The organism is Pseudomonas sp. GW823-FHT02C02, assembly GCF_058797635.1.
The window spans coordinates 180273-295615 of record NZ_JBXAJV010000005.1 but is presented as its reverse complement, the minus strand read 5'-3'; the positions used below and the strand labels follow the sequence as shown (position 1 = coordinate 295615).

Annotated in this window: 104 protein-coding genes (1 of these 104 only partly in view); 44 read left to right on the top strand and 60 right to left on the bottom strand. The window is 60.1% G+C overall.

Annotated features, from left to right (window positions below):
- The 10 genes from lysS to AC1ROI_RS11300 all read right to left on the bottom strand — a co-directional run.
- Positions 1-846: the 5' portion of a lysine--tRNA ligase gene (gene lysS / locus AC1ROI_RS11345; RefSeq protein ID WP_010462916.1), read on the bottom strand. The gene continues 657 nt to the left of window position 1, outside the view; the window shows 846 of its 1503 coding nt (coding positions 1-846); the start codon lies at positions 844-846; its stop codon lies beyond the left edge, outside the window.
- Positions 847-947: 101 nt separating this feature from the next.
- Positions 948-2043, bottom strand: a protein-coding gene (prfB, locus tag AC1ROI_RS11340; protein ID WP_102593528.1) for a peptide chain release factor 2 whose coding sequence is annotated in 2 segments (ribosomal slippage) — positions 948-1970 and positions 1972-2043 — 1095 coding nt in all. Because the reading frame shifts where the segments join, the coding sequence is not laid out codon by codon here.
- Between the two features lie 271 nt (positions 2044-2314).
- Positions 2315-3316: a diguanylate cyclase domain-containing protein gene (locus tag AC1ROI_RS11335; RefSeq protein ID WP_010462924.1), complete on the bottom strand. Its 1002-nt coding sequence runs from the start codon at positions 3314-3316 to the stop codon at positions 2315-2317.
- A gap of 48 nt (positions 3317-3364) precedes the next feature.
- Positions 3365-4375: a chemotaxis response regulator protein-glutamate methylesterase gene (locus tag AC1ROI_RS11330; RefSeq protein ID WP_010462926.1), complete on the bottom strand. Its 1011-nt coding sequence runs from the start codon at positions 4373-4375 to the stop codon at positions 3365-3367.
- A complete protein-coding gene (locus AC1ROI_RS11325) occupies positions 4372-6666 on the bottom strand; it encodes a hybrid sensor histidine kinase/response regulator (protein WP_102593529.1) in 2295 nt (764 codons plus the stop codon). Before AC1ROI_RS11325 ends, AC1ROI_RS11330 begins: the two co-directional genes overlap by 4 nt.
- Positions 6663-7346: a chemotaxis protein CheW gene (locus AC1ROI_RS11320; protein ID WP_010462930.1), complete on the bottom strand. Its 684-nt coding sequence runs from the start codon at positions 7344-7346 to the stop codon at positions 6663-6665. The genes AC1ROI_RS11325 and AC1ROI_RS11320 overlap by 4 nt, the downstream gene beginning before the upstream one ends.
- Positions 7343-8602: a CheR family methyltransferase gene (locus tag AC1ROI_RS11315; RefSeq protein ID WP_102593530.1), complete on the bottom strand. Its 1260-nt coding sequence runs from the start codon at positions 8600-8602 to the stop codon at positions 7343-7345. The genes AC1ROI_RS11320 and AC1ROI_RS11315 overlap by 4 nt, the downstream gene beginning before the upstream one ends.
- Positions 8599-9135 (bottom strand): chemotaxis protein CheW, encoded by a 537-nt coding sequence (locus AC1ROI_RS11310; RefSeq protein WP_102593531.1) that lies wholly within the window; start codon positions 9133-9135, stop codon positions 8599-8601. Before AC1ROI_RS11310 ends, AC1ROI_RS11315 begins: the two co-directional genes overlap by 4 nt.
- On the bottom strand, positions 9135-10757 hold the full coding sequence (locus AC1ROI_RS11305) for a methyl-accepting chemotaxis protein (RefSeq protein ID WP_010462936.1): 1623 nt from the start codon (positions 10755-10757) through the stop codon (positions 9135-9137). The genes AC1ROI_RS11310 and AC1ROI_RS11305 overlap by 1 nt, the downstream gene beginning before the upstream one ends.
- A gap of 263 nt (positions 10758-11020) precedes the next feature.
- Positions 11021-11743 carry a tellurite resistance TerB family protein gene (locus AC1ROI_RS11300; RefSeq protein WP_010462938.1) on the bottom strand — a complete coding sequence of 241 codons (723 nt, stop codon included), beginning with the start codon at positions 11741-11743 and terminating at the stop codon, positions 11021-11023.
- Between the two features lie 176 nt (positions 11744-11919).
- On the opposite strand from AC1ROI_RS11300, the gene AC1ROI_RS11295 reads away from it, so the two are divergent.
- The 8 genes from AC1ROI_RS11295 (at position 11920) to AC1ROI_RS11260 (ending at position 21998) form a co-directional block, all read left to right on the top strand.
- Positions 11920-12834, top strand: a complete 915-nt coding sequence (locus AC1ROI_RS11295; RefSeq protein WP_010462940.1) for a LysR family transcriptional regulator — start codon at positions 11920-11922, stop codon at positions 12832-12834.
- Between the two features lie 99 nt (positions 12835-12933).
- Positions 12934-14421 (top strand): gamma-aminobutyraldehyde dehydrogenase, encoded by a 1488-nt coding sequence (locus tag AC1ROI_RS11290; RefSeq protein WP_077748302.1) that lies wholly within the window; start codon positions 12934-12936, stop codon positions 14419-14421.
- 82 nt (positions 14422-14503) lie between these two features.
- Positions 14504-15655, top strand: coding sequence for a putative ABC transporter substrate-binding protein YdcS (gene ydcS, locus AC1ROI_RS11285; RefSeq protein WP_102593532.1), 1152 nt, complete (start codon positions 14504-14506; stop codon positions 15653-15655).
- Between the two features lie 235 nt (positions 15656-15890).
- Entirely contained in the window at positions 15891-16928 is a 1038-nt protein-coding gene (locus AC1ROI_RS11280; protein ID WP_010462946.1) for an ABC transporter ATP-binding protein, read from the top strand.
- A 1-nt stretch (position 16929) separates the two neighbouring features.
- Positions 16930-17877, top strand: coding sequence for an ABC transporter permease (locus AC1ROI_RS11275; RefSeq protein ID WP_077748299.1), 948 nt, complete (start codon positions 16930-16932; stop codon positions 17875-17877).
- The gene (locus AC1ROI_RS11270; RefSeq protein ID WP_042932340.1) at positions 17867-18691 is read left to right on the top strand and encodes an ABC transporter permease; all 825 of its coding nucleotides are present in this window, start codon (positions 17867-17869) and stop codon (positions 18689-18691) included. Before AC1ROI_RS11275 ends, AC1ROI_RS11270 begins: the two co-directional genes overlap by 11 nt.
- A 169-nt stretch (positions 18692-18860) precedes the next feature.
- Positions 18861-20285 carry a gamma-aminobutyraldehyde dehydrogenase gene (locus AC1ROI_RS11265; protein WP_083374938.1) on the top strand — a complete coding sequence of 475 codons (1425 nt, stop codon included), beginning with the start codon at positions 18861-18863 and terminating at the stop codon, positions 20283-20285.
- 228 nt (positions 20286-20513) lie between these two features.
- Entirely contained in the window at positions 20514-21998 is a 1485-nt protein-coding gene (locus AC1ROI_RS11260; protein WP_010462954.1) for an APC family permease, read from the top strand.
- Between the two features lie 50 nt (positions 21999-22048).
- Here AC1ROI_RS11260 and AC1ROI_RS11255 read toward each other — a convergent pair whose 3' ends face one another.
- Positions 22049-22675: an RloB family protein gene (locus tag AC1ROI_RS11255; protein ID WP_102593533.1), complete on the bottom strand. Its 627-nt coding sequence runs from the start codon at positions 22673-22675 to the stop codon at positions 22049-22051.
- Between the two features lie 2 nt (positions 22676-22677).
- On the bottom strand, positions 22678-23928 hold the full coding sequence (locus AC1ROI_RS11250; RefSeq protein ID WP_102593534.1) for an AAA family ATPase: 1251 nt from the start codon (positions 23926-23928) through the stop codon (positions 22678-22680).
- Between the two features lie 441 nt (positions 23929-24369).
- Here AC1ROI_RS11250 and AC1ROI_RS11245 point away from each other — a divergent pair, with 441 nt between their 5' ends.
- Positions 24370-24879, top strand: coding sequence for a BRO-N domain-containing protein (locus tag AC1ROI_RS11245; RefSeq protein WP_102593535.1), 510 nt, complete (start codon positions 24370-24372; stop codon positions 24877-24879).
- A 58-nt stretch (positions 24880-24937) separates the two neighbouring features.
- On the opposite strand, the gene AC1ROI_RS11240 is transcribed toward AC1ROI_RS11245, so the two are convergent.
- On the bottom strand, positions 24938-25123 hold the full coding sequence (locus AC1ROI_RS11240; protein ID WP_010462962.1) for a hypothetical protein: 186 nt from the start codon (positions 25121-25123) through the stop codon (positions 24938-24940).
- Positions 25124-25514: 391 nt separating this feature from the next.
- On the opposite strand from AC1ROI_RS11240, the gene AC1ROI_RS11235 reads away from it, so the two are divergent.
- Positions 25515-27140 carry a glucan biosynthesis protein D gene (locus tag AC1ROI_RS11235; RefSeq protein WP_077748293.1) on the top strand — a complete coding sequence of 542 codons (1626 nt, stop codon included), beginning with the start codon at positions 25515-25517 and terminating at the stop codon, positions 27138-27140.
- Positions 27141-27318: 178 nt separating this feature from the next.
- On the opposite strand, the gene AC1ROI_RS11230 is transcribed toward AC1ROI_RS11235, so the two are convergent.
- From AC1ROI_RS11230 to AC1ROI_RS11220, 3 genes are all read right to left on the bottom strand, one after another.
- Complete coding sequence (locus AC1ROI_RS11230) at positions 27319-28425, bottom strand: NADH:flavin oxidoreductase/NADH oxidase (protein WP_010462966.1); 1107 nt, start codon at positions 28423-28425, stop codon at positions 27319-27321.
- A 267-nt stretch (positions 28426-28692) separates the two neighbouring features.
- The gene (gene recJ, locus AC1ROI_RS11225; protein WP_077748292.1) at positions 28693-30402 is read right to left on the bottom strand and encodes a single-stranded-DNA-specific exonuclease RecJ; all 1710 of its coding nucleotides are present in this window, start codon (positions 30400-30402) and stop codon (positions 28693-28695) included.
- Between the two features lie 66 nt (positions 30403-30468).
- The gene (locus AC1ROI_RS11220) at positions 30469-31011 is read right to left on the bottom strand and encodes a YaeQ family protein (protein ID WP_010462971.1); all 543 of its coding nucleotides are present in this window, start codon (positions 31009-31011) and stop codon (positions 30469-30471) included.
- 147 nt (positions 31012-31158) lie between these two features.
- On the opposite strand from AC1ROI_RS11220, the gene AC1ROI_RS11215 reads away from it, so the two are divergent.
- Both AC1ROI_RS11215 and AC1ROI_RS11210 read left to right on the top strand, forming a co-directional pair.
- On the top strand, positions 31159-32358 hold the full coding sequence (locus AC1ROI_RS11215; RefSeq protein WP_077748291.1) for a CaiB/BaiF CoA transferase family protein: 1200 nt from the start codon (positions 31159-31161) through the stop codon (positions 32356-32358).
- On the top strand, positions 32306-33265 hold the full coding sequence (locus tag AC1ROI_RS11210) for a TIGR02285 family protein (protein WP_049870738.1): 960 nt from the start codon (positions 32306-32308) through the stop codon (positions 33263-33265). The genes AC1ROI_RS11215 and AC1ROI_RS11210 overlap by 53 nt, the downstream gene beginning before the upstream one ends.
- Positions 33266-33434: 169 nt before the next feature.
- Here AC1ROI_RS11210 and AC1ROI_RS11205 read toward each other — a convergent pair whose 3' ends face one another.
- The 11 genes from AC1ROI_RS11205 to ffh all read right to left on the bottom strand — a co-directional run bounded on the left by AC1ROI_RS11205 (position 33435) and on the right by ffh (position 43931).
- On the bottom strand, positions 33435-33722 hold the full coding sequence (locus tag AC1ROI_RS11205; RefSeq protein WP_102593536.1) for a DUF3509 domain-containing protein: 288 nt from the start codon (positions 33720-33722) through the stop codon (positions 33435-33437).
- 162 nt (positions 33723-33884) lie between these two features.
- Positions 33885-35240: a transporter substrate-binding domain-containing protein gene (locus tag AC1ROI_RS11200; RefSeq protein WP_077748290.1), complete on the bottom strand. Its 1356-nt coding sequence runs from the start codon at positions 35238-35240 to the stop codon at positions 33885-33887.
- Between the two features lie 121 nt (positions 35241-35361).
- Positions 35362-36771, bottom strand: coding sequence for a threonine synthase (thrC, locus tag AC1ROI_RS11195; RefSeq protein WP_010462981.1), 1410 nt, complete (start codon positions 36769-36771; stop codon positions 35362-35364).
- Positions 36772-36880: 109 nt separating this feature from the next.
- A complete protein-coding gene (locus AC1ROI_RS11190) occupies positions 36881-38185 on the bottom strand; it encodes a homoserine dehydrogenase (RefSeq protein WP_010462982.1) in 1305 nt (434 codons plus the stop codon).
- Positions 38186-38318: 133 nt separating this feature from the next.
- Complete coding sequence (dsbC, locus tag AC1ROI_RS11185; RefSeq protein WP_010462985.1) at positions 38319-39050, bottom strand: bifunctional protein-disulfide isomerase/oxidoreductase DsbC; 732 nt, start codon at positions 39048-39050, stop codon at positions 38319-38321.
- Between the two features lie 314 nt (positions 39051-39364).
- Positions 39365-40261: a site-specific tyrosine recombinase XerD gene (xerD, locus tag AC1ROI_RS11180; RefSeq protein WP_010462986.1), complete on the bottom strand. Its 897-nt coding sequence runs from the start codon at positions 40259-40261 to the stop codon at positions 39365-39367.
- Positions 40262-40360: 99 nt separating this feature from the next.
- Complete coding sequence (rplS, locus tag AC1ROI_RS11175) at positions 40361-40711, bottom strand: 50S ribosomal protein L19 (protein WP_003175895.1); 351 nt, start codon at positions 40709-40711, stop codon at positions 40361-40363.
- A 45-nt stretch (positions 40712-40756) separates the two neighbouring features.
- Positions 40757-41530 carry a tRNA (guanosine(37)-N1)-methyltransferase TrmD gene (trmD, locus tag AC1ROI_RS11170; protein ID WP_154503229.1) on the bottom strand — a complete coding sequence of 258 codons (774 nt, stop codon included), beginning with the start codon at positions 41528-41530 and terminating at the stop codon, positions 40757-40759.
- Entirely contained in the window at positions 41512-42048 is a 537-nt protein-coding gene (rimM, locus tag AC1ROI_RS11165; protein WP_102595430.1) for a ribosome maturation factor RimM, read from the bottom strand. The genes trmD and rimM overlap by 19 nt, the downstream gene beginning before the upstream one ends.
- Positions 42049-42053: 5 nt before the next feature.
- Positions 42054-42305, bottom strand: coding sequence for a 30S ribosomal protein S16 (gene rpsP, locus AC1ROI_RS11160; protein ID WP_010463010.1), 252 nt, complete (start codon positions 42303-42305; stop codon positions 42054-42056).
- 249 nt (positions 42306-42554) lie between these two features.
- Positions 42555-43931, bottom strand: coding sequence for a signal recognition particle protein (gene ffh / locus AC1ROI_RS11155; protein ID WP_077748289.1), 1377 nt, complete (start codon positions 43929-43931; stop codon positions 42555-42557).
- Between the two features lie 210 nt (positions 43932-44141).
- Here ffh and AC1ROI_RS11150 point away from each other — a divergent pair, with 210 nt between their 5' ends.
- The 3 genes from AC1ROI_RS11150 (at position 44142) to AC1ROI_RS11140 (ending at position 47821) form a co-directional block, all read left to right on the top strand.
- Positions 44142-44954 (top strand): cytochrome C assembly family protein, encoded by an 813-nt coding sequence (locus tag AC1ROI_RS11150; protein WP_042932342.1) that lies wholly within the window; start codon positions 44142-44144, stop codon positions 44952-44954.
- 12 nt (positions 44955-44966) lie between these two features.
- Positions 44967-46199 (top strand): transporter associated domain-containing protein, encoded by a 1233-nt coding sequence (locus AC1ROI_RS11145; RefSeq protein WP_083374947.1) that lies wholly within the window; start codon positions 44967-44969, stop codon positions 46197-46199.
- A 308-nt stretch (positions 46200-46507) separates the two neighbouring features.
- On the top strand, positions 46508-47821 hold the full coding sequence (locus tag AC1ROI_RS11140; protein WP_010463018.1) for an MFS transporter: 1314 nt from the start codon (positions 46508-46510) through the stop codon (positions 47819-47821).
- Between the two features lie 104 nt (positions 47822-47925).
- Here AC1ROI_RS11140 and purT read toward each other — a convergent pair whose 3' ends face one another.
- From purT to AC1ROI_RS11115, 5 genes are all read right to left on the bottom strand, one after another.
- Positions 47926-49107, bottom strand: coding sequence for a formate-dependent phosphoribosylglycinamide formyltransferase (gene purT, locus AC1ROI_RS11135; RefSeq protein ID WP_102595431.1), 1182 nt, complete (start codon positions 49105-49107; stop codon positions 47926-47928).
- Positions 49108-49206: 99 nt separating this feature from the next.
- On the bottom strand, positions 49207-49674 hold the full coding sequence (locus AC1ROI_RS11130; RefSeq protein ID WP_077748287.1) for a 7-cyano-7-deazaguanine/7-aminomethyl-7-deazaguanine transporter: 468 nt from the start codon (positions 49672-49674) through the stop codon (positions 49207-49209).
- 227 nt (positions 49675-49901) lie between these two features.
- Positions 49902-50117 (bottom strand): DUF1289 domain-containing protein, encoded by a 216-nt coding sequence (locus AC1ROI_RS11125; RefSeq protein ID WP_010463023.1) that lies wholly within the window; start codon positions 50115-50117, stop codon positions 49902-49904.
- Entirely contained in the window at positions 50114-50638 is a 525-nt protein-coding gene (locus AC1ROI_RS11120; RefSeq protein ID WP_007944857.1) for a gamma carbonic anhydrase family protein, read from the bottom strand. The genes AC1ROI_RS11125 and AC1ROI_RS11120 overlap by 4 nt, the downstream gene beginning before the upstream one ends.
- A gap of 54 nt (positions 50639-50692) precedes the next feature.
- Complete coding sequence (locus tag AC1ROI_RS11115; protein WP_010463027.1) at positions 50693-51292, bottom strand: CoA pyrophosphatase; 600 nt, start codon at positions 51290-51292, stop codon at positions 50693-50695.
- A 218-nt stretch (positions 51293-51510) separates the two neighbouring features.
- Here AC1ROI_RS11115 and AC1ROI_RS11110 point away from each other — a divergent pair, with 218 nt between their 5' ends.
- From AC1ROI_RS11110 to nagE, 7 genes are all read left to right on the top strand, one after another.
- Positions 51511-52062, top strand: coding sequence for an NUDIX hydrolase (locus AC1ROI_RS11110; RefSeq protein WP_010463029.1), 552 nt, complete (start codon positions 51511-51513; stop codon positions 52060-52062).
- Positions 52063-52126: 64 nt separating this feature from the next.
- Positions 52127-52630 (top strand): L,D-transpeptidase family protein, encoded by a 504-nt coding sequence (locus AC1ROI_RS11105; RefSeq protein ID WP_102595432.1) that lies wholly within the window; start codon positions 52127-52129, stop codon positions 52628-52630.
- 445 nt (positions 52631-53075) lie between these two features.
- A complete protein-coding gene (locus AC1ROI_RS11100; RefSeq protein ID WP_010463034.1) occupies positions 53076-53807 on the top strand; it encodes a GntR family transcriptional regulator in 732 nt (243 codons plus the stop codon).
- 31 nt (positions 53808-53838) lie between these two features.
- Positions 53839-54945 carry an N-acetylglucosamine-6-phosphate deacetylase gene (nagA, locus tag AC1ROI_RS11095; protein WP_102595433.1) on the top strand — a complete coding sequence of 369 codons (1107 nt, stop codon included), beginning with the start codon at positions 53839-53841 and terminating at the stop codon, positions 54943-54945.
- Positions 54938-55948, top strand: a complete 1011-nt coding sequence (locus AC1ROI_RS11090; protein WP_010463037.1) for an SIS domain-containing protein — start codon at positions 54938-54940, stop codon at positions 55946-55948. Before nagA ends, AC1ROI_RS11090 begins: the two co-directional genes overlap by 8 nt.
- A 35-nt stretch (positions 55949-55983) precedes the next feature.
- Positions 55984-58500 (top strand): phosphoenolpyruvate--protein phosphotransferase, encoded by a 2517-nt coding sequence (gene ptsP, locus AC1ROI_RS11085; protein ID WP_102595435.1) that lies wholly within the window; start codon positions 55984-55986, stop codon positions 58498-58500.
- A 46-nt stretch (positions 58501-58546) separates the two neighbouring features.
- Complete coding sequence (nagE, locus tag AC1ROI_RS11080; protein WP_010463041.1) at positions 58547-60262, top strand: N-acetylglucosamine-specific PTS transporter subunit IIBC; 1716 nt, start codon at positions 58547-58549, stop codon at positions 60260-60262.
- Positions 60263-60343: 81 nt separating this feature from the next.
- Here the strand turns inward: nagE and AC1ROI_RS11075 are convergent, their stop codons facing one another.
- Together AC1ROI_RS11075 and purL are read right to left on the bottom strand one after the other, a co-directional pair.
- Positions 60344-60655 carry a YqfO family protein gene (locus AC1ROI_RS11075; RefSeq protein ID WP_102595436.1) on the bottom strand — a complete coding sequence of 104 codons (312 nt, stop codon included), beginning with the start codon at positions 60653-60655 and terminating at the stop codon, positions 60344-60346.
- 5 nt (positions 60656-60660) lie between these two features.
- The gene (gene purL, locus AC1ROI_RS11070) at positions 60661-64557 is read right to left on the bottom strand and encodes a phosphoribosylformylglycinamidine synthase (RefSeq protein ID WP_077748283.1); all 3897 of its coding nucleotides are present in this window, start codon (positions 64555-64557) and stop codon (positions 60661-60663) included.
- A gap of 274 nt (positions 64558-64831) precedes the next feature.
- On the opposite strand from purL, the gene mltF reads away from it, so the two are divergent.
- Positions 64832-66292, top strand: coding sequence for a membrane-bound lytic murein transglycosylase MltF (gene mltF / locus AC1ROI_RS11065; RefSeq protein WP_010463047.1), 1461 nt, complete (start codon positions 64832-64834; stop codon positions 66290-66292).
- A 129-nt stretch (positions 66293-66421) separates the two neighbouring features.
- Here mltF and pdxJ read toward each other — a convergent pair whose 3' ends face one another.
- The 8 genes from pdxJ to lptF all read right to left on the bottom strand — a co-directional run bounded on the left by pdxJ (position 66422) and on the right by lptF (position 74838).
- On the bottom strand, positions 66422-67168 hold the full coding sequence (gene pdxJ, locus AC1ROI_RS11060) for a pyridoxine 5'-phosphate synthase (RefSeq protein WP_077748282.1): 747 nt from the start codon (positions 67166-67168) through the stop codon (positions 66422-66424).
- Between the two features lie 47 nt (positions 67169-67215).
- Positions 67216-67899, bottom strand: a complete 684-nt coding sequence (gene recO / locus AC1ROI_RS11055; protein WP_010463052.1) for a DNA repair protein RecO — start codon at positions 67897-67899, stop codon at positions 67216-67218.
- A gap of 166 nt (positions 67900-68065) precedes the next feature.
- Complete coding sequence (gene era / locus AC1ROI_RS11050; protein ID WP_010463054.1) at positions 68066-68968, bottom strand: GTPase Era; 903 nt, start codon at positions 68966-68968, stop codon at positions 68066-68068.
- The gene (gene rnc / locus AC1ROI_RS11045) at positions 68961-69650 is read right to left on the bottom strand and encodes a ribonuclease III (protein WP_010463056.1); all 690 of its coding nucleotides are present in this window, start codon (positions 69648-69650) and stop codon (positions 68961-68963) included. Before rnc ends, era begins: the two co-directional genes overlap by 8 nt.
- A gap of 184 nt (positions 69651-69834) precedes the next feature.
- On the bottom strand, positions 69835-70689 hold the full coding sequence (gene lepB, locus AC1ROI_RS11040; RefSeq protein ID WP_010463058.1) for a signal peptidase I: 855 nt from the start codon (positions 70687-70689) through the stop codon (positions 69835-69837).
- 5 nt (positions 70690-70694) lie between these two features.
- Positions 70695-72494: a translation elongation factor 4 gene (gene lepA, locus AC1ROI_RS11035; protein ID WP_042932348.1), complete on the bottom strand. Its 1800-nt coding sequence runs from the start codon at positions 72492-72494 to the stop codon at positions 70695-70697.
- Positions 72495-72665: 171 nt separating this feature from the next.
- Positions 72666-73727 (bottom strand): LPS export ABC transporter permease LptG, encoded by a 1062-nt coding sequence (gene lptG, locus AC1ROI_RS11030; protein ID WP_077748280.1) that lies wholly within the window; start codon positions 73725-73727, stop codon positions 72666-72668.
- Positions 73720-74838, bottom strand: a complete 1119-nt coding sequence (lptF, locus tag AC1ROI_RS11025; protein WP_010463065.1) for an LPS export ABC transporter permease LptF — start codon at positions 74836-74838, stop codon at positions 73720-73722. Before lptF ends, lptG begins: the two co-directional genes overlap by 8 nt.
- A gap of 307 nt (positions 74839-75145) precedes the next feature.
- Between lptF and AC1ROI_RS11020 the strand changes: the two genes are divergently transcribed.
- The 5 genes from AC1ROI_RS11020 to rlmF all read left to right on the top strand — a co-directional run bounded on the left by AC1ROI_RS11020 (position 75146) and on the right by rlmF (position 81903).
- Positions 75146-76636, top strand: a complete 1491-nt coding sequence (locus tag AC1ROI_RS11020; protein ID WP_102593948.1) for a leucyl aminopeptidase — start codon at positions 75146-75148, stop codon at positions 76634-76636.
- A 60-nt stretch (positions 76637-76696) separates the two neighbouring features.
- Positions 76697-77125, top strand: coding sequence for a DNA polymerase III subunit chi (locus AC1ROI_RS11015; protein ID WP_102593949.1), 429 nt, complete (start codon positions 76697-76699; stop codon positions 77123-77125).
- A gap of 8 nt (positions 77126-77133) precedes the next feature.
- Complete coding sequence (locus AC1ROI_RS11010) at positions 77134-77520, top strand: hypothetical protein (RefSeq protein WP_010463070.1); 387 nt, start codon at positions 77134-77136, stop codon at positions 77518-77520.
- Between the two features lie 265 nt (positions 77521-77785).
- Complete coding sequence (locus AC1ROI_RS11005) at positions 77786-80632, top strand: valine--tRNA ligase (RefSeq protein WP_102593950.1); 2847 nt, start codon at positions 77786-77788, stop codon at positions 80630-80632.
- Between the two features lie 248 nt (positions 80633-80880).
- The gene (gene rlmF, locus AC1ROI_RS11000) at positions 80881-81903 is read left to right on the top strand and encodes a 23S rRNA (adenine(1618)-N(6))-methyltransferase RlmF (RefSeq protein WP_010463074.1); all 1023 of its coding nucleotides are present in this window, start codon (positions 80881-80883) and stop codon (positions 81901-81903) included.
- 207 nt (positions 81904-82110) lie between these two features.
- Here rlmF and AC1ROI_RS10995 read toward each other — a convergent pair whose 3' ends face one another.
- Positions 82111-82392 (bottom strand): HU family DNA-binding protein, encoded by a 282-nt coding sequence (locus AC1ROI_RS10995; protein ID WP_007905514.1) that lies wholly within the window; start codon positions 82390-82392, stop codon positions 82111-82113.
- Positions 82393-82786: 394 nt separating this feature from the next.
- On the opposite strand from AC1ROI_RS10995, the gene yejK reads away from it, so the two are divergent.
- Positions 82787-83791 carry a nucleoid-associated protein YejK gene (gene yejK / locus AC1ROI_RS10990; protein ID WP_010463075.1) on the top strand — a complete coding sequence of 335 codons (1005 nt, stop codon included), beginning with the start codon at positions 82787-82789 and terminating at the stop codon, positions 83789-83791.
- Complete coding sequence (locus AC1ROI_RS10985) at positions 83791-84141, top strand: glutaredoxin family protein (protein ID WP_102593952.1); 351 nt, start codon at positions 83791-83793, stop codon at positions 84139-84141. The genes yejK and AC1ROI_RS10985 overlap by 1 nt, the downstream gene beginning before the upstream one ends.
- A gap of 71 nt (positions 84142-84212) precedes the next feature.
- Here the strand turns inward: AC1ROI_RS10985 and AC1ROI_RS10980 are convergent, their stop codons facing one another.
- From AC1ROI_RS10980 to AC1ROI_RS10965, 4 genes are all read right to left on the bottom strand, one after another.
- On the bottom strand, positions 84213-85148 hold the full coding sequence (locus AC1ROI_RS10980) for a glutathione S-transferase family protein (protein ID WP_102593953.1): 936 nt from the start codon (positions 85146-85148) through the stop codon (positions 84213-84215).
- 88 nt (positions 85149-85236) lie between these two features.
- On the bottom strand, positions 85237-85548 hold the full coding sequence (locus tag AC1ROI_RS10975; RefSeq protein ID WP_102593954.1) for a GIY-YIG nuclease family protein: 312 nt from the start codon (positions 85546-85548) through the stop codon (positions 85237-85239).
- Positions 85549-85588: 40 nt separating this feature from the next.
- Entirely contained in the window at positions 85589-86059 is a 471-nt protein-coding gene (locus tag AC1ROI_RS10970; RefSeq protein ID WP_102593955.1) for a nuclear transport factor 2 family protein, read from the bottom strand.
- 102 nt (positions 86060-86161) lie between these two features.
- On the bottom strand, positions 86162-86794 hold the full coding sequence (locus tag AC1ROI_RS10965) for a response regulator (RefSeq protein ID WP_077748275.1): 633 nt from the start codon (positions 86792-86794) through the stop codon (positions 86162-86164).
- 355 nt (positions 86795-87149) lie between these two features.
- Between AC1ROI_RS10965 and AC1ROI_RS10960 the strand changes: the two genes are divergently transcribed.
- The 7 genes from AC1ROI_RS10960 (at position 87150) to AC1ROI_RS10930 (ending at position 94395) form a co-directional block, all read left to right on the top strand.
- Positions 87150-87779: a DUF1120 domain-containing protein gene (locus AC1ROI_RS10960; protein WP_102593956.1), complete on the top strand. Its 630-nt coding sequence runs from the start codon at positions 87150-87152 to the stop codon at positions 87777-87779.
- Positions 87780-87845: 66 nt separating this feature from the next.
- On the top strand, positions 87846-88469 hold the full coding sequence (locus AC1ROI_RS10955) for a DUF1120 domain-containing protein (RefSeq protein ID WP_010463082.1): 624 nt from the start codon (positions 87846-87848) through the stop codon (positions 88467-88469).
- Positions 88470-88515: 46 nt separating this feature from the next.
- Positions 88516-89232 carry a fimbria/pilus chaperone family protein gene (locus AC1ROI_RS10950; RefSeq protein WP_102593957.1) on the top strand — a complete coding sequence of 239 codons (717 nt, stop codon included), beginning with the start codon at positions 88516-88518 and terminating at the stop codon, positions 89230-89232.
- Positions 89233-89349: 117 nt separating this feature from the next.
- Positions 89350-91815, top strand: a complete 2466-nt coding sequence (locus tag AC1ROI_RS10945; protein ID WP_102593958.1) for a fimbria/pilus outer membrane usher protein — start codon at positions 89350-89352, stop codon at positions 91813-91815.
- 10 nt (positions 91816-91825) lie between these two features.
- The gene (locus AC1ROI_RS10940) at positions 91826-92968 is read left to right on the top strand and encodes a DUF1120 domain-containing protein (protein ID WP_102593959.1); all 1143 of its coding nucleotides are present in this window, start codon (positions 91826-91828) and stop codon (positions 92966-92968) included.
- Between the two features lie 81 nt (positions 92969-93049).
- The gene (locus AC1ROI_RS10935) at positions 93050-93670 is read left to right on the top strand and encodes a DUF1120 domain-containing protein (RefSeq protein WP_102593960.1); all 621 of its coding nucleotides are present in this window, start codon (positions 93050-93052) and stop codon (positions 93668-93670) included.
- A gap of 74 nt (positions 93671-93744) precedes the next feature.
- Complete coding sequence (locus tag AC1ROI_RS10930) at positions 93745-94395, top strand: DUF1120 domain-containing protein (protein WP_010463087.1); 651 nt, start codon at positions 93745-93747, stop codon at positions 94393-94395.
- A gap of 1 nt (position 94396) precedes the next feature.
- Here AC1ROI_RS10930 and AC1ROI_RS10925 read toward each other — a convergent pair whose 3' ends face one another.
- From AC1ROI_RS10925 to AC1ROI_RS10900, 6 genes are all read right to left on the bottom strand, one after another.
- Positions 94397-95704 carry a CynX/NimT family MFS transporter gene (locus AC1ROI_RS10925; protein WP_102593961.1) on the bottom strand — a complete coding sequence of 436 codons (1308 nt, stop codon included), beginning with the start codon at positions 95702-95704 and terminating at the stop codon, positions 94397-94399.
- On the bottom strand, positions 95694-96353 hold the full coding sequence (locus AC1ROI_RS10920) for a FadR/GntR family transcriptional regulator (RefSeq protein ID WP_010463089.1): 660 nt from the start codon (positions 96351-96353) through the stop codon (positions 95694-95696). Before AC1ROI_RS10920 ends, AC1ROI_RS10925 begins: the two co-directional genes overlap by 11 nt.
- 312 nt (positions 96354-96665) lie before the next feature.
- Positions 96666-97430 carry an amino acid ABC transporter ATP-binding protein gene (locus AC1ROI_RS10915; protein ID WP_010463090.1) on the bottom strand — a complete coding sequence of 255 codons (765 nt, stop codon included), beginning with the start codon at positions 97428-97430 and terminating at the stop codon, positions 96666-96668.
- Between the two features lie 10 nt (positions 97431-97440).
- Positions 97441-98538: an amino acid ABC transporter permease gene (locus tag AC1ROI_RS10910; protein ID WP_010463091.1), complete on the bottom strand. Its 1098-nt coding sequence runs from the start codon at positions 98536-98538 to the stop codon at positions 97441-97443.
- 10 nt (positions 98539-98548) lie between these two features.
- Complete coding sequence (locus AC1ROI_RS10905) at positions 98549-99730, bottom strand: amino acid ABC transporter permease (protein ID WP_010463092.1); 1182 nt, start codon at positions 99728-99730, stop codon at positions 98549-98551.
- A gap of 65 nt (positions 99731-99795) precedes the next feature.
- Entirely contained in the window at positions 99796-100827 is a 1032-nt protein-coding gene (locus AC1ROI_RS10900; RefSeq protein ID WP_010463093.1) for an amino acid ABC transporter substrate-binding protein, read from the bottom strand.
- A 468-nt stretch (positions 100828-101295) separates the two neighbouring features.
- Here AC1ROI_RS10900 and AC1ROI_RS10895 point away from each other — a divergent pair, with 468 nt between their 5' ends.
- The 5 genes from AC1ROI_RS10895 (at position 101296) to AC1ROI_RS10875 (ending at position 106592) form a co-directional block, all read left to right on the top strand.
- Positions 101296-101952, top strand: a complete 657-nt coding sequence (locus tag AC1ROI_RS10895) for an alpha/beta hydrolase (RefSeq protein ID WP_010463094.1) — start codon at positions 101296-101298, stop codon at positions 101950-101952.
- 85 nt (positions 101953-102037) lie between these two features.
- Positions 102038-103525, top strand: coding sequence for an ATP-dependent RNA helicase RhlB (gene rhlB / locus AC1ROI_RS10890; RefSeq protein WP_042932351.1), 1488 nt, complete (start codon positions 102038-102040; stop codon positions 103523-103525).
- A gap of 126 nt (positions 103526-103651) precedes the next feature.
- The gene (locus AC1ROI_RS10885) at positions 103652-104599 is read left to right on the top strand and encodes an ornithine cyclodeaminase family protein (RefSeq protein ID WP_172962135.1); all 948 of its coding nucleotides are present in this window, start codon (positions 103652-103654) and stop codon (positions 104597-104599) included.
- A gap of 148 nt (positions 104600-104747) precedes the next feature.
- The gene (locus AC1ROI_RS10880; protein WP_102593962.1) at positions 104748-105875 is read left to right on the top strand and encodes an NAD(P)/FAD-dependent oxidoreductase; all 1128 of its coding nucleotides are present in this window, start codon (positions 104748-104750) and stop codon (positions 105873-105875) included.
- A 90-nt stretch (positions 105876-105965) separates the two neighbouring features.
- Complete coding sequence (locus AC1ROI_RS10875; protein ID WP_010463098.1) at positions 105966-106592, top strand: helix-turn-helix transcriptional regulator; 627 nt, start codon at positions 105966-105968, stop codon at positions 106590-106592.
- 75 nt (positions 106593-106667) lie between these two features.
- Here AC1ROI_RS10875 and AC1ROI_RS10870 read toward each other — a convergent pair whose 3' ends face one another.
- From AC1ROI_RS10870 to AC1ROI_RS10845, 6 genes are all read right to left on the bottom strand, one after another.
- Positions 106668-107444 carry an ABC transporter substrate-binding protein gene (locus AC1ROI_RS10870; RefSeq protein WP_010463099.1) on the bottom strand — a complete coding sequence of 259 codons (777 nt, stop codon included), beginning with the start codon at positions 107442-107444 and terminating at the stop codon, positions 106668-106670.
- Positions 107445-107751: 307 nt separating this feature from the next.
- The gene (gene moaE / locus AC1ROI_RS10865; RefSeq protein ID WP_102593963.1) at positions 107752-108204 is read right to left on the bottom strand and encodes a molybdopterin synthase catalytic subunit MoaE; all 453 of its coding nucleotides are present in this window, start codon (positions 108202-108204) and stop codon (positions 107752-107754) included.
- A gap of 1 nt (position 108205) precedes the next feature.
- Positions 108206-108448, bottom strand: coding sequence for a molybdopterin converting factor subunit 1 (gene moaD, locus AC1ROI_RS10860; protein ID WP_010463101.1), 243 nt, complete (start codon positions 108446-108448; stop codon positions 108206-108208).
- Positions 108445-108918, bottom strand: coding sequence for a cyclic pyranopterin monophosphate synthase MoaC (gene moaC / locus AC1ROI_RS10855; protein ID WP_059406245.1), 474 nt, complete (start codon positions 108916-108918; stop codon positions 108445-108447). Before moaC ends, moaD begins: the two co-directional genes overlap by 4 nt.
- Positions 108919-109156: 238 nt before the next feature.
- Positions 109157-110551, bottom strand: a complete 1395-nt coding sequence (locus AC1ROI_RS10850; RefSeq protein WP_010463104.1) for a PhoH family protein — start codon at positions 110549-110551, stop codon at positions 109157-109159.
- 347 nt (positions 110552-110898) lie between these two features.
- Positions 110899-112023: a polysaccharide deacetylase family protein gene (locus AC1ROI_RS10845; RefSeq protein WP_102595390.1), complete on the bottom strand. Its 1125-nt coding sequence runs from the start codon at positions 112021-112023 to the stop codon at positions 110899-110901.
- A 265-nt stretch (positions 112024-112288) separates the two neighbouring features.
- Here AC1ROI_RS10845 and yaaA point away from each other — a divergent pair, with 265 nt between their 5' ends.
- On the top strand, positions 112289-113068 hold the full coding sequence (gene yaaA, locus AC1ROI_RS10840; protein WP_010463107.1) for a peroxide stress protein YaaA: 780 nt from the start codon (positions 112289-112291) through the stop codon (positions 113066-113068).
- A gap of 808 nt (positions 113069-113876) precedes the next feature.
- Complete coding sequence (locus tag AC1ROI_RS10835; protein ID WP_010463110.1) at positions 113877-115193, top strand: nucleotide sugar dehydrogenase; 1317 nt, start codon at positions 113877-113879, stop codon at positions 115191-115193.
- Here the strand turns inward: AC1ROI_RS10835 and AC1ROI_RS10830 are convergent.
- On the bottom strand, positions 115162-115343 hold a 182-nt coding region (locus AC1ROI_RS10830), incomplete at its 5' end, for a hypothetical protein (RefSeq protein ID WP_492573978.1). The two genes, AC1ROI_RS10835 and AC1ROI_RS10830, sit on opposite strands and share 32 nt — an antisense overlap.

The window sequence follows — 115343 nt, the reverse complement described above, 5'->3', positions numbered from 1 at the left end:
GTAGTCGGCGTACGCCTGGTAGAACTCCAACATGGTGAATTCAGGGTTGTGACGCGTCGAAACGCCTTCGTTACGGAAGTTGCGGTTGATCTCGAACACTTTCTCGAAACCGCCAACCACCAGACGCTTGAGGTACAGCTCAGGCGCGATACGCAGGAACATTTCCAGGTCCAGCGCGTTGTGGTGCGTCTCGAACGGCTTGGCTGCTGCGCCACCCGGGATGGTTTGCAGCATCGGCGTTTCGACTTCAAGGAAGTCACGCTTCATCAGGAAGCTGCGGATGTGCGCGATCACTTGGGAACGAACGCGGAACGTCTGGCGCACTTCTTCGTTGACGATCAGGTCAACGTAACGCTGACGGTAGCGCTGTTCGGTGTCGGTCAGGCCGTGGTGCTTGTCCGGCAGTGGGCGCAGCGACTTGGTCAGCAGGCGCACTTCGGTCATTTCAACGTACAGGTCGCCCTTGCCGGAACGGGCCAGGGTACCAACGGCTGCGATGATGTCGCCCATGTCCCAGGTTTTCACCGCGGCCAGGGTGTCTTCGGACAGGGTCTTACGGTTGACGTAGACCTGGATGCGCCCGGTCATGTCCTGGATCACCATGAACGAGCCACGGTTGAGCATGATGCGACCGGCAACCTTGACCGGGATTGCAGCCTCTGCCAGCTCTTCCTTGGTCTTGTCCGCGTACTGTTTCTGCAAGTCTTCGCAGTAGTTGTCGCGGCGGAAGTCGTTGGGGAAGGCATTGCCCTTGGCGCGCTCGGCAGCAAGCTTTTCCTTGCGCAGGGCGATCAGGGAGTTTTCTTCCTGTTGCAGGGCTTGCGGGTCGAGTTGTAGGTCGCTCATGTCTTTAAATATTCCATCAGGTTCGTTGCCCCCGGCATTCGCCGGGGTTCGCGGGCAAGCCTCGCTCCTACAGGGTCGTATTGACCCCCGCAGGGCGTGCGTTAAAGCCCTTGTTTCAAGCTGGCCACCAGGTATTCGTCGATATCGCCGTCGAGCACCTTGTCGCAGTCACTGCGTTCGATGTTAGTGCGCAAATCCTTGATTCGCGACGCATCGAGCACGTAAGAGCGAATCTGGTGACCCCAGCCGATGTCCGACTTGGTGTCTTCCAGGGCCTGGGAGGCGGCGTTGCGTTTCTGCACTTCCTGCTCGTACAAGCGCGCCCGCAACATTTTCATCGCGGTGTCTTTGTTGGCGTGCTGGGAGCGTTCGTTCTGGCAGCTGACCACGGTGTTCGTCGGTACGTGGGTGATACGTACGGCCGAGTCGGTGGTGTTTACGTGCTGACCACCGGCACCGGAGGAGCGGTAGGTGTCGATGCGCAGGTCCGACGGGTTGATGTCGATTTCGATGTTGTCATCGATTTCCGGCGACACGAACACGGCCGAGAACGAGGTGTGGCGGCGGTTGCCGGAGTCGAACGGGCTCTTGCGCACCAGACGGTGCACGCCGATCTCGGTGCGCAGCCAGCCAAAGGCGTATTCGCCCTTGATGTGGACCGTGGCGCCCTTGATCCCGGCGACTTCACCGGCCGACAGTTCCATGATGGTTGCGTCGAAACCGCGTTTGTCAGCCCAGCGCAGGTACATGCGCAGCAGGATGTTGGCCCAGTCCTGGGCCTCGGTGCCGCCGGAGCCGGCCTGGATGTCCAGGTAGGCGTTGTTGGCGTCCATCTCACCGCTGAACATGCGACGGAATTCGAGTTTTTCCAGCGACTCGCGCAGGCGCTCGACTTCGGCAGCGACGTCATCGACGGCGGCCTGGTCTTCTTCTTCGGCGGACATCAGCAGCAAATCTTTGGCATCGGCCAGACCGCTGTGCATTTCGTCGAGGGTTTCGACGATCTGAGCCAGCAGCGACCGCTCGCGGCCCAGTTCCTGAGCGTACGACGGGTTGTTCCAGACAGCCGGATCTTCAAGCTCGCGATTGACTTCAGTCAGACGCTCATGCTTTTGATCGTAGTCAAAGATACCCCCGAATAGTTTCGGAGCGCTCGGACAGGTCCTTGATACTGTTAAGGATCGGGTTGATTTCCATGGCGGGCAGCACTCGTTGGCGAACTTTTGAAAGCCGGCGAGTATAACGTAATCAAGCTGTCACGGCAGCCCGCCTGGCGGCTTTAGGGGCGAATGATTAAAGCGGACGCCGAGTAATCTGTGGCGAGGCAGCTTGCTCCCGTTGGACTGCGCAGCAGTCCCCTTCTTTTTGCGCAGAAGAGGGGCCGCTTCGTGGCCCAGCGGCGCAAGCTCCCTCCCCACAGGGGGTATTTCCCATCCAAGAGATCAGTATTCGCAATCTCGGTCGGTCGCTACTCGATGCCCACCTGATTGCGCCCATTGTTCTTCGCCAGATACAGCCCCTTGTCCGCCGCCGAGATCAGTTGCCGGCAATCACTGCCCGGCTGCGGGATCATGGTCGACAGGCCAATGCTGATGGTCAGGCCAGAGCCTTCGCTGGGGACAATGTGCGGAATCTTCAGCGCTTCCACCGTGAGGCGGAGTTTTTCCGCCACCAGCCGCGCCCCGCCCGGCGTGGTATTGGGCAACACCAAGGCGAACTCTTCCCCGCCGTAACGGGCTGGCAGGTCCGAGGGCCGGGCGCTCGCGTCGCGAATCGCGGTCGCGACTTTACGCAGGGCTTCATCGCCTTCGAGGTGGCCAAAGCTGTCGTTGTAGGACTTGAAGTAGTCGACATCGATCATCAGCAGCGACAGCTGGCTCTGATCACGCAGGGAGCGGCGCCATTCCAGCTCCAGGTATTCGTCGAAGTGCCGGCGGTTCGAGAGCCCGGTCAAGCCGTCGGAGTTCATCAACCGCTGCAACACCAGGTTGGTGTCGAGCAACTGCTGCTGGCTGACCCGCAACGCGCGGTAGGCCGCATCGCGCTGCAACAGCGTCATGTAGGACCGCGAGTGGTAGCGAATTCGCGCCACCAGCTCGATGTTGTCCGGCAGCTTGACCAGGTAATCATTGGCCCCGGCCGCGAACGCCGCGCTCTTGATCAGCGGGTCTTCCTTGGTCGACAGGACAATGATCGGAATGTTCTTGGTCGCCGGATGATTACGGTACTCACGTACCAGGCTCAGGCCGTCCAGCCCGGGCATCACCAGATCCTGCAGGATCACCGTTGGCTTGATGCGGATCGCCTGCGCAATGGCCTGGTGTGGATCGGCGCAGAAGTGGAAGTCGATATTGTCTTCATTCGACAACCCGCGGCGCACCGCCTCGCCGATCATCGCCTGATCGTCCACCAGCAACACCATGGCGGCGTTTTCGTCGGTCTTGAAGTCGTCGAGCTGTAGGTCAGTCATGTGCGGTCACCTGAATACTGCTTGGGCCAGGATTGCTGCGAAAAGTCTTCATTTTGGGAAAATCTCCAGCAATCGTGGCGCTATCTTGTCCAGTGGGCGAACTTCCACGGCGGCGTCGATGGCCGCTGCCGCTTTCGGCATTCCGTAAACCGCACTGCTTTGTTGGTCCTGCGCGATGGTCAGGTAGCCCTGTTGGCGCATGAGTTTAAGCCCCTGCGCGCCGTCGCGTCCCATGCCGGTGAGCAATACGCCCACGGCATCGCCATTCCAGTAACTGGCCACGCTCTCGAAAAACACGTCGATCGAGGGCCGATAGATCTCGTTGACCGGTTCGGCGGTATAGGCCAGCGTGCCGTTTTTCAGCAAGCGTATATGGTGGTTGGTGCCCGCCAGCAACACTGTGCCGGCCAAAGGAGGCTCGCCTTCCTGAGCCAGGCGCACCTTCAGGCCGCTGGCGCTGCTGAGCCATTCGGCCATGCCGGCGGCGAACACCTGGTCAACATGTTGCACCAGCACGATCGCGGCCGAAAAATCCCGTGGCAGCCCTTTCAGCAAGACTTCCAGCGCCGCTGGGCCGCCTGCCGACGAGCCGATCGCAATAAGGCGCTGGCGCGAGGCCGAGCTACGCAGCGGGCTGGGGGCCGATCGCTCACGATTGCCCTTGTCACCAATCAGCCAGCCGATGTTCATGATCTTGCGCAACAACGGCGCCGCGGCCTCCTGGGCATTGCCGGCACCGAGGGCCGGGGTGTCGACCACGTCCAGCGCACCGTGGCCCATGGCCTCGAACACCCGGTGCACGTTCTGCTGACGGTCAACCGTGACAATGACGATGGCGCAGGGAGTGTCGGCCATGATCCGCCGGGTGGCCTCGACGCCGTCCATCACCGGCATGATCAGGTCCATCAGGATCAGGTCCGGGGTATTTTCGGCGCAACGCTGCACCGCCTCCGCGCCATTGCCGGCGACCCAGACCACTTCATGCGCCGGTTCGAATGCCAGGGCGCGGCGCAGGGCCTCAACCGCCATGGGCATGTCGTTGACGATCGCTATTTTCATGCCCGCGCTCCTCCGATGAGCTCAACCACTGCATCAAGCAGGGCGTCGTCATGAAAACTGGCTTTGGCTAGATAATAGTCGGCTCCGGCGTCCAGTCCACGACGACGGTCTTCTTCGCGGTCTTTATAGGACACCACCATAACCGGCAGCGATTGCAGGCGATTATCCTGGCGCAGTAAAGACACCAGTTCGATGCCGTCCATGCGCGGCATATCAATGTCGGTGATCAGCAGATCGAAATCCTCCGAACGCAGGGCGTTCCAGCCATCCATACCGTCGATCGCTACGGCCACGTCGTAGCCGCGATTGAGCAGCAACTTGCGCTGCAACTCGCGAACGGTCAACGAATCGTCGACCACCAGAATCCGTTTGCGGGCCGCTTCGACGGCCTGGCTGCCCTGACGGGCAATCCGCTCCAGACGCCCGGTGTTGAGCAGCTTGTCCACCGAGCGCAGCATGTCTTCGACGTCGACGATCAGCACGACCGACCCGTCGTCGAGCAAGGCCCCGGCGGAAATGTCCTGCACCTTGCCCAGACGTTCGTCCAGCGGCAATACGACCAATGTCCGCTCGCCGATAAACCGCTCGACCGCCACCCCGTAAATCGCCTCGCGCTCGCGGATCACCACGACTTTCAGGGTTTGCTGACTGCTCGCACTCGCCGGACGCTGCAACAGCTGACTGGCAGCGACCAGCCCGACATGCCGGCCTTCGTACCAAAAGTGCTGGCGCCCTTCGACCTGAACAATGTCCGCCGGCTCCAGGTCGCACATGCGCTCGATGTGCGCCAGCGGGAACGCATACGCCTCGTCACCGACTTCCACCACCAGACTGCGCACCACCGACAGCGTCAGCGGCACTTCGAGATGAAAGCGGCTGCCCTCGCCTGCGGTCTGCTCCAGCACCACCGCGCCGCGTAACTGACGGACCATGTGCTGAACCGCGTCCAGGCCGACACCGCGCCCTGACACTTGCGTGACCGTGTCGCGCAGGCTGAAACCCGGCAGGAACAGGAACGTCAGCAACTCTTCTTCACTGAGCTGCGCGGCAGTTTCAGCCGGGGATAATTGCCGCGCGATGATGCTGCGACGGACCTTTTCCAGATCGACGCCGTGACCGTCATCGCTCAATTCCAGCACCAGCAGACCGGCTTGATGAGAGGCGCGCAGACGAATCAGCCCTTCTTCAGGCTTGCCGGCGAGCAAACGCTGCTCGGGGGATTCGATGCCGTGATCGACAGCGTTGCGCAGCAAATGCGTCAGCGGCGCTTCGAGCTTTTCCAGGACGTCGCGATCGACCTGGGTTTTCTCGCCCTCGATCTCCAGTCGCACCTGTTTACCGAGGCTGCGACCGAGGTCGCGGACCATGCGCACTTGCCCGCTCAACACGTCGGCAAACGGCCGCATGCGACAGGCCAGCGCAGTGTCGTACAAGACCTGCGCCCGCTGACTGGCCTGCCAGGCAAACTCGTCCAGTTCGGCGTTTTTTTCCACCAGCAATTGCTGCGCTTCGGCCAGCAGCCGCCGGGCATCGCCCAGGGCCTCCTGAGCTTCGAGGCTCAAGGCATGTTCCTTGAGGTGGACGTTGAGGTTTTCCAGCGCCCGCAGGCCATTGTTCTGCATGCGCTTGAGGCGTTGCATCGTGGCCAGGTGCGGCTTGAGTCGCTGGGTTTCCACCAGGGACTTGCTCGACAGGTCGAGCAAGCTGTTCAGGCGTTCGGCCGTGACGCGCAACACGCGTTCGCCATTTTCAGTGGTGCGCCGGAGCTTTCTCGGCGGTTCGACGGGTGGCGGTTCGGCGACCGGAATCAGTTCTTCGACTTTGGGCGCGAGTGCTTCAGGCTCCGGCTCGGACTCGGTCATGAACGGGGCGATCGGCGTGCTGATCGGCGCGGCCAGCGCATTTGGATCCAGCAACCGCGCCATCAGTGCCACATAGGCCTCGATATCCGCCGATTCGGGATTGTTACTCGGCGTCGCAATGCGCATCAGCAAATCAGTGCCTTGCAGCAAGGCGTCAATGTGCTCGGGCCGCAGGTACAGGCGCCCTTCCTGCGCGCTGACCAGGCAATCTTCCATCACATGGGCGACGCTGACGCCGGCATCAACCCCGACAATCCGCGCCGCGCCTTTGAGCGAGTGAGCCGCGCGCATGCACGATTCGAGGTGATCGGCCTGGGTCGGATCGCGTTCCAGCGCCAGAAGACCTGCGCTCAGCACCTGGGTCTGGGCTTCGGCTTCGAGGCTGAACAGCTCCAGCAACGAGGCGTCGCGCAGTTGCTCGGGGGTCATGTGAGGCTCCGGGTCACGGCGGACAATAGCTGTTCTTCATCCAGCCAACGCAGGCTGCGACCCTTGAATTGCAACACGCCGCGGGTGTATCTGGCGCTGGCTTGGGTGCCGGACTGCGAGGCGGCCTCGAGAATGCGCTCGTCGATGGCGTGAATCCCGTCCACTTCGTCCACCGGCACCACCACTGGCCCGCCGTGGGCGGCGATGATCAGCATCCTCGGCATCACGCGCGCGCCTGACGTCACGCTGGCAGTGCCATCGAGACCGAGCAGTTCCACCAGCGACAGGCACGCCACCAACGCACCGCGCACATTCGCCACGCCGAGCAAGGCCCGAGAGCGCTGGTGCGGCAACGAATGAATCGCTTGCAGCGGTGCCACTTCGACCAGGCTGCGAGTGGCCAGGCCCAGCCATTCTTCGCCAAGTCGAAACATCAGCAGCGAGCGGGTTTTCACGTCGATTTCCACCGCCACCGAGACCTGCTCGCGATCGTCCTGTTGCAAGGCGTAGCGGTCGAGCAAGCGCGTGGCCGCGGCGGAATACACCGCGCAGTTGCGGCAGTGAATGTGTTCGATCAGCAGCGGGCAGGACTTGTCGCCGTGGATTCCGATGCGGTTCCAGCAATCATCGATGGCCTGGGCATCTTTATGGGTGAGGTTCAAAGTGTCGGAGGCGTTCATCGTTTACGCTCACTGTCGGCGGCGCGTTCGCTGCGGGCGGCGCGGTCCTGCAATCTTTTCGCACCCGCCGTGTCGCCCTGGGATTGCAGCAAGGCTGCCAGGTGCATCAACGCGTCGGGATGTTGCGGTTCGAGGTACAGGGCCTTGCGATAAAATCCCTGGGCTTCGAGCGCTCGACCGGCGACATCGCTGAGCAGTCCCAGCCAATAAAACACCTGGGCCACAGGCTCGTGGCTGCGCAAATAACCTTCACAGGCGGCGCGAGCTTCGGCACTTTTGCCTTCGTTGGCGAGGGCAGCGATGTTGGCCAGCAAGGCGGCAGCGTCCGAAGCTTTTGGCGTGACGACCGGCGGCGTGTGAGTTGCGAACGGACGATGGCGCACGGGCGGCGGAGTCACGCTACGCACCGGCTGACGCACTGGCAGCGGTGTCGGAACAAAGACTGGCAGAGGCTCGGGCGCGCTCTGACGACTGAAGGCAAACGACTGCGGGATGCCAATCGAGCGCATGCCGAATCGACCGAGCAAACTGCCTTCGGCCGGGCCGATAAACAGCACGCCGTCGACATGGGTCAGGCGCTTGAGCACTTCGAAGACTTGTTGCTGGGTAGGCAGATCGAAATAGATCAGCAGGTTGCGGCAGAACACAAAATCATAGGGTAGCTCGCTGGCCAGCAGCGCCGGATCCAGCAGATTGCCGACTTGCAAACGCACCTGTTCAAGCACTCGCTCGTTGAGGCGGTAGCCGTCTTCTTCGGCGCTGAAATGCCGCTCGCGAAATTCGATGTCCTGGCCACGAAACGAATTCTTGCCGTACAGCGCACGCTTGGCTTTTTCCACCGACAGCGGGCTGACGTCCATGCCTTCGACCTTGAACTGATGCGGCTTAAGTCCGGCATCGAGCAAGGCCATGGCGATGGAGTACGGCTCCTCGCCCGTGGAGCACGGCAGACTGAGAATCCGCAGCGCGCGCATGTAATTGATGTCGGCCAAACGCTGGATGGCCAGTTTCGCCAGGGTTGCGAAGGATTCCGGGTAGCGGAAGAACCAGGTCTCGGGAACGATCACCGCTTCGATCAACGCCTGCTGTTCGTCCTGCGAACCTTGCAATGTGTGCCAATACTCGTCGGCCGTCAGCATCCTGGAGGCGGTGCTGCGCTGGCGCACCGCGCGCTCGATGATTGCCGGCCCCACCGACGTCACGTCGAGGCCGATGCGTTCCTTGAGGAAATCGAAGAACCGCTGATCGCTGCTCATGGCCCGTCCTCAAGCAGCGCCGTGGCCAGCGGTGGCGAAGGAAACAGCAGCGCGCGCACCTGTTCATCGAGCAGATCGGCCACCCGCACCCATTGCAGCAAGCCTTGGGCATCTTCACGGACCGGCCCCAGGTACGGCGCCTGGCGATTGTCCAGGCCATAGGGCTTAAAGTCCGCCGGATTGCAACGCAAGGTGTCGGTGGCCTGCTCAAGAATCAGTCCAAGCAACTGTGAAGGCGTCTGCTCGTCCGGCCAATAGTGCACCAGCACCAGCCGTGTGCTGGTGCGCGATTGCGCCGGTTCGCCAAATGTCAACGCGCTGAGGTCGATCACCGGCACCACCGCGCCGCGATAGGCAAACACCCCGGCGACCCAGTCAGGCGCCTTGGCAATCGGCTTCAATGGCAGACGCGGCAGCACCTCGGCCACCTCGCGCGCCTGCAAGGCATAACGCTCGTTGCCGATGCGAAACAGCAGAAACAACGCCTGTCTGGCCGGCATCACCGTGCTGTGTTTGGCCGCGAGTTCGCTCATCAGACTTTGAATCGCGAGACGCCGCCCCGCAGCCCGACGGCCACCTGGCTCAGCTCGTCAATGGCGAAACTGGCCTGGCGCAGGGACTCGACGGTCTGGCTGCTGGCATCACCCAACTGCACCAGCGCGTGGTTGATCTGTTCGGCTCCGGTGGCCTGCGCCTGCATGCCTTCGTTGACCATCAACACCCGCGGCGCCAGCGCCTGGACCTGGTGGATGATCTGCGACAACTGCTCGCCGACCTGTTGCACTTCAGACATGCCCCGCCGCACTTCTTCGGAGAACTTGTCCATGCCCATGACCCCGGCCGACACCGCCGACTGGATTTCACGGACCATTTGCTCGATGTCATACGTGGCCACGGCGGTCTGATCCGCCAGACGCCGCACTTCGGTGGCGACCACGGCAAACCCGCGCCCGTATTCACCCGCCTTTTCGGCTTCGATCGCGGCATTCAGAGACAGCAGATTAGTCTGATCGGCGACTTTGACGATGGTCACCACCACCTGGTTAATGTTGCCGGCCTTCTCGTTGAGGATCGCCAGTTTGGCGTTGACCAGATCGGCCGCGCCCATCACCGAGTGCATGGTCTCCTCCATGCGCGCCAGGCCTTGCTGCCCGGACCCGGCCGCGACCGAGGCCTGGTCGGCGGCGGTGGAGACTTCGGTCATGGTGCGCACCAGATCACGGGAGGTGGCCGCGATTTCACGGGACGTCGCGCCGATTTCGGTGGTGGTGGCGGCGGTTTCGGTGGCGGTGGCTTGTTGTTGCTTGGAGGTGGCGGCGATTTCGGTCACCGACGTGGTGACCTGGACGGAGGAGCGTTGGGCCTGGGACACGAGCGAGGTGAGTTCGGTCATCATGTCGTTGAAGCCGGTTTCCACGGCCCCGAATTCGTCTTTGCGTTCCAGGTTCAGACGGCCGCTGAGATCACCAGTGCGCATGATTTCGAGGATCTGCACAATCCGGTTCATCGGCGCCATGATCGCGCGCATTAACAGCAAACCGCAGAGGCCGGCGGCCAATACCGCGACCAACAGGGAAATGCCCATGATGACTTTCGCGGTGATCACGGCGTCATCAATGGCCGCGATGTCCTGGTCGGCGACCGCTTTGTTTTCGCGGATGATGTCATTGAGCTTCATGCGACCTGCGGTCCAGGCCGGGGTCAGTTGCTCGTTGAACAGTTTGATCGCGTCGGCTCCCTGATTGCGCTTGTGCAAGTCGAGCACAGCGGCCAGGACCTTGTTGTAATCGGCATGGAGTTTTTCAAAAACGGCGTATTCGACCTTGTCTTCATCCGTGGTGACGGTGGCCTGGTAATTCTTCATTTGCTCCTGCAGATGAGCTTCGAAGCTTTTGAAGCTGTCGGCTTCTTCTGCGCTGAAACCCTGCCCCTCTTTCAAACCGAGCATCTCCTGGGTTCGAAGGTACGTGTCGACCCAGGCACTGCGAACCATCGAGCTGTAATACAACCCGGGCAACGCGTCCTCACGCACACTGGCTTCGCTGACCTCAATCTTCAAGAGCCGCGAATAGGAGACAACCACCATCAACAACATGATGGCGATAATCACCGCAAAGCTCGCCAAGATGCGTTGGCGCAACGTCCAGTTCTTCACGGGTCAATCCTCGGGCGATTCAAATGCCGGGGAGTATAGCTGAGGGTGTTTCATTTATAAGACGGGTGTCATGCTTCTATTTCGTCGCGATGAAAGCGAATTGGCAGGCGCGTGCGGTGAATGGATCACGGGATGAGAGAAGCAAACGCCTTCGCAAGCAGGCTCGCTCCATTGACCGGGTTGATCAATCGAACGCGGTCCTTTGTGGGAGCGAGCCTGCTCGCGAAAAACGATGACACGGTTTAACTGACCTGACTGCGCAATTAAAGGGAAGCCTGCCGCACCTGCTTTTCCAGCTCCGCCTTCAATCCCGGCTCCAGCTTCAACTGCCGTGCCAGTTCATCCAGGTAGGACTTCTCCATGAAGCTCTCCTCATCCACCAGCATCACGCTGGCGATGTACATCTCGGCCGCCATTTCCGGCGTGCTGGCCGCGCGGGCGACTTCTGTCGGGTCGAGCGGCTTGCTGAGTTCGGCATGCAGCCACTGCTGCAATTCCTGATCGTTGTCGAGCTTGGTGAATTCGCCTTCGATCAATGCACGCTCGCGATCATCAACGTGGCCATCGGCTTTGGCCGCAGCCACCAATGCCTTGAGAATCGCCTGGCTGTGCAACTCAACCTGCGCAGGTGGCAGGCGGTCGAGTGTTTGCGGCTCGGTCTTCGGCGCGGTGCCCTGCTGGGCCTGCCAGTTGCCGTAAGCCTTGTAGGCAATCACGCCGAGCGCCGCGAGACCACCGTAGATGGCGACTTTGCCGCCGACATTGCGGGCCTTTTTGCTGCCGAGCAACAGGCCCATGGCACCAGCCGCCAAGGCACCACCGCCCGCGCCTGAGAGCAAACCGCCGAGGCCGCCCGAACCACCGCTGCCACCGAGCAATCCGCCCAATCCACCGCTGGACGACTTGTTTTGATTTGCGCCGGCCTTGTTCTTCATCAGGTCCTGACCGGACTTGAGTAGTTGATCGAGCAATCCACGCGTATTCATTTTGCCGCCTCCACGAAAGGGGTTAACCGGACACATAAGGCCACCAGCCTAGAACGAAAGTGCCCGGCGACCGGGGACGAGAGTGCTTCTGGATGTTGCCTGAAAAAAACGGGCCATCGATTAAAGCGATATACACTCAAGCGAATCTATAAAAACCGCCCACCGGGTAACTCCCCATGATGACCTTGCGTCAGATCCGTCATTTCATCGCCGTGGCCGAGACCGGATCGATCTCCGCCGCCGCGCAAACCGCGTTCATTTCCCAATCAACCTTGACCCTGGCGATCCAGCAACTGGAAGAGGAGATTGGCGTCGGCCTGTTCAACCGACACGCCAAGGGCATGAGCCTGACCCATCAGGGCCACCAATTCCTGCGCCAGGCGCACCTGATTCTGGCCACGGTGGACAACGCCAAACGCAGCCTGCAACAAAGCACCGATCAGGTCGCCGGGCAGCTGATCATCGGCGTGACCAGCCTGGTGGCCGGTTATTACCTTGCGGATTTGCTCACCCGTTTCCAGCGCGCCTATCCCAACGTTGAAATCCGGGTGATGGAGGACGAACGCCCATACATCGAACATTTGCTGGTCAGCGGTGAGATCGATGTCGGCGTGCTGATCCTGTCCAACCTCGAAGACCGCCATGCCTTGCAGACCGAAGTGCTGACCCACTCGCCCCATCGGTTGTGGTTGCCGGCTCAGCATCCGCTGCTGGAACACGACAGCATCAACCTTGCCGATGTGGCCCGCGAACCACTGATTCAGCTCAACGTCGACGAAATGGACCGCAACGCCCACCGCATGTGGAGTGGCGCTGGCCTGCAACCGCGCATCACCCTGAAAACCGCGTCGACGGAAGCCGTTCGGAGCCTGGTGGCCGCAGGCCTGGGTGTATCGATCCAGCCCGACATGACCTACCGACCCTGGTCACTGGAGGGCGACATCATCGAAGCCCGCCCGATTGCCGACCTGAGCCAGACCCTCGACGTCGGCCTGGCATGGCGTCGTGGCACGGCGCGTCCGGCGTTGGTGGACCCGTTTTTGACCGTGGCCCGCGAACAACCCCACGGCGGGCGCAAGCCATCTATTTAATCGAACGCCACCTTCAGTATTTAGAATTTGTCGACCTCGGGCCCGCGCACTAGTCTTGCTCCATCAATAAGACGGCCGGGCCCAGTCACTGGGAGCACCATGGCCACACAAGAAAAGAGAACCCGAAAAATGGCTGGCGCGCAGACCCCGTTGTTCACCGCGTTGTTGATCGATGGCGAATTGGTCGCGGGTCAGGGTTTTGTCGAGCCGATCCTCAACCCCGCCACCGGGGAAGTGCTGACTCACATCGCCGAAGCCAGCACCGAGCAAGTCGAAGCCGCCATCCTTGCCGCCCACCGCGCCTTTGCCGGCTGGTCGCGGACCACACCGCAGCAACGCTCGAACCTGTTGCTGGACATCGCCAACGCCATCGAAAAACAAGCCGACCTCCTCGCCCGACTCGAATCCCTGAACTGCGGCAAGCCGTTGCACCTGGCCCGTCAGGACGACTTGAGCGCGACGGTCGATGTGTTCCGCTTCTTCGCCGGCGCCGTGCGTTGCCAGACCGGCCAGCTCAGCGGCGAATACCTGCCGGGCTACACCAGCATGGTCCGGCGCGATCCGATTGGCGTGGTCGCCTCGATTGCGCCGTGGAACTACCCGATCATGATGGCCGCGTGGAAAATCGCCCCGGCCCTGGCCGCCGGCAACACGCTGGTGTTCAAGCCGTCCGAACACACGCCGCTGTCGATTCTGGCCCTGGCGCCGGCGCTGGCCGAGATCCTTCCACGCGGCGTGATCAACATCGTCTGCGGCGGCGGTGAAGGCGTCGGCAGCCACTTGGTCAGCCATCCCAAAGTGCGCATGGTGTCGCTGACCGGCGATATCGTCACCGGGCAGAAAATCCTCCAGGCTGCAGCAAAAACCCTCAAGCGCACGCACCTTGAGCTCGGCGGCAAAGCGCCGGTGATCGTCTGCAACGATGCCGACATTCAAGCCGTGGTCGAAGGCGTGCGCACTTACGGTTATTACAACGCGGGGCAGGATTGCACCGCGGCTTGCCGGATTTATGCACAGGCCGGGATTCACGACCGCCTGGTGGCGGAACTCGGCGCGGCGGTCAGCAGCCTGCGCTTTGCCGGTAAACGCGACGCCGACAACGAAATCGGCCCGCTGATCAGCACCCGCCAGCGCGACCGCGTGGCCAGTTTCGTCGAGCGCGCCCTCGGCCAGCCGCACATCGAGCGGGTGACCGGCGCGGCGGTGCATTCCGGTGCCGGCTTCTATTACCAGCCGACGCTGCTGGCCGGTTGCAAGCAGAGCGACGAGATCGTCCAGCGCGAAGTATTCGGGCCGGTGGTCACCGTGACCCGTTTCGATCAGCTCGAACAAGCCGTGGACTGGGCCAACGATTCGGAATACGGCCTCGCTTCCTCGGTCTGGACGCAGAACCTCGACAAGGCCATGCAGGTCGCGGCGCGGTTGCAGTACGGCTGCACCTGGATCAACAGCCATTTCATGCTGGTCAGCGAAATGCCCCACGGCGGCCTCAAGCGGTCCGGGTATGGCAAAGACTTATCCAGCGATTCGCTTCAGGACTACAGCGTGGTGCGGCACATCATGGCGCGCCACGGACAGCATCTCTGACTACGCTAATAACAAGCCGCTAACGGCATGCTTCACCACGTTCACAACTGCCCCGACCATAATTAAAGAAGAGGGAATCCCCATGTTCGTGCACAAGACCGCACTGCTCAGTGCAATCACCACGGCGCTGCTGGCCAGCGCCAGTCTCCAGGCCGCCGAACCACTGAAAGCCGTCGGTGCCGGCGAAGGCCAGCTGGATATCGTGGCGTGGCCCGGCTACATCGAACGTGGCGAAAGCGACAAGGCCTACGACTGGGTGACCGGTTTCGAGAAGGAAACCGGCTGCAAGGTCAATGTGAAGACTGCGGCGACTTCCGATGAAATGGTCAGCCTGATGGCCAAGGGCGGTTATGACCTGGTGACGGCGTCGGGCGATGCCTCGTTGCGGTTGATCGTCGGCAAGCGTGTGCAGCCGATCAACACCGCGTTGATTGCGAACTGGAAAAGCCTCGACCCACGCCTCAAAGATGCGCCGTGGTACGTGGTCAACAAGCAGACCTACGGCACCCCGTATCAGTGGGGCCCGAACGTGCTGATGTACAACACCAACGTATTCAAAACTGCGCCGACCAGCTGGGGCGTGGTGTTCGATGCGCAGAACCTGCCGGACGGCAAACCGAACAAGGGCCGCGTGCAGGCTTACGACGGCCCGATCTACATTGCCGACGCGGCGCTGTACCTGAAAAGCACCAAGCCGGAACTGGGCATCAAGGACCCGTACCAACTCACCGAAGCCCAGTACAAGGCAGTACTCGATCTGTTGCGCGACCAGCAGCCGTTGATCCATCGCTACTGGCACGACACCACCGTGCAGATGAGTGACTTCAAAAACGAAGGCGTGGTCGCGTCCAGCGCCTGGCCGTATCAGGTCAACGGTCTGATCAACGAGAAACAACCGATCGCCTCGACCATCCCGAAAGAAGGCGCCACCGGTTGGGCCGACACCACGATGTTGCACGCCGAAGCCAAGCACCCGAACTGCGCTTACAAGTGGATGGACTGGTCACTGCAACCGAAAGTCCAGGGTGATGTGGCGGCCTGGTTCGGTTCGTTGCCAGCGGTGCCAGCGGCCTGTACCGGCAGTGAATTGCTGGGTGCCGAAGGCTGCAAGACCAACGGCTTCGACCAGTTCGAGAAAATCGCCTTCTGGAAAACCCCGCAGGCTGAAGGGGGCAAGTTCGTGCCTTACAGCCGCTGGACCCAGGACTACATCGCGATTATGGGCGGCCGCTAACACACCGGCCCCTGTGGCAAGGGAGCTTGCTCCCGCTGGGTGGCGAAGCTGCCCCAAAACCAGTTAATGCGGTCTATCAGAGAGGCCGCATCAGTCCTTTTGGGAGTGCTGCGCACTCCAGCGGGAGCAAGCTCCCTCGCCACAATAAGTTTTCCAACCAGAAAGTTGATTCAGATTTTTCAGAAGTCCAGGCAGGGCCGCTGTGACGGCCCTCGCCTTTTTGGAGCACCGCACCATGACGCTTGCAGTCCAGTTCACCAACGTTTCCCGTCAGTTCGGCGAAGTGAAGGCCGTTGACCGGGTTTCCATCGATATCCAGGACGGCGAGTTCTTCTCCATGCTGGGCCCTTCCGGCTCGGGCAAAACCACCTGTTTGCGCCTGATCGCCGGTTTCGAACAACCGAGCGCTGGCTCTATCCGAATTCATGGCGAGGAAGCCGCCGGGCTGCCGCCGTATGAGCGTGACGTCAACACGGTGTTTCAGGATTACGCGCTGTTCCCGCACATGAACGTGCTCGACAACGTCGCCTATGGCTTGAAAGTCAAAGGCGTCGGTAAAGCCGAACGGCAGAAACGTGCCGAAGAAGCCCTCGACATGGTTGCCCTCGGCGGTTACGGCGAGCGCAAACCGGTGCAACTGTCCGGCGGCCAGCGCCAGCGTGTGGCCCTGGCCCGCGCCCTGGTCAATCGCCCTCGCGTGCTGCTGCTCGACGAGCCGTTGGGCGCTCTCGATCTGAAGCTGCGCGAACAGATGCAGAGTGAGTTGAAGAAGCTGCAACGCCAGCTCGGCATCACCTTTATCTTCGTCACCCACGACCAGACTGAAGCGCTGTCGATGTCCGACCGTGTAGCAGTGTTCAACAAAGGACGCATCGAGCAGGTCGACACCCCGCGCAACCTGTACATGAAACCGGCCACCACGTTCGTCGCGGAATTCGTCGGCACGTCCAACGTGATTCGCGGCGATCTGGCCAAGCAATTGAGTGGCAATCCACAGCCGTTTTCGATTCGCCCGGAACACGTGCGTTTTGCCGAAGGCCCGCTGGCCAGCCACGAGATTGAAGTCAGCGGCTTGCTCCACGACATTCAGTACCAGGGCAGCGCCACGCGCTATGAACTGAAACTGGAAAACGGCCAGACCCTGAACATCAGCCAGGCCAACGTGCAGTGGCTGGACGTCAGCGCCCAGCACCAGACCGGGCAACGCATCAGCGCACGCTGGGCGCGCGAGGCGATGGTCCCGCTGCACGACAACGTTGTCGGTGGGGTGTGAGATGACCAGCGTGGCTATCCCTCAAACCCCGGCCGGCGGTTCGCCGTTGCGCAGGTTTTCCAACCTGCTGTATCGCCGACCGAATTTTTACCTGTCGCTGCTGCTGGTGCCGCCGCTGCTGTGGTTCGGTGCAATTTATCTCGGCTCGCTGCTGGTGCTGCTGTGGCAAGGCTTCTACACCTTCGATGACTTCACCATGGCGGTCACCCCCGACCTGACCCTGGCGAACTTCGCAGCGCTGTTCCAGCCGTCGAACTTCGACATCATCCTGCGCACGCTGAGCATGGCCGTCGCCGTCTCGCTCGCCAGCGCGATCGTCGCGTTCCCGATCGCCTATTACATGGCGCGTTACACCACTGGCAAAACCAAGGCGTTTTTCTACATCGCGGTGATGCTGCCGATGTGGGCCAGTTACATCGTCAAGGCGTATGCCTGGACCTTGCTGCTGGCCAAGGGCGGCGTCGCGCAGTGGTTCGTTCAACACCTGGGGCTGGAGCCGGTGTTGCAATTCGTGCTGGGCATTCCCGGCGTAGGCGGCAGCACTTTATCGACCTCGCACCTGGGCCGTTTCATGGTGTTCGTCTACATCTGGCTGCCGTTCATGATCCTGCCAATCCAGGCTTCGCTGGAACGCCTGCCGCCGTCGCTGTTGCAAGCATCTGCGGACCTGGGTGCCAAGCCACGCCAGACCTTCATGCAGGTGATTCTGCCGCTGTCGATTCCAGGCATCGCAGCTGGTTCGATCTTCACCTTTTCGCTGACCCTGGGCGACTTCATCGTGCCGCAGCTGGTGGGCCCGCCGGGCTACTTTGTGGGAAGCATGGTTTACGCGCAGCAGGGCGCAATCGGCAACATGCCGATGGCCGCGGCCTTCACATTGGTGCCGATTGTGTTAATCGCCATTTACCTGACTATCGTCAAACGACTGGGGGCCTTCGATGCACTCTGACTCTTCATCACAGGGGCAGGCTTCTATCGGATTAAAAATCGCAGCCTGGGGCGGGTTGGTGTTCCTGCACTTTCCGATCCTGATCATCTTCCTTTACGCCTTCAACACCGAAGAAGCGGCGTTCAGCTTTCCACCCAAGGGCTTCACCCTGCATTGGTTCAGCGTGGCGTTTTCTCGGCCCGATGTACTGGAAGCGATCAAGTTGTCGGCCGAAATCGCCGCCATCGCGACACTGATTGCGATGGTCCTCGGCACCCTCGCGTCGGCGGCGTTGTACCGGCGGGATTTCTTCGGCAAGCAAGGCATCTCGTTGATGCTGATCCTGCCGATTGCGTTGCCCGGGATCATCACCGGGATCGCGTTGCTGGCGACCTTCAAGACACTGGGGATCGAGCCGGGGATGTTCACCATCATCGTCGGCCACGCGACCTTCTGCGTGGTGATCGTCTACAACAACGTCATCGCCCGTTTGCGCCGCACTTCGCACAGTTTGATTGAAGCGTCGATGGACCTCGGCGCCGACGGTTGGCAGACCTTCCGTTACATCGTCCTGCCGAACCTTGGCTCGGCGCTGCTGGCCGGCGGCATGCTCGCGTTTGCGCTGTCGTTCGACGAAATCATCGTCACCACCTTCACCGCCGGCCATGAACGCACCCTGCCGCTGTGGCTGCTCAACCAGCTCAGCCGCCCACGGGACGTGCCAGTGACCAACGTTGTCGCGATGCTGGTGATGATGGTGACCATGCTGCCGATTCTCGGTGCTTATTACCTGACCCGGGGCGGTGAGAGCGTGGCGGGTAGCGGCGGGAAATAACCGAATAACCACTGAAGGAACCGAATCTCTGTAGGAGTGAGCCTGCTCGCGATAGCGGTCATACAGTCGACATCACTGTTGAATGACAGTCAGTCATCGCGAGCAGGCTCACTCCTACATTTAGAGCCGGTTCAGACAGAAAAATAAAAGTGTTAGTGAGGACAATGCCATGCAAACCAAACTCTTGATCAACGGCCAACTGATCGACGGCGACGGCCCCGCCCAACCGGTGTTCAACCCGGCCCTCGGCCGTGTGCTGGTGGAAATCAACGAAGCCAGCGAAGCCCAGGTCAATGCCGCCGTGCAAGCCGCCGACAGCGCCTTCGAAAGCTGGTCGCAAACCACGCCGAAGGAACGCTCGCTGCTGCTGCTCAAACTCGCCGACGCCATCGAAGCCCACGGCGAAGAGCTGGCCAAGCTGGAGTCGGACAACTGCGGCAAACCCTACAGCGCTGCGCTGAACGATGAGATCCCGGCGATTGCTGACGTGTTCCGTTTCTTCGCCGGCGCCAGCCGTTGCATGAGCGGTTCGGCGGGCGGCGAATACTTGCCCGGCCACACCTCAATGATCCGCCGCGACCCGGTTGGCGTGATCGCCTCCATCGCGCCGTGGAACTACCCGCTGATGATGGTCGCCTGGAAAATCGCCCCGGCCCTCGCCGCCGGTAATACCGTGGTGCTCAAGCCGTCAGAACAAACCCCGCTGACCGCGCTGCGTCTGGCGGAACTGGCGTCGGAAATCTTCCCGGCCGGCGTGCTCAACCTCGTCTTCGGCCGTGGTCCTGCCGTTGGCAGCCCATTGGTCACGCACCCGAAAGTGCGCATGGTCTCGCTGACCGGCTCGATCGCCACCGGATCGAACATCATTTCCAGCACCGCCGACAGCGTCAAACGCATGCACATGGAACTGGGCGGCAAGGCCCCGGTGATCATCTTCGACGACGCCGACATCGACGCCGCCGTGGAAGGCATTCGCACCTTCGGTTTCTACAACGCTGGCCAGGATTGCACCGCAGCTTGCCGCATCTACGCGCAGGAAGGCATCTACGACAAATTCGTCGAGAAGCTTGGCGAAGCGGTCAGCAGCATCAAGTATGGGTTGCAGGATGACCCGTCGACCGAGCTGGGACCGCTGATCACTGCGCAGCACCGTGACCGCGTGGCCGGCTTTGTCGAACGTGCCGTGGCGCAACCGCATATCCGCCTGGTCACCGGTGGCAAGTCTGTGGAGGGGAATGGTTTCTTCTTCGAGCCGACGGTGCTTGCGGACGCTCAACAGGACGACGAAATCGTCCGTCGCGAAGTGTTCGGGCCCGTGGTGTCGGTGACCAAATTCACCGATGAAGCGCAGGTGCTGGGTTGGGCAAACGATTCGGACTACGGCCTGGCATCGTCGGTCTGGACCTCTGACGTCGGTCGCGCGCATCGCTTGTCTGCCCGCTTGCAATACGGCTGCACCTGGGTGAATACGCACTTCATGCTGGTCAGCGAAATGCCCCATGGCGGTCAGAAACTGTCTGGCTACGGGAAGGACATGTCCATGTATGGGCTGGAGGATTACACCGTTGTGCGGCATGTGATGTTCAAGCATTAAAAGCTTCGCGGGCACGCCTCGCTCCTACAGGTTCGCCGCAGTACCTGTAGGAGCGAGGCTTGCCCGCGAAGGCATCACCACGGTTTCAAGGTCGAAACCGGCACCAAGCACCATCAGGCTTCAACGCCAGAAAACCAAAACAATAACCACCGATCCGGGCAGCGCCTCCAAGGCCCCGCCACGGTTTCGGACATCCGAAATCTGCCGATTTTCCGGAGCTGACACACCATGAGCGCATCACCCGAACTCTCTGTAGCCGTTGCCGACAGCGACGCCGAGCAGCTACGCAAGCTGGGTTACACCTCGAACTTCAACCGCAGCATGAGCCTGTGGGAAAACTTCGCCCTGGGCTTCACTTACCTCTCCCCGGTCGTCGGGGTTTATACCCTCTTCGGCCTGTGCCTGGCCGCCGGTGGACCGCCGATGTTCTGGGCTTATTTACTGGTCGGTTGCGGCCAGTTGCTGGTGTGCCTGATCTTCGGTGAAGTGGTCTCGCAGTTCCCGATTTCCGGCGGTGTGTACCCGTGGGCTCGTCGTTTGGTGGGCAAGCGCTGGGCGTGGATGGTCGGCTGGATCTACTCCATCGCCCTGTGCGTGACCATCGCTGCCGTTGCCGTCGGAGCCGGTCCGTACCTGGCCGCAATGATGGGCTTTGAACCGAGCAATAACACCAACATCGTCATCGCGCTGTTCCTGACGCTGTTCGCCACCCTGGTCAACCTCAGCGGCACCAAAATGCTGGCGCGGATCGCCATGTTCGGCTTCCTTTGCGAGCTGGTCGGCGCAGTGATCGTTGGCGTCTACCTGCTGATCTTCGAGCGTCACCAGTCGATCAGCGTGTTGTTCAACACCTTCGATATCAGCATTGACGGCTCGTACCTGCCGGCCTTCCTCACCGCCTCGCTGGCGGGGATGTTCCTGTACTACGGCTTCGAGGCCTGCGGCGACGTGGCCGAAGAAACCCCTAACCCAAGCAAGCAGATTCCGGTGGCCATGCGCATGACCATCTACATCGGCGGCATCGCGGCGATGTTCGCCTGCCTGGCGCTGATCCTCGCCGTGCCGGACATGCAAGCGGTAATCAACGGCACCGACAAAGACCCGGTCACCACCATCCTCAACAACGCCTTCGGCCCGGTCGGCTCGAAAGTGGTCATGGGCGTGGTGATGATTTCCTTCATCTCCTGCGTCATCAGCCTGCAAGCGGCGGCGAGTCGTCTGCTGTACTCCTACGCCCGAGATGAAATGGTCATTGGCAGTTCACTGCTGAAGAAGATTTCCCCTACGACCCAAGTGCCTGTGGCTGCGCTGTTCGTGTCCGGCGTCCTGCCGGCCCTGATCATCATTCTCGGCTTCTTCCTGCAAGATGCGGTGGCCACCATCGTCAGTTTCGCGGCGATCGGCATCTATCTGGCGTTCCAGATGATCGTCCTCGCCGCGCTATACGCACGCCTGAAAGGCTGGAAACCAAGCGGCAAATTCACCCTCGGCGGTTGGGGTTGGGCGGTGAACGTCGGCGCGCTGGTTTACGGTGTCGGCGCGATCATCAACATGGCCTGGCCGCGCACACCGGATGCGGCGTGGTACATCAACTATGCGATGGTGTTGAGTACAGCGATCGTTATTGGGTTGGGGTTGTTGTACATGTGGTTGGCCAAGCCGTATGACCACGGGACTGCGCCGGCGGGGGATGCGTGGAAGGTTAGTCGGTAATTGATTTCGCCCCGGGGCTGGTTGTGGCACCGGGGCGAGTTGTTACGAAGTTAGATCGATTGAGGCGCGGAAAGGACTTCAAACTCATCCATCAACAGATGGATTTCAGTACTTGGATTGAGCTCACCGCTGTTAACAGCATCGAGAAGAATTCGAGGAGCAAGTACCCTCGCTGTATTGAAAGGCTCTCCCTTCAACAGATCAAAATGACTGACATTTTTACCCTTCTCATAATTCTCCATCAGAGGTTGGCCCCTAAGACTCTTGGTAACAAGTTCGCCAGGGGATTTTCCACCTGCAGCAGCGAATGGCTTTCTGTTGTAGCCAAAGTGCAGTAGCAACCAAAACTCGAAACAGGGAAAAGACGCTATCACTTTTATCTTGGGATGCGGTTTTGCCAAGTCGACCGCACGGTCGAAGCAAAGGTGAGTGTCACGGTCCAAGGCACAAAAAACCTTATCGAAGTTTCTTTGCCGTGCAATTGCTCTTTCGACAATCCCGCTAGGATGAGTCACGCCGCAATGGGCAACTTCAACCTGAGCATTGGCACGAAAGTGAAAGGCCGCATCCTCCAGATATCGCTTACCTGACTGACTGTCCTCACAAAGGATCAGCACCTTGGGTTGCGGTTTGAACCGTGATTTCTTTCGATCAAATAAGCGTGTCGTGCGCACCATGGTCACCTCCGCCTGATCAACGGCAAACCACGGTAACGGCCTTCGAAGTACCGCTTCTCGACGTCTTCTCCCTCGCGCCCATCAAAATCGTGAACGGAAAAAAGACAGGTTGCGCCGTTGGCATCACGCTCGGTGATCCAGAATTGATCGCGCCGCAGCGTTTGGGTATCCATTAGATGCGTGTCGTGAGTCGTGAAAATCAGCTGGGTGTTCTGCCCGCTGTCCAGATGTTTTCCAATCAGATCAGCCACTATTGCTGGATGAAGGCTGCTGTCCAACTCATCGACGGCCAGTATCCCGCTCCCGTCTGTGTGATTGATCATGAACCAGGGCAACCAGAATCCAATCAGGTTTTTTGTGCCACCAGACTCTTCTGAAAAATCAAACTCCGCATCTCCAAGATGACTCGTGTGCGTCAGGGTCACTTTGTCTTTTCGCGCCGCGGCGAAGAATTCTTTGAGCGTGAGTTTTCTGCTGGCTGGAGCAGCGTCTGCATCAGAATTGAGCTGAATGTCCGAGACTGGAATATCTACCTCTAGTAGAAAGTCTCTCAAGTTGCACGTGTAGTCCGATGCCATCTGAAGAAACCGGATGGAGGCTGCCGACAACCCCATCATGTTGTTCTGCTCGATGACGAGAAGCCCGGATTGAAACCAGCTAAAAGGCTCTCGCAACTGCGTCAGCTCTTCGCTGCTGTTCGCGACGGCCTGTGCAATGAACAACATCTTCGGGCTGGTCAAACGCCGCCAGGCATTGTGAACCTCTTTTCCTCCGTCAAGGCTTGAGCCAAACACGTACTGCTCACCCTCCTCCCCCAAACAACGCTGGTATAACAGCGTCTCCTTTCCTTTCGGATAAGAGACGAGGTGTTCCTCGATGATTCGCTGCGCCGTCATTCGCAGTAAAAACCGATAGCGGAGTGAGCCTTGAATAAAGTTGTATTCGAAACAACTTGGCTCGTCGTTAAGCTGCGGGTCAAAACGAAACGGGGAAACCGGTAGCGATTCCTCATTTGAGGTCGGAGGCGCAGCGAGCAAGCTTCCCATAATTCCCATCGCCCGGATCAGCGACGATTTACCCGACGCGTTCGGCCCGTATATCGCAGCGATCTTCAGTAAGTCCGGCAGTTTTTCTCCATTCACCGGCGACTTGAAAAGGTTGCGCTTTTTGCTCAGGCGCGGCGTTGCTGCCATGGACAGGGTTTGCTTGTCACGGAAGGAGCGGTAATTGGAAACTGAAAATTCGATCAACATGTAGCAAACCTGCAGTTCGTTCCTGAAAGCGGAAAAACCTATAGGAAAAACCAGGGCGACGATGCTGCTTCAGCGCACTTCAGGCAAAAACAGGAAATTCCTACAGATCAAGCCTTCCGGTGAAGACTCCAATTCCTACAGCTCGCGGCGCCAGAGTAGACTTGGCGCCGCGAGCGCCTGAACGATAGGCTTTACCTCGTCGCTGCCAAATCAGCGACCCGGTGTCGAAGCCGGTAAATCATCAACATGGCGCATCCGCGCCCCCATATGAACTGGGGCAATTTTTTGCCTTTCAGTTTTGCTTTATGGTGGGCCGTGTGGCGCGGGCCTCTTGGCTTGCATGTTGATCGAGAATGTCCCGACTTCGAACGCCGCACGGTCCGCCACCCATAATCTGTCGAAGGATTAGTGGCGGCTCCCTTTTCAACATGGAGTCGAAAAATGCTCAAGCACACGCTGAATCCGTCTGAAACCTATCCTCATTTCATCCCTGCCATCTTCACCCGCCACAACCGCTTCCTCCACGCCTTCATGCAGGACAACCAAGCCTGGTTCTGCGTCCAGGACCTCGGTCGCTTGATGGGCCGTGCGCTGGACCAACGTCTCACCCTGAAACTCGATCCCGATCAACGCCGATACGTCTGGTTGCTGAAGGATGGCAAAACCGTCGAATCGTTGATGGTCAGCGAATCGGGAATGTATGCATTGCTAGTCCACCATTTCATCCCGGAAAACCGAAACCTGCGTCAGTGGCTAAGCAACGAAGTCATCCCAACGCTGCGCGAGTCGGAAGCGGCTGTGGATAACATTCCAAGCCTGAGTTCGTTGCAGTGGGCAGGCATCTCGGTGCCGCTGCTGCACTGGCAGCATCAAGCCTGGATCAAGTGGCGCGACATGCCGGATCTGATGCAGGCACAGCGACCGTTCACGATCGTGGGCACTTGCAGTTGAAGGCAGGGTGAAAAATGAAAGAGGGGCAGACTTTACAGTCCGCCCCTTGGCTTAGCGCTCAAAACCGCGAAACACTCCGCATCGCATCCACCAGATACCGCATCGCAATCCGGTCGTTTTCCGACAACTCGCGATACCGCTCCAGCAGCTTCATTTCGTCCGAACTGAGGCGATGCCTTCGCCGCCCGGTGGCCAGGCAAGGGAAGATTCCCAACATTTCTGTGATGCCTTGTACTTTCGTCATGGACGATGTCCTTCTATAAGCCCGAGAAAACTTCAAAAACCGCATCGCCCTATCCTTTTATTAGCCGCCGGCCTGAAGGGCAGAAACCGGTCATGAACACAGGATAGGAACATTCCCGGCGCTGAAAAGCGGTTTTTAGAGTAATTAGTCAAAAAAAGCAGAAATGCCCTATAAATCAGAAAGTGCTGTCGGAAAAATTCACCGACATTTCTTGTTTCATTGCCGCATCATCAAAGTGCTACCAATCATTTTTTCTCTGCAACCGAACGGTTTAAGCTATTTGTTATCTGTTTAAAGTCCGTTGCGTTTGGCCGAAGGCATGTCCGAACCGATATTTTTGATCCAGCACGTGCCAGGAACGGCGCGGGATTGTTCACGACAGGTTGTACTTATGCATCGCAGGAATTTGCTCAAAGCGTCCATGGCCATCGCTGCCTACACCGGTTTGTCGGCCACCGGCCTGCTCGCCTCCCGTGCCTGGGCGGCCAGCGGCACCGCTGATGGCGCAGCCCAGGCGTTCGATTTCGAGACGCTGAAGATTCAGGCCAAGCAACTCGCCGGCAATCGCTATCAGGACACCAAGCAGGTGCTGCCGCCGACGCTGGCGACCATGACGCCGCAGAATTTCAACGCGATCCGCTACGACGGCAACCACTCGCTGTGGAAAGACTTGAACGGTCAGCTGGACGTGCAGTTCTTCCACGTCGGCATGGGCTTCAAGCAGCCGGTGCGCATGTACAGCGTCGATCCCAAGACCCGCCAGGCCCGGGAAGTGCATTTCCGCCCTTCCCTGTTCAACTATGAAAAAACCACGGTCGACACCAAGCAGCTCACCGGCGACCTGGGGTTTTCCGGGTTCAAGCTGTTCAAGGCCCCGGAACTGGACAGACACGATGTGTTGTCCTTCCTCGGCGCCAGTTATTTCCGTGCGGTAGACGCCACTGGCCAGTACGGTCTGTCGGCCCGCGGCCTGGCCGTCGATACCTACGCCAAGAAGCGTGAGGAATTCCCGGACTTCACCAAGTTCTGGTTCGAGACGCCGGGCAAGGACAGCACCCGCTTTGTGGTCTACGCGCTGCTGGATTCGCCGAGCGCCACTGGCGCCTATCGATTTGACATCGATTGCCAGGCCGAACGCGTGGTGATGGAGATTGACGCCCACATCAACGCGCGCACCGCCATCGAACAACTGGGCATCGCACCGATGACCAGCATGTTCAGCTGCGGCACCCACGAGCGCCGCATGTGCGACACCATTCACCCGCAAATCCACGACTCGGATCGCTTGGCCATGTGGCGCGGTAACGGCGAGTGGATCTGCCGTCCGCTGAACAACCCGGCGACCCTGCAGTTCAACGCCTTCGCCGACACCGACCCGAAAGGTTTCGGCCTGGTGCAGACCGATCACGAGTTCGCCAACTATCAGGACACCGTTGACTGGTACAGCAAGCGTCCAAGCCTGTGGGTAGAACCTACGACCGCGTGGGGCGAAGGCTCTATCGATCTGTTGGAAATTCCTACAACCGGCGAAACCCTCGATAACATCGTCGCGTTCTGGACTCCGAAGAAGCCGGTCGCGGCCGGTGATTCCCTGAACTACGGCTACAAGCTCTACTGGAGCGCCCTGCCACCGGTGAGCACGCCGCTGGCGCGGGTCAATGCGACCCGTTCGGGCATGGGCGGGTTTATCGAAGGTTGGGCGCCGGGCGAGCATTACCCGGAAGTCTGGGCTCGACGCTTTGCCGTGGACTTCAACGGTGGCGGCCTGGATCGCTTGCCGGAAGGCGCGGGGATCGAGCCCGTGGTGACCTGCTCGAACGGCGAGGTGAAGGATTTCAACGTGCTGGTGCTGGATGACATCAAGGGCTATCGGATTACCTTCGATTGGTACCCGACCAATGACAGCGTGGCGCCGGTTGAGCTGCGGTTGTTCATTCGCACTAATGACCGGACGTTGAGCGAGACCTGGTTGTACCAGTATTTCCCGCCAGCGCCGGATAAGCGTAAGTACACCTGATAACAAGAGGTTGTCTGGGCCGTCTTCGCGGGCAAGCCTCGCTCCTACCAGCGCATGCGATCAACTGTAGGAGCGAGGCTTGCCCGCGAAGACGGTCTGACAGACGACAAATGTTTCGGCACAGAAACACAAAAGCCCCGATCACATCGATCGGGGCTTTTTGCTTTTACAGCCGAATTCAGTCACGCAAATCCGACTCATGAATCGGCTGATCCCGATGGGTCGCCCGCTGATACTGCGCCGGCCAGATCGCCTTGCGACCGCCCAGATCATCATCGGCATGCAGCGGCCAATACGGATCGCGCAACAGTTCCCGCGCAAGGAAGATGATGTCCGCCTGGCAGGTGCGCAAGATGTGTTCGGCCTGGGCCGGTTCGGTAATCATTCCGACCGTACCGGTGGCGATGCCTGACTCCTTGCGCACCCGTTCGGCAAATCGGGTCTGGTAACCCGGCCCTGTAGGAATTTCGGCGTTGGCCGCCGTACCGCCCGACGAGACGTCAATCAGGTCCACACCCAGATCTTTCAGGCGCCGCGCCAACTCCACTGTTTCATCAGGGTTCCAGCCATCTTCCACCCAATCGGTGGCCGACACTCGCACAAACACCGGCAACTCTTCCGGCCAGACAGCACGCACCGCCTCGGTGACTTGCAGCACCAGCCGAATCCGGTTCTCGAACGAACCGCCATATTGATCGCGTCGCTGATTGCTCAGGGGCGAAAGAAACTGATGCAGCAGGTAACCGTGAGCGGCATGGACTTCGACCACTTTGAAACCGGCAGTCAGCGCTCGCTTGGCTGAGGCGACAAAGGCCTGAATGACCTCAGCAATCTCGCTTTCATCCAGCTGCTTGGGATGTGTGTGCTGCGGGTCGAAAGCAATCGGCGACGGCCCTACCGGCACCCAGCCGCCGTCTTCGGGTTTGACGCTGCCATGCTTGCCGATCCACGGCCGATGGGTGCTGGCTTTGCGCCCGGCGTGCGCCAGTTGAATACCGGCCACCGCGCCCTGAGCGGCGATGAAGCGCGTGATGCGTTGCAGGGGTTCGATTTGTTCGTCATTCCACAAGCCGAGGTCCTCGGCGGTGATGCGCCCGTCGGCCGTGACCGCCGTGGCTTCAGTAAAAATCAGGCCGGCCCCGCCGACGGCGCGGCTGCCGAGGTGGACCAGGTGCCAGTCATTGGCCAGCCCATCGACGCTGGAGTACTGGCACATCGGTGATACGGCAATGCGGTTGAGCAGGGTCAATTGACGAAGGGTATAGGGTTCAAGCAGCAGACTCATGGGGCACCTCTCGAATCAGTGGGCAGGCTCCAGGGTTCTGTTTGAAAAGTCGACGAGTGACAGGAAAAAGGCGCAGCACCCGCCCCCGCGGGCAAAAATTGGACAAGACGTCACAAGGATAATCAAGCAGTGCTTAGAGCCTAGTCGACATCGGGGGATGAGGGAGGGTTCCGAGGGATTCGGTGTCAGAAAGATCGCTATCGCGAACAGGCTCGCTCCCACAGGTTTTGTGCAAATCCTGTAGGAGTGAGCCTGCTCGCGAAGGGCTCAACGCGGTTCGATGTGGGCAATCATCAGCTGCACCGTCTCGTTCCCGCGAAACTCGTTGAGGTCGAGTTTGTAGGCCAATTCCACCCACTTGATGGTCGGATTCGGCCAAATGTCGCGGTCGATGCCGAAGGCAATGCCATCGAGCTTCACCGAGCCACATTCGCTTCTGAGCACCACTTTGAGGTGTCGCTCGCCGACGACGCGCTGCTCAACCAACTGAAACACGCCATGAAACAAAGGTTCAGGGAAGTGCTGCCCCCAAGGTCCGGCATGGCGTAGCGCACGGGCCAGTTCGAGATGGAATTCTTCGACCGCCAAAACCCCGTCCGACAGCAGACGCCCGGTCAGGTCTTCTTCGCGCAATTGCCGGCGCACTTCAGCGTCAAAGGCCTCGGCGAACAACGGAAAATTTGCTTCCGGCAAGGTCAGACCGGCCGCCATGGCGTGGCCGCCGTACTTGCTGATCAGGTTCGGATGCTGCGCGGCCACCACACTCAAGGCGTCACGAATATGAAAGCCCTGAACCGAACGCCCTGACCCTTTGAGCAAACCATCGCCAGCATCGGCAAAGGCAATGGTCGGACGGAAATAGCGCTCTTTCATACGCGAAGCGAGGATGCCGATGACGCCCTGGTGCCACTCGGGATCAAACAGGCACAGGCCGAACGGCATCGATTCGACCGGCAAATCCTTGAGCTGAGCCAGCGCTTCACGCTGCATGCCCTGCTCAATGGATTTGCGGTCCTGGTTCATGCCGTCAAGCTGCACGGCCATTTCCCGCGCCAACCCGGCGTCGTCGGTGATCAGGCATTCGATGCCCAGGCTCATGTCATCCAGGCGCCCCGCCGCATTCAGGCGCGGGCCGACAATGAAGCCCAGGTCGGTCGAGGTGATGCGTGCCGGTTCGCGCTTGGCGACTTCGAGAATCGCCTTGATGCCCGGACGGGCGCGGCCGGCGCGAATCCGCTCCAGGCCCTGGTGCACCAGAATCCGATTGTTGGCATCCAGCGGCACCACGTCGGCGACGCTGCCCAGCGCCACCAGGTCCAGCAGCTCGCCAATGTTCGGCTGCGGCGTGCTCGCGTACCAGCCGAGGCTACGCAAGCGTGCGCGCAGGGCCATCAATACATAGAAAATCACCCCGACGCCGGCCAGTGCCTTGCTCGGAAATTCGCACCCCGGCTGGTTCGGATTGACGATGGCATCGGCTAACGGCAGTTCGTCGCCGGGCAGGTGGTGGTCGGTGACCAGCACGCTCAGGCCTGCCTTTTTCGCTGCCGCCACGCCTTCGACGCTGGAGATGCCATTGTCCACCGTAATCAGCAACTGCGGCGTGCGCGTCAGCGCCACCTCAACGATTTCCGGGGTCAGGCCATAGCCATACTCGAAGCGGTTCGGCACCAGATAATCGACATGTGCCGCGCCCAGCAGCCGCAAACCCAACACGCCCACGGTACTGGCGGTCGCGCCATCGGCGTCGAAGTCGCCGACAATCAGAATCCGCTGGCGCTGTTCCAACGCCGTGACCAGCAAATCCACCGCCGCATCCATGCCCTTGAGCTGCTGGAACGGGATCAACCGCGCCAGGCTCTTGTCCAGTTCCGCCTCGGATTGCACGCCACGCGCCGCGTAAAGACGCGTCAGCAGCGGCGGCAGATCGCCGAGGAATGGCAGGGTGTCGGGCAACAGGCGAGGTTCGATGCGCATGGGGTGACAGGTGCTTCTCTTGAATACGTAGGATAAAACCGGATCAAACGGACAAACGGCGAAAAATCAGCCGCGCTCGCCGCTCAGCCACTGCAACTGGACTTCATGCTGACCCCGGTCGTCGGTGACGAAAATCGTCCCTTCGCTGATCATCACGTCCCACTTGATAACGCGGGGCATGTCTTTGGCCAAGGTTTCCAGGATGTCCTGAGGCACGGCTGCGATGTGCACGTTTTTCAGGTTCTTGATCGCGGGGATCACTTTGGTTTCCCAGACGCGCAGACTGCCGTAAGCCAACAGGCTGGTGCGCTCGGTACGGCGCGAGCACCAGGTCAGGCGATCGGCGTCCGGCTGGCCGACTTCGATCCAGTGCAGGACACGGTCGTCCAGGCTCTTTTCCCACAGGGCCGGTTCATCCACGTCTGACAGACCGCGACCGAACGACAGTTGCTCGTTGTACCAGAAGGCGTAGGCCAGCAGCCGCACGGTCATGCGCTCTTCGGTTTCCGAAGGGTGACGGGCGATGGTCTGCTTCACGCTCTCGTAGACGCTGCGGTCGAGGTCGGTGAGGTTCAGTTCAAACTTGTAGGTCGTGGACGGCTGGGCCATGAACGGGCTTCTTGATACGAGGAAAGGCGGCAAGTCTAACCGATGCAGTAGGCAATCAACGAATAGAAGGCGATCAACCTTGGTCCTCTGACGTTGGGCTATGTTAAAAGGCTATATCCGCTCAGCCTTTGTCCTACAGGATCCAGCATGCCGCTCACCGCCAAACCGCTCTCAGGTCTGAAAGTCATCGAATTGGGCACCTTGATCGCCGGCCCGTTTGCCTCGCGCATTTGCGGTGAATTCGGCGCCGAAGTAATCAAGATCGAATCCCCCGACGGCGGCGATCCGCTGCGCAAATGGCGAAAACTCTACGAAGGCACCTCGCTGTGGTGGTTCGTCCAGGCCCGCAACAAAAAATCCCTGACCCTGAACCTGAAACACCCTGACGGCCTGGCAATCCTGAAAAAGCTGCTGGCCGAAGCGGACATCCTGATCGAGAATTTTCGCCCTGGCGTGTTGGAAAAACTCGGCCTGGGCTGGGACGTCTTGCACGCCCTCAACCCGAAACTGGTGATGGTACGGCTGTCGGGCTTCGGCCAGACCGGGCCGATGAAGGATCAACCCGGTTTTGGCGCCGTTGGTGAATCCATGGGCGGCCTGCGCTACATCACCGGTTTCGAAGACCGGCCACCGGTGCGCACCGGGATTTCCATCGGTGACTCGATTGCCGCGCTATGGGGTGTGATTGGCGCACTGATGGCGTTGCGTCACCGCGAGGTCAACGGTGGCCAGGGCCAGGTGGTGGACGTGGCGCTGTATGAAGCAATCTTCGCCATGATGGAAAGCATGGTGCCGGAGTTCGATGTGTTCGGTTTCATTCGCGAGCGCACCGGCAACATCATGCCAGGCATCACGCCCTCCTCGATTCACACCAGCGCCGACGGCAAGCATGTGCAGATAGGCGCCAATGGCGATGCAATCTTCAAACGCTTCATGCTGGTCATCGGTCGCGAAGACCTGGCCAACGACCCGGCGCTGGCCAGCAATGATGGCCGCGACAGCCGCCGTGACGAGATTTACGGGGTGATCGATCGCTGGGTCAATTCGCAGCCGCTGGACACCGTGCTCACGCAGCTGAATCAGGCCGATGTGCCTGTCAGTCGGATCTTCAGCGCCGAAGACATGTTCAGTGATCCGCAGTATCTGGCCCGGGAAATGTTCATGCAGGCCAAGCTGCCGGACGGCAAAGACTTCAAGATGCCGGGGATTGTGCCGAAACTCTCTGAGACACCCGGCGATTGCGCATGGGTCGGGCCGCAGTTAGGCGAGCACAACGCGCAGGTACTCAACGATCTTGGTTACGACCCGCAACAGATTGCCAAGCTGCGCGAAGACGGGGCCATCTAAGCTGAAACGCCTGCTTTCAACAGCCACTCACAACACCCGCAACTGGCGTACAGCGGCGGTATTGGGGCTATTGGCCGCGCTGGCGACACCCGTTTGGGCACAACCCAAAGCGACGCTGATCTGGTTACTCCGCGACTTGCCACCCACGATGATCTTTGAAGGTCCGAAAAAAGGTCAGGGGATTGTCGATCAGATCCTGCCGCTGTTGATAGCCGGGATGCCGCAATACGAGCACACCCTGATGCGAGTCAACCGGGCCCGCGCCATGCAAATGCTCCGCGAAGAATCGTTTACCTGCGATCCGTCACTGGTCTGGACCAAAGAGCGCGAACAATGGATTGCGTTCTCCATTCCGGCCTTCCGCGCGGTGAGCAATGGACTTGTCGTCCGCCGGGAAGACCGCGCGCAGCTGGATCCTTTTCTGATCGACGGCGAAGTCGATCTTGCGGCTCTGCTGGCCAGTGGCCAAAAGAAAATCGGGGTCGTCGCCGAGCGCAGTTACGGCCAAGTCCTCGACACGCTGCTGAAACTGGCGCCACCGGACGCACTGGCTCCCCATTACGGCAACGATGCCCTTGCCAGTCTGTTGCAGATGCAGCGCCTGGGCCGTTTGCAAATGGTTCTGGGGTACTGGCCGGAAATTCGCTATCAGGCTAATCGAGAGCACATCGCCGACGATCAGCTGGAATTTTACCCGGTGAAGGGCACGGGCAAATACCTGTCGGGGCACATTGGCTGCTCCGGTACAGTCCAGGGCCGCAAGGCCATCCAAGAGATCAATGAACTGTTACGCACCCTGCCCCATGAGCGACTGGACCAGCTGTACGCTGAGTGGCTGGACCCCGAAAGACGCAACGACTACCTGAAAGAAGCCAAAGCCTTTTTCGAGAATCAGGCTGGGCAATGACAAATCGCAGGCAAAAGAAACCCCGAGAAGTGGGGAGACGACTCGGGGTTAAACGTGGCCTACATAAAGACCAGTGGCAGCAAGCTACAAGCACCGGAGCACAATGCTTGATCCTGCTGTTACATGGTCTGACGACCTGAGCGCAGGAAGGTTCCCACAAAAGAACAATTCAATTTCGACTGGCCAGGACCTTATCCTGAGTCGCATTGCGCAGCGCCGCGATGACGCAGGGTTCCAGCCGTCCTTCGGCAATCAGCACGTCGCGGTGCAAGCCGTCGACGACATCCGTCAGCAGACGGTAATCGGTTAACTGGGCTTGGTTGAACGCCCGTTCGACCACGATCGCGCCGGTCGCATTCTTCAGTGTCACCAGGCATTCGCCATGGGCGCCCGACGGGGTCAGCTTGACCTGATACGGGCTCAGAGCCTCACCGAGCAATAGACTGATACTTTCCATCTCGATCACCACTCAATAGTCCGAAAACAAAGTGCCTGGGGTGTGTTCACAGTAAATGACCACCGACCCGAGAAGAAAGTTCTGGATTCCAGGTGCAGACGCGTCGGCGTCCCTGGTCGATAGAGCATGCACGGAAAAGATGACAGGGAAAAAACAGCCTGTTCACAGGTGCCTTGTCCGGTGACCGATATCAGTCCATCCCCCCAGCAACCCTCGCAATTGGCCGTCGACGCTGTAGAACGGCACCGTCCATTGGTAGATGTCCCTGACCCCGTTGTTGAACAGCAATTGACGTTCACTGAAGCGTGGCTTTCGAGTCTCCATCTGCGCCATGAATTCGGCATGCAGCAGCGCTGCGGTTTCCGCCGGCAGGACATCGAGCTCAACCAGCCGTCGCCCTTGAACCTGGTCAAAACGGGTGCAGAGGCTCTCCTCATAACTTTTGTTGCACATGATCAAACGCCCTTGCAGATCACGAACAAACATCGGATCGGGCATGGCGTCGATCAACGCATGCTGGAACGCAAGCTGATCGCCCAGCCCCTTCTCAGCGTCTGCGCGCTGCTTGATCAGTGCCGCGAGCCTGCGATTCCAGAGCAAGGAAAGCAGACCGAACAGGCTGACGATAAACATGCCCCAGCAAAACCAGTGAGTCAGCTGCCGCCAGCGAGAAGGCGACTCGACGGGCGCGATACCGCTGAGCCATTTCAGGCGAATGGCCCGCAAGTCGGCCGCAGGGAAGGCCTCAAGCGCCTTGTTGAGAATGCTCAGCAGCGGCGACTGGCCTTTGCGTACCGCGAGGTGATCAGCCTCCCACTTGCCCTCCACGGCCCGGCCGACCTTGAGTTGCCCCAACGGATAGAGCTGCGCCCCGATTTCATTTTCGATGGTGGCAAAGGCTTCACCACTTTCAACCAGCGCCCTGGCCTCGGCGTAAGTCTTGACCGTGCGCAACTCTATCGCCGGGTAGTCGCGGCGAATCGTGCCTTCGAGTGCGTGCCGGGCCGGCAACACCAGCACTCTTTTCGCCAACTGCGCCAGGGAGTGCACGACCGGTGCGTCTGCCCGTCCGACAAACACCCATCCAGCGCCACCGAACGCATGACTGAAATCCAGGAACGCCTTACGCTCGTCATTCATCGCCAGCGTTGTGCTCATGTCCGCCTCGGCACTTTCCAGACGCCCGAGCAGTTGGTCGGTGGAAAACGACTCCTCGTGAACAAACTGCAAACCCGTCATGGCACTGATGCGATTGAGCAGATCGTTGTTCAGACCGCTCCACTGACCGTGTTCATCCTTGAACAGATAAAGCGGGTATTGCACCGACGAGACGATGACTTGCGGATGCTCGGCAACCCACCTCAGTTCCTGAGCATCCAGTTCGATGATTGCGCCGACGCCCGCCCCCCTGGACTCGGGCGTCGCCAATTGCGCGGCCGTCCCTGCTTGATCCAAGCCCAGGACGCCGATCAAAAACATCCAGCACACGGCTGGTTTGAACCCTCTGAAAAACCGCATTACCACTTCCTTCGCAATCAACTCGCCCATCCTTTCTGGGGCGAAAACACGACAAGTGTGGCATGCAGAAATGAGAAAGCCCGTCAGGAGACGGGCTTCAAAATGTGACAGCTTTGAGTGGTTACAGCGGCTTGCCGCGGTTGCCATGCTGACTGACAAAGGCCTGCACGGCTTTCAAATCATTCGGCAACACGGTGCAACGCTCATTTCGCTCGAACAAATCAGAAAGATGTGCAGGTAGTTCAAGCGCTTTTCCTACGCCGGCTTTCTCCACTGCATCCGGGAATTTGACCGGATGGGCCGTGCCGAGGATCACCATTGGAATATCCAGGCTACGACGGCATTCGCGCGCGGCCTTCACGCCGATGGCGGTGTGCGGATCCAGCAGTTCGCCGGTTTGCTCGTAGACTTCGGCAATGGTTTCGCAGGTTTGCGCGTCATCCACGGCCAGGGAATCGAACAATTTGCGGGCTTCGGTCCAGCGTTCCTGTTCGACGCTGAAACCGCCGCCCTGCTTGAAGCTGTCCATCAAACCGGCAATCGCTGCGCCGTTGCGACCGTGCAGATCGAACAGCAGACGCTCGAAGTTCGACGACACCATGATGTCCATCGACGGCGACAACGTGGCGTGCAGGGTTTCCTTGACGTACTGGTTGCCGCTCATGAAGCGGTGCAGGATGTCATTGCGGTTGGTGGCGACGATCAACTGGTTGATCGGCAGGCCCATGTTGCGTGCCAGGTAACCGGCGAAGATGTCGCCGAAGTTGCCGGTCGGCACCGAGAACGATACCGAGCGCGCCGGGCCGCCCAACTGCAGGGCTGCGTGGAAGTAGTAAACGATCTGGGCCATGATCCGCGCCCAGTTGATCGAGTTCACCGCCACCAGACGCGTGCCCTTGAGGAAGCTCTGGTCAGCGAAGCTGGCCTTGACCATTTCCTGGCAGTCATCGAAGTTGCCTTCGATGGCGATGTTATGGATGTTCTCGCCGAAGATGGTGGTCATCTGGCGACGCTGCACTTCGGACACGCGGTTATGCGGGTGCAGGATGAAGATGTCGACGTTTTCGCAGTGCTTGCAGCCTTCGATGGCGGCCGAACCGGTGTCACCGGAGGTCGCGCCGACGATGACCACGCGCTCGCCGCGTTTTTCCAGCACGTAGTCGAGCAGACGACCGAGCAGTTGCAGGGCGAAGTCTTTGAACGCCAGGGTCGGGCCGTGGAACAGCTCGAGCACCCATTCGTTGCCATTCAGCTGACGCAACGGTGCCACGGCGCTGTGCGAGAACACACCGTAGGTTTCTTCAAGGATCTTTTTGAAATCGGCATCAGGGATGCTGCCGGTAACGAACGGGCGCATCACCCGGAAGGCCAGCTCGTGATACGGCAAGCCAGCCCAGGAAGCGATTTCTTCCTGGGTGAAACGTGGCAGGTTTTCCGGGACGTACAGACCACCGTCGGTGGCAAGACCGGCCAGCAGGACATCTTCGAAATTCAGGGCCGGTGCCTGGCCGCGGGTACTGATATAACGCATAGGGGCAAACCTTTGGTTTGAGCTTCAAGTCTCAAGCTACAAGCGGCAAGTAAAAGCCAGAGTGCCTTTGACTTGTCGCTTGAAGCTCGCAGCTTGCCGCTGCTTTTGTTTAGTTCAGGTGCTCGACGCGGATCCGGACGACCGGACCGACCACGCCTGCCAGGGCTTCCAGCGCGGCGATCGCGTCGTTCATGTGCTGTTCCAGCACACGGTGAGTCAGCAGGATCATCGGCACCAGACCGTCATGCTCTTCGACTTCTTTCTGCATGATCGATTCGATGTTGATGCCACGCTCCGACAGAATGCTCGCGACCTGGGCCAGTACGCCCGGATGGTCTTTCGCCTGAATGCGCAGGTAGTAAGCACTTTCGCACGCTTCGATCGGCAGGATCGGGTGCGCCGACAACGAATCCGGCTGGAAGGCCAGGTGCGGCACACGGTTTTCCGGGTCGGAGGTCATGGCGCGAACCACGTCCACCAGGTCGGCGATCACCGACGAAGCCGTCGGCTCCATGCCGGCGCCCGCGCCGTAGAACAGGGTCGAACCGGCCGCATCACCGTTGACCATCACCGCGTTCATCACGCCGTTGACGTTGGCGATCAGGCGATCGGCCGGGATCAACGTGGGGTGCACGCGCAACTCGATACCGGACGCGGTGCTGCGAGCGACGCCGAGGTGCTTGATGCGATAACCCAGCGCTTCGGCGTAGTTCACGTCAGCGGTGGTCAGCTTGGTGATGCCTTCGGTGTAAGCCTTGTCGAACTGCAGCGGGATGCCGAAGGCGATGGAGGCCAGGATCGTCAGCTTGTGGGCCGCATCGATGCCTTCAACGTCGAAGGTCGGATCGGCTTCGGCGTAACCCAGGGCTTGCGCCTCGGCGAGTACGTCTTCGAAGGTGCGACCCTTCTCGCGCATTTCGGTGAGGATGAAGTTGCCGGTGCCGTTGATGATCCCGGCGACCCAGTTGATGCGGTTGGCGGACAGGCCTTCACGGATCGCCTTGATCACCGGAATGCCACCGGCCACAGCCGCTTCGAACGCCACGATCACGCCTTTCTCACGTGCCTTGGCGAAAATCTCATTACCGTGAACGGCGATCAGTGCCTTGTTCGCGGTGACCACATGCTTGCCATTCTCGATGGCCTTGAGTACCAGCTCGCGGGCAACGGTGTAGCCGCCCATCAGCTCTATAACGATGTCGATCTCAGGGTTCGTGGCCACTTCGAAGACATCGTTGGTAATCGCAATACCGGTCGTTTGGAACTGAGGCTTTGGCGTGCGCATGGCAATTTGTGCCACTTCGATTCCACGCCCGGCACGACGAGCAATTTCCTCGGCGTTGCGCTGAAGTACGTTGAAGGTACCGCCACCGACGGTCCCTAACCCACAGATGCCTACTTTGACCGGTTTCACTGTGAACTCCCCATAAAACGGCCGACTCAAGGCCGGCCGTGAAAACAGCCGCATGCTCGCGGCTCTCTATTAATGGCCCGGCAAATGGTGCCGCCGGACCATGATCGTCAAAGGCTGGCCGTGACGATGCGAATTATTTCGCGCCCAGCGCCAGTTTGGCGACTTGTGGCGCAGGCTGGTAGCCCGGAATGACCTGACCGTCAGCCAAAACGATGGCCGGTGTGCCGTTCACGCCGATCGACTGACCGAGGGCGAACTGCTTGGAAACCGGGTTATCACACTTGGCGGCCTTGATTTCCTTGCCGTCGACCATTTTGTCCATGGCAGCTTTCTTGTCTTTCGAGCACCAGACCGCTTGCAATTGTTCGTCACCCGGCGAGCCCAGGCCCTGGCGCGGGAACGCGACGTAACGCACTTCGATGCCGCGCTTGTTCAGCTCAGGCACTTCGGCGTGCAGTTTGTGGCAGTACGGGCAGGTGGTGTCGGTGAACACGGTGATGTGCGATTTGGTTTCGCCGATCGCCGGGTAGACCACGGTTTCTGCAACCGGGATGGCGTTGACCAGTTTGGACACGCCCAGACGTTCGGTCTTCTCGGTCAGGTTGACCGGCTTGCCGTCCTTGAGCTGGAACAGGTAGCCCTGCACCACGTATTGGCCGTCGGCGCTGGCGTAGAGCACGCGGCTGCCTTGCAGTTTGACTTCATACAGGCCCGGCAACGGACTGGCGGAGATGCTTTCTACCGGTACTTCCAGCTGGAGATTTTCCAGGCTTTTACGAATGGCTTTGTCGGCCGCGTCATCGGCGACGGCAAAGGTACTGACCAACGCAATGGCTGCGGCGGCGAAAATCTGGGTCAGACGCATGAGAACTCCTGAAGGCGGACAAATGGGACGATCAGAACGCCCGTGCCGAAACACCGGGTCATAACCGCCCATCGTGCAAACCGGCAAAGCCTACCACATAAGGCTCCTGTGGCCGAATGCGCCTGACGCAACACACATAATGGTGCGTATCTGATAACACGTGTTGTGGCGAGGGAGCTTGCTCCCGCTCGACTGCGCAGCAGTCGTAAGACAGGCACCTCGATTTTCCTGATTAGCCGTGGTCCATAGTTTTGGGATCGCTTCGCGCCCCAGCGGGAGCAAGCGCCCTCGCCACCGGTGATTTGTTCCATCCGTCAGCCGCGCGGGTGGTGTTTGGCGTGCAAGTCCTGCAAGCGTGCGCGGGCGACGTGGGTGTAGATCTGGGTGGTCGACAGGTCGCTGTGGCCGAGCAGCATTTGCACCACCCGAAGGTCCGCGCCGTGGTTGAGCAGGTGCGTGGCGAACGCATGGCGCAAGGTATGCGGCGACAGCGACTTGCCGATCCCGGCGACCTTGGCCTGGTGCTTGATGCGATGCCAGAAGGTCTGGCGAGTCATCTGCTCACCGCGCTGGCTGGGGAACATGACATCGCTGGGACGCCCACCGAGCAGTTCCTGGCGGCCATCGCGCATGTATCGCTCGACCCAGACAATCGCCTCCTCGCCCATCGGAACCAGGCGCTCCTTGCTGCCTTTGCCCATGACCCGCAGCACGCCTTGACGCAGATTGACCTGCTCCAGCGTCAGGCTGATCAACTCCGTCACCCGCAAGCCGCACGCATAAAGCACTTCGAGCATGGCGCGGTCCCGCTGACCGATAGCTTCGCTCAAGTCCGGCGCCTTCAGCAGCGCTTCCACGTCTGCTTCCGACAGAGACTTAGGCAAAGGCCTACCGAGTTGGGGCATATCGACGCGCAAGGTCGGATCGACCGCGATCAGCTTTTCCCTGAGTAGATAACGATAAAACCCACGCACTCCGGAGAGGAATCGCGCCGTCGAACGGGGTTTGTAGTTTTGTTCCAGACGCCAGGCCAGGTGATCGAGGATCAACTCGCGGCCGGCGTTGATCAGCTCCAGACCCTTTTCCTGCAACCAGCCATTGAACAAGGCCAGGTCGCTGCGATAGGCATCGCGAGTGTTATCGGAAAGACCTTTTTCCAGCCACAGCGCGTCGAGAAATTGGTCTATCAATGGATGATCGATGGCGGGCATATAAGCTCAGGCAAGACCGACAGTACGGTCACGAAAGATAAATCGCAGGCAACAAAAAAGCAGCCCGTAGGCTGCTTTTTTCTGCATCGGAAGCTGGACTTAAGCCAGTTTTTCCTTGATGCGAGCTGCTTTACCGGACAGGTCACGCAGGTAGTACAGCTTGGCTTTACGTACGTCACCGCGACGTTTAACGGCCATGCTGTCGATTTGCGGGCTGTAGGTCTGGAAAGTACGCTCTACGCCAACACCGTTGGAGATTTTACGAACGGTGAAAGCACTGTTTACGCCGCGGTTACGCTTGGCGATAACAACACCTTCGAACGCTTGCAGACGCGAACGGTCGCCTTCCTTCACTTTCACCTGAACGACAATGGTGTCGCCCGGGGCAAAGGTAGGGATCTCTTTGGTCATCTGCTCTGCTTCGAGTGCAAGGATGATTTTGTTAGTCATGCTGTGCTCCTAAGGTAGATCGTCGGATCTACCATCGATACGTTGTTAACTATCGTCCCGCTCGCGGATGTATTCCTCGAGCAGCTTCTTCTCTTCTCCAGAAAGCGAGCGGCTTTCCAGAAGATCGGCGCGTCGTTCAAAGGTCCTACCAAGGGACTGCTGTAAACGCCAACGCCGGATATGCGCGTGATTGCCACTTAGCAACACGTCGGGAACACGCTGATCCGCATACACCTCCGGTCGGGTGTAGTGCGGGCAATCCAGCAAACCATCCGTAAAGGAATCTTCCTCGGCGGAGTCCGCATGCCCTAAAGCTCCAGGCAGCAGTCGTGTAACCGCATCGATCAGGACCATCGCCGGCAGCTCGCCGCCAGACAGTACATAGTCGCCAATCGACCACTCTTCATCGACATGAGCTTCAATAAAACGCTCGTCAATGCCTTCATAGCGGCCGGCAATCAGGATCAATGCATCCAGATTCGCCAACTCGCGTACCGCCGACTGAGTCAGTTGACGGCCTTGGGGGGACAGGTAAATCACCTTCGCCGCCTCCCCGGCTGCTGCCTTGGCCTGAACCAGAGCATCTTCCAGGGGCTTGATCTTCATCACCATGCCCGGACCACCGCCAAATGGGCGATCGTCCACAGTGTGATGCCGATCCGTCGTGTAGTCTCGCGGATTCCAACAGGTGAGCTGCAACAGCCCCTGTTTCACCGCACGACTGGTGATGCCGTACTCGCTGATGGCGGAGAACATCTCGGGAAACAAACTGATCACTTCTACGCGCAAGTTAGCCACGCTTAGAAGTCCGCATCCCATTCCACCTTCATCTCGCCTGCGACAAGGTCGACGGCCAACACGCATTGCTCCGTATAGGGCAACAGGCGTTCGCGATCATCCAGGCTGCCAGCGCAAGGCTTGACCACCATTACATCATTGGCGCCGGTTTCCAGAAGATGATCGATTTTCCCGAGCAATTGCCCGAGTTGATCAATAACCTTCAGACCTTCCAGCTGGTACCAGTAGTACTCGCCGTCGGTCAATTCAGGGAACAGGTTGCGCGGCACGCAGATCTCATAACCGGCCAGAAGACGAGCTTCTTCACGATCATCAAGACCCTTGAGCTTTGCGACCAGGAACTTGTCGTTCCCACGTCCGCTGACCAGCTCGACCTGTTTCACATTGCCTTCGCGCTTGAGCGTCCAGGTTTTGTACTGCAACAGGTTTTCAGTCGGATCAGTAAAGGAATAAACCTTCACTTCGCCGCGAACGCCATGAACAGAATAAATCTTGCCGATAACGATCAAATCATCAGCAATGGCAGGCGTCGCGTTCATATTGCTCAGGCCGCAGCCTTAGATGCATCCTTCAACAACTGAGCAACACGCTCAGAAGGTTGTGCACCAACGCTCAGCCAGTAGGCTACGCGCTCTTGGTTCACGGACAGACGGACTTCTTGACCACGAGCAACAGGGTTGAAGAAGCCAACCTGTTCCTTGTGCGAACCGTCGCGCGGGTTGCGGCTGTCGGTTACGGTCAAGTGGTAAAACGGGCGCTTTTTGGAGCCGCCAAGGGCAAGACGGATTGTTAGCATGTGAACATCGTTCCTGTAGTCGGTGCTGCAAATCTAAAGGCACAGCGGGCATAGGTGCCCGAAAGGCCGCATATTCTAAGGAATATCCGGACTTTTGCAAATGACTTTTTCCGGCGGCCTTCCGGTCGCCATCAAGATTTGCTATAGAGCCGTCGTTGAAAACGGCCAGTCAGCTCCCGCCAAGTGCGGGTTTGCTGGAGATCCCACTTCCGTGTGGGCTGCGCAAGAGCAAGCCCTTGCGCGAATTCTTTACATTTTCGGCATGCCGCCGCCGGGCAACATTCCGCCCATACCGCGCATCATTTTGGCCATTCCGCCTTTGGCGGAGAATTTCTTCATCATCTTCTGCATCTGCTTGTGCTGCTTGATCAAGCGACCGATGTCCTGCACCTGGGTGCCGGAACCCATGGCGATCCGGCGTTTGCGCGAACCGCTGATCAGCTCAGGGTCGCGGCGCTCGGCCGGGGTCATGGAATTGATGATGGCTTCCATCTGCTTGAATTGTTTCTCTGCCGCGCCCTGGGCATTGCCCATCTGCGCCAGATTGACGCCGCCGATGTTCGGCAGTTTGTCCATGAGGCCACCGAGGCCGCCCATGTTCTTCATCTGTTGCAGCTGATCGCGGAAGTCTTCGAGGTCGAAGCCCTTGCCCTTCTTCAGCTTCTTGGCCAGTTTGTCGGCCTTGTCTTTGTCGAGGGTCGCTTCCGCCTGCTCGATCAGACTGAGCACATCGCCCATGCCGAGGATGCGCGAAGCAATACGCTCAGGGTGGAACGGTTCGAGCGCATCGCTCTTCTCGCCCATACCGATGAACTTGATCGGCCTGCCGGTGATGGCGCGAACCGACAGCGCGGCACCGCCACGGGCGTCGCCGTCGACCTTGGTCAGGATCACACCGGTCAGCGGCAAGGCGTCGCCGAAGGCCTTGGCCGTGTTGGCGGCGTCCTGGCCGGTCATGGCGTCGACCACGAACAGGGTTTCGACCGGGTTGATCGCGGCGTGCAAGGCCTTGATCTCGCCCATCATCTCTTCGTCGATGTGCAGACGACCGGCGGTATCGACGATGACCACATCAATAAACTTGAGCTTTGCTTCTTTTATAGCCGCTTGCGCGATGTCGACCGGTTTCTGGCTCAGGTCGGACGGGAAGAAGGTGACGCCGACTTCACCGGCGAGCATTTCCAGCTGCTTGATCGCCGCCGGACGGTAAACGTCCGCGGACACGACCATGACCGACTTCTTCTTGCGCTCCTTAAGGAAACGCGCGAGTTTGCCGGCAGTGGTGGTTTTACCCGCACCTTGCAAACCCGCCATCAGGACCACGGCCGGTGGAACGGCGCTCAGGTTCAAGTCTTCGTTGGCCGCGCCCATCAGGCTTTCGAGTTCGGCCTGGACGATCTTCACGAAGGCCTGGCCCGGCGTCAGGCTGCGAGACACCTCGGTGCCAACGGCGCGTTCCTTGACCGAATTGACGAAGTCTTTCACCACCGGCAAGGCGACGTCGGCTTCGAGCAACGCCATGCGCACTTCGCGCAGGGTGTCTTTGATGTTGTCCTCGGTCAGCTTGGCCTTGCCGGTGACATGGCGCAGCGTCTGCGAGAGACGGTCGGTTAAGTTTTCAAACATTGCGCGATCCTTTCAGGCCCTGTGTAGACCGGGATAATGGCGGCCCAGACCGGAATAAACATGTGCTCGGCGAGCCTGCGGCGTGGGCAGGTCGCGGATTATAGCGAAGACTGCGTCTGGCGGACACCTCGTCGTCAGGTTGCATGGTCTTTCGTGCTGCGGGGGTTCTATGCCAAACTCAGCGCCTTTCGGGCTTGCCTAACAGGATTTATGCTCCCCTTGTCACCCAGTATGCTGACTACCCTCGCCGCCGCCTGCTTATATGCCGCTGCGACTATCTATCAAGGCACTCGCCTGGCCACTGGTGCCAAGGCGAACAAACGCCTGCTGGTCACGCTTGGCGTGCTTGCCGTGCTGGCTCACAGTGCCAGCCTGTTCGCCCACCTGCTGACCCCGATCGGCCTGGGACTGGACTTTTTCAGCGCCGCCAGCCTGATTGCGGCGGCGGTCATCGCCCTGACCCTGCTGGCCTGTTCGCGGATCCCGGTGGAAAACCTGCTTATATTGCTGTTCCCGCTCGGTGCCGCCACCGTGCTGCTGGCGCAGTTCGCCCCTGCCGGCACGGTGCAGGTCATCGACGAAGAGCCGGGCATTCTCGCGCACATCCTGCTGTCGATCCTCGCTTACGGCATGTTCACCATCGCGATGTTTCAAGCCTTGCTGCTGCTGGTGCAAGACCATCAGCTCAAGCACAAACACCCGTCGGGCCTGATCAAGAACTTCCCGCCGCTGCAAACCATGGAAAGCCTGCTGTTCGGCTTCCTCTGGGCCGGCTGGACCCTGCTGTCGTTGTCGCTGCTCTCTGGCTGGCTGTTTGTCGACAACCTATTTGCCCAGCATCTGGTGCACAAAACCTTGCTGGCTTGCCTGGCCTGGATCGTCTTCAGCGTGCTGCTATGGGGACGTAACCGCCTCGGCTGGCGCGGACACAAGGCCATTCGCTGGACCCTCGCCGGTTTCTGCCTGCTGATGCTGGCGTACTTCGGCAGTAAGCTGGTCCGTGAATACATCCTGCACATCTGACGGGCGGCATTAATGGACGACTTGCCCATAGGGCCGATGCTCGCGGTATTGGCCCTGCTGATTTTATGGTCGGGGCTGTTTACCGCCATCGAATCCGCACAACAGCACTTGCTGGCCCAGCGCACCGCCTCGCGTTCCAGCGACAAACCGGTCGCGAAGCTCAGCTTCCCGCTCAACAGCCTGATCTTCTGCAATACCCTGTGCCGCGCACTGGCAGTGGTCATCAGCACCTTGCTGGCGATCTTCATCTGGGCGGAAAACGGCCCGTGGATTGCCTGCCTGGGCGCCGGGATCGCACTGCTGGTGTTCGCCGACTACCTGCCGCGCGCCCTCGCCGTGCGCTATCCCGACGCCGTCCTGGCCCTGGGCAACACGCTGCTCGGTGCGCCACTGAAAATCATCTACCCGGCCGCCTGGCTGCTCAATGGCTTCACCCGGCTGCTGATGCGACCGTTTGCCCGCAAGGTCAAGGTGGTGCAACAGAGCGAAGACGAGAGCCCCAGCGAGCGTAAGGACGATCACGAAGCCGTCTGCCGCCCTCACCCGCTGACGGGCATCCACGCGCTCGACAACATCACGGTCAACGACATTCTGGTGCCGCGAAGTGACGTCGACGGGATCAATCTCGACGACTCCCTCGCAGAGATCGTCGAGCAACTGCGCAACAACAAGCGCACCCGCCTGCCGGTGTTTCACAGCGACATCAATCAGGTCGAAGCCGTGCTCAATACCCGGCAGATCCGCCACTTGCTACCCGATGCGAGCCTGACCCTGGAAGCGTTGCTGGCCGCCAGCCACGAACCGTACTTCGTGCCGGAAAGCACGCCGTTGCAACTGCAACTCTTGAATTTCCACAAACAGCAGCGGCGCCTGGGCATGGTGGTCGACGAGTACGGCGAAGTACTTGGCATCGTGACCCTGGAAGACATTCTCGAAGAAATCGTCGGCGAATTCGAAAGTCAGCACAGCCTGGACAACCCGCACATCCACCCGCAGGCCGATGGCCGACTGATGATCGAAGGTGCGGCGTCGATTCGCGAATTGAACAAGAGCCTGGGCTGGCACCTGCCCAGCGACGGCCCGAAAACCCTGAACGGCTTGGTGACCGAGGCACTGGAGACCATTCCAGAAAGTGCGGTATGCCTGAAGATCGGGCGTTATCGGCTGGAAATTCTGGAGACGGAAGACAATCGGGTTACTCAGGTTTTGATCTGGCATACCAGCTCCGTTCCAACAGTGATTTGATGTCGGACACATAACACCGTGGCGAGAGGCTTGTCGGAACGCCCCCTCGCCAAAAAGACCTCGCCAATCCCAAGCCCCTTGTTAGATCGTTAGCCACCTTCCTATAATCGAATCCGCTTACCCAAGCCCCGGCCGAACCACGTGCTTACCCCGCACGCAGCAGGTTCCGGCCAGACCATCGGCACTTTCCGCACCACACCGACGACTGTTCCTACCTTGAACAGCGGCCGCGCCTCACTCCCACATCCCTGGGTGTTCGACCATAATAATTCGCTCCACTGGGGCACATGACTGTCAGGGATAACCGCATGACGACCAGCACGACTTATAGCGACGCGCCTACCCAACCGACGAACTCCGCCACCCGCGTGGCCACGGCGAGTTTTATCGGCACCGCCATCGAGTTTTACGACTTCTACGTCTATGCCACCGCTGCGGCGCTGGTGATCGGTCCGGTGTTCTTTCCGCAGACCTCCGGCACCGCCCAGATGCTGTCGGCGTTCCTCACCTTCGGCATCGCATTCCTCGCCCGCCCCTTGGGATCGGCGCTGTTTGGGCACTTCGGTGACCGCATCGGGCGCAAATCGACATTGGTCGCTTCGCTGCTATTGATGGGTGTGTGCACCACGTTGATCGGCGTATTGCCGGGCTATGACAGCATCGGAGCCTGGGCGCCGATCCTGCTCTGCGTGCTGCGGTTCGGCCAAGGACTGGGGCTAGGCGGCGAATGGGGCGGTGCGGCCCTGCTGGCGACGGAGAATGCGCCCAAGGGCAAGCGCGCCTGGTTCGGCATGTTCCCGCAGCTCGGCCCCTCGATTGGCTTTCTGGCGGCTAACGGTCTGTTCCTGACGCTCGCCATGACCCTGAATGACGAGCAGTTCCGCTCTTGGGGCTGGCGGATTCCGTTTCTGCTCAGCGCCGCGCTGGTGATGGTGGGCCTGTATGTGCGCCTCAAACTCCACGAAACCCCGGTGTTTGCCAACGCCATGGCACGTCAGGAGCGAGTGAAGATCCCGTTGGTCGAGCTGTTCAGCCAGTACTGGGTACCGATGTTGCTGGGGGCAGGGTCGATGGTCGTGTGCTACGCGCTGTTCTACATCTCGACGGTGTTTTCATTGAGCTACGGCGTGTCGACACTCGGCTACAGCCGCGAAACCTTCCTTGGGCTGCTGTGCTTCGCCGTCCTGTTCATGGCCGCCGCCACGCCGTTGTCCGCCTGGGCCAGCGACCGCTACGGGCGCAAACCGGTGCTGATCATTGGCGGCGTCTTGGCGATCCTGTCGGGATTCTTGATGGAACCGCTGCTGACCCAAGGCTCGACCTGGGGCGTGGCGCTGTTCCTGTGCATCGAGCTGTTTCTGATGGGCGTGACGTTTGCACCGATGGGCGCGTTGCTGCCGGAGCTTTTTCCAACTCATGTGCGGTATACCGGCGCGTCCGCAGCCTACAACCTCGGCGGAATCGTCGGGGCCTCGGCGGCGCCGTTTTTCGCGCAGAAACTGGTGGCGATGGGCGGTCTGAGTTATGTCGGAGGGTATGTGTCTGGGGCGGCGGTGCTGAGTTTGATTGCGGTGCTGTGCCTGAAGGAGACGCGGCATAACGATTTGAATCGGGTGACCTGAAGCAGAAGCATCGCCAGCAGGCTGGCTCCCCCATGGAAATTGGGTGTACACAAAATCTGTGACCAACCAATAACCCTGTGGGAGCTAGCCTGCCGCGCCTCGGTTTACAGCTCTACCACGACAGCCTGAGAAGCACGGGTTGCCTTGGCACGAGCCGCTTCGATCGACTCATCCCGCGCCAACGCCACGCCCATCCGGCGCTGGCCATTGACCTCTGGTTTGCCAAACAGACGCAGCGCCGTATCCGGTTCGCTCAACGCAGCACCGAGGTTGGAGAACGCAGTCTGGGTCGACTGCCCTTCCACCAGAATCACCGCCGACGCCGATGGCCCGAACTGGCGAATCAACGGAATCGGCAGGCCCAGGATCGCCCGTGCGTGCAGCGCGAACTGCGACAGGTCCTGGGAAATCAGGGTGACCAGACCGGTGTCATGCGGGCGCGGCGACACTTCGCTGAACCACACCTGATCACCTTTGATGAACAGCTCGACACCAAACAGGCCACGACCGCCCAGTGCTTCGGTGACGGCTTTGGCAACGCGCTCGGATTCGGCCAGGGCAATCGGGCTCATGGCTTGTGGCTGCCAGGATTCCTGATAGTCGCCCTTCTCCTGCCGGTGACCGACGGGTGCGCAGAAGGTCGTGCCGCCGACGTGACGCACGGTCAACAGAGTGATTTCGTAGTCGAAGTCGATAAAGCCTTCGATGATCACGCGACCTTTACCGGCGCGGCCACCTTCCTGAGCGTAATCCCAAGCGGATTTCACGTCATCGGCGCTGCGCAGCAGGCTCTGGCCTTTGCCCGACGAACTCATCACTGGCTTGACCACGCACGGGAAGCCCAGATCCTGGACGGCCTTGCTGTAGTCCTCGAAAGTGTCGGCGAAATGGTACGGCGAGGTCGGCAGGTCCAGCTCTTCGGCAGCCAGGCGACGGATGCCCTCACGGTTCATGGTCAGCTGCGCGGCGCGAGCGGTCGGGATCACGGTGAAGCCTTCGGCTTCCAGCTCCACGAGGGTCGCGGTGGCGATCGCTTCGATTTCCGGCACGATGAAGTGCGGCTTTTCGGCTTCGATCACGGCACGCAGGGCGGCGCCGTCGAGCATGTTGATAACGTGGCTGCGATGCGCAACTTGCATGGCCGGCGCGTTGGCGTAACGGTCGACGGCAATCACTTCAACGCCCAGGCGTTGCAGCTCGATTACCACTTCCTTGCCCAACTCACCACAGCCACACAGCAATACGCGGGTCGCGGTTGGCGACAATGGAGTTCCGATACGGGTCATCTCAGGTCCTCAAGAAGCGGATCATCGAGGGTCGCGGCGCCTGGCGCGCTTCCCATGGGGAGAAAGCGCGGCATTTTACATGAACCGCAAGGTTTGGCTTCAGCTGGCGACAGCCTGTTTGCGCAAGCGCCAGGCCATGATCAGCCACACGACCGTCACGCCGGCGAACTTCGAGCCCATGGCGGTAAGGATTACGGCCGGGGTGAAAGCATCGATCATGCCGAAGAAGATGAAGGTGTCGAGGGGAATGCTCAGGGCCGAACTTATCCACAGGCGATCGTGCAACGGACGCTTGGTGATGCTGAATACCAGCCAGTCGATGCATTCGGACACCGCGAAGGCCGTGGCGCTGGCCAGCGCGATGGACGGATCGGAGGTGACATAGGACAGGACCAACGCTGCGAGCATCGCCGCGATCGCGCCGTGGCCGAAGCGGGTTTGCACCATGTCGCGCAGGACAAACACCAACCCGCCCCAGGCCGACCAGATGATGTCCAGGTGCGGGGCGGTGGAGAAGGCGTAGTTGATCAGCACGACGCTGCTGATATAGGCGATCAGGAAGAGCATGAGGTGGCGGGATACCTGTCAATTTGGCGCACAGATTACCATCTCGGCTTTACAAATAGCCTGTGGCGAGGGCGCTTGCTCCCGCTGGGTCGCGCAGCGGCCCTGAAGTCAGAGGGCGCGGTGTGTCAGGTTGAATGTGTTTGTCAGCTATGGGGCTGCTTCGCAGCCCGGCGGGAGCAAGCGCCCTCGCCACAAAAAACCTCATCAGCCACAAAAGCTCACAGGGCTCAGGAATCGGATCTGGAAGGCAACATCCAGATCAACCCGCTCGACTTGGCCCGCTCATGGCACAGCCCCAAAACCCTGCGGCGTTCTTCGTTGTCCATGCGACTCCAGCGCGTGATTTCTTCGACCGTGCGCTGACACCCGGTGCAAATATCATCTTCGTCCAACGCGCAGATGTTCACGCATGGCGAGAGGACCGGTCGTTCGGTGGCGTTCATTCTTCCTGCTCGACCAGATCACGGGCGTAACGCTGCGAATTGTGCACATAGTGCGCGGCGCTGGCCTCCAGCATTTTCTTTTGCTGCTCGGTCAGTTCACGCACTACTTTGCCGGGCGAGCCCATGACCAGCGAACCGTCGGGAATCTCTTTGCCCTCGCCGATCAGCGAGTTGGCGCCGATGATGCAGTTCTTGCCGATTTTCGCGCCGTTGAGAATCACTGCATTAATACCGATCAGGCTGTAATCGCCCACGGTGCAGCCGTGAAGCATGGCGTTGTGGCCGATGGTCACGCCGGTGCCGATGGTCAGCGGGTAGCCCATGTCCGTGTGCATCACCGTGCCGTCCTGGACGTTGCTGTTCTTGCCAATCAGGATCAATTCGTTGTCGCCACGCAACACGGCGTTGAACCAGACGTTGGCGCCCTCTTCCAGTTTGACCTTGCCCACCAGCACGGCATTGGGTGCAACCCAGCTCTGCGGATGGGTTTCGACGCGGGCATCGCCCAGGCGATATTTCATCTTGTTGTCCTCAAGGCTCAGGCAGCCGCGGTTCACGCCATACGAACGATGGCTTCAAGTATTGATAAAGCTTTTGGGCGGGTGGTGCAGGCTGATGTCGGCGTCATAGAGCAGGTTGATCAACTCGACAATCATGATTGCCGTCAGGCCCCAGATTTTATACTCGCCGTAACGATAACTCGGCACGTACCAACTGCGCCCCTGGTAATCGATGCGGTGGGTGTGTTCCCTTGGGTCCTCACGGAAAAACTCCAGAGGCACACTGAACACGGCGGCGATCTCGGCATCGTTGGCCAGGTACTCGACAAAACCCGGAATCACTCCGACATACGGCGTGACCTTGATGCCATGCAGGGAGATCAACGGGCTCAGCGGGCCGATCACCTCGACCAGCCCCGGTGGCAAGCCGATTTCTTCTTCAGCCTCCCGTAGCGCGGTGAAAATAAGATCAGGGTCTTCGGGGTCGCGCCGCCCACCCGGGAAAGCGACTTCACCGCCATGGGTCGAGAGCCCGCTGGCGCGCAGGGTCAGAACCAGCTCCGGTTCGTCACTACGGGTGATGGGTACCAATACCGCGGCTTCGGGGAAACGTTTGTCGGTTTCCATTGTGCGTGGGGTGTGGTTGCTTACTCGATGCAGTAGCTCGTCCAGCATGAGTCTTCTCGATCTGTTGGCCGTAGGGTCTGTTGACGTTTGCTGACGAACCGCGTTGCGCGCCAACGCAGTTCGTCAGCAAACGTCAACAGACCCTATGCATCATGCACCAATCGAACCGGCCGCCCAACCCCATAACCACTGCATGTCGCTAAACGACAACTTGCCGACAGACACCGCCGCACGCCAAGATAGGCGCAGCATTCAGGAACCCCAGCATGAAATTTTGCAGTCAGTGCGGTAACCCGGTCACTCAACGCATTCCCGAAGGCGACTCGCGCCTGCGTTTTGTCTGTGACAGCTGTCAGGCGATTCACTATCAGAACCCCAATATCGTCGCCGGCTGCGTGGCGACCTGGGGCTCGAAAGTGTTGCTGTGCCGACGCGCCATCGAGCCTCGGCTCGGTTACTGGACCCTGCCCGCCGGTTTCATGGAAAACGGTGAAACCATCGAGCAGGCGGCCATTCGCGAGACCGCCGAGGAAGCCTGTGCGCGGGTGCGCAACCTGAGCATCTATACGTTGATCGACGTGCCGCACATCAGTCAGGTGCATGTGTTCTTTCGCGCGGAGCTGGTGGACCCGGATTTTTCTGCCGGCCCCGAAAGCCTGGAAGTGCAGCTTTTCGACGAAGCCGACATCCCGTGGTCCGAGTTGGCTTTCCGCACGGTGGGTCGTACCTTAGAATGCTTCTTCGCTGACCGGCGGACCGAGGTCTACCCCGTGCGGTCCGAGTCGATCCCGCCGCTTGCTCAGCCTGCCATCACCTAAAGCTCCTGGCTCCAGAATCACCTATAACTAAATAGTCGCGACACCTTTCAGGGATATCGTTTCAATGCGCTGGTTGCTTGCCGTGGTTTGCTTGTCGTTCGTCACTCTGTCACAGGCTTCCGTTGCGGAAACCCTGAACGGCAAAGTCATCGAAAAAGTTTTGGTGCTCAAATCCGCCCACCAATTGCAATTGATCAATAACGGCAAGCCGCTCAAGACCTATCGCATTTCCCTGGGCAGAAATCCGAAAGGCCAAAAACTGATGGAAGGCGATAGACGTACGCCTGAAGGTTTTTACTGGCTGGACTGGCGCAAGGTCAGCGATAAATTCAATCTGTCGATGCACATCTCCTACCCCAACATCAGCGACGCTGCCCGCGCCCGGCGTGAAGGCGTCGATCCGGGTAGCATGATCATGATCCATGGCACACCAGATACCGAAGAAAACCCGGAAGACCTGTTCCACACCCTGGACTGGACCGACGGCTGCATTGCCATGCGCAACATGGACATGCGTGAGGTCTGGGGCCTGGTGCCGGATGGCACGATGATCGAGATTCGCCCGTAACCCCTTTACCTGTGGCGAGGGAGCTTGCTCCCGCTGGGCTGCGAAGCGGCCCTCAAATCAGCGAATTCGGTGTCAGATCATTTTTTAGGGCCGCTTCGCGACCCAGCGGGAGCAAGCTCCCTCGCCACAAAAGCACCGAGTCCTTCTTCTTAGCGCTACCTTCGGTCGCTCCTCGAAAAATAAATTCAAAAGATCGCAGCCTGCAGTAATGACTGCCGGGAAGATACCAATCTCCCCGGCAAGCGTTACCCCAGGCTGCGATCTTTGCGCTCAAAACCCCCACCTCTAATACCACTTGATACCAAACCCCATTTCCCGCACTCAACAGGGCCGCCTTTCCCACGCCAACGGCAAAGTACTGGCATTGACATGGTATTCAAGTGGTATTAATTTTCGGCCATTCGCGGAACACAACACTCCAATATCCGCATCGGACATCCCTGACATGAATGACCTCCAGGCCCTACGCCCTGACGACACCCAGCCCACGCCCCTCTACCTGCAACTGGCGCGCAATCTGGAAGCGGCGATCCATGCCGGGCAGTGGAAAGCCGAGCAGGCCATGCCTTCGGAGCGCAACCTCAGCGAGCTGCTGGGCATCTCCCGCGTCACCGCCCGCAAGGCACTGGAAGTCTTGTTCGAACAGGGTCTGATCCGCCGCAACCAAGGCTCCGGCACGTTCATCACGCCGCGCCTGGAACAACCGCTGTCGCGCCTCTCGGGTTTCAGCGAGATGCTGCGCCTCAAGGGCTTCGTTCCCGGCTCGCAATGGCTGGAACGGGAGATTACCCCGCCGACCCACGAAGAACTGATCCGCCTCGGTCTCTCGCCCAACGACAAGGTCGCGCGGCTCAAACGTCTGCGCAAAGCCGACGACACGGTGATGGCGATCGAGATGAGCACCCTGCCCGCCTCGATCATTCCCAAGCCGCAAGCGGTGGGTGATTCACTCTACGAATACCTCGACGGCATCGGCAAACCGATCGTCCGCGCCTTGCAGCACATCCAGGCGATCAACGCCTCGGACGAATTCGCCGCCCTCGTCGGCATCGCCCCCGGCACCGCCATGCTGCTGATGACCCGGGTCGGCTACCTGGAAGACAACACGCCAATCGAAGTCACCGACACCTACTGCCGCAACGACTACTACGACTTTGTTGCAGAGCTTCGTCGCTAACCCGCTTCGCCGCTAAAACCGAGAACCGATCATGTCCGAAGACAACATCCTCACCGCCCACGGCTGGGTTCGCGGCCGGCTGATTCACGAACACGGCAAGGTCATGTCCATCGAAGGCGTGCCGTGCGATCCGGCCGACAACGACTTGCCCTATCTGCTGCCCGGCTTCATCGACCTGCACGTCCATGGCGGCGGCGGCAAAGACATCATGGAAGGCGCAACCGCCTTCGAAACCATCAGCAAGACCCACGTGCGTTTCGGCACCACGTCGCTGCTGGCGACCACCATGACGGCGCCGCCGGAGGAGATTTCCAGCGTGCTCAAAGCCGTCGGCGAGTTCTGCGAGCAGCGGCCGGAAGGCTGTGCCCGGGTGCTCGGCGTGCACCTGGAAGGCCCGTACATCAACCCCGGCAAACTCGGCGCCCAGCCGAACTTTGCCCACACCGCGCTGATGGCCGAAGTCGAGGACTACCTCACGCTGGCACCGATCCGCGTGATCACCATCGCCCCGGAAATCGCCGGTCACGATGCCTTGATCCGCACCCTCAGTGCACGCGGTATCCGCATGCAGATCGGCCACACGCTTGGCAGTTACGAGGAAGGCGTCGCCGCGCTGGCGGCCGGCGCCAGCAGTTTCACTCACCTCTACAACGCCATGAGCTCGTTGCATCACCGCGAGCCGGGCATCGTCGGTGCGGCGCTGGCCCACGCCAAATACGCGGAGCTGATCCCGGATTTGCTGCACGTGCACCCCGGCGCCATGCGGGTCGCCCTGCGCGCGATCCCGTGCCTGTATTGCGTCACCGATTCCACCGCCGCCGCCGGCATGCCGGACGGCGAATACAAGCTCGGCAGCCACACGGTCACCAAGTGCCTGGGCGGCGTGCGCTTGCCCGACGGCACCCTGGCCGGCAGCACACTGACCATGGATCAGGCCCTGCGCAACCTGGTGAAAATCGGTCTGCCGATCGCCGAGGCGTCGCAACGTCTTTCGCAATTCCCCGCCGATTACCTCGGCCTCGAAGAACGCGGCCGCCTGCAACCCGGCAGCTGGGCCGACTGCGTGCGACTGGATCGCTCACTCACACTCACCGCCGTCATGGTCGAAGGAGAAGACATTGACTTCAAAAATGCTTGAAGAGGCGCTGTCCTCGTTCGAGGCCGTGCAAGCCCAACTGCAGCAACTCGACCCGCAGATGATCGAGATCGCCGGGCGCCTGCGCCGTCAGCCGCCGCAAGTCGTGATGACCGTCGCTCGCGGCAGTTCAGACCATGCTGCCAGTTACTTCGCCTACCTGACCATGCAGCAACTGGGCTACCCGGTGGCGTCGCTGCCGATGTCGGTGGTGACCATGCTGCAAGCACCATTGAAAGTCAGCGGCCAAGTGGCGTTCGCGTTCTCGCAGTCGGGGCAAAGTCCGGATCTGGTGAACAGCCTGCGCCTGTTACGCAAACGCGGGGCCCTGAGCATTGCCCTGGTCAACGCCGAAAGCTCGCCGCTGGAAGCCGCGTGCGAATTCAGCCTGCCGCTGTGCGCGGGAACAGAAAGCAGCGTTGCCGCCACCAAGAGTTTCATCGCCACCCTCAGCGCCAGCGCCCGTCTGATCGCCCACTGGAAAGAAGACGTGGAATTGCTCGAAGCCGGCAACGCCTTGCCGGAAGGTCTGCGCGAGGCGGCGCAACAGGATTGGAGCCTGGCCATCGACGCCCTGCGCGATTGCCAACGCTTGATGGTAATCGGCCGCGGTGCCGGTTTTGCCATCGCTCAGGAAGCAGCCCTCAAGTTCAAGGAAACCTCGGCGATTCAAGCCGAAGCCTTCAGCAGCGCCGAAGTGCGTCACGGCCCGATGGCATTGATCGACGAGAATTATCCCTTGCTGATCTTCGCTCCACGGGGTGCCGAGCAGGCCGGTTTGCTGAGCCTTGCTGCCGACATGCGCCAGCGCGGCGCGCGCGTTCTGCTGGCGGCACCGGACGACATTGCCGAACGTGACCTCACGCTGACCCGCGCCGAACACCCGGCCCTGGACCCGATTCTGGCGATCCAGAGTTTCTACGTCATGGCCGCCGGTTTGGCCGTGGCCCGCGGCATGGACCCGGACCAGCCGCGGCATTTGAGCAAAGTGACGCGCACGCACTAAGTCCGCCCCGAACGATTTCCTGATGAGACCGAGCCATGCATAACAACAATAAAGAGCTGACCCTCAGCGCCCCGCTCAGCGGTCCGGTGCTCACGCTCGCCAAAGTCCCGGACCCGGTGTTCGCCAGCGGCGCGATGGGCGACGGTATCGCGATCGATCCACTGAACGACACCCTTCACGCCCCCTGCGCCGGCGTCGTGGTGCACGTAGCCCGTAGCGGTCACGCCGTCACCTTGCGTGCCGACAACGGTGCCGAATTGCTCCTGCACCTGGGCCTCGACACCGTCGAGTTGCAGGGCGAAGGCTTCTCGATGCTGGTCAAGGAAGGCGCCCGCGTCAGCAATGGCCAACCGTTGCTGCGCTACGACCTGGACAAGGTCGCGCAGCAGTGCAAAAGCCTGGTCAGCCTGATGATCCTGACCAACAGCCAGGAGTTTCAGGCGCGGCCCATCACGCTGAAATCGGTCAAAGTCGGCGACCCGCTGCTGCACATCATTCGCCGGGCGGCGCCGGGCGCCCAGGCAGAGGCGGACCTTTCGGCTGAAGCGCATTTCGGTCACGTGCGCATCGCTCATCGCGGCGGTCTGCATGCTCGCCCTGCGGCGCTGATTCGTCAGACCGCACAAGGGTTCAAGAGCAAATCGCAGCTGCATTTCGCTGGCAAATCGGCGACCTGTGACAGCTTGATCGGGCTCATGAGCCTGGCCGTCGGCGAGCAGGATGAGGTTCAGGTCAGCTGCCAGGGCCCGGACGCCGAGGCGGCATTGCAAGCGTTGCTGATCGCCTTGTCCACGGCGTTGGCCGAAGACAGCCATGCCGCTGCGCCTGCGCCGATCACCCGACGCACTCGGACTGCCGAAGCGGGTGTGCTGCACGGCGTTTGCGCCGCGCCCGGCCTGGTCGCTGGCCCCTTGTTTCGCTTGAATACCATCAGCCTGCCGGTGGATGCCGGCCACCACGCTCCCGAGCCACAGCTGCACGCCCTCGATACCGCATTGACCGTCGTGCGCGGCGAAATCGAGCACACCCTGGCCCAGGCCAGGAAACACAAAAACACTGACGAAGAAGCGATTTTCACCGCGCACCTCGCCTTGCTCGAAGACCCGGCGCTGCTGGACGCGGCCAACGCCTGCATCGCTCAAGGCATGGCCGCGACGCACGCCTGGAGCCAATCGATCGACGTGCAGTGCGACGTCCTTCAACAACTCGGCAGCGCGTTGCTGGCCGAACGCGCCAACGATCTGCGCGATCTCAAGCAACGGGTGCTGCGCGCCTTGCTCGGCGAAGCCTGGCACTACGACGTGCCGGCCGGCGCCATCGTCGCCGCCCATGAGCTGACGCCGTCGGACTTGCTGCAACTGAGCGAGCAAGGGGTCGCCGGGTTGTGCATGGCCGAGGGCGGCGCGACGTCCCACGTCGCGATTCTGGCGCGGGGTAAAGGTTTGCCGTGCCTGGTGGCGCTGGGTTCGGCGCTGCTGGATCAGGCGCAAGGTCAGGCGGTGGTGCTGGATGCCGACGGTGGTCGGCTCGAATGGGCGCCGACGGCCGAACGCCTGGCCGACGTGCATCAGGCGCAACGCGATCATCAGCAACGCCGTGCGCTTCAACAATCGCAGGCTCATACCCCGGCACTGACACGCGATGGCGTGCACATCGAAATCGCCGCCAATGTCGCGTCCAGCGCAGAAGCGGCCGATGCGCTGGCCAACGGCGCCGATGGCGTCGGTCTGCTGCGCACCGAGTTTCTGTTTGTCGACCGCAACACCGCGCCGGACGAACAGGAGCAACGCCTCGCCTATCAAGCCGTGCTCGTCGCCATGGGTGACAAGTCGGTGATCATCCGCACCATCGACGTTGGCGGCGACAAGCAACTCGACTACCTGCCATTGCCGGTCGAAGCCAATCCGGTGCTCGGCTTGCGCGGCATTCGCCTGGCTCAGGTGCGGCCGGAATTGCTCGATCAGCAACTGCGCGCACTGTTGCACGTCAGCCCGCTGTCGCGCTGCCGGATCCTGTTGCCGATGGTGACCGAGGTCGATGAGTTGCTGCACATCCGCCAGCGCCTCGATGCGTTGTGCCTGGAACTCGGGGTAAATGAACGCCCGGAGCTGGGGGTGATGATCGAAGTCCCGGCCGCTGCGCTGCTGGCCGAGCAGCTTGCAGAGCATGCGGACTTCCTGTCCATCGGCACCAACGATTTGTCGCAATACACCCTGGCGATGGACCGCGACCACGCCGGCCTCGCCTCGCGCGTCGACGCCATGCACCCGGCCTTGCTGCGGCTGATCGCCCAGACCTGCGCCGGCGCGGCGGTGCATAACCGTTGGGTCGGCGTCTGCGGTGCTCTCGCCTCTGATCCGCTGGCCACACCCGTTCTGATCGGCCTGGGCGTCAGCGAGCTGTCGGTCAGCCCGGTGCAGATCGGTGAAATCAAGGACCGCGTGCGTCACCTCGACGCCGCGCAATGCCGACGCGTCAGCCACGACCTGCTCAAGCTGAGCAGCGCCGGGGCGGTGCGTCACGCCTGTCACCAGCAATGGCCTCTGAGCTGAACAACTACAACACCTCTCAAACAAAAAGAGCACAGGGAGAACCGCCATGTACCAATATTTCATCGAGGGCCTGCAACGTCTCGGCCGCGCGTTGATGCTGCCGATCGCGATCCTGCCGATTGCCGGCCTGTTGCTGCGTCTGGGCGACACCGACCTGCTGAACATCGCCATCATCCATGACGCCGGCCAGGTGATCTTCGCCAACCTGGCGATGATCTTCGCCATCGGCATCGCGGTCGGTTTCGCCAAGGACAACAACGGCACCGCAGGCCTCGCCGGGGTGATTGGTTACCTGGTGATGATCTCCACGCTCAAGGTCCTCGATGCGAGCATCAACATGGGCATGCTCGCCGGGATCGTCAGCGGCTTGATGGCCGGCGCGCTGTACAACCGCTTCAAGGACATCAAGCTGCCGGAGTACCTGGCGTTCTTCGGCGGACGGCGCTTCGTGCCGATTGTCACCGGCTTCGCCGCCGTCGGTCTGGGCGTGATTTTCGGTTTGATCTGGCCGCCGATCCAGCACGGCATCAACGGTTTCGGCGCACTGATGATGGAGAGCGGCAGCATCGGCGCCTTCGTCTTCGGCGTGTTCAACCGGTTGCTGATCGTCACTGGCCTGCACCACATCCTCAACAACATGGCGTGGTTCGTCTTCGGCAACTTCACCGACCCGACCACGGGTGCCATGGTCACCGGCGACCTGTCGCGCTACTTCGCCGGTGACCCGAAGGGCGGCCAATTCATGACCGGCATGTTCCCGGTGATGATCTTCGGCCTGCCCGCCGCCTGCCTGGCGATGTACCGCAACGCCCTGCCGGAACGCCGCAAAGTCATGGGAGGGATCTTCCTGTCGATGGCGCTGACTTCCTTCCTGACCGGCGTCACCGAACCCATCGAATTTGCGTTCATGTTCCTCGCACCGTTTCTGTTTTTGCTCCATGCGCTGCTGACGGGGTTGTCGATGGCGATCACCAATGCGCTGAACATCCACCTGGGTTTCACCTTCTCGGGCGGCTTCATCGACATGGTGCTCGGCTGGGGGAAATCCACCAACGGCTGGTTAGTGGTGCCGGTAGGCTTGGCGTATGCGGTGGTCTATTACGGGGTGTTTGATTTCTGCATTCGCCGCTTCAACCTCAAGACGCCAGGGCGTGAAGAGGTGCCGACGGGTGACAAGATTGTGGTCACCGAGAATGAACGAGCCGGGGCATACATCAAGGCACTGGGCGGGGCACAGAATCTGATCACCGTCGGGGCATGTACCACGCGGTTGCGGCTGGACATGGTGGATCGCAACAAGGCCAACGATGCGGAGTTAAAGGCGCTGGGGGCGATGGCGGTCGTGCGTCCCGGCAAGGGCGGGAGCTTGCAGGTGGTGGTCGGGCCGATGGCGGATAGCATTGCCGATGAAATTCGTCTGGCGATGCCGGCGCTGGGTCGTGCGCTGGTGTCCTCTCCTCCCGCGGTGATCGATGCACCGAAACCTGCGGCGGTGGCAAATGCAGAAGCGCAGCAATGGCTGGATGCCTTGGGCGGTGGGGACAACGTGCTGCAGATGGATTGCGTGGCCATGACCCGGATTCGACTGCACCTGGCGGATGGCAAAGCGTTGTCAGAGAGTGATTTGAAGGCGCTGGGTTGTCAGGGAGTCAGTCAGCTGGAAGGCGGCATCTGGCACCTGCTGGTTGGTGACAAGGCGCCGAGTTTGAATGGCGCGTTGGAGGCGTTGGTCAATCGCAGTGAGGTGAGTGCCAAGGTTTAATTTGATAGGGCGTCATTCCCGCTACACATAAAAAACCCGCTGATCTGCATCAGCGGGTTTCTTTTACAGCGGCCAGAAAGATCAAAAATCCTCCAACCGCCACACCTCATAAGCCGGTGTCTCGTAGGGATGGCTGAGTTTCAACGCGGCCACTACGGCCACGATCAACTCATCCGCCACCACCAGCTCAACCTTCCATTCCTCAACCTGCTCGACCTGCCCCGCTTCCCCAATAAACGGCTGACTGCCGTCCAAAGGCCGAAACTGGCCTAACCCAAGCACCTGCCACGCGCAATGATCATAAGCCCCGATCCGCCCGCCACCGGCAGCGAATACAGCGCTCTTGACCAACTCGACATGGCTGGCCGGAACAAAAAAGCTGAGCTTGTACACAGCCCTTAGTTCACCCAGACGCGCGCATTACGGAACATACGCATCCAAGGAGCGTCTTCGTTCCAGTCTTCCGAACGCCACGAGTTCTGCACAGCGCGGAACACGCGTTCCGGGTGCGGCATCATGATCGTTACGCGACCGTCGCGGCTGGTCAAACCGGTGATCCCGCGCGGCGAGCCGTTCGGGTTGGCCGGGTAGTTTTCGGTGACCTTGCCGTGGTTGTCGACGAAACGCATCGCCACGCAACCCGACAGATCGGCTTCCAGCAACGCTTCTTCGCTGGCGAACTCGGCATGACCTTCACCGTGAGCGATGGCGATCGGCATGCGCGAACCGGCCATGCCTTGCAGGAAGATCGAGTTCGACTCCTGGACCTGAACCATCGCCACACGCGCTTCGAACTGCTCGGAGCGGTTGCGCACGAAGTGCGGCCAGAACTCGCTGCCCGGGATCAGCTCGTGCAGGTTGGACATCATCTGGCAACCGTTGCACACGCCGAGGGTGAAGCTGTCGTTGCGTTCGAAGAAGCCCTGGAACGCATCGCGAGCACGGCTGTTGAACAGCGCGGACTTGGCCCAGCCTTCACCGGCACCCAATACGTCGCCGTAGGAGAAACCGCCGCAAGCCACCAGACCCTTGAACTCGTTCAGGTCGACACGGCCGGCCAGAATGTCGCTCATGTGCACGTCGATCGCGTTGAAACCGGCGCGGTCGAACGCGGCCGCCATTTCCACCTGACCGTTGACGCCCTGCTCACGCAGCACGGCAACCTGTGGGCGGATGCCTTTCTTGATGTAAGGCGCGGCGACGTCCTGGTTGACGTCGTAGCTCAGCTTGACGCTCAGGCCCGGGTTGTCTTCTTCCAGCAGCACGTCGAACTCTTGCTCGGCGCAGTCGGCGTTATCACGCAGACGCTGGATCTGGTAGCTGGTTTCAGCCCACTGACGTTGCAGCAGACGACGCTGACCTTCGAACACGGTTTCGCCGTTGAAGGTGATGTTGATCTGGCCGTTGTTCATCGGCTGACCGATCACCGACACGCACTCGCCCAGACCGGCAGCGCTGAACTGCGCGAGGATGTCCGGCGTGGCGTCCTGGCGAACCTGGATCACGGCGCCCAGTTCTTCGTTGAACAGGATCGCGGCGATGTCAGCAGAAGTTTCAGCCAGACCGTCGAGGTTCAGGCTCAGACCACAGTGACCGGCGAACGCCATTTCCACGGTGCTGGTCAGCAGACCACCGTCGGAACGGTCGTGGTAGGCCAGCAGGTGACCGTCGGCATTGAGGCCTTGGATCACGGCGAAGAAAGCTTTCAGGTCTTCGGCATCATCGACGTCCGGCGCTTGCGAACCGAGCTTGCCGTGAACCTGGGCCAGGATCGAGGCGCCCATGCGGTTCTGGCCACGGCCCAGGTCGATCAGGATCAGGTCGGTGGTGCCCTTGTCCATGCGCAGTTCCGGGGTCAGGGTCTGACGGATGTCAGCCACTGGCGCGAAACCGGTCACGATCAGGGACATCGGCGAGGTCACGGTCTTGTCGACGCCTTCGTCGTTCCAGCGCGTGGCCATGGACATGGAGTCCTTGCCCACCGGAATGGTAATGCCCAGGTCCGGGCACAACTCCATGCCAACCGCTTTCACGGTGTCGTACAGACGCGCGTCTTCACCCGGGTGACCGGCAGCGGACATCCAGTTCGCCGACAGTTTGATGTCGGAGATCTTGTTGATGCGCGAAGCGGCAATGTTGGTCAGGGTTTCGCCGATGGCCATGCGGCCCGACGCCGGAGCGTCCAGCAGTGCCAGCGGAGTACGCTCGCCCATGGCCATGGCTTCACCGGTGTAGACGTCGAAGCTGGTGGCGGTGACGGCAACGTCAGCCACCGGAACCTGCCACGGGCCGACCATTTGGTCACGGGCCACGAGGCCGGTGATGGTGCGGTCGCCGATGGTAATCAGGAAGCTTTTGCTCGCCACGGCCGGGTGATGCAGCACGCGCTCGACGCAGTCGGCAATGTCGAGGGTCGACGGATCGAAATCGTCGCCCAGTTCGTTTTCACGAACGGCCGAACGGTGCATGCGCGGGGCTTTGCCCAGTAGCACTTCCAGCGGCATGTCCACCGGGCTGTTGCCGAAGTGACTGTCGGTGACCGTCAGTTGCGGCTCAGCAGTCGCTTCGCCAACCACGGCGAACGGGCAACGCTCACGTTCGCAGATCGCCTGGAAGCGTTCGAAGTCGGCCGGGCCGACCGCCAGAACGTAGCGTTCCTGGGATTCGTTACTCCAGATTTCGTGCGGGGCCATGCCCGGCTCGTCGTTTGGAATGTTGCGCAGTTCGAAGCGGCCACCACGGTCGCCATCGTTGACCAGTTCCGGGAAGGCGTTGGACAGACCACCCGCGCCGACGTCGTGGATGAAGCTGATCGGGTTTTTGTCGCCCAGTTGCCAGCAACGGTCGATAACTTCCTGGCAGCGACGTTCCATCTCAGGGTTTTCGCGCTGTACCGAAGCGAAGTCCAGGTCTGCCGAGCTGGTGCCGGTGGCCATGGAGGAAGCTGCGCCGCCGCCCAGGCCGATGAGCATTGCCGGGCCGCCGAGGACGATCAGCTTGGAGCCAACGGTGATCTCGCCTTTCTGTACGTGTTCGGCACGGATGTTACCCATACCGCCGGCCAGCATGATCGGCTTGTGGTAACCGCGAACTTCGTCGCCACGCGGGGTGGTGATCGACTGTTCGAAGGTACGGAAGTAACCGGTCAGGGCTGGACGGCCGAATTCGTTGTTGAACGCGGCGCCACCCAGTGGGCCTTCGATCATGATGTCCAGCGCAGTAACGATGCGCTCAGGCTTGCCATACGGCACTTCCCATGGCTGTTCGAAGCCCGGGATCTGCAAGTTGGAGACGGTGAAACCGGTCAGGCCGGCCTTTGGCTTGGCGCCACGACCGGTAGCACCTTCGTCGCGAATCTCGCCGCCACTGCCGGTGGACGCGCCCGGAAACGGGGCAATCGCGGTCGGGTGGTTGTGGGTTTCGACTTTCATCAAGATGTGCACCGGTTCCTGCACCGCACCGTACTGGCGGGTTTCAGGGTCCGGGAAGAAACGGCCGGCGACGTTGCCGACGATCACCGAAGCGTTGTCCTTATAAGCCGACAGAACGCCTTCGCTGTGCATCACGTAGGTATTCTTGATCATGCCGAACAGGCTTTTTTCCTGGCTCTGACCGTCGATGTCCCAACTGGCGTTGAAGATCTTGTGACGGCAGTGCTCGGAGTTCGCCTGGGCGAACATCATCAGTTCGATGTCGTGAGGATTGCGCTTCAAGCCGACGAAGGCGTTGACCAGGTAGTCGATCTCGTCTTCGGCGAGGGCCAGGCCCAGCTCGGTGTTGGCTTTTTCCAGCGCGGCGCGGCCGCCACCCAGCACGTCAATCGCGGTCAGCGGTTTCGGCTCGGCGTGGCTGAACAGGCCGGCGGCTTGTTCGAGGTTGCCCAACACGATTTGAGTCATGCGGTCGTGCAGACCGTCCGCAATCAGTTGCGCGTCGGCGTCACTGAACTGACCGGCCACGTAAAACGCGATGCCGCGTTCCAGACGCTGGATCTTGCTCAGGCCGCAGTTGCGAGCGATGTCGCTGGCCTTGCTGGACCACGGCGAGATGGTGCCGAAACGTGGCAACACCAGGAACAGACGACCGGTCGGCTCTTGTACCGGAACACTTGGGCCGTACTTCAGAAGGCGCGCGAGCACCTGCTGTTCGTCGCCGGTCAGGACGCCGGTGACTTCGGCGAAGTGAGCGAATTCAGCATACAAGCCGCTGACAGCCGGGACCTTCTGGCTCAGTTGCTCAAGGAGTTTGCTGTGGCGAAAGGCAGAAAGGGCAGGAGCGCCGCGCAGGATCAACATCTTCGGGACAGCCTCGGGAAGGGGTGTGCTTTGAGGCCGTGCATTCTAGCCTAAACCGCCCGCGACATCACCCGAAACGGTGCGCGCGGGTGCACCCGAACGTCGGGCCGGGCATTTGGACCTTAAACAGCGGTTCGCCGAGGGTTATTTTTTATGTCACAAATTACCGTTCGGGCCCATTCCTGCGGGCTCCAAGCGGGTTTTACGCTGCCTAGCAGACAAGCCCTTCGCTGTCGAGATATGGCGCTCGTGGTCCTTTGCGTATACTGCGCAGATGTTTTCCCCAACGGCTTTGCGTCCGCGGTTCGCCAAATGGCTGATCGCAACCGGACTCTTCCTGATGCTCAGTGGCTGTGTTGATAAACCCAACACGCTGGAGCGCGTAAAGGAGGATGGTGTGCTGCGGGTGGTTACCCGAAACAGCCCCGCCACCTACTTTCAGGATCGCAACGGTGAAACCGGCTTCGAATACGAGCTGGTGAAGCGCTTCGCCGACGATCTGGGGGTGGAACTCAAGATCGAGACCGCCGACAACCTCGACGACCTGTTCAATCAGGTGGGCAAGCCTAACGGCCCGGTGCTGGCTGCTGCCGGTCTGGTCAGCAGCGAGAAACGCAAACAACAGGTGCGGTTTTCCCACTCCTATCTCGAAGTCACCCCACAGGTCATCTACCGCAACGGCCAATCGCGGCCAACCGATGCTGGCGACCTGGTCGGCAAGAAGATCATGGTGCTCAAGGGCAGCACCCACGCCGAGCAATTGGCGGAGCTGAAAAAGAAATACCCCGGCATTGAATACGAAGAGTCCGACGCCGTTGAAGTCGTCGACTTGCTGCGGATGGTCGATGAAGATCAGATCGACCTGACCCTGGTCGATTCAAACGAAGTCGCGATGAACCAGGTCTACTTCCCCAACGTGCGAGTAGCCTTCGACCTCGGTGACTCCAGCAACCAGAGCTGGGCGGTGGCCGCTGGCGACGACAACAGCTTGCTCAACGAGATCAATGCCTACCTCGACAAGGTGAAGAAAAACGGCACCTTGCAACGCCTGAAGGACCGCTATTACGGGCACGTCGACGTACTGGGTTACGTGGGCGCCACCACCTTCGCACAACACTTGCAGCAACGCCTGCCCAAGTACGAGCAACACTTCAAGGCCTACGCCAAGAAAGAGAAAGTCGACTGGCGCCTGTTGGCGGCCGTCGGTTATCAGGAGTCGTTATGGCAAGCCGCGGTCACGTCCAAGACCGGCGTTCGCGGGCTGATGATGCTGACCCAGAACACCGCGCAGGCCATGGGCGTATCCAATCGCCTCGACCCCAAGCAAAGCATCATGGGCGGCGCCAAATACCTGGCCTACATGAAGGATCAGCTGGACGAATCGATCCAGGAGCCGGATCGCACCTGGTTTGCACTGGCGGCCTATAACGTCGGCAGCGGCCATCTGGATGACGCGCGCAAACTGGCGGCGAAAGAAGGCCTGAACCCGGACAAGTGGCTGGACGTGAAGAAGATCCTGCCGCGCCTGTCAGAGAAGAAGTGGTACAGCAAGACGCGTTATGGCTACGCCCGGGGCGGCGAGCCGGTGCACTTCGTGGCGAACATCCGTCGTTACTACGACATCCTGACGTGGGTCACGCAGCCACAGCTTGAAGGCAATCAGGTGGCTGAAGGCAACCTGCATGTGCCGGGGGTCGACAAGACCAAGCCGAATCAGGAAACCCCGCAGCTTTAAATCTGGGTTGCTTTTGAGGACGCCTTCGCGGGCAAGCCTCGCTCCTACAGGGCCGGTGTCGTATGCAAAGTTGCGGCACAACACGGACCTGTAGGAGCGAGGCTTGCCCGCGAAGGCAGCACCTCGGTCTCAGCCCTTCAAGGCCGCAGCCAAGATCAATGCTTTCATCTCGGACACCGCCGACTTGAACCCGACAAACAACGCATGCGCCACCAGCGCATGGCCGATGTTCAGTTCGTTGATGCCCTTGATCGCGGCCACCGCTTCAACGTTGTGATAATGCAGGCCGTGGCCGGCATTGACGATCAGCCCCTGAGCCAGGCCAAACGCTACGCCATCCGCCACACGCTTCAGCTCTTGCGCCACGTCGGTCGGTGTCTCGGCGTCGGCATAACGACCGGTGTGCAACTCGATAGCCGGCGCACCCACACGACGGGACGCTTCGATCTGCCGCTCGTCTGCATCGATGAACAGCGACACCTCACAGCCAATCTTCGACAGGCGATCCACCGCCGCCTTGATCCGCGCCTCTTGCCCTGCCACGTCCAGGCCACCTTCGGTGGTCAGTTCCTGACGGGTTTCCGGGACCAGGCAAATGTGCGCCGGGCGGATGCGCTCAGCGAACACCATCATTTCTTCGGTGACGCCCATTTCGAAATTCATGCGGGTTTGCAGTACATCCTTGAGCAACAGCACGTCGCGCTCCTGGATGTGTCGACGGTCTTCGCGCAGGTGCACGGTGATGCCGTCAGCCCCCGCCTCTTCCGCGTCCAGCGCTGCCTTGACCGGATCCGGGTAACGAGTGCCCCGGGCCTGACGCAGAGTGGCAACGTGGTCGATGTTCACGCCAAGAAGAATGCGATTGCTGGTGGTCACGGAAGCGCTCCTGAATTTAAAGATTCGGCGCACAGCATACGGGGAGACTACGGCTTGCGAAACAGCTCGCGACTGACCAGCGGACGACCGCCCAAGTGAACAGCCAATGCCTGACGCATCAGACGCTTGGCGGCGGACAGCGCACCGGGTGCGGTCCAGTCAGCCTCAGCCATGGCCAACAGCTCGGTGCCGTTGAACAGACCGGGTTGCAGCAGATAGACCTGCTCCAGGCCAGCATCCACTTGCAAACGATATAGACCGTCCGGAGCAATGGGCTCGCCGTGGATGTCGGTGGTCAGGGCAAAACCGTAACCGAGATCGTCGAGCAGGCGCCACTCGAAGGATCGCAGCAACGGCTCCAGCGGTCGGCCTTCGGCCAGCGCCAGCAACGTCGCAGCGTAGTGATCAAACACGCCTGGGTGCGGGTCTTCGGCGGGCAGCAAGCGGATCAGCAGTTCGTTGAGGTAGAGGCCGCTGAACAGCGCCTCGCCGTTGAGCCAGGTTGAAACACCGGCGGCTTCCATTCGCCCAACGTTCTTCAGCTCACCCCGCCCGCGAAACTCCACTTCCAGCGGCACGAAGGGCCGCGCCAATGTCCCGGCCTTGCCCCGCGCGCTGCGCAACACCGCCCGTAGCCGACCTTGCGGCGTGAGGAAGTCCACCAACGCACTGCTTTCGCGGTAGGCGCGGGAGTGGAGGACGTAGGCGGGTTGGCCAATGGGCTGGGACATGGAGTTCTCAATGAAGAAACGCGACCTTATAAACAACCAGAAACCAATGTGGGAGCGAGCCTGCTCGCGATTGCGGTCTGCCAGTCAACAGTGATGTTGAATTTCAGGTCCTCATCGCGAGCAGGCTCGCTCCCACAGGGGTTCTTCGGAGTATCTGGATCCGGTGTTACAGGTCGCCGTAGCCCAGCGAACGCAATGCGCGCTCGTCGTCGGACCAGCCGCCTTTCACTTTCACCCACAGGTTAAGCATGATCTTGGAGTCGAACAGCAATTCCATATCCTTGCGCGCCTCGGTGCCGATGCGCTTGATGCGCTCGCCCTTGTCGCCAATGATGATTTTCTTCTGGCCGTCACGCTCGACGAGGATCAAGGCATGGATGTGCAGGGTTTTGCCCTGCTGCTTGAACTCTTCGATTTCGACGGTGATCTGGTACGGCAGTTCGGCGCCCATCTGGCGCATGATTTTCTCGCGCACCAGTTCTGCGGCGAGGAAACGGCTGCTGCGGTCGGTGATCTGGTCTTCCGGGAAGAAGTGATCGTTTTCCGGCAGGTAACCGGCAATCACCCGCTCCAGCGCTTCGAGGTTGTGCCCGTGCTGGGCCGAGATCGGCATGATCTGCGCGTTCGGCAGCTGCTCCTGCAACCAGCTCAGGTGCGGCATCAGTTCGGCTTTGTCTTCGATGCGATCGGTCTTGTTCAGCGCCACGATCAGCGGGCCGGTCACGTACTGGACGCGCTCGAGGACCATCTGGTCTTCGTCGGTCCACTTGGTGCGATCCACCACGAAGATCACCACGTCGACGTCTTTCAACGCCGCCGAGGCGGTCTTGTTCATGTAGCGGTTCAGGGCCTTTTCGCCGCCCTTGTGCATGCCCGGGGTGTCGACGTAGACAGCCTGGATGGCGCCTTCGGTCTTGATGCCCAGCATGTTATGGCGGGTGGTTTGCGGCTTGCGCGAGGTGATCGCCAGTTTCTGACCCAGGATGTGGTTCAGCAGCGTGGACTTGCCCACGTTGGGACGGCCGACGATGGCAACATAGCCACAGCGAGTTGCAGTTGAATCAGTCATTGCCATTCTCCACACCCAGGGCAATCAGTGCTGCGGCGGCCGCTACCTGTTCGGCAATACGACGACTCACACCCTGACCTCGGCTTTTTTCATTCAGTAAGGTGATTTCACATTCGACGAAGAACGTCCGGCAATGCGGCTCACCCTGGATATCCACCACTTCGTAACGCGGCAGCTCGCAACCACGCGATTGCAGGAATTCCTGCAGGCGGGTTTTTGGATCTTTGTTGGTGTCGACCAGCGTCAGGCCTTCGAACTCACCGGCCAGCCAGGCCAGCACGCGTTCGCGCGCCATGTCCATGCCAGCGTCCAGGTAGATCGCACCGATCAACGCTTCGAGGGCATCGGCCAGAATCGACTCGCGACGGAACCCGCCGCTTTTCAACTCACCGGAGCCCAGGCGCAGGTATTCGCCCAGATCGAAACCGCGGGCCAGTACGGCCAGCGTCTCACCTTTCACCAGACGTGCGCGCAAACGCGACAACTGGCCTTCACGGGCCAGCGGGAAGCGATCGAACAGCGCCTCGCCAGCGACGAAGTTGAGGATGGCATCACCGAGGAATTCCAGGCGTTCGTTGTTGCGCCCGGCAAAACTGCGGTGAGTCAGGGCCAGGACCATCAGCTCCTGATCCTTGAAGGTGTAGCCGAGCTGACGCTCTAGACGGCTTAAGGAGACGCTCACGGTTTACCCACGCTGAGTTCGTGGCTGGATTCCACCGCCATGGCCGTGATACGACGCAGGCTTGGGACAATTAACGCTGTGTTCAAAAATTACGTCCTGAATATCGTTGTTTTCATGCCTCTGGCGCCGATTGTGCCGACTCCAGAAATGCATTCGGCGCTGTGTTCAACAGCGCCGTGTGTGATTACTTGATCAGGCCAACCCGCGAGAAATTCGGCAGGTGACTGAGTTTGGGTTCCGGCCAGCTCATCCAGACTGCGAAGGCCTTGCCGACGATATTCTTGTCGGGAACCATGCCCAGCAGATCCTTGGGAATGCTCGGATCGTCCCAGTAGCGACTGTCGTTGGAGTTGTCGCGGTTGTCGCCCATCATGAAGTAGTGCCCGGCCGGCACGGTCCATGAACGGTCCGGCGATGCGCGATAGCGGCTCATCTCCTTGCGAATCAGGTGCTCGGCGACACCGAGTTTTTCCTTGTAGAGCTCGGCACTGCCCAACGTGCCCGGCTCGGAGCCGACCAGTTGTTCGGCAATCGATTCACCGTTGACGAACAGACGCTTGTCGGCGGTGTAGCGAATCTGGTCGCCCGGCAGGCCCACCACACGCTTGATGTAGTTGACGTTCGGATCGCTCGGGTAGCGGAACACCATCACATCGCCGCGCTGCGGATCACCGACTTCGATGACTTTCTTGTCGATCACCGGCAAGCGGATCCCGTAAGAAAACTTGTTCACCAGAATGAAGTCGCCGACGTCCAGGGTCGGTTTCATCGAGCCGGAAGGAATCTGGAACGGCTCCACCAGGAACGAACGCAGCACCAGCACGATGAACAACACCGGGAAGAACGACTTGCCGTATTCGACCAGCAGCGGCTCTTTGTTCAGTTTCTCGACGACCACCATGTCAGCCTGGCTGACACTCCCCTGATAGGAGTTGATGGCAGCCCGGCGCCGAGGCGCCAGGAACAGCAGATCGAGCAACGCCAACAGGCCGCAGACGAACACGGCGATGACCAGCAACAGCGGGAAATTTAGTGACATAGGACCTAACTATCCAACCTGAGCACCGCAAGGAAGGCTTCTTGTGGAATTTCCACGTTGCCGACTTGCTTCATGCGTTTCTTACCGGCCTTTTGCTTTTCAAGCAGTTTTTTCTTACGGCTAACGTCACCGCCGTAGCATTTGGCCAATACGTTCTTTCTGAGTGCCTTGACGGAGGTCCGCGCAATGATCTGCCCGCCAATGGCGGCCTGGATCGCGACGTCGAACATCTGGCGCGGAATCAGTTCTTTCATTTTCTCGGTCAACTGGCGACCTTTGTAGTGCGCGTTATCCTTGTGCACGATCAGCGCCAGGGCGTCGACCTTGTCACCGTTGATCAGCACATCCAGTTTCACCAGATTAGCCGACTGGTAACGATCGAAATGATAATCCAGCGAAGCATAGCCGCGACTGGTGGACTTCAGACGGTCGAAGAAGTCCAGGACCACTTCGTTCATCGGCAAATCGTAGGTCACCTGGACCTGCGTACCGAGGAACAGCATGTCGTGCTGCACGCCGCGCTTCTCGATGCACAGGGTAATGACGTTGCCCAGGTGCTCTTGCGGCACAAGAATATTGGCCCGCACGATCGGTTCACGCATGTCTTCGATCGAGGACAGGTCTGGAAGCTTCGACGGGTTATCGACGTAAATCGTTTCACCGGTTTTCAGCAACAGCTCGAAAATTACGGTCGGCGCCGTGGTGATCAGGTCCAGGTCGTACTCGCGCTCCAGGCGCTCCTGGATGATTTCCATGTGCAGCATGCCGAGGAACCCGCAACGGAAGCCAAAGCCCAGGGCGTCGGAGCTTTCCGGGGTGTACTGCAGGGACGAGTCGTTGAGCGTGAGCTTTTGCAGGGCTTCACGGAAATCTTCGAAGTCGTCGGAGCTGACCGGGAACAGGCCGGCATAGACCTGCGGCTGGATGCGTTTGAAGCCTGGCAGCACGTCAACGTCCGGCGTGGAGCTCAAGGTCAGGGTGTCGCCGACCGGTGCACCGTGAATGTCCTTGATGCCGGCAATGATGAAGCCCACTTCGCCGGCTTTCAGGTCAACGGTGGCGGTGTGTTTCGGGTTGAAGACACCGACGCTGTCCACCAGGTGGATCTTGCCGGTGGACTTGACCAGGATCTTGTCGCCCTTCTTCACACGACCGTGACGCACGCGTACCAGGGAAACAACGCCCAGGTAGTTGTCGAACCAGGAGTCGATGATCAACGCTTGCAGCGGATCTTCGTAGTTGCCGGTCGGCGCAGGAATGGTGTGAACCAGGCGTTCGAGCACTTCGTCGACGCCCAGGCCGGTCTTGGCACTGCACTCGACCGCATCGGTGGCATCGATGCCGATGATTTTTTCGATTTCTTCTTTGACGCGGTCCGGATCGGCCTGCGGCAGGTCGATCTTGTTCAGGACCGGCATGACTTCAAGGCCCTGCTCGATCGCCGTGTAGCAGTTGGCTACAGACTGCGCTTCAACGCCCTGACCGGCATCGACCACCAGCAACGCACCTTCACAGGCCGCCAGCGACCGGCTGACTTCGTAGGTGAAGTCAACGTGGCCCGGGGTGTCAATGAAGTTCAGCTGGTACTTGATGCCATCGCGAGCGGTGTAATACAGGGTGACGCTGTGGGCCTTGATGGTGATCCCGCGTTCACGTTCCAGGTCCATGGAGTCCAGCACCTGGGCTTCCATTTCGCGCTCGGCAAGGCCGCCGCACATCTGGATGAAGCGATCGGCCAGCGTCGACTTGCCATGGTCAATGTGGGCGATGATGGAGAAATTGCGGATATGACTCAAATCACTCACGGATCAACACTCAAAAAGGCTGCAGGCATAGCCCGCCGAAAAATAGCCGGGAATTGTACCTGATCCACGGCGCAAGCGTCACGTTCGCAGGTCAGACGGCACCTACAAAAACGCCCCGGTCTTGCGACAGGGGCGTTTTTTATCACCAGCGAGGTCGGGGAAACGCCCTGATCAGCCGGCTCGGCGCAACAGCCAGACACCGGCCAGGGCACAGACACCCGCCGGAACCAGCACCGCAAACAGCGGCGAAAAACCGAACACCAGGCTCGAAGGCCCCAGCAAATCCTGGACGATGCGGAAGGTGAAGCCGACCAGCACGCCAGTGAAGACCCGCTGACCAAGGGTCACCGAGCGCAATGGCCCGAAGATGAAGGAAATCGCCATCAGTACCAGCGCGGCGGTCACCAGCGGCTGCAACACCTTGACCCAAAATGCCAGCCAGTAACGGCCGTTGCTAAGGCCCTGGTCAGCCAGGTAGTGGATGTAACCCCACAGACCGCTGATCGACAGCGTGTCAGGCGACATCACCACCGTGCTCAGCAGTTGCGGACTCAAGGCAACATCCCAACGCTCTTCCGGTGCAGTGACCACTTCGGTGCTCTTTTCATGGAACAGCGTGGTGGTGACGTCGCTCAACTGCCAGTGATCCTGATCGAACTTCGCCCGCTTGGCGAAGCTGGACGACAGCATATGGCGCTCATTGTCGAAACGATAACGGGTGACGCCGTACAGCAGACCGTTCGGCTGCACAGAGTTGACGTGAATGAACTCGTCACCCTGGCGATGCCACAAGCCATGCTTGGCGCTCTGTGCATCGCCGCCACCCTGAGCCAGGGAACGGTTGGCCTGAGCGGTGACTTCGGTGGCCGGCGCGACGTACTCGCCGATCAGCACCCCCGCCACCATCAGCACCAGCATCGGCTTCATGACGGCCCAGACGATCCGGCCGACCGACACACCGGCGGCGCGCATGATCGTCAGTTCGCTGTGGCTGGCCAGGCTACCAAGGCCGATCAGGCAACCGATCAGTGCCGCCATCGGCAACATGTCGTACAAACGACGGGGCGCGGTCAGCAAGACGTAGCTCAAGACGTCCACCAAGGTGTAGGTGTCGCTGACTTCACTCATCTCATCGATGAAGGCAAACAGGGTCGCCAGGCCAAGGATAATCCCCAGCACCGCCAGGATGGCTACGAATACGCTGCTACCAATGTAGCGATCGAGCTTAACCACGGGCCACCTCCAGCGCACTGCGGCGACTCGCCATCTTCAAGCGCAACGGCTCCCAGTAGAGCAAGCCCAGGCCAATGGCCAGGAAGATGCCGTGAACCCACCACAACCCCAGCGCCGGCGGGATCTTGCCTTTTTCGAGGGCGCCGCGCGCGGCAATCAGGATGCTCAGGTAAGCCATATAAAGAAGAATCGCCGGCAGCAGCTTGAGGAAACGGCCTTGACGTGGATTGACCCGCGACAGCGGCACCGCCATCAAGGTCACGATGAACACCAGCAACGGCAGGGACAGACGCCATTGCAGCTCAGTGCGCGAACGAATGTCATCGCTGCCGATCAAGGAACGGGTGGTCATTGCATCGCGGTCGGTGACTTCGTCGCTGACGTCCGGCTTGGGCAGCAATACGCCGTATTCCTCGTACTTGATCGCCCGGTAGTCGGCCTGCCCCGGGTTACCGTCGTAACGATAGCCATTGTCGAGAATCAGGTAGCGATTGCCGTCAGGGCGGATTTCCTGACGACCCTTCTCGGCCACCAGCACGGAGATCCCGCGATCCTTCTTATCGGACGAGATGTTCTTTTGCGAAATGAACACGCCACCGAGGTTGATGCGATCATCCGACAGCGTTTCGGTGTAGGTCACCCGAGTCCCGTCACGTAGCGCCTGGAAGCGACCCGGCTCAAGGGTATCGAACTCGGTCAGCGCATCCTGCTTGTTCAGCAGCAACTGGAACTGATTGGCACCTTGTGGCGCCAGGCTCAGACTCAGCCAGGCCACGACCAGCGCAACCAGCGTGGCCGGAAACAGCGTCATGGCAAACAGACGTTGCTGGCTCATGCCGGTGGCCGACAACACGGTCATTTCGCTTTCAAGGTACAGGCGACCGTAGGCCAGCAGGATCCCGAGAAACAGGCCCAACGGCAGGATCAGCTGCAGGAAACCTGGCAGACGAAAGCCCATGATCAGGAACAGGGAGCCCGGATCCAGCAGGCCCGAGGCCGCCTGGGCAAGGTATTTGATGAAGCGCCCACTCATGATGATGACCAGCAGCACGGCGCTGACGGCGCTCAAGGTCAACAGGACTTCGCGGGACAGATAACGGAAGACAATCAAACCAGACACTCCAGGGTTGTCAGGCTAAGGCGGCCAAACAAGCAAACGTATCAGACAGCCCGCAGGGCAGAGCCGCCGAAAAAGTTGGCGCATTATCCTGTGATTGGGTGCGCCTGTCACTGCGCATGCTCAAGCAGGCGGGTAATGCGTTGAAGATCGTACAACCGAGGGTTGTCAGGCGCAGGGAGCGAGGTTCAAACTGCGGCCTTTGTCGCGGGCCGTGACCTGCGTCTTTCTATCTATAAGCAAGCGTCTGTGCGCCGCCGTTTTGCCCGCGCACGTTGACCATTCATTCAGGGACCCGGACATGGAACTGGTTGTAAAGAGCGTTAGCCCAGAAACGTTGAAGACCGCCACTCTGGTGGTCGCCGTCGGCGAAGGCCGCAAGCTCGGCGCCGCTGCCAGACAACTCGACGAACTGAGCGGCGGCGCCCTCAGCGCTGTACTCAAGCGCGGCGACCTGGCCGGCAAAGTCGGCCAGAGCCTGCTGCTGCACAGCCTGCCGAATCTCAAGGCCGAACGCGTTCTGCTGGTCGGCGTGGGCAAGGACGAAGAGCTGGGCGACCGCCCGTTCCGTAAAATCATCGCCGGCGTCCTCAATACCCTTAAAGGCCTGGGCGGCACCGACGCTGTTCTGGCGCTGGACGAAATCGTGGTCAAGGGCCGCGACAGCTACGGCAAGACCCGCCTGCTGGCCGAAACCCTGGTGGATGGCGAATACACCTTCGACCAGTTCAAGAGCCAGAAAGCCGAACCTCGCGCCCTGAAGAAAATCACCCTGGTGACCATCAAGGCGGCACAGGCCGAAGTCGAGCGCGCTGTGGCCCACGCCACTGCGATTGCCAACGGCATGGCGTTCACCCGCAACCTGGGCAACCTGCCGCCGAACATCTGCCACCCGACCTTCCTTGGCGAACAAGCCAAGAACCTGGGCAAGGAATTCAAAACCCTGAAAGTCGAAGTCCTCGATGAGAAGAAGATCAAGGACCTGGGCATGGGCTCGTTCTACGCCGTGGGCCAGGGCAGCGCCCAGCCACCGCGCCTGATCGTCATGCAATACAACGGCGGCAAGAAATCCGAGAAACCTTACGCACTGGTCGGCAAAGGCATCACGTTCGACACCGGCGGCATCAGCCTCAAGCCTGGCTTGGGCATGGATGAAATGAAGTACGACATGGGCGGCGCAGCCAGCGTGTTCGGCACCCTGCGTGCCGTGCTCGAGCTCAAACTGCCGATCAACCTGGTGTGCATCCTGGCGTGCGCCGAGAACATGCCGAGCGGCAATGCTTCGCGCCCGGGCGACATCGTCACCACCATGAGCGGCCAGACCGTGGAAATCCTCAACACCGACGCCGAAGGCCGTCTGGTGCTGTGCGATGCCCTGACCTACTCCGAGCGCTTCAAGCCGCAAGCCGTGATCGACATCGCGACCCTGACCGGCGCTTGCGTCGTTGCACTGGGCGCGCACACCTCCGGCCTGCTGGGCAACAACGACGAGCTGATCGGCCAACTGCTGAGCGCCGGCAAGGCCGCTGACGACCGCGCCTGGCAACTGCCGCTGTTCGATGAGTACCAAGAGCAGCTGGACAGCCCGTTCGCCGACATCGCCAACATTGGCGGCCCGAAAGCCGGCACTATCACCGCCGCCTGCTTCCTGTCGCGTTTCACCAAGAACCTGAACTGGGCGCACCTGGACATCGCCGGCACCGCATGGACCAGCGGCGGCAAGGACAAGGGCGCCACTGGCCGTCCGGTTCCGTTGCTGACCCAATACCTGCTGGACCGCGCCAAAGCCTGAAACCGATGACCTCGGGCTGCGTTGCTTTCGAGTAACGCAGCCCCGGGCTCAGGAACCGCAATGACCAAAGTCGACTTCTATGTCCTGCCCAGCGCCGATCCGTCGGCACGGCTGGATTTCGCCTGCAAGCTCACCGAAAAAGCCTGGCGCATGGGCCACCGCATTTACCTGCATTGCAGCGATGCCGCCCAACGCGAGGATCTCGACGCGCGTTTGTGGGCCTTCAAGGGCGAAAGCTTCGTGCCTCACGGTCCTGCCGAAAGCGAGCCGGATAGCTTAATTGTCCTGGGTCTTGGCGATGACTGCGGTCCGCATCAGGATCTGCTGGTCAACCTTGCCCTGAAAGTCCCGGCCTTTGCCAGCAAGTTCGCCCGTGTAGCGGAAGTGGTGGTGGAGGATCCGACGATTCGAGCGGCCGCGCGGGAGAGTTTCCGTTTCTATCGCGAACAGGGCTATCCTCTTCAAGATCACCGTTTACAGCGACTCTGAGCATTCCGATGGACACTCCAAAACCGCAACAAAAGTCCGCGCACCTGCTGGATGACCTCGAGTCGATCCGCCAACTGCTCGGCGATGACAACCTGCAACCGCCGCTGCTGACCGACACGGTCATCGAAGGTGACCAGGAACAGATTCCCATGCTGTTCGACTCCGTCAGCGCTGCGCCGCAGACCGTCGAACCGACACCGCCCGCCCCTGCCGCGCAACCGGCACCCGCGGCCAGCAAAGGCCCCGACGCCTTGCTGCACCTGGACAGTGAACTGCGTGCGGCAGCGCTGTTGATCATGCAAGACGTGATCGACGACTTCGCACCGCATATCGAAACCGAGATCAAGCGCCGGCTGGATGCGCGGATGGAACGGTTGCTCAGCCAGTACGAATAACACTGAGTCGAGCGGGCGTCTGTGGCGAGGGAGCTTGCTCCCCCTCGGTTGCAAAGCAACCGCAAAACCTGAACACACGGTGTACCTGACACACCTGACTTGCTGTTGTCGGGGCCGCTTCGCGCCCCAGCGGGAGCAAGCTCCCTCGCCACAGGATCATTCCACATTTGATCTGCGCCCGGTCTGCCCCTGCTCGCCCTCTGCCCCATGCCCCGCTATACTTGCCGGCTTTTCCTGAATAAATGCCAATAGGGTCCCGCCGCGCATGGATAAGACCTACCAGCCGCACGCCATTGAAACTTCCTGGTACAACACTTGGGAGTCAGAGAATTACTTCGCCCCGCAAGGCGCGGGCGAGTCCTACACCATCATGATCCCGCCGCCGAACGTCACCGGCAGCCTGCACATGGGTCACGGCTTCAACAACGCGATCATGGACGCCCTGATCCGTTTCCGCCGCATGCAGGGTCGCAACACCCTGTGGCAGCCGGGTACTGACCACGCCGGTATCGCCACGCAGATGCTGGTGGAACGCCAACTCGAAGCCCAGGGCCAGAATCGTCACGATCTGGGCCGGGAAAAATTCCTCGAGAAAGTCTGGGAGTGGAAGGATCAGTCCGGCGGCAACATCAGCCGTCAGATCCGCCGCCTCGGCTCGTCCGTCGACTGGAGCCGCGAGCGCTTCACCATGGACGACGGCCTCTCGGAAGCCGTTAAAGAAGCGTTCGTGCGTTTGCACGAAGACGGCCTGATCTATCGCGGCAAGCGCCTGGTCAACTGGGACACCAAGTTGCACACGGCGATTTCCGACCTCGAAGTGGAAAACCACGACGAGAAAGGTTTCCTGTGGAACCTGAAATACCCGCTGGCCGATGGCGCCAAGACGGCCGAAGGCAAGGACTACCTGATCGTCGCGACCACTCGCCCGGAAACCATGCTCGGCGACGCCGCCGTCGCGGTTAACCCGAACGACGAACGCTACCAGGCCCTGATCGGTAAATTTGTCGAGTTGCCGCTGGTCGGCCGCCGCATCCCGATCATCGCCGACGATTACTGCGATCCTGAATTCGGCACCGGTTGCGTGAAAATCACCCCGGCCCACGATTTCAACGACTACGAAGTCGGCAAGCGCCACAACCTGCCGCTGCTGAACATCTTCGACAAGAACGCCGCTGTACTGCCGGCCTGTCAGGTGTTCAACCTCGACGGCACGCTCAACGAAAGCATCGACGGTACGCTTCCGGCCGAATACGCCGGTCTGGACCGTTTCGAAGCGCGCAAGCAGATTGTGGCCGCCTTCGATGCCGCTGGTTTGCTGGTCAGCGTCGACGATCATGCCCTGAAAGTACCGAAAGGCGACCGCTCCGGCACCATCATCGAGCCGTGGCTGACCGACCAGTGGTACGTCTCTACCAAGCCATTGGCCGAGCCGGCCATCGCTGCGGTTGAAGACGGCCGCATTCAGTTCGTGCCGAAACAATACGAAAACATGTATTTCTCGTGGATGCGCGACATCCAGGATTGGTGCATCAGCCGTCAGCTGTGGTGGGGCCACCGGATTCCGGCCTGGTACGACGAGTCGGGCAAGGTCTATGTCGGTCGCGACGAAGCCGAAGTGCGTGCCAAAAACAACCTCGGCCCGGACGTTGCGCTGCAACAGGACAACGACGTTCTGGATACCTGGTTCAGTTCGGGCCTGTGGACTTTCTCCACGCTCGGCTGGCCTGAGCAGACCGAGTTCCTGAAGAAATTCCATTCCACCGATGTGCTGGTGACTGGCTTCGACATCATTTTCTTCTGGGTCGCCCGGATGATCATGCTCACCATGCACCTGGTGAAGAACGAAGACGGTACGCCGCAGGTTCCGTTCAAGACCGTTTATGTTCACGGTCTGGTCCGCGACGGCCAGGGCCAGAAGATGTCCAAGTCCAAGGGCAACGTCCTGGACCCGCTGGACATCATCGACGGTATCGAGCTCGAAGAGCTGGTGCAGAAGCGCACCTCCGGCATGATGCAGCCGAAACTGGCGAAGAAGATCGAGAAGCAGACCCGCGAAGAGTTCGCCGACGGCATCGCCAGCTACGGCACCGACGCCCTGCGCTTCACCTTCTGCTCGCTGGCGTCCACCGGTCGCGACATCAAGTTCGACATGGGCCGCGTAGAAGGCTATCGCAACTTCTGCAACAAGATCTGGAACGCCGCGCGTTATGTTCTGGACAAGGGCGAAGACTGCGGCCAGAACGGCGAGGCTTACGAACTGTCGCTGGCGGACCGCTGGATTATCTCGCAGCTGCAACGCACCGAAGCCGAAGTAACCCGTCAGCTCGACCAGTTCCGCTTCGACCTGGCCGCACAAGCCTTGTACGAGTTCATCTGGAACCAGTATTGCGACTGGTACCTGGAACTGTCCAAGCCTGTGCTGTGGGACGAAAACGCCCCGGTCGAACGTCAGCGCGGCACCCGCCGCACCCTGGTTCGGGTGCTGGAAGTTGCCCTGCGCCTGGCGCACCCGTTCATGCCGTTCATCACCGAAGAAATCTGGCAGCGCGTCGCGCCGCTGGCCGGTATCGAAGGCAAGACGATCATGCTGCAACCTTGGCCCGTGGCCAATGAAGCGCGCATCGATCAAAGTGCCGAAGATGACATCGAGTGGCTGAAGACGCTGATGCTCGGCACGCGCAACATTCGCGCCGAGATGAACATCGGCCCGGGCAAGCCGCTGAACCTGTTCCTGAAGAACGTCAGCGCCGAAGACCAGCGTCGTCTCACCGAGAACGAAGCCCTGCTGAAGAAGCTGGCTCGCCTCGAATCGATCACGGTGTTGGCTGCCGGCGAAGAAGCACCGCTGTCCGCCACCGCACTGGTGGGCGAGATGGAAGTGCTGGTGCCGATGGCCGGCCTGATCGACAAGGACGCCGAACTGGCACGCCTGGACAAGGAAATCCTGCGTCTGCAGGGCGAAGTTCAGCGGGTGGGCGGCAAGCTGTCCAATGCCGGTTTCGTTGACAAGGCTCCGGCCGAAGTCATCGAGAAAGAACGCGCCAAACTGGCTGAGGCTGAACAGGCTTTGGGCAAGTTGGCCGAGCAGCATGCGCGGATTGCCAGCCTGTAACGGTCAATCGCGATGAAAAAGGGAGGCCAAGCGGCCTCCCTTTTTTATGCCCGCCACATTCCCCCCATACACCGCAAACCGCTTCCTGTAGGAGCGAGGCTTGCCCGCGAAGGGGCCGTCATGTCTGGCATTGAGGTGGCAGACAGATCGCTTTCGCGGGCAAGCCTCGCTCCTACAGGATCCCCACGCGGCTATCGACTGTGGGACAATACCCGCCACTTTTAGCCATACCCGAATCGACCACGCCCATGAACGCCCCCCGCACTCCAAGACCTGCGCGCAAGAAGCCCGACACCGCGACACCGGCCAAAGCCGTTGAGCCGCGCGAAAAGGCCAGCCTGCACCCGCGCAACCGCCATCAGGGTCGCTACGACTTCCCGGCGCTGATCAAAACCACGCCGGAACTGGCGAAGTTCGTGATCATCAACCCCTATGGCAAGGAAAGCATCGACTTCGCCAGCCCGGATGCGGTGCGGGTGTTCAACCGGGCGCTGCTCAAGTCGTTCTACGGTATCGCCCATTGGGATATCCCGGCCGATTACCTCTGCCCACCGGTTCCGGGCCGTGCCGATTACGTGCACTTCCTGGCCGACCTGCTCGCCAGCGTCAACGACGGCGAAATCCCTCGTGGCGCACCGGTCAAAGTGCTCGATATCGGCATGGGCGCCAACTGCGTCTATCCGTTGATCGGCTACAGCGACTACCGCTGGCACTTCCTCGGTTCGGAAATCGACCCGACTGCGGTGGCTGCGGCCAAAGCCATCGTGCAATCCAACGGACTGAACAAAGCCATCCAGTTGCGTCAGCAAAGCAATCCCAAGCACATTCTGCTGGGCTTGCTGGAACCCGGCGAACGCTTTGACCTGACCATGTGCAACCCGCCGTTCCATGCTTCGATGGACGAAGCGACCAAAGGCAGCGAGCGTAAATGGCGCGCTTTGGGCCGCGCCGATCCTAAACGCAAACTGCCGGTGCTGAACTTTGGCGGTCAATCGGCAGAATTGTGGTGTGAGGGTGGCGAAGCACGGTTTGTGACACAACTGATCGCCGAGAGTGCGCACTTCCAGCACAAGGTCTTGTGGTTCAGCACGTTGGTGTCAAAGGCTTCTAACCTGCCTTCGATCCAGACGGCGCTGAAAAAAGCCGGTGTTCTGGAAAGCCAGGTCGTGGAAATGTCCCAGGGGCAGAAGCAAAGCCGCTTCGTCGCCTGGACCTTCCAGACCAAGTCCGAGCAGCAGGTCTGGCGCGAACGTTGGGCTCGCAAGAGCTGAGTCTGAGTTACACAAGTAAAAATGTGGGAGCGAGCCTGCTCGCGAAAGCGGTTTCACATTCAACAGCGATGCTGAATGTTATGACCCCTTCGCGAGCAGGCTCGCTCCCACAATTGTTTTAGCGGTGTGTCCGGAAGCGCCGCCAAATCACAGACACAAAAAAGCCGTGCCCGGATTGCTCCGGAGCACGGCTTTTTTTACTGCGTCTTACTTGTTAACAGCGTCGGTCAGGCCTTTGGCCACAACCAGCTTGATAACTTTCTTGGCAGCGATTTCGATGGCAGCGCCAGTCGAAGGGTTACGGCCGGTACGGGCTGGACGCTCAGTCACTTTCAGTTTGCCGATACCTGGCAGAGTGATTTCGCCGCCGTTTTCCAGCTGATCGGCAACGATTTGGCCCAGTTGGTCCAGAGCGTTACGCGCGGTGGTTTTTGGCGCGTCGATAGCTTCAGCGATGTCGGCGATCAGTTGGTCTTTAGTAAGAGCCATGTAGTGTTCCTTCCCTATCAAATTCATATGGATTGCAGAGTGCAGTGTCAGCCATCGAGCCCGATCTTCTGGATCTGGCACCCTCGGCCAATAACCACTGGATCGGGGTTATAGATACCGAAATCAGGGTTTGGTTCGACCTGACAAATGCTGAATGCACGCTTAACGCAGTGACTTCGCGTAAGACGGGGCAAAACTAGCACAGAGACGGGGAAATATCCGCCTCTAGCTACCCATTTGGTCAGCTTTATTGCTCTAAAACGGGAAAAAACTGCATAAGGGTCGTCGCACGGCTGCGAATTACCCTACGAACCGCGCCAAAACCAGTGGTTGCGGTACACTTGGCACTTTTTGGGGGAGCACGCCCTCCTCTCTTCAATCAGCCGAGAAGCCCATGCCGATCCGTCATTGCATCGTCCACCTGATCGACAAAAAACCCGACGGCACACCTGCAGTTCTCCACGCCCGCGACTCGGAACTGGCCGAATCGAGCGCCATCGAGAACATGCTTGCCGACCTCAACGAGAGCTACAACGCCAAACAAGGCAAGGCCTGGGGATTCTTCCATGCCGAGTCCGGGGCGCATCCGTTCAGCGGCTGGCTGAAGGAATACCTCGAGGGCGGCAAGGATTTCACGGCGTTCAGCCGGGTGGCGGTGGAACACCTGCAAAAGCTGATGGAAGAGTCGAACCTCTCCGTGGGCGGCCACGTGCTGTTTGCGCATTACCAGCAAGGCATGACCGATTACCTGGCGATCGCCCTGTTGCACCACAGCGAAGGCGTTGCAGTGACCGATCAGCTGGACGTGACCCCGTCCCGTCACCTGGATCTGGGCCAGTTGCACCTGGCCGCGCGGATCAACGTGTCCGAGTGGCAGAACAACAAGCAGTCCAAGCAGTACATTTCATTCATCAAAGGCAAGAACGGGAAAAAGGTGTCTGAGTATTTCCGCGACTTTATCGGTTGCCAGGAAGGCGTCGATGGCCCCGGCGAAACCCGTACCTTGCTCAAGGCCTTCAGTGATTTCGTTGAAAGCGAAGATTTGCCGGAAGAATCCGCCCGCGAGAAAACCAAGACCCTGGTCGATTACGCCAGCAGCCAGGCCAAGCTCGGCGAACCGATGGGCCTGGAAGAACTCTCCGAACTGATCGACGAAGAGCGCCCGAAAGCCTTCTACGATCACATCCGCAACAAGGATTACGGCTTGTCTCCGGAGATCCCGGCGGATAAACGCACGTTGAACCAGTTCCGCCGCTTCACCGGCCGCGCCGAGGGCCTGTCCATCAGCTTCGAAGCGCACCTGCTGGGCTCGAAGATCGAATACGACGAAGAGGCCGGCACACTGATTATCAAGGGCCTGCCCACGCAGCTGACCGATCAGCTGAAGCGACGCAACTGATGCTGAACGGCGTGCTGAAGAAATTCCTGCTGATCCTGCTGGTGGTCGTGGTTTACCAGAACTGGGGCAAGATCGAGCGGGTGTTCAGTCCCAGCCAAGTGGTGTCCGAGCAGACCCAGGCCAAGGCCAACGTCGTGCTCTACGCGACCGAATGGTGTGGCTACTGCAAGCTGACCCGACGCTTTCTCGATCAGAAAGGCATTCCGTACAAGGAATTCGATATCGAAAAGGATGTCGAGGCACGCAAGGCATATGAAGCGCTGGGTGGACGCGGGATTCCGCTGATCGATGTGAACGGGACGTTGATTCGCGGGTATGACCCGGATGAAATCCTCGCCGCGTTGAAGTAACCCATTGGCTCACTCAACCCCTGTGGCGAGGGGGCGGCGTTCCGACGAACCCCTCGCCACAGGTCGGTGTATCAGTGTTTTTCGAGGCGGAACCCAAACCGCGGAAAGTGCACATGCACCACTCCGCCCCGCTCGTCTTCACGACGCAGAATCAATTCCTCTCTGCCCGCAAACAACAACTCACCCGCCACCGGATCAACGCCGTAATCCGTTGCCGCGATGACCACCTGCTGGCCAGGCTCAAACCCGTTCGGCTCATCGAACTGCTCGTCCGGTAACGCGGCGGGTGTGGCATTACGCGCAACCACCAGCGCGGCCTCGGAGGTCATCTCGCTGAACGCGCCATGCCCGAACCCCATCACGCGACCCAACCACGCCGACACCGCCGGATATGCATCAACCAACGGCGAGGTCACGGGCGTGGCCTTGAGGAACCACATCGGATGGGCCAGCGCGAAGTCGGCAATCGATGGCTCGCCGAACAGAAAGTCGCCCTGCTCGCGCTCAAGCTGCTGCTCCAGGCGCGCCATGATTGTCGGCCATTGATGCCGGGCTTGCTCGGCGGACAACTTTGTCGCGCTGCCACCACTGAAGAGTCCGGCGCGATCAGCCAGAAACGCCTTGATCGCTTCCGGCGGCAGATTGCCGAAACGCACCGCGATCGATTCCGGTTGAAACACCAGGCTCACGGCATGCTGGAATACCACCGAATCGGCCCAGGCGGCGAACGTCGCGGCGATCATTTCCTGGCCTTCCGGGAAGAAGGCCGGCAAGGCTTTCTCCTGCTCCAGTCGACGGGCGATCAGCGATGTGTCGCAGTAAATATCTGCGCCAACCTGCAGCACTGGCGTCTTGCGGTAGCCACCGGTCAGGGCGGTCAGATCAGGTTTTGGCATGACCGGCGCGATCTTTACCGAGCGCCAGGACAACCCCTTGAAACCAAGCAGCAAGCGGGCCTTTTCGGCAAAAGGGGACGTCGGGTAATGATGAAGAATCAACTCGGACATGCTCGGCTCCGCCGCACGGATTAGGAATCCGCAGCTTAGCGCGCAATTCGGGAGCAGCCTACAGGTCTGCCTGATGGGCACTTATCAGTCAGGTTGATAAGCCCGCGGCGGCACTTGCGACCAGACATTCCTTGGCGCTTTTCCTGAGTTTTTTGATCAAGCGTTCCTGTCGCAAGGCTTCGCTTTTGTCGCGGCAGACTTCTGTGTAGACCAAGGCAACGGCAGGGCTGGAGAGGAAGAAGCGTGCGCCCTTGCCACTTTGGTGAGTAGCGAAGCGGCGCACAGGATCGTCGCTGATCCCGCAGTACAGCGAACCATTGGCCGCGCGAACGAGGTAGACGAACCAGGGTTTACTCACCGGTGTGTCGGCGTCGACGGGGATTTCGCGGAGGGTAGTCACGTCACGATCAAGGCTTGAAAGGAAACAAGCCGCGATCTTATCAGCGACTGGCCTGGAATGCCTTCAGCCCCTTCAACGCCTGAGCGCGAACGGCATTTCTTACCGCCGGAGTCCAGCCCAGCAGCAGGCCTTTGAAACCCAGCGCCTGGCGCGACCAGGCCCACATATCGAAGCTGTCATGGTGCTCGCAGATCTTGCCGTCACGAAACACGAACTGCGCCTGAATATCATTGACCACCGTGTTGCCGGTCTGGCTGAACAGATAGGTCGCGACCCAATGCGCGCCGCCCGTGCGGTCCTCGGCGCGAACGTTGTCGAATGTCAGGGAAAAATCCTTCGCCCGCGTCGTGAGCATGCGCCACATGTCCCCGGCATCGCGTCCGCGCAATTCGCCGAATGCCGGATCGCTGAACAGCACATCATCGGTATAGCAGGCGCTCATGGCCTCGGCATCCAGCCGCTGGAAGGCTTGGTAGAACTGGGTGATCAATGCGCGGTTGGGGTCACTCATGGGCAGGCTCCGGACGTTTGAAGGATTGCCTGCACGATAGTCAACAAATGCGCGGAACACTATCGGCATTCGTGGCGGGAATACCCTGGGGTGCGCTGTCGCCTAGTGCACCATGCCGTTGTCCCGGGCATAAGCGAAGAGATCCACATCCGTGGAAATGCCCAGCCGCTGCATGGCCATGCTTTTTTGTTTACTGATGGTCGACACACTGCGTTTGAAATAGCTCGCGATCTCACTGACGGTCATGCCGCTGGCGAGCATTCTCACCACTTCATGTTCTTTGGCCGACAGCGAAGGGGAATGCGAATGAGCCTCGACGTCTGCCTGAGCCAGCGCGGTACGCAAGGACTCGCTGATGAAACGCCGCCCTTCACCCACTGATTTGATTGCCAGAGGGAGCTCCGTCGCCGAGGCATCCTTGGCCACGATCGCCATCACGCCTTGCGCGAATGCCACCCTGAGCGTCGCAACGTTGGCAAACATGGTGACCAGAATGATCGGCGTCGAAGCGTAGTGACGTCGAACCGTGCTCAGCATCTTCAGTCCGTCGGCCTGTTGGTTGCCCGGCATGGAGAAGTCCGTGATCAACAGATCGCACGGCGTGGTCGAGAGCAGGCTCAACAGGCTGTCCGGGCCATCAGCCTCACCCACGATCACACACGTCCGGCTTAGATCGATGAGCATCCGTAACCCGATGCGGACGACAGGATGGTCGTCAGCAATAATTACGCGCATTGTCGGATTTATCCTGTGTGGTGACTGGAATACGCGAAAAGTAACGCCGTCCTATTCCGACCACAACGACCAATCTCGACCGCTCAACCACCGTCCTCAACGGATCCGGGCCCCTGTCCTTTCTCTGATAAAACAAAAGGAACCGCCCTACGTTTTAAAGCTACGCAGCTCACACCAAAAGACTACAGACAACAGGTCGAACGATGACGCTCTGTAGCCCGCCCTGACCTTTCATACACTCGCCCCGCCTTTTTCGTATTAGTTGCATTTCGTCCGGCGACCTCGACCGATAGATTGCGCCCTGCCCGCTCAGGGCAAACTCCTCAATCATCTTTCATCAAGGAAGCGTCGACGCATGAACAAATACATAACCCTCCTGACGGCTACTTTGCTGCTGAGTGGCGCATCGTCCGTTATTGCCGCCTCCAGCACGGACCTGACCGTGAAGGGTCTGATCACGCCAAATGCATGCACACCAGCACTGGCCGGCGGCGGTATTGCCGATCACGGCAAGTTTTCCGTACAAGACCTCAATCCCGACAAGCACACTTACTTGCCTGAAATAATCATGCAAATGACAGTGAACTGCGATGCGGCTACGCCGTTTGCGATCAGCCCGATTGATAACCGTGCAGGCACAGGCACGTCGGGCAATTACTTTGGTCTGGGGCTGATCAATACCCACGAAAAGCTGGGGCACTTTCGCGTTGCTCCGCGCAATGTGATGGCGGACGCCACCCAAGCTCAAGCCATTCTCTCCACTGATGGCGGCAAGACCTGGCTTAAGGAAGGGTCGACAGCATTCTGGGGGGTCGACAACATCTGGAGTGTCGGTGCTCTGGGGACCGTCATTGCTCCCATCGCGATGAAGGAGTTGAGCCTTGATCTGTATGTGCGTACCGGCATTGCCCCCACCAACGGCCTGACCCTGACCGACGAAGTGACGCTCGACGGCTCCGCAACCCTACAGATCAAGTACCTGTAACCCTCCGTCATCAACGAGCAAAGCCCGGCCCACGGCAATGCCCGCTCACTCAAAGGACGAACCATCATGGAAAGATGCTCCCTCGCTCGATTGGCGCCCCTGTTGCTCATCTGTGCCCCCGCAGCCCTGGCCGCCAGCAGCACCGAGCTGAGCGTTACCGGCCTGATTACACCCGGCGCCTGCACGCCCAGCCTGTCCGGCGGCGGCATCGTCGACCACGGCAAAGTGACGGTGAAAGATCTGAGACCTGACCAGCCCACGGCCCTGGAAAACGGCACGCTGTATCTGGAGGTGAATTGTGATGCCGCCACGCGGTTTACCCTGACGACGATCGACAATCGCGAAGGCTCTTCCGTCTTTCACCCTAACAGTCACGGGCTGGGCGTCGTCAATGACGACCAAAACCTGGGCAGTGTTGCGTTCGGCCTGTTCGATACGGTGGCCGATGGGGCGGCGGTGAAAACCATCATGTCCTTGAACGACGGTGCCTCCTGGCGAGTGTCTTCCTACCTGGGACACGCCGGCCGGACCGCGTTCGCGGCGTTGAACGACCTGGGTACACCGATCGCCATCAAGAATTTGCGCGCGCGGCTCACGGCGTTTACCACCATCGTTCGCGCGAACGACCTGACGCTGACCGACGAAATCCCCATCGACGGGCATGTCACCGTGCAGCTGAATTATCGATAGGCCGGTAATCCAGGCTCCTTTTTTAAAACTTTCAACGAGACACGTCATGACGATGCTTTCCAGTGTCACCCGTCATCTGTTCCATTCGGGCATCGGCGCATTCGCCCTGCTGCTGACCGCACACGCCCAGGCCGACGGCATGGTGCCGAACACTTCGGTGGTCATCGTCAACGAGGCTGACGGTGAAGCGTCCGTGTCGGTGACCAACACCGATGCCAACCTGGCGTTGATGCACGTCACCCTCGAAGACATTGCCGAAGACAGCGAATCGCTGGTGTTCGTGACGCCCCCCCTGGCGCGCGTCGAAGCGGGCAAAACCCAATTGGTGCGGTTCATTCTGCAAACGGACAAACCGCTGCTCACTCAGCGCTTGAAGCGGGTGATCTTCGAAGGCATCCCCCAAGGCAAAGCGCCTGCCGAGGCAGGTCAGGCCCGTGTCGGCGTGACGGTGCGCCAGAACTTACCGGTGATCCTGCACCCCAAAGGCCTGGCGCCCAATCGCACGCCGTGGACCGACCTGCAATGGTCGCTGAAAGACGGTCAACTGACCGTGCGCAACGACACGCCTTACGTGGTGCGTCTGGGCCAGGAAGTGCAATTGTTGCCGGCCGCGGGCAACGCGATGCTGCCGAAAACCTACGTGCTGCCCGGTGAGCACATCAGCATCAAGGTGCCCGAAGGCGCCGCCACGCAGGTGCGTTTTCAACCGGCGACGGTCTACGGCTTTGCCGTGCCGCATTACGAGGCGCCCATCCAGTCCTGAACCACCCTGACGGCGTCATCAAGGAACGATGAGCGCCCATGTTTCAAGGCGACGGCCCCCAGGTCGTTGCCACAGGCGTGCTTGTAACCGCACGCCGCAATAACCCAAGTGATCCTGATGAACACAGTATCGAATTACCGTGATGGCGAAGCCGTGCCCGTTATTCGCGACGGCGCTCGCCCTCATCCATGGCAGCGAACCATATTGGCGGTGCTGCTGAGCAACGCGCTGATGATGCTCGATGCCTACGGTGGGGTGTCGATGCCAGCGTCGTTCGACAAAGACACGTTACGGCAGCGCGGCATCGATCCGGCGCTGGCGACGCTGCTGATGCAGGCGCCGCAGTTCACGGCCGGCCGTCACCCGGTCACGCTCACCGTCAACGGCCAGCGTCATGGCCGGGTCGACGTCACGTTCGATCGCGAAGGGGCGTTGTGCTTCGATCGCACGCTGCTCGATGCGGCGAACCTTACGGTGCCCGCGCTTACGCTGGACGATGGCCCATGCCACGACTTTCTAGGCCGCGCGCCGCAGACCGTCATCGAACCGAACCCCGCTGGCCTGGCCCTGTCGCTGATCGTGCCCACCGATGCGATACGCCCCACTGCCCGGGATTTTTCCGGCTATCAAACCGGTGGTGTCGCCGGCTTGATCAACTACGACGTCACCGGTTTGCACAGCCGTTCCGGCGACAGCACCAGCCGCTACGCCTCGGCCAATACCGAACTCGGCTTCAATGCCGGTGACTGGATCGTGCGCAGCCGCCAGGTGCAGACCTGGCAGGACGACGTGTCCACAACGACTCATATTGCGGCCTACGCCCAGCGGACTTTCGCCAGCCAGGAAGCGGTGTTGCAGGCGGGTCAGATCAACCTCTACAACCCGGTGCTCGCCGGTGCGCAGATCACCGGCGTGCAAGTGCTGAATGAACAAGCCCTGCAGGTCGAAGGGCAAAGCGCGGTCATTGAAGGGATCGCCAACAGTCAGGCCCAGGTCGAGGTCCGGCAAAACGGTTCGCTGATCCATTCCACGGTGGTACCCGCCGGCCCGTTCGTGCTCACCAACGTGCGGCGGCTCAACACGCGTTCCGACGTGGAAGTCACGATCAAGGAGACCGATGGCAGCGAGCGCCGTTTTACCGTGCCGGCCGCGATGTTGGGGGTCAGTCTGCCAGCGCCCGGTTATTCGCTGGGCGCCGGTCAGGTGCGCAGTGTCGGTGACGCTCAGGGAGACGATCCCTGGGTCATCAGCGGCGGCTGGAGCGGTGCGCTCGCCCCGCAACTATTGCTCAGCGCCGGCCTCACCGGCGCCGCCGACTATCGCGCGGCGGGTGCCAGCGTCGGCCTGTTGCCCTCGCCTTTCACTCAGGTGCAAGCCACGCTGACCGGCGCGGACGCCAGCGGCAGACACGCCAGCCAGGGGCTTCAAGCCGACCTGAGCGTCTCGCATCGGTTGAACGAGCAGTGGGCGCTCAATGCCGGCAGTTCTTACCGAACCCTGGGCTACCGGGAACTGGAGGAGGCGGTGTTCGCCAACACGTCCGACAACAGCCAGTCACGTTACCGCGATCAGCAAAGCGCGGCCCTGTCATGGTCGCATCCATGGCTCGGCGCCTTCAGCAGCGGCTTCAGTCGGTCCAGTTCGTTCGACGGCCAAAGCAGCAGCCGCGCCCTCGCATCCTGGGGCACCAGCATCGCGGGCGTATCCGTCTCGGCGACCGCCGAATGGCAGCTCAGCGGTTCGAACGGCAACGATGACAGCATCTACCTGAACCTCAGCATTCCCCTGGGCGAGAACCGCCGGGCACGCAGCTGGGTACGCCGTTCCGCCGGCGAATACCGCAGCGGCGTGGGCTTGAGTGAACGGGTCAACGATCAGCTGGGTTACCGGGTTGGCGTCGAACACGACACGCGCGACAAACAGGTGCAATCCACGGCCGGCGTGTCGCTGCTACCGCGCTACACCCAGCTCGATCTCAATTACACCCGCGCCGATGCCGAGCGCTCCAGCTATCAGGCCAGCGCTCGCGGTGGTGCCGTGCTGCATGGCGGTGGCGTGACGCTGTCGCCATACCCGGTGAGCGACACCTTTGCGTTGCTGTCGGTCGGTGACATGGGTTCCATCAAAGTGTCGACGCCCAGCGGTCCGGTCTGGACCGACTGGCAAGGTCAGGCGGTGATCCCGCAAGTGACGGCTTATGGCAAAAGCCCGGTGGAAGTCGACACCAAAACCCTGCCGCGCAACGCCGACATTCACAACGGGCTGGCGGTGATTTCGGCCGGTCGCGGCGCCGTCGACAACGTTGAATTCGGCATCACGATGACCCGCCGGGCCTTACTCAAGGCCACCACCGCCAACGGCGCGCCCCTGCCGCGCGGTGCCTCCGTGAACACCGAGGATGGCGAGTTCGTGACCCTGGTGCAGGACGGCGGCCTGGTGTTCTTGCCCAACGCGCTCGACCGCCGTGCGTTGTGGATCAGCGTGCCGGAGCTGGAGCGCTGCGAACTGCACTTCGAGCTGCCCACCGACGCCGACGCCGACGCGTACTACGAAACCGCCCCCGCCAAGTGCCGAGCCCTCTGAGGATGACTTCATGAACCTGTTGCACTTTCTGCTATTGACCCTCGCGCTCCTGGCACTGAGCGGATTCACGCCAGTGGCCTCGGCGTCCATGGACGACTGCCAGTTCAACCTGAGCCAGCCGGTGCTCGATTACGGGCTGATGAACCGGGCGATACGGCCGGATGCCGCACCGGAGCGCAACCTCGGTGAACGCCAGCTCAGCCTGACCTTGAGCTGTGCGCAGCCCATCGACATGAGCCTGTTCTACCGGGCGATGGCCACGACCACCGAACGCTTTCACTTTGCCGAACGCGGCAGCTATCAGATGCGTATTCGCGATGCCGTGCTTGATGGCCAATCGGTCGAGATCGGGTTGATTGCCGGGATCGGTCAGCCGCCGGCAGAAATGGCGTCGAGCCTGATCTGGCGACCGGAGCACGGGATCGTCCCGGTGCAGGCCGGCGTGGCGGTGCAAGGGCGCAGTTTCTCGGCGCAGCTTCAGCTGACGGCCTGGGTTCAAGAGCAAGGCATGCAGGTGCGTGACGCGGTGACCTGGGAAGCCTTCGGGGTGTTCGACGCCGTCGCCGCCGGACGCACCCGCGAGGCGACCTTGCGCGCCCGCTTCGCTCCGGCGGCCTGCGAGCCGGTGCTGTCCAACGGCGGCGTGGTCGACTTCGGCACCCTGTCGAAAAAAGACCTGCACGCAGACCAGGACACACGCCTGCCGCCCAAGTCCTTGACGCTGAGGGTCGGCTGCGACGCGCCGACGTCCTTCGCCTTGATCATGCACGACAACCGCTCAGGCTCGGCGATGCTCGACAGCGAGATCGACTACGGCCTGGGCAAGGACGGCAGCGGCAACAGGATTGGCCGTTTTTCACTGCACGTCGACCCGGCCGACGCCAATGCCGACGGCTTCGCCCGCCTTTATCAAACCCACTCCAGCATCGCCGGCACAGCCTGGAACACCGGCAGCGCCAACCCGATCGCTATCGGCAAAAGCCGTTACCTGGCGTTCACCGACAACGACGGCAGCAGTGCCGGCCCGGTGCTGATCCAGAACCTCAGCACCACAGTGACCGTCGACGCCGTTATCGCCCCCACCCACAGCCTGGACCTGAGCCGCGCCATCGAGCTCGATGGCGCGGGGACGATCGAGATTATTTACCTGTAACACCCAGCCCGATCCTGCTGGATTCGGGGTGCACTTGAGCGGCCCGGGCAGTCAGGACACAACCCTAGAAGTGAGCAAATAATGATCAAAAAGTACTTGGCAGCACTCTCCACAACCGCACTGATCGGCGTTGCGCCTTATGCAGTGGCGGCTTCGAGCATTGACCTGACTGTCACAGGTCTCATCACGCCGAGAGCTTGCACTCCTTCGTTGTCCGATGGAGGAACGGTCGACGTCGGCCAGGTGCAGGCAAAAGACCTCAACCTGACAAGTGACACGATAGTAGGCAGTCATCCAATACAGCTGACGGTCGCGTGTGACGCGTCAACGCCATTTGCACTTAACGGTATTGATAACAAAGCCGGAACATCATCGTCCAACCTGTATTTCGGATTGGGCCTGACCAGCAATAACGAAAAAATAGGTTATTTCACGCCATCGATCCAAAGCGCGCTTGCGGACGGACAACCTGTGCACTCGATCAGATCAACTGATAACGGTGCGAGTTGGACGCGCATCTATCAGATCCTGAAGGATAACCTCACATCGGTAAGCGCTGTCGGCACTCTCACGCCAATCTCCGTGAAAGACCTCACGATGGAACTGATGATCTACACCTTCATTGCCCGCGCCGATAGCCTCACCTTAACCGACGATGTCACTATCGACGGTTCAGCCACATTTGAAATGAAGTACCTGTAAGCCGTGCATCTTGCCCGAGGTCCTGCTTCGGGCAAGGACTGATTCCGCTCACCACACACAGCGAAACCTGTCCCATGAAAAAGACTCCACACGCGCTGACGATGGCGATCTTCGTCCTGACGTCGCCGCTCACCTTGGCCACCTCATCGACAGACCTGAGGGTCACAGGCCTCATCACCCCACTTGCCTGCACCCCGATGCTGTCCAACAGCGGCCTCGTCGATTACGGAAAAATCTCCCGGCAAGACCTGAACGTCGACAAACGCACTCGACTGCGCGACCAGACACTCGACCTCAACATTCAGTGCAATGCGCTCACGCGTTTTGCTCTGCTGATGCGCGACAACCGCGACGGCTCGGCCATCGTCAACAGCGAGATTTACTACGGCCTGAACCACGACCACAGCCACAATAAAATCGGCTTGTATTCGCTGAACTTCGATCCTGCCAGCACGGTGGTGGACGACCTGACGCAGGTCTATCGAACCGACTCGACCACGGGGGGCAAAGCCTGGAGCCCGTCGAACAGCCAGCCCATCCCGATGGGCTCCCGAAGCTATCTCGGCTTTACCGACAGCGCAGGCAGCAGCGCCGGCCCGATAGCCATCCGCAACCTGACCAGCCGGGTGACGGTCGAAACGGTCATCGCGCCCACCTCCGAACTGGACCTGAGTGCCGAAGTGCAACTCGACGGCTCGGCGACCCTGGACGTTGTTTACCTGTAGTTCAGACCTTTTCGCTGACCACCTGAACGTACAGCGAACGCCCGGCGCCGAGGCCGGCAACGATGGCGCCGAGGCCGATCACGCCAAAGATCCAGCCCAACGCGGTCCAGCCGCCCGTCCAGTCATGCACGATCCCGACCGCGAACGGCCCCATCGACGCCAGGGTATAACCGAAGCCCTGGGCCATGCTCGACAGGTTGGCCGCCACATGGGCATCGCGCGAGCGCAGCACGATCAGGGTCAATGCGAGACTGAATGCACCGCCCTGCCCCAGGCCGAGCAGGATCGCCCAGCCCCACAGGCCTTCGATCGGTGCATAGAGACAGCCGAACAGGCCGCCGAGGGTCAGCAGCATGACCACCACAATCGCCAGCCGCTGATCCTTGCCGCGCGTCGCCAGCCAGGGCGCCGCCAGAGAACTGGCCAACTGGACGATCACCGAACCCGAGAGCACCAGACCGGCCTGGGTCGGGGTCAGGCCGCGACCGATCAGGATCGAGGGCAACCAGCCAAAGACGATGTACGCCAAGGATGATTGCAGGCCCATATAAAACGTGACTTGCCAGGCCAGCGGATCACGCAACAGGCCGCGAACCCGATACGCGACGTTATGTGCGCCGTGTTTCTGCCCCACTTGCGGCAACCAGAAAACCGCCGCGACCAGCGCAGGCACTACCCAGAAGCCGAGGCCCAAGGCCCAGCTGTTAGCGAAATGCTCGCTCAGCGGCACGGTCGCCCCCGCCGCCATCGCCGCGCCCAGACACAGGGCCATGGTGTACACGCCGGTCATGGTGCCGGCCTGTTTCGGGAAGTCGCGCTTGACGATGCCCGGTAACAAAACGCCAATCACACCGATGCTCGCGCCGCCCAGCACACTGCCGGCGAACAGGCCGATCTCACCGAAGGAACTGCGCAGAATGATTCCGCCGGCCAGCATCAACAGAATGCCCAACACCACGCGCTCGGCGCCAAAACGTCGCGCCAGCAAGGGCGCCAGCGGAGCAAACAAGCCGAGACAGAGCACCGGCAACGTCGTCAGCAACCCGGCCTGGGCCGCCGACAGGCCGAGGGTCTTCGACACTTCGCTGAGCATCGGCGCCATGCTCGACAACGCCGGACGCAGGTTCAGCGCCACCAGGATCAGACCCAGCAGCAACAGCCATGGGCGACGCAGGACGGGATGACGCTGCTGGACCTCTTCGTCATCGGCCTCGGCATCGATCAGCAGCTCTTCGAGTTCTGCCGTGCGCTTGGGTTGAGTGATGTTGCTGTTGCGGCTCGACATGGAGTTCTCGGTTTCAAGGTTCATTGATCAACTGCCTAGACAGGGCTTTGGCCCGTTCCGGGTCGCGTTGCTCGACGGCATCAAGCAGTTCGATATGCAGGTCGAACACCTCTTGGCGTCGCGGGGTGATGTTCAGGGTCTGGCGCAAATGCGCGCCGACGATGCTGGAGAAATAGCGATACAGCTCGCTGAGGGTCGGGTTGTGCGCGGCGTCCACCAGACGGCGGTGGAACACCAGATCGCAGGCGATGTAGCTGTCGAGATCGCCGTGATAGTGGCTGCCGCTGACACCCAATGCTTCGCGCAAGGCCACCAGATCCTCATCCGTTCGGCGCAGAGCAGCGAGACCGATGGCTTCGACTTCAAGGATGTGCCGGGTCTCGCGGGCCTGTTCATGGGAGCAGCGCGACAAGGCTTTCATGGTGTCCAGTGGATCGATCACCGCCCGCAAATAGCTGCCGTCGCCCTGACGGATTTCGATCAAACCGGAAAACGCCAATACACGCATGGCTTCACGCACGGTGTTGCGGCTGATGCCCAACTCGGCGGACAGCTCTGGCTCTGTGGGTAAACGCTGGCCGACCTGCCAGGCACCAGCGTTGATGCGTTGGCGCAGTTGATCCAGAGCCTGGTCGACCAGGGATCGCTTAACGAGTGGAGAAATGTCTGACATAGGATTCGCCCTTTCATCCAATCATAGGATGAATTTCCTGACATGTTAGTCAGCTACGCGTAGGACGGCAACCGCCTAAGTTCAAAGGGCAGGAGAGGAAGCGGGATTTTCGATTAGTAAGAATTACCCTTTGCTTGATCGGCATCCAGAATTACTGGGCGACGTGCAAATACTTCAAGAGGGGGCAGACTTGCAACGTCTATTGGTGGACCTCGATCGATCACCCCCCTCCGCGCTCGCATCCTGACTGCAAACCGCAGACAAAAATAAACCCGGAACACTGTCCGGGTTTATTTCACTGCCAAGTGCCGATCAATGCAGGATCTGGCTCAGGAACATCTTCGTCCGATCGTTCTGCGGGTTGTCGAAGAAGTCGTTCGGTGCAGCCTGCTCGACGATTTCACCCTTGTCCATGAAGATCACGCGATTGGCCACGGTGCGCGCGAAGCCCATTTCGTGGGTCACGCAGAGCATGGTCATGCCGTCTTCGGCGAGGCCGATCATGGTGTCGAGCACCTCTTTCACCATTTCCGGGTCGAGTGCCGAAGTCGGTTCGTCGAACAGCATGATTTTCGGTTTCATGCACAAAGCACGGGCAATCGCCACACGCTGCTGCTGACCACCGGACAGTTGTCCCGGGAATTTATGCGCCTGTTCCGGAATGCGGACGCGCTCCAGGTAATGCATGGCGATTTCTTCGGCCTGGCGCTTGGGCATCTTACGCACCCACATCGGTGCCAGCGTGCAGTTCTGCAGGATGGTCAGGTGCGGGAACAGGTTGAAGTGCTGGAACACCATGCCGACTTCACGACGGACCGTTTCGATCTGCTTGAGGTCGTTGGTCAATTCCACGCCATCGACCACGATGCGCCCCTGCTGGTGTTCTTCCAGACGGTTGAGACAGCGGATGGTGGTCGACTTGCCGGAACCCGACGGGCCGCACAGGACGATTCGCTCGCCCTGCTTGACGTTCAGGTTGATATCTTTCAGCACGTGGAACTGGCCGTACCACTTGTTCACGCCCTGCATCTGAATAATGCCTTCAGGGCTCACAGGCTTTTTGATTGCTTCGCTCATTACAGAACTCCTAACGCTTGTGGCCAGTGTCGAGCTTGCGTTCCAGATGCATGGAATAGCGCGACATACCGAAACAGAAAATCCAGAACACCAGGGCCGCGAACACATAGCCTTCGGTGGCCATGCCCAACCATTTCGGGTCGGCGGCAGCTTGTTTGACGCTGTTGAGCAGGTCGAACAGGCCGATGATGATCACCAGGCTGGTGTCCTTGAACAGCGCAATGAAGGTGTTGACGATGCCAGGAATCACCAACTTCAGGGCTTGCGGCAGAATCACCAGCCCCATGCTGCGCCAGTAACCGAGGCCCATCGCTGCGGCTGCTTCGTACTGACCTTTGGGAATCGCTTGCAGACCGCCACGCACCACTTCGGCGACATAGGCCGACTGGAACAGGATCACGCCGATCAGCGCCCGCAGCAGTTTGTCGAAGTTCATGCCTTCAGGCAGGAACAACGGCAGCATCACCGAGGACATGAACAGCACCGTAATCAACGGCACGCCGCGCCAGAATTCGATGAAGGTCACGCAGACCACTCGAATCGCCGGCATGTTCGAACGACGGCCCAGCGCCAGCACGATCCCCAGCGGCAACGCACCGGCAATACCGACGGTGGCGATTACCAGGGTCAGCATCAGGCCGCCCCATTGGCTGGTCGCCACCTGGGTCAGGCCGAAAACGCCGCCATGCAACAGGCACCAGGCAATGATCGGGTACAGCACCAGGAAGCTCAGGCCGTATACCGCTTTACGCGGGAAGCGCGAGATGAACAACGGTGCCACGCCGATGACTGCCAGCCACACGGTCAGGTCTACGCGCCAACGCAGTGCCGGCGGGTAATAGCCGTACATGAACTGGCCGAAGCGCTGCTGGATGAACACCCAGCAGGCGCCTTCCTTGGTGCAGTCGGCCTGGGACGTGCCGACCCAGTTGGCGTCCAGGATCGCCCAATGCAGGATCGGCGGCACCACCAGGTAAATCAGGTAGAACGCGAACAGGGTCAACGCGGTGTTCAGCCAGCTGGAGAACATGTTCGCGCGCATCCACGCCATCGGCCCGAAGACTTTGCTCGGTGGTGGCATGTCGGGTTTGAAAGTATGAGTACTCATGCGCTTTTCCTTACCGCTCGATCAGCGCAATGCGCTTGTTGTACCAGTTCATCAGCAGGGAAATGCTGATACTGATCGCCAGGTACACGCTCATGGTGATGGCAATCACCTCGATCGCCTGCCCGGTCTGGTTCAGCACCGTACCGGCAAACAAGGACACCATTTCCGGATAACCGATACCGGCCGCCAGCGAGGAGTTCTTCGCCAGGTTCAGGTATTGGCTGGTCAGCGGTGGAATGATCACACGCATGGCTTGCGGGATGATCACCTTGCGCAGGGTCGGACCGTTGCGCAGGCCCAACGAGTGCGCCGCTTCGGTCTGGCCGTGGCTGACCGACTTGATACCCGAACGCACGATCTCGGCGATGAACGCCGCGGTGTACACGGTCAGGGCCAGGGTCAGCGCCAGCAGTTCCGGGATCAGCACCCAGCCACCAACGAAGTTGAAACCTTGCAGCTTCGGCATTTCCCAGTGCACTGGCGCGCCGAAGATCAATGCGCACAGCGCCGGGATCACCAGGAACAGCGCCAGGCCGACCCAGAATTTATGGAACGGTACGCCGGTCGCTTCGAAGCGTTTGGTCGCCCAGCGGCTCATCAGCACGATGGCGACAATGGCCACGACGATGCTGACCACAAACGGCCAGAAACCATCCGCCGTCAACGCTGCCGGCATGTTCAGGCCGCGGCTGCTGACGAAGAAGGTGTCGCCGAAGTTATGGCTGTTGCGTGGCCCTGGCATGGTCAGGAACACCGCGAAGTACCAGAACAGGATTTGCAGCAGCGGCGGAATGTTGCGGAAGACTTCCACATAAACAGTCGCCAGCTTGGCAATGATCCAGTTCTTCGACAGGCGTGAAACGCCGACGATGAAACCGAGGAGCGTCGCCAGGATGACCCCGATGAAGGTCACCAGCAGGGTATTGAGCAGGCCGATGACAAACACTCGGGCATAGCTGTCCGATTCGGTGTAGTCGATCAGGGTTTGAGCGATGCCGAAACCGGCACTGCGCTCCAGAAAGCTGAAGCCGGAAGTAATGCCCCGGTGTTGCAAGTTGGTCTGGGTGTTATCGAACAGATACCAGCCCATGGAGACCACCGCCACAATGGTGATGATCTGAAATAGCCACGCACGCACTTTGGGATCGCTGAGGCTGAGCCTCTGCTTTGGTGCGCCGATTGAATTTTGCATGAAGTGCCCCGGATGTAATGGAACAGAACATCACCCGGTGGTTGGCCCACCGGGTGATAGAACCATCAGCGCACTGGTGGTGCGTATTGAATGCCGCCAGCGTTCCACAAGGCGTTCAGCCCGCGGTCGATTTCCAGCGGAGTGCCTTTGCCGAGGTTTTTCTCGAACACTTCGCCATAGTTACCCACTTGCTTGACGATCTGGACGACCCAGTCCTTCTTCACTTTCAAGTCTTTGCCGTATTCACCGTCGGTACCCAGCATACGTGCGACGTCCGGATTCTTGGTGGACTTGGCTTCGGCTTCGACGTTCTTCGAAGTGACACCAGCCTCTTCAGCGTTGAGCATGGCGTAGCCTACCCAGCGAACAATGGCCAGCCACTCGTCGTCGCCGTTACGCACGACCGGGCCCAGCGGTTCCTTGGAAATGGTTTCCGGCAGAACCACGTAGTCCTTCGGCGAAGCCAGCTTGCTGCGCTGAGCGAACAGTTGGGACTTGTCCGAGGTCAGTACGTCGCAACGACCGGATTCCAGCGACTTGGCGCTTTCATCGGAGGTGTCGAAGGTGATCGGGGTGTATTTCAGACCGTTGCCGCGGAAGTAGTCGGAAACGTTCAGCTCAGTGGTGGTACCGGCCTGGATGCAGATGGTCGCACCGTCGAGCTCTTTGGCACTCTTGACGCCCAGCTTGCTATTTACCAGGAAGCCAATGCCGTCGTAGTAGGTGATGAAGCCTGGGAACTTCAGGCCCATGCCCGCGTCACGGGAGCTGGTCATGGTGGTGTTGCGCGACAGAATGTCAATTTCGCCGGACTGCAGCGCGGTGAAGCGCTCTTTGGCGTTCAACTGGCTGAACTTGACCTTGGTCGCATCGCCGAAAACGGCAGCGGCCACAGCGCGGCAGAAGTCAGCATCGATACCGATGATCTTGCCAGTGGAGTCCGGAACCGAGAAACCCGGCAGACCGTCACTGACACCGCACTGTACGAAACCTTTCTTCTGCACTGCATCCAGGGTTGCACCCGCCTGAGCGAACCCGCTGACACCGAGCACTGCAGCTGCAGTCACGATGGCCAGGGTGGATTTCAACATCTTCATTCAAACCTCCAGTTTTGCTCTTGTTGTGTCGGAGCGTGAGTCCAGTCGCACCCTTATGAGGCGTAGTCGACCCGTGTTGGCTTTTTTTGGGGTCAACCGACGTAAAGACCTTAGCTATGAGTCTAGTAAGAGAAAATCCACATCATGGACAACTCACTTCTCACCAATCGGCCGAACGGGCTGTAGCCCTTTCACGTTCGCGAAGCCCGTAGCGGCCACTGGCGAACATCCATCACCGGATTCTTTGCTATCCCGCTGCCAGCAGTACACTGATAGTGTTACCGCAAGGCGCGAGATGGGTTGCACCGCTTTCACATAGCAAAGCCCGTACCAGACCGCTTGCCGATGCGGTTAAGGGACAGGTCAATAGCAAAACTTGTAACCTTGCGACATCTTCTTAACGGATCAACCCGACGCGCACTCACATCACGCACTTAATGAGAGCGCACGCACAAAATTGGAGCAGCCATGACCGAGCCCTTGATTCTTCAACCCGTAAAGCCCGCAGACGCCTGCGTTATATGGCTGCACGGCCTGGGCGCCGACCGCTACGACTTTCTGCCGGTTGCCGAAGCCTTGCAGGAAACCCTGCTGACCACCCGCTTCGTTCTGCCCCAGGCACCGACCCGCGCCGTGACCATCAACGGCGGTTACGAGATGCCGAGCTGGTACGACATATTGGCCATGAGCCCGGCGCGCGCGATCAGTCGTGAGCAGCTGGAAACGTCGGCGCAGCGAGTCTTTGATTTGATTGAAGAGCAGCGCGCCAGCGGAATAGACGCCTCGCGTATCTTTCTGGCAGGTTTTTCCCAGGGTGGCGCCGTGGTCTTGCACACCGCTTTCCTGAAGTGGCAGGGGCCGCTGGGTGGCGTACTTGCCCTCTCGACTTACGCACCGACCTTCAGCGATGAAATGGAGCTTTCGGCCAGCCAGCAACGCATTCCCGTGCTGTCGTTGCATGGCCAGTACGATGACGTCGTTCAAAACTCGATGGGCCGCACCGCCTACGAGTTTTTAAAGCAGCATGGTGTCACCGTGACATGGCAGGAATACCCAATGGGCCACGAAGTGTTACCCGAAGAAATTCGCGACATCGGCGTCTGGCTGGCCGAGCGTTTACGCTAAAAGCTACCCATTGATCCATCCCACTACGCCGCGCCCGATTCTTGCATTACACTGGCCGGCGTATATTCCTTAACCAATTGATGAGATGACCGTGCTCAAAGCACTCAAGAAAATGTTCGGTAAAAGCGAGACTGAGCAGCTCGCGCCAGTTCCCAGCGCTCCGTCTCATATCCCCAGCCACCGCACCGACGGTAATCAGCCTGGCCGGACCGCAACCGTAGCGGCACCGAAACACGAGCCTGTGACCACACCGGCCGCCCCCCCTGTCGAGATTGTCGCCGCCGAGCCACCGCGCAGCGAATCGCCGAAACCGGCAAAACCGCGTCGCGAACCGAAACCGAAAGCGCCGGTCATTCCCTGGAAACTCGAAGACTTCGCCGTTGAACCCCAGGAAGGCAAAACCCGTTTCCACGATTTCAAACTCGCCCCGGAATTGATGCACGCCATCCAGGACCTGGGCTTCCCGTACTGCACGCCGATCCAGGCGCAAGTGCTGGGCTTCACCCTCGCGGGCAAAGACGCCATCGGTCGCGCCCAGACCGGCACCGGCAAAACCGCCGCGTTCCTGATTTCGATCATCACGCAACTGCTGGAAACCCCGCCACCCAAGGAACGCTACATGGGTGAACCGCGGGCGCTGATCATCGCGCCAACCCGCGAGCTGGTGGTGCAGATCGCCAAGGACGCCGCCGACCTGACCAAGTACACCGGCCTCAACGTCATGACGTTTGTCGGCGGCATGGACTTCGACAAGCAGCTCAAGCACCTCGAAGCCCGTCACTGCGACATCCTCGTGGCCACCCCGGGCCGCCTGCTCGACTTCAACCAGCGCGGTGACGTGCATCTGGACATGGTCGAAGTCATGGTGCTGGACGAAGCCGACCGCATGCTCGACATGGGTTTCATCCCGCAAGTGCGCCAGATCATTCGCCAGACGCCGCCGAAGAACGAACGTCAGACGCTGCTGTTCTCCGCAACCTTCACCGAAGACGTGATGAATCTCGCCAAGCAATGGACCACCGACCCGTCGATCGTCGAGATCGAATCGCAGAACGTGGCCAGCGAAAACGTCGAGCAACACATCTACGCCGTCGCCGGTGCCGACAAATACAAACTGCTCTACAACCTGGTCAACGACAACGGCTGGGAGCGGGTGATGGTGTTTGCCAACCGCAAGGATGAAGTGCGGCGCATTGAAGAGCGCCTGGTGCGTGACGGCGTCAACGCCGCGCAACTGTCCGGCGACGTGCCGCAGCACAAGCGCATCAAGACCCTGGAAGGTTTCCGCGAAGGCAAGATCCGCGTGCTGGTCGCCACTGATGTGGCCGGTCGCGGCATCCACATCGACGGCATCAGCCACGTGATCAACTTCACCCTGCCGGAAGTCCCGGACGACTACGTGCACCGCATCGGCCGTACCGGTCGTGCTGGCGCGGAGGGCGTGTCCATCAGCTTCGCCGGTGAAGATGACTCCTACCAGCTACCGTCCATCGAGGCATTGCTGGGTCGGAAAATCAGCTGTGAAACACCGCCGACGCATCTACTGCGGGCGGTTGAGCGCAAGCGCCCGTAACTCGGCCCTTGCTGAAAGAGGCGCAGCCGGAAACGGACTGCGCTTTTTTTTCGTCCCGATGTTGCTCGACACAACTAAAAGTCCATAATGGACAAATTAGTTTACTTTCAGCGCCCGGAGCCGACCATGTCCAGTACGCCTTATGTGATCACCCAACCCCAGGCCCGCGAACTGCTGGCGCAGGTCGACGTGCCGCAGATCCTGCGCAAGCTGTTTCGCGACCTGGCGGCCGGGCTAGCGGTGCAACCGGCGCAACAGCTGGTGGAGTTCCCTCAGGGTGCCGGCGACTTCATCAACTATCTGGGCGTGCTGGCTGAAGACGGCGTCTACGGGGTCAAGACTTCGCCGTACATCGTGCGCGAACAAGGTCCGCTGGTGACGGCCTGGACATTGTTGATGTCGATGCAGACCGGCCAACCGTTACTGCTGTGCGATGCCGGCGAACTGACCACCGCACGCACGGCCGCGACCACCGCCGTCGCCGTCGATGCCCTCGCTCCGCTGAAGGCGCAGCGCCTGGCGATTATCGGCAGCGGCAAGGTGGCTCAGGCGCATCTGCATTACGTTAAAGATCTGCGTGACTGGCAAAGCATCAGCCTCTATTCCCCGAGCCTGAGCGATAAGAACCCTGAAACGCTGGCACAGCTGAAACGCCTCGATCCACGCCTGACCATCGCCGACAGTCGCGAAGCGGCGATTGAAGATGCCGACGTGATCATGCTGTGCACCTCGTCCGCCGGCCCGGTGATCGATCCCTCGAACCTGAGCAAACCGGCGCTGATCACCTCCATCAGCACCAACGCCCCGCGCGCCCATGAAGTCCCGCCGCAGAGCCTCAATGACATGCAGGTGTTCTGCGACTATCGTCTGACTACCCCGGGCTCGGCGGGCGAAATGCTGATTGCGGGGGAACAACATGGCTGGGACAAGTGCTTGATTGTCGGCGACCTGCCTGATTTGCTCAGCGAAAAGGTCCCGCGTCCCGACTACGACCGTCATGTGTTCTTTCGTTCGATCGGCCTGGGCCTGGAAGACATCGCACTGGCCAATGCCATCTACCGCCTACAACCCTGACACCACAATCCCCTGTGGGAGCGAGCCTGCTCGCGATAGCGGTTAATCAGTCAACATTGGTATCGACTGATCCAACGCTATCGCGAGCAAGCTCGCTCCCACAGGGGACTTCCACAATTTCGGCATTTGCGCTCGACAGGAGACGTTCATGAGCCAGGCAGATTTCATCATCATCGGCGGCGGGATTGCCGGCGCTTCCACCGGTTTCTGGCTGTCGCAGCATGCTCGGGTGATTGTGCTCGAACGCGAATCCCATCCGGCTTATCACTCCACCGGACGCTCCGCTGCGCTCTACACCGCCGCGTATGGCACACCGCAGGTTCGCGCGCTGACCCAGGCCAGCCGCGAATTCTTCGACGCCCCGCCAGTCGGTTTCTGCGAACACCCGCTGCTGACCCCGCGTGGCGAGATGACCGTGGACTTCACCGGCGACCCGGCCGAGCTGAACAATCAATATCTGAGCGCCAAGGCCACGGTGGCGGAAATGCAACTGCTCAGTGCCGACGAAGCCTGCGCGCGCCTGCCGATCCTGCGCCGTGAAAAAGTCCATGGTGCGATCTACGACCCGACTGCCAGCGACATCGACACCGATGCCCTGCACCAGGGTTACTTGCGCGGTATCCGTCGCAATAAAGGCGAAGTCCACACCGACAGCGAAGTGCTGAGCCTGACCCGCAATGCAGAAGGCATGTGGCAGGTTCAAACCAACAACCAGACTTTCAGCGCACCGATCATCATCAACGCCGCAGGCGCGTGGGCCGACAAGATCGGCGAGCTGGCTGGCGCCAAGTCGTTGGGCCTGCAACCGAAGCGGCGCGCGGCGTTCATCTTCGCCGGCCCCGAGGGCGTGGACATCCACCATTGGCCGATGCTGGTCAGCCTCGACGAATCGTTCTACATGAAACCCGACGCCGGAATGTTCCTCGGCTCGCCAGCCAACGCCGACCCGGTGGAGCCGCACGACGTGCAGCCCGAAGAGCTGGACATCGCGATGGGCATCTACCAGATCGAAGAAGCCACCACGCTGACCATCCGCCGTCCGACCCGCACCTGGGCCGGTCTGCGCAGCTTCGTAACGGACGGAGACCTGATCTGCGGCTTCGATCAACATGTGCCAGGGCTGTTCTGGGTCGCGGCGCAAGGCGGCTACGGCATCCAGACATCACCTGCCATGGGCCAGGCCAGCGCAGCGCTGGTACGCGGTGAAGCCTTGCCCGAACAGCTCAGCCGTTTCGGCCTGGACGTCGAGATGCTCTCCCCTGCCCGCCTGGGTTGATTTTCGTCCTCAGGTGACGTGTCGACCCGATTGCGGCAAACTTCCAGCGCCCTTTTTGCAGGGCGCTGACGCTGCCTGGAGTTCCACCGTATGAACGCACCTGAAAAAGACCCGGCCATGGACAACTACCGGGCGATCGCCGATGCGATCGCTACGTTGTTCTTCCCTCATGCCGAGGTGGTGCTGCACGATCTGCGCACGCAAAAAATCGATTACATCGCCAACAATCTGTCCAAGCGGGAAGTGGGCGATGACGCGGCACTCGAGGACATGCTCAGCGACGATGTCAGCGAACGGAACATCGGGCCCTACGAAAAGCTCAATTGGGATGGCCAGAAGATTCGCAGCCTGAGCAGTGTCTTGCGCGACAGCGATGGCCACCCACTGGCGGTGCTGTGCATCAACCTGAACATTTCGCTGTTCGAAAATGCCAAGGCTGCGCTCGACCTGTTCCTGTCACCAAGCAAACTGATTCCGCAGCCGGACTCTCTGTTCCGTGATGACTGGCAGGAGCGCATCAATACCTTCCTGCACGCCTGGCTGCGCGAACGCCAGCTGAGCCTGAACCTGCTGACGCGCGACCACAAACGCGAACTGGTGCTGGCGTTGCACGCCGAAGGGGCCTTCAAGGGCAAAAGCGCTTCGAACTATGTGGCCAATGTGCTGAACATGGGGCGGGCGACTGTTTACAAGCATTTGAAGGAATTGAAGGGCTGAGCCCTGAAGTGTTTGTTGCCTGATCTGACGCCATCGCAGGAACGCCGCCCGGCGGCGTTCCTGCGATGCGGTTGATCAATCGCCGTAGATGTCAGCCTTGAAGTACTTCTCGGAAATCTTCTGATACTCGCCACTCGCACGAATGCCATCAATGGCAGTATTCAACTGGCTCACCAGCTCGGTGTTGCCCTTGCGCACCGCAATCCCGGCACCCTCGCCCACGTACTTCGGATCCTTCAACTCCGGCCCGACAAAGGCATAGCCCTTGCCACGCGGCATCGCCAGGAAGTCACTCAACGGGATGGTGTCGGCAAAAATGGCGTCGAGGCGACCGGCTGCCAGGTCCATGTAGATTTCTTCGTTGTTGCCGTAGCGCTTGACGTTGATGCCCTTCGGTTCAAACACCTCGGTGGCGTAACGGTCGGTGGTGGTGGCACGCTGCACACCGACGGTCTTGCCCTTGAGGCTGGCGTATTGGTCATCCACGGACGCGCCTTCCTTCATCACCAGACGCGATGAAGTGAAGTAATACTTGTGGGAGAAATCCACCGACTTCTTGCGGTCTTCGTTGATGGTCATGGACGACAGCGCCATGTCGATTTTTTTCACTTTCAGGGAAGGAATCAGACCGTCGAACTCGCCTTCGACCCACACGCACTTGACCTTCATTTGCGCACACAGGGCATTGCCGATGTCGTAGTCGAAACCGACGATCTCGCCCTTGTCGGTTTTCGACGCGAAGGGCGGATAAGCGGCTTCGATGCCGATGCGCAGGGTTTTTTCGGCGGCGAACAGCGTGCTGCACGCGAACAGGCTCAGCGCCAGACCGGTGATGAGGGGGAATTTCTTCATGTTCGTTCTCTCGCGGGTTGTTGTTGGTTTGGCAAGACAGAAGAAAGAGCTGGAAACGGGGAAACGCCTTTTTTGTACTTGTAATTCCATACTGGACTTTTATGTATTAGTCGTCAATTGGGGAGAATGGAGATGTGCCGGCCGGTGGTCGGGCGAGGGTCATTGGGATTTTTGGTGTTGCTGATGGCCTCTTCGCGGGCAAGCCTCGCTCCTACAGGTTTTGTGTTGTTCACAAAATGTGCGCACGACACAAAACCTGTAGGAGCGAGGCTTGCCCGCGAAGGCATACTGGCAGACACCGCAGGAATCACTGCTTCCAGCGATCCGCCGCCGCATGATCGCTGTCACGCCCTTCCACCCAACGCGGTCCGTCTCGGGTGTTTTCCTTCTTCCAGAACGGCGCACGGGTTTTCAGGTAGTCCATGACAAAGGCGCAGGCGTCGAAGGCCGCCTGGCGATGGGCGCTGGCGGCGCCGACGAAGACGATCGGTTCGCCCGGTTCAAGGGCGCCGATCCGGTGCAGCACTTCAAGCTTGAGCAGCGGCCAGCGCTGTTCAGCCTCCAGGGCGATTTTGCCGAGGGCTTTTTCGGTCATGCCCGGATAGTGCTCGAGAAACATCCCGGACACATCGAGCCCGTCATTGAAGTCGCGCACATAGCCGACAAAACTCACCACCGCCCCGACGCCGACATTGGCGGCGTGCATGGCATTGACTTCCGCACCCGGATCGAAGGCCGTGGACTGCACGCGAATCGCCATGTCAGCCCCCGGTCACGGTCGGAAAGAACGCCACTTCGTCACCGTCAGTCACCGGTTCGTCGAGCTGGCAGAGGTCCTCGTTGCGGGCGCACATCAAGTTCTGCTCGCTCAGCACCTCGGCACCGTCACGCTGAGCCAGCAATGCACGGACGTCGTCGACCGTGGCGAAATCGCCTTCAACCTTGATTGAGTCCACGCCAAGCGCTTCGCGGTAGCGGGCAAAAAACTTCACGGTGACGTTCATGGTTGATCTGCCTGGAAATGGCCGCTCTTGCCACCGAGTTTTTCCAGCAGCCGCACGCTTTCGATGGTCATGCCACGGTCCACGGCCTTGCACATGTCGTAGATCGTCAGCGCGGCGACACTGGCGGCGGTCAGGGCTTCCATCTCGACGCCGGTCTGCCCGGACAACTTGCAGCGCGCGACGATGCGCACGGTGTCATCGCCTTCGGCACTCAGCTCGACCTTGACGCCGGTGAGCATCAGCGGATGGCACAGGGGAATCAGATCGCTGGTCTTCTTCGCAGCCTGAATGCCGGCGATGCGCGCCACGGCGAACACATCACCCTTGGGGTGACCGCCGCTGACGATCATCTGCAGGGTTTCGGGGAGCATGCGCACCAGCGCTTGAGCGGTTGCCTCACGGAACGTCACGGCTTTTTCGGTGACGTCGACCATATTGGCGCGACCTTGGGAATCGAGATGAGTCAGCACAGGTTTACTCCTGATCAGGAGCGTCGATTGTAAACCTGTGGGTCAAATTTCCGCACGTTTGATTATTGGATGAATGGCCCTTGCAGGAGCGAGGCTTGCCCGCGAAGGCGGCGTGTCAGACAGATTGATGTTGAATGTGCGGTCGTCTTCGCGGGCAAGCCTCGCTCCTGCAAGGGGATTTGTGTTGGGCATAAAAAAACCGGGCGGCTTTTGGGGCCGCCCGGTTCTGGTGACGTAGTTACAAATGCGTTTCGGCGTATTCGGCCAGAATCGAACGTGGCACCCCTTGCAGGGTGATGTGTACACCGTTGGGAAAATCCTTGAAGCGTTCGGTCAGGTATGTCAATCCGGAGCTGGTCGCGGACAGATAAGGGGTGTCGATCTGCGCCAGGTTGCCCAGGCACACCACTTTGGAACCGGCGCCGGCACGGGTGATGATGGTTTTCATCTGGTGCGGTGTCAGGTTCTGGCATTCATCAATCAGGATCAGACTCTGCTGGAAGCTGCGGCCTCGAATGTAGTTGAGGGATTTGAACTGCAACGGCACTTTGCTGAGGATGTAATCGACGCTGCCATGGGTGTTTTCGTCATCCATGTGCAAGGCTTCAAGGTTGTCGGTGATGGCGCCCAGCCAAGGCTCCATTTTTTCCGCTTCGGTGCCGGGCAGGAAACCGATTTCCTGGTCCAGGCCCTGCACGCTGCGCGTCGCGATGATCCGGCGGTAGCGCTTGCTGACCATGGTCTGCTCGATCGCCGCCGCCAGGGCCAGGATGGTTTTACCGGAGCCGGCAGCACCCGACAGGTTGACCAGGTGGATGTCCGGGTCAAGCAAGGCGTATAGCGCCAGGCTCTGATAGATGTCACGGGGTTTAAGGCCCCACGCTTCCTGGTGCAGCAGCGGTTCCTGGTGCAGGTCAAGGATCAGCAGCCGGTCTTCCTCTATCTCCTTGATCCAGCCGACAAAGCCCTGTTCGTCAATGATGAACTCGTTAATGTGCACGGCCGGCAGGTTGTCGATCAATTGCACCTGATGCCAGGTGCGACCGTGATCCTGACGGGTTTCGACATTCCTCACCCGGTCCCAGAAGGAGCCGGTCATGTTGTGGTAACCGTTGGGCAGCAACGAAACGTCATCGACCAGTTGGTCGGTGCTGTAGTCCTCGGCCGCGATCCCGCACGCCCGGGCCTTGAGGCGCATGTTGATGTCTTTGGTGACCAGCACCACGGGCAGTTTCGGCTCGCGCGCGTGCAGGTCAATCAACTGGTTGATGATGATGTTGTCGTTCAGGTGTTCGGGAAGAATGATGTTCGGTTCGGCACGCTTGCTCATCAGAATTGACAGCAAACCCTTGGGCCCACTCTTGCCGCGCTGGATCGGCACACCGAGCTCGACGTCTTCGGGGCTGGCATCGCCCAGGGTCTTGTCGATCAGGCGAATCGCCTGACGGCATTCTGCGGCCACGCTGTGATGCCCGCTCTTGAGCTTGTCCAGCTCCTCAAGCACGGTCATCGGGATGGCAACGTGGTGTTCTTCGAAATTAAGCAGGGCGTTTGGATCGTGAATCAATACGTTGGTATCGAGTACATAAAGGATTGGCTGGTTGGAGGAAGAACTACGTCCGTGATCATCCATACTCGGTCACCTTTGTGGGAGCCATTCGACGCAATACCGTGACAGTGCTGCGCCTCGAAGTGGCCACCGAATTCACCTGCGAGGATTCAAGTGAACTGCGAACAAGTAGGGTCTTGGAAGACGCCACCTGTGTTGCAGGTTTCGGCGGTCTGTCTTCGTAATACTCCAAAACCCATGACAGAAAAAAGTACTTTGACGTTTTTTTGAAGTTTATTTTTCAGAGTGACCAATAGCACTAGGCGGATGGCCATCACCCCGTTAAAGTCGGAAGTCCGCCTGCATCGAAATCTGCTCGAAAATCACCCCGCCGCGCCCTCCTCCCCAATGATTCCGGGCTTTTTACGGTTTCAGCGAAACGCGTCCTGACAGTCCTCCCAACCGATCCCGCTTTGCGCCGTTTGCGTGATGAGCCAGGGCATCGCCGTTTTGACGGCATCCTGCTTCACATTGAAGTTGATCACCCCATGTCGCCATAGCAGCATCAGCGTCAACACGCGCTGGGCGCTCGGGTTGCCCTTGAGCTTGCCGGCGCCATCCTGGGCATCGATATCCCACAGTGCCACCTGCAAACCCTGAGCCTTGAAGAAGCCTTCGGCGTCAGAACGACGCTGGCCATCGGGCGGACGGAACAGCGGCACGTAATTCTCCGGCAGTTTGCTTTTGACCAGCTCGACGCTGCGGCGCACCGAGTCCTGCCAGTCCTGCCAGTGGCTGTGGGAGCGAAACTCCCAGCCTTGCACGCCAATGCACTGCGTTGAATAGGTCGCTTGCAGACTGGCCACCGAGCGCTCGGCCAGACGCGCCTGAATGTCTTTGCCCAGGACGAAGAAGGTGCCGCTCATGTTCGACTTGCGCAGGTACTCGGTGACCCAGCCGGTGTTGTCCGGCGTGATATTGGCGGCGCTGTCGAACGTCAGCAAAAACAGCCGGTCATGCATCTCTTCGCCGTTGCGCTCATAGTCACCAAAACGATCGACTTCGCTGCTGCTCTGCGGAAACAGGGCCGCCTTGCGCAGTTGCTCGTCCAGATACTGGGCGTGGAACAACCGGCTCGGCTCCGACCACTTGATGTAATAGCTGTCGTCGCTGACCTGAAACTTGGCCGCTTGCTGGCGCAGGGTGTCCATGTCCTCGACGAGGAAACAGAAGGAGGCATCCTGATCGCAGCTCTGCTGGGCGAAGTTGTAGTTGGTCAGCAGTCGCAGCCACAGGCGCTGGCGCAGGTTGTTGACGGCCTCCAGATTAATCTTGCGCAGGCCCAGACGCTGGGCCAGGCTCGCTTCATCCAGCGACTCGCTCGCCAGCAGCACCCGCGAAAACATGAGGATTTCGGCGCGTGATGCCACGTCGAACAGCGTCGGGCTGCTGAGCTTTTCCGGCCAGGTGCTGCGATCAAGCGTCGCCACATCGCCCGGCGCCGCCATGGCACCAAAGCTCAATAGCCAGGCCGATAATAGAAAAACGATACGCAATGGGATGTCTCCATAACAAAACCCGCGCGGCACTATAGCTGATCCTGCCCATATTCCCGCAGCCGCACTGACCCCCGTAGGAGCGAGGCTTGCCCGCGAAGGCGGTGTTTCAGTTGGCATCACCGGTAACTGGCACACCGCCTTCGCGGGCAAGCCTTGCTCCTGCAGGGTTTGTGCAACACCACCGATCACCTATGGACTTGATAGCTGGAGTCAACCGGTCCAACCCCCTAGAATCGCCCCCACGATTAAAGGAGACGACTTCATGCTGATGGTGATTTCCCCCGCCAAGACCCTCGACTACGAAACACCGCCGGCGACCCAGCGCTTCACCCAGCCGCAATACCTGGACCACTCCCAGGAACTGATCATGCAACTGCGCGACCTGACGCCCGCGCAGATCAGTGAGTTGATGCACGTCTCCGACAAGATCGGCGGCCTCAACGCCGCGCGTTTCGGCAGCTGGACGCCAGCGTTCACACCGGAAAACGCCAAGCAGGCATTGCTCGCCTTCAAGGGTGACGTTTACACCGGCCTCAACGCACAAACTTTCAGCGAAGCCGATTTCGATTACGCGCAACAGCACTTGCGCATGCTCTCAGGCCTGTACGGCCTGCTGCGTCCTCTGGACCTGATGCAACCGTATCGTCTGGAGATGGGCACCAAACTGGCGAATGCCCGTGGCAAGGACCTGTACGCGTTCTGGGGCACCCGGATCAGCGAATGGCTGAACGAAGCCCTGGCCGATCAGGGCGACGACGTGTTGTTGAACCTGGCCTCCAACGAGTACTTCTCGGCGGTCAAACGCAGTGCCCTTAACGCACGCATTATTAATACCGACTTCAAGGACCTTAAGAACGGCCAATACAAGATCATCAGCTTCTACGCGAAAAAAGCGCGCGGAATGATGAGTCGTTTTGTCATTGAAGAGCGCGTCAACGACCCGGCAGACCTCAAAAACTTTGACGTTCAAGGCTATCGCTACAGCGCCGAACAGTCTAAACCGGACCATCTGGTGTTCCTGCGCGATCACGCGCCAGAGTAAGCACCTGACCGGCGCACGACGGCAAAAAATCGTCGTGCGTCGACGTCTGATCGTCCAACAATTCCCCGCCTTGTTCGCCGACTTATTGGCGCCAGAAATCCATCGCCTGATTTTCTAACTTTAGTTTCACTCGACTTTGATGTTTTTTTTCAGTAGTGGCACTGAAATTTTTTATCAGTAGTGGCACAAAACTATCTGACTCGATAATAAGCCTATATATAAAGGGCCAAACGGCAAGTGCTATCAATCTGAGAGCAGTGCCATCTTTCCCAATATTTCAAGAAATTTCAGAATCGGCGATGGGCGGGCCGGAACTATGTCCAAATGCGTAGCTCATACCACCGGTAACGATTTTCTCGATGCATGTACGAGATAACTTACGCAGAGAAGAGCGTCACATAGCGAAGTTGTCACATTAACTTCTGCAGACCGGACCTCTAATTTGGGCAACACATACAGGACAGGAGATACGCTTATCAATATCCCCTTCAAGGCCAAGGCTGCGCCCCTATAAACGTGCTCACCTGAGCACCCAACCGCTTGATTTACGGGCTTATTGCCTGGCATTGAGCGCGCAAGACCTTTGCACACGGTCCTCTGATTAGAAGATCGGCTGCATAACAGGGCATATCAGAATAATAAGGCCTAGTTGCGCACATCTTGAGTGCACTTATTTAGACACTCGGAACTTTGTATGCCTGCACGCGGCACTGCGGCGCCCGTAAGGCCGCACTTGCGAGTGCACTATAACGATGAACACCATTAACTCCGGCCATGTAATGGCTTGATAAACACAGAGGTAATTGCGATGCGCATCAGCATATTTGGTTTGGGTTACGTCGGCGCAGTATGTGCCGGTTGCCTGTCTGCACGGGGCCATGACGTCGTTGGCGTCGATGTTGCCAAAGACAAAATCGATATGATCAACGCCGGCCGTTCGCCGATCGTTGAACCGGGTCTGGGCGAACTGCTGAAGAAGGGTATCGAGACGGGCAAATTGCGCGGCACGACCAACTTCGCCGAAGCGATTCGCGACACCGACCTGTCGATGATCTGCGTCGGTACGCCGAGCAAGAAGAACGGCGACCTGGAACTGAACTACATCGAAGCGGTATGCCGCGAGATCGGTTTTGTCCTGCGTGACAAGACCACCCGCCACACCATCGTGGTTCGCAGCACCGTGCTGCCGGGCACTGTCGCAAACGTTGTCATCCCGATCCTCGAAGACTGCTCCGGCAAGAAAGCCGGTGTCGACTTCGGCGTTGCAGTGAACCCTGAGTTCCTGCGTGAAAGCACCGCGATCGCCGATTACGACCTGCCGCCAATGACCGTCATCGGCGAGTTCGACAAGGCCTCGGGCGACGTTCTGCAATCGCTGTACGAAGAGCTCGACGCACCGATCATCCGCAAGGACATCGCTGTCGCCGAGATGATCAAGTACACCTGCAACGTGTGGCACGCCACCAAGGTGACCTTCGCCAATGAGATCGGCAACATCGCCAAGGCTGTCGGCGTCGATGGCCGTGAAGTGATGGAGGTGGTCTGCCAGGACAAGACGCTGAACCTGTCCCAGTACTACATGCGTCCTGGCTTCGCGTTCGGCGGCTCTTGCCTGCCGAAGGACGTTCGCGCCCTGACCTACCGCGCCGGCTCGCTGGACGTGGAAGCACCGCTGCTGAACTCGCTGATGCGCAGTAACGAGTCCCAGGTGCAGAACGCCTTCGACATCGTTTCCAGCCACGACAAACGCAAAGTCGCCCTGCTGGGCCTGAGCTTCAAGGCCGGCACCGATGACCTGCGCGAAAGCCCGCTGGTAGATCTGGCGGAAATGCTGATCGGCAAGGGCTACGACCTGAGCATCTACGACAGCAACGTCGAATACGCCCGTGTCCACGGCGCGAACAAGGATTACATCGAGTCGAAGATCCCTCACGTCTCGTCCTTGCTCAACGCTGACTTTGACGACGTGATCGCCAACTCCGACGTGATCATCCTCGGCAACCGTGACGAGAAATTCCGCGCCCTGGCGCAGAACGCTCCACACGGCAAGCAAGTCGTCGACCTGGTTGGCTTCATGTCCAAAGCCACCAGCGTCAGCGGTCGTACCGAAGGCATCTGCTGGTAACAAGCCGTTCCCTGTAGGAGCCAGGCTTGCCGGCGAACCAGACGACTTGATGTGTCAGGTACACCGCCTCGCTCCTGTAGGAGCCAGGCTTGCCGGCGAACCAGACGACTTGATGTGTCAGGTACACCGCCTCGCTCCTGTAGGAGCCAG

Coding starts and splice junctions, on each gene's coding strand:
- AC1ROI_RS11335 (WP_010462924.1), bottom strand. CDS start 3,316: ATGACTGACCTACAGCTCGACGACTTCAAGACCGACGAAAACGCCGCC.
- AC1ROI_RS11330 (WP_010462926.1), bottom strand. CDS start 4,375: ATGAAAATAGCGATCGTCAACGACATGCCCATGGCGGTTGAGGCCCTG.
- AC1ROI_RS11325 (WP_102593529.1), bottom strand. CDS start 6,666: ATGACCCCCGAGCAACTGCGCGACGCCTCGTTGCTGGAGCTGTTCAGC.
- AC1ROI_RS11320 (WP_010462930.1), bottom strand. CDS start 7,346: ATGAACGCCTCCGACACTTTGAACCTCACCCATAAAGATGCCCAGGCC.
- AC1ROI_RS11315 (WP_102593530.1), bottom strand. CDS start 8,602: ATGAGCAGCGATCAGCGGTTCTTCGATTTCCTCAAGGAACGCATCGGC.
- AC1ROI_RS11310 (WP_102593531.1), bottom strand. CDS start 9,135: ATGAGCGAACTCGCGGCCAAACACAGCACGGTGATGCCGGCCAGACAG.
- AC1ROI_RS11300 (WP_010462938.1), bottom strand. CDS start 11,743: ATGAATACGCGTGGATTGCTCGATCAACTACTCAAGTCCGGTCAGGAC.
- AC1ROI_RS11295 (WP_010462940.1), top strand. CDS start 11,920: ATGATGACCTTGCGTCAGATCCGTCATTTCATCGCCGTGGCCGAGACC.
- AC1ROI_RS11290 (WP_077748302.1), top strand. CDS start 12,934: ATGGCCACACAAGAAAAGAGAACCCGAAAAATGGCTGGCGCGCAGACC.
- ydcS (WP_102593532.1), top strand. CDS start 14,504: ATGTTCGTGCACAAGACCGCACTGCTCAGTGCAATCACCACGGCGCTG.
- AC1ROI_RS11280 (WP_010462946.1), top strand. CDS start 15,891: ATGACGCTTGCAGTCCAGTTCACCAACGTTTCCCGTCAGTTCGGCGAA.
- AC1ROI_RS11275 (WP_077748299.1), top strand. CDS start 16,930: ATGACCAGCGTGGCTATCCCTCAAACCCCGGCCGGCGGTTCGCCGTTG.
- AC1ROI_RS11270 (WP_042932340.1), top strand. CDS start 17,867: ATGCACTCTGACTCTTCATCACAGGGGCAGGCTTCTATCGGATTAAAA.
- AC1ROI_RS11265 (WP_083374938.1), top strand. CDS start 18,861: ATGCAAACCAAACTCTTGATCAACGGCCAACTGATCGACGGCGACGGC.
- AC1ROI_RS11260 (WP_010462954.1), top strand. CDS start 20,514: ATGAGCGCATCACCCGAACTCTCTGTAGCCGTTGCCGACAGCGACGCC.
- AC1ROI_RS11255 (WP_102593533.1), bottom strand. CDS start 22,675: ATGGTGCGCACGACACGCTTATTTGATCGAAAGAAATCACGGTTCAAA.
- AC1ROI_RS11250 (WP_102593534.1), bottom strand. CDS start 23,928: ATGTTGATCGAATTTTCAGTTTCCAATTACCGCTCCTTCCGTGACAAG.
- AC1ROI_RS11245 (WP_102593535.1), top strand. CDS start 24,370: ATGCTCAAGCACACGCTGAATCCGTCTGAAACCTATCCTCATTTCATC.
- AC1ROI_RS11240 (WP_010462962.1), bottom strand. CDS start 25,123: ATGACGAAAGTACAAGGCATCACAGAAATGTTGGGAATCTTCCCTTGC.
- AC1ROI_RS11235 (WP_077748293.1), top strand. CDS start 25,515: ATGCATCGCAGGAATTTGCTCAAAGCGTCCATGGCCATCGCTGCCTAC.
- AC1ROI_RS11230 (WP_010462966.1), bottom strand. CDS start 28,425: ATGAGTCTGCTGCTTGAACCCTATACCCTTCGTCAATTGACCCTGCTC.
- recJ (WP_077748292.1), bottom strand. CDS start 30,402: ATGCGCATCGAACCTCGCCTGTTGCCCGACACCCTGCCATTCCTCGGC.
- AC1ROI_RS11220 (WP_010462971.1), bottom strand. CDS start 31,011: ATGGCCCAGCCGTCCACGACCTACAAGTTTGAACTGAACCTCACCGAC.
- AC1ROI_RS11215 (WP_077748291.1), top strand. CDS start 31,159: ATGCCGCTCACCGCCAAACCGCTCTCAGGTCTGAAAGTCATCGAATTG.
- AC1ROI_RS11205 (WP_102593536.1), bottom strand. CDS start 33,722: ATGGAAAGTATCAGTCTATTGCTCGGTGAGGCTCTGAGCCCGTATCAG.
- AC1ROI_RS11200 (WP_077748290.1), bottom strand. CDS start 35,240: ATGCGGTTTTTCAGAGGGTTCAAACCAGCCGTGTGCTGGATGTTTTTG.
- thrC (WP_010462981.1), bottom strand. CDS start 36,771: ATGCGTTATATCAGTACCCGCGGCCAGGCACCGGCCCTGAATTTCGAA.
- dsbC (WP_010462985.1), bottom strand. CDS start 39,050: ATGCGTCTGACCCAGATTTTCGCCGCCGCAGCCATTGCGTTGGTCAGT.
- xerD (WP_010462986.1), bottom strand. CDS start 40,261: ATGCCCGCCATCGATCATCCATTGATAGACCAATTTCTCGACGCGCTG.
- rplS (WP_003175895.1), bottom strand. CDS start 40,711: ATGACTAACAAAATCATCCTTGCACTCGAAGCAGAGCAGATGACCAAA.
- trmD (WP_154503229.1), bottom strand. CDS start 41,530: ATGGGATGCGGACTTCTAAGCGTGGCTAACTTGCGCGTAGAAGTGATC.
- rimM (WP_102595430.1), bottom strand. CDS start 42,048: ATGAACGCGACGCCTGCCATTGCTGATGATTTGATCGTTATCGGCAAG.
- rpsP (WP_010463010.1), bottom strand. CDS start 42,305: ATGCTAACAATCCGTCTTGCCCTTGGCGGCTCCAAAAAGCGCCCGTTT.
- ffh (WP_077748289.1), bottom strand. CDS start 43,931: ATGTTTGAAAACTTAACCGACCGTCTCTCGCAGACGCTGCGCCATGTC.
- AC1ROI_RS11150 (WP_042932342.1), top strand. CDS start 44,142: ATGCTCCCCTTGTCACCCAGTATGCTGACTACCCTCGCCGCCGCCTGC.
- AC1ROI_RS11145 (WP_083374947.1), top strand. CDS start 44,967: ATGGACGACTTGCCCATAGGGCCGATGCTCGCGGTATTGGCCCTGCTG.
- AC1ROI_RS11140 (WP_010463018.1), top strand. CDS start 46,508: ATGACGACCAGCACGACTTATAGCGACGCGCCTACCCAACCGACGAAC.
- purT (WP_102595431.1), bottom strand. CDS start 49,107: ATGACCCGTATCGGAACTCCATTGTCGCCAACCGCGACCCGCGTATTG.
- AC1ROI_RS11130 (WP_077748287.1), bottom strand. CDS start 49,674: ATGCTCTTCCTGATCGCCTATATCAGCAGCGTCGTGCTGATCAACTAC.
- AC1ROI_RS11125 (WP_010463023.1), bottom strand. CDS start 50,117: ATGAACGCCACCGAACGACCGGTCCTCTCGCCATGCGTGAACATCTGC.
- AC1ROI_RS11120 (WP_007944857.1), bottom strand. CDS start 50,638: ATGAAATATCGCCTGGGCGATGCCCGCGTCGAAACCCATCCGCAGAGC.
- AC1ROI_RS11115 (WP_010463027.1), bottom strand. CDS start 51,292: ATGCTGGACGAGCTACTGCATCGAGTAAGCAACCACACCCCACGCACA.
- AC1ROI_RS11110 (WP_010463029.1), top strand. CDS start 51,511: ATGAAATTTTGCAGTCAGTGCGGTAACCCGGTCACTCAACGCATTCCC.
- AC1ROI_RS11105 (WP_102595432.1), top strand. CDS start 52,127: ATGCGCTGGTTGCTTGCCGTGGTTTGCTTGTCGTTCGTCACTCTGTCA.
- AC1ROI_RS11100 (WP_010463034.1), top strand. CDS start 53,076: ATGAATGACCTCCAGGCCCTACGCCCTGACGACACCCAGCCCACGCCC.
- nagA (WP_102595433.1), top strand. CDS start 53,839: ATGTCCGAAGACAACATCCTCACCGCCCACGGCTGGGTTCGCGGCCGG.
- AC1ROI_RS11090 (WP_010463037.1), top strand. CDS start 54,938: ATGCTTGAAGAGGCGCTGTCCTCGTTCGAGGCCGTGCAAGCCCAACTG.
- ptsP (WP_102595435.1), top strand. CDS start 55,984: ATGCATAACAACAATAAAGAGCTGACCCTCAGCGCCCCGCTCAGCGGT.
- nagE (WP_010463041.1), top strand. CDS start 58,547: ATGTACCAATATTTCATCGAGGGCCTGCAACGTCTCGGCCGCGCGTTG.
- purL (WP_077748283.1), bottom strand. CDS start 64,557: ATGTTGATCCTGCGCGGCGCTCCTGCCCTTTCTGCCTTTCGCCACAGC.
- mltF (WP_010463047.1), top strand. CDS start 64,832: ATGTTTTCCCCAACGGCTTTGCGTCCGCGGTTCGCCAAATGGCTGATC.
- recO (WP_010463052.1), bottom strand. CDS start 67,899: ATGTCCCAGCCCATTGGCCAACCCGCCTACGTCCTCCACTCCCGCGCC.
- era (WP_010463054.1), bottom strand. CDS start 68,968: ATGACTGATTCAACTGCAACTCGCTGTGGCTATGTTGCCATCGTCGGC.
- lepB (WP_010463058.1), bottom strand. CDS start 70,689: ATGTCACTAAATTTCCCGCTGTTGCTGGTCATCGCCGTGTTCGTCTGC.
- AC1ROI_RS11020 (WP_102593948.1), top strand. CDS start 75,146: ATGGAACTGGTTGTAAAGAGCGTTAGCCCAGAAACGTTGAAGACCGCC.
- AC1ROI_RS11015 (WP_102593949.1), top strand. CDS start 76,697: ATGACCAAAGTCGACTTCTATGTCCTGCCCAGCGCCGATCCGTCGGCA.
- AC1ROI_RS11010 (WP_010463070.1), top strand. CDS start 77,134: ATGGACACTCCAAAACCGCAACAAAAGTCCGCGCACCTGCTGGATGAC.
- AC1ROI_RS11005 (WP_102593950.1), top strand. CDS start 77,786: ATGGATAAGACCTACCAGCCGCACGCCATTGAAACTTCCTGGTACAAC.
- rlmF (WP_010463074.1), top strand. CDS start 80,881: ATGAACGCCCCCCGCACTCCAAGACCTGCGCGCAAGAAGCCCGACACC.
- AC1ROI_RS10995 (WP_007905514.1), bottom strand. CDS start 82,392: ATGGCTCTTACTAAAGACCAACTGATCGCCGACATCGCTGAAGCTATC.
- yejK (WP_010463075.1), top strand. CDS start 82,787: ATGCCGATCCGTCATTGCATCGTCCACCTGATCGACAAAAAACCCGAC.
- AC1ROI_RS10985 (WP_102593952.1), top strand. CDS start 83,791: ATGCTGAACGGCGTGCTGAAGAAATTCCTGCTGATCCTGCTGGTGGTC.
- AC1ROI_RS10980 (WP_102593953.1), bottom strand. CDS start 85,148: ATGTCCGAGTTGATTCTTCATCATTACCCGACGTCCCCTTTTGCCGAA.
- AC1ROI_RS10970 (WP_102593955.1), bottom strand. CDS start 86,059: ATGAGTGACCCCAACCGCGCATTGATCACCCAGTTCTACCAAGCCTTC.
- AC1ROI_RS10965 (WP_077748275.1), bottom strand. CDS start 86,794: ATGCGCGTAATTATTGCTGACGACCATCCTGTCGTCCGCATCGGGTTA.
- AC1ROI_RS10960 (WP_102593956.1), top strand. CDS start 87,150: ATGAACAAATACATAACCCTCCTGACGGCTACTTTGCTGCTGAGTGGC.
- AC1ROI_RS10955 (WP_010463082.1), top strand. CDS start 87,846: ATGGAAAGATGCTCCCTCGCTCGATTGGCGCCCCTGTTGCTCATCTGT.
- AC1ROI_RS10950 (WP_102593957.1), top strand. CDS start 88,516: ATGACGATGCTTTCCAGTGTCACCCGTCATCTGTTCCATTCGGGCATC.
- AC1ROI_RS10945 (WP_102593958.1), top strand. CDS start 89,350: ATGAACACAGTATCGAATTACCGTGATGGCGAAGCCGTGCCCGTTATT.
- AC1ROI_RS10940 (WP_102593959.1), top strand. CDS start 91,826: ATGAACCTGTTGCACTTTCTGCTATTGACCCTCGCGCTCCTGGCACTG.
- AC1ROI_RS10935 (WP_102593960.1), top strand. CDS start 93,050: ATGATCAAAAAGTACTTGGCAGCACTCTCCACAACCGCACTGATCGGC.
- AC1ROI_RS10930 (WP_010463087.1), top strand. CDS start 93,745: ATGAAAAAGACTCCACACGCGCTGACGATGGCGATCTTCGTCCTGACG.
- AC1ROI_RS10925 (WP_102593961.1), bottom strand. CDS start 95,704: ATGAACCTTGAAACCGAGAACTCCATGTCGAGCCGCAACAGCAACATC.
- AC1ROI_RS10920 (WP_010463089.1), bottom strand. CDS start 96,353: ATGTCAGACATTTCTCCACTCGTTAAGCGATCCCTGGTCGACCAGGCT.
- AC1ROI_RS10915 (WP_010463090.1), bottom strand. CDS start 97,430: ATGAGCGAAGCAATCAAAAAGCCTGTGAGCCCTGAAGGCATTATTCAG.
- AC1ROI_RS10910 (WP_010463091.1), bottom strand. CDS start 98,538: ATGAGTACTCATACTTTCAAACCCGACATGCCACCACCGAGCAAAGTC.
- AC1ROI_RS10905 (WP_010463092.1), bottom strand. CDS start 99,730: ATGCAAAATTCAATCGGCGCACCAAAGCAGAGGCTCAGCCTCAGCGAT.
- AC1ROI_RS10900 (WP_010463093.1), bottom strand. CDS start 100,827: ATGAAGATGTTGAAATCCACCCTGGCCATCGTGACTGCAGCTGCAGTG.
- AC1ROI_RS10895 (WP_010463094.1), top strand. CDS start 101,296: ATGACCGAGCCCTTGATTCTTCAACCCGTAAAGCCCGCAGACGCCTGC.
- rhlB (WP_042932351.1), top strand. CDS start 102,038: ATGACCGTGCTCAAAGCACTCAAGAAAATGTTCGGTAAAAGCGAGACT.
- AC1ROI_RS10885 (WP_172962135.1), top strand. CDS start 103,652: ATGTCCAGTACGCCTTATGTGATCACCCAACCCCAGGCCCGCGAACTG.
- AC1ROI_RS10880 (WP_102593962.1), top strand. CDS start 104,748: ATGAGCCAGGCAGATTTCATCATCATCGGCGGCGGGATTGCCGGCGCT.
- AC1ROI_RS10875 (WP_010463098.1), top strand. CDS start 105,966: ATGAACGCACCTGAAAAAGACCCGGCCATGGACAACTACCGGGCGATC.
- AC1ROI_RS10870 (WP_010463099.1), bottom strand. CDS start 107,444: ATGAAGAAATTCCCCCTCATCACCGGTCTGGCGCTGAGCCTGTTCGCG.
- moaE (WP_102593963.1), bottom strand. CDS start 108,204: ATGGCGATTCGCGTGCAGTCCACGGCCTTCGATCCGGGTGCGGAAGTC.
- moaD (WP_010463101.1), bottom strand. CDS start 108,448: ATGAACGTCACCGTGAAGTTTTTTGCCCGCTACCGCGAAGCGCTTGGC.
- AC1ROI_RS10850 (WP_010463104.1), bottom strand. CDS start 110,551: ATGGATGATCACGGACGTAGTTCTTCCTCCAACCAGCCAATCCTTTAT.
- yaaA (WP_010463107.1), top strand. CDS start 112,289: ATGCTGATGGTGATTTCCCCCGCCAAGACCCTCGACTACGAAACACCG.
- AC1ROI_RS10835 (WP_010463110.1), top strand. CDS start 113,877: ATGCGCATCAGCATATTTGGTTTGGGTTACGTCGGCGCAGTATGTGCC.